At 50.6% G+C, this 115,343-nt stretch carries 113 protein-coding genes, 1 tRNA gene and 1 pseudogene (2 of these 115 running past the window's edge); 111 read left to right on the top strand and 4 right to left on the bottom strand.

Annotation, left to right across the window (positions count from 1 at the left end; genetic code table 11):
• Together trmD and NSU01_RS21055 are read left to right on the top strand one after the other, a co-directional pair.
• Positions 1-772, top strand: the 3' portion of a protein-coding gene (gene trmD, locus NSU01_RS21060) for a tRNA (guanosine(37)-N1)-methyltransferase TrmD (RefSeq protein WP_076246989.1). 17 nt of this gene lie to the left of the window's left edge; the window shows 772 of its 789 coding nt (coding positions 18-789); its start codon lies beyond the left edge, outside the window; it ends in the stop codon at positions 770-772.
• 924 nt (positions 773-1,696) lie between these two features.
• Positions 1,697-1,775: transfer RNA gene (locus NSU01_RS21055), tRNA-Pro, on the top strand.
• A 67-nt stretch (positions 1,776-1,842) separates the two neighbouring features.
• Here the strand turns inward: NSU01_RS21055 and NSU01_RS21050 are convergent.
• A complete protein-coding gene (locus NSU01_RS21050; protein WP_039309369.1) occupies positions 1,843-2,037 on the bottom strand; it encodes a hypothetical protein in 195 nt (64 codons plus the stop codon).
• Between the two features lie 229 nt (positions 2,038-2,266).
• Between NSU01_RS21050 and NSU01_RS21045 the strand changes: the two genes are divergently transcribed.
• Positions 2,267-2,524: a hypothetical protein gene (locus NSU01_RS21045; RefSeq protein ID WP_076246969.1), complete on the top strand. Its 258-nt coding sequence runs from the start codon at positions 2,267-2,269 to the stop codon at positions 2,522-2,524.
• A 52-nt stretch (positions 2,525-2,576) separates the two neighbouring features.
• On the opposite strand, the gene NSU01_RS21040 is transcribed toward NSU01_RS21045, so the two are convergent.
• A complete protein-coding gene (locus tag NSU01_RS21040; protein WP_076246966.1) occupies positions 2,577-3,527 on the bottom strand; it encodes a hypothetical protein in 951 nt (316 codons plus the stop codon).
• A 272-nt stretch (positions 3,528-3,799) separates the two neighbouring features.
• On the opposite strand from NSU01_RS21040, the gene NSU01_RS21035 reads away from it, so the two are divergent.
• From NSU01_RS21035 to NSU01_RS20985, 11 genes are all read left to right on the top strand, one after another.
• A complete protein-coding gene (locus NSU01_RS21035; RefSeq protein ID WP_144026165.1) occupies positions 3,800-4,102 on the top strand; it encodes a hypothetical protein in 303 nt (100 codons plus the stop codon).
• Between the two features lie 242 nt (positions 4,103-4,344).
• Positions 4,345-4,689: a 50S ribosomal protein L19 gene (gene rplS / locus NSU01_RS21030; RefSeq protein ID WP_039309361.1), complete on the top strand. Its 345-nt coding sequence runs from the start codon at positions 4,345-4,347 to the stop codon at positions 4,687-4,689.
• Positions 4,690-4,894: 205 nt separating this feature from the next.
• Positions 4,895-5,515: a signal peptidase I gene (gene lepB / locus NSU01_RS21025; protein WP_076246963.1), complete on the top strand. Its 621-nt coding sequence runs from the start codon at positions 4,895-4,897 to the stop codon at positions 5,513-5,515.
• 29 nt (positions 5,516-5,544) lie between these two features.
• Positions 5,545-6,405, top strand: coding sequence for a ribosome biogenesis GTPase YlqF (ylqF, locus tag NSU01_RS21020; RefSeq protein WP_039309356.1), 861 nt, complete (start codon positions 5,545-5,547; stop codon positions 6,403-6,405).
• Between the two features lie 613 nt (positions 6,406-7,018).
• Positions 7,019-7,630 (top strand): ribonuclease HII, encoded by a 612-nt coding sequence (locus NSU01_RS21015; protein ID WP_231575431.1) that lies wholly within the window; start codon positions 7,019-7,021, stop codon positions 7,628-7,630.
• Between the two features lie 68 nt (positions 7,631-7,698).
• Complete coding sequence (locus NSU01_RS21010) at positions 7,699-9,903, top strand: hypothetical protein (RefSeq protein WP_076246959.1); 2,205 nt, start codon at positions 7,699-7,701, stop codon at positions 9,901-9,903.
• Positions 9,900-10,202 (top strand): EscU/YscU/HrcU family type III secretion system export apparatus switch protein, encoded by a 303-nt coding sequence (locus NSU01_RS21005; RefSeq protein ID WP_039295123.1) that lies wholly within the window; start codon positions 9,900-9,902, stop codon positions 10,200-10,202. Before NSU01_RS21010 ends, NSU01_RS21005 begins: the two co-directional genes overlap by 4 nt.
• A complete protein-coding gene (locus NSU01_RS21000) occupies positions 10,199-10,585 on the top strand; it encodes a YraN family protein (protein WP_076246957.1) in 387 nt (128 codons plus the stop codon). Before NSU01_RS21005 ends, NSU01_RS21000 begins: the two co-directional genes overlap by 4 nt.
• 133 nt (positions 10,586-10,718) lie before the next feature.
• Positions 10,719-11,132: a hypothetical protein gene (locus NSU01_RS20995; RefSeq protein ID WP_052421921.1), complete on the top strand. Its 414-nt coding sequence runs from the start codon at positions 10,719-10,721 to the stop codon at positions 11,130-11,132.
• A gap of 35 nt (positions 11,133-11,167) precedes the next feature.
• Complete coding sequence (locus tag NSU01_RS20990; RefSeq protein WP_076246954.1) at positions 11,168-11,677, top strand: metallophosphoesterase; 510 nt, start codon at positions 11,168-11,170, stop codon at positions 11,675-11,677.
• 213 nt (positions 11,678-11,890) lie between these two features.
• Entirely contained in the window at positions 11,891-13,621 is a 1,731-nt protein-coding gene (locus tag NSU01_RS20985; RefSeq protein ID WP_076246952.1) for a YifB family Mg chelatase-like AAA ATPase, read from the top strand.
• 400 nt (positions 13,622-14,021) lie between these two features.
• Here NSU01_RS20985 and NSU01_RS20980 read toward each other — a convergent pair whose 3' ends face one another.
• On the bottom strand, positions 14,022-14,450 hold the full coding sequence (locus NSU01_RS20980) for an organic hydroperoxide resistance protein (RefSeq protein WP_039295134.1): 429 nt from the start codon (positions 14,448-14,450) through the stop codon (positions 14,022-14,024).
• A 148-nt stretch (positions 14,451-14,598) separates the two neighbouring features.
• Between NSU01_RS20980 and NSU01_RS20975 the strand changes: the two genes are divergently transcribed.
• The 80 genes and pseudogenes from NSU01_RS20975 to NSU01_RS20580 all read left to right on the top strand — a co-directional run bounded on the left by NSU01_RS20975 (position 14,599) and on the right by NSU01_RS20580 (position 97,166).
• Positions 14,599-15,066, top strand: a complete 468-nt coding sequence (locus tag NSU01_RS20975; protein WP_042138172.1) for a MarR family transcriptional regulator — start codon at positions 14,599-14,601, stop codon at positions 15,064-15,066.
• A gap of 358 nt (positions 15,067-15,424) precedes the next feature.
• A complete protein-coding gene (gene sucC, locus NSU01_RS20970; protein WP_076246949.1) occupies positions 15,425-16,582 on the top strand; it encodes an ADP-forming succinate--CoA ligase subunit beta in 1,158 nt (385 codons plus the stop codon).
• Between the two features lie 35 nt (positions 16,583-16,617).
• On the top strand, positions 16,618-17,547 hold the full coding sequence (gene sucD / locus NSU01_RS20965; RefSeq protein ID WP_042138171.1) for a succinate--CoA ligase subunit alpha: 930 nt from the start codon (positions 16,618-16,620) through the stop codon (positions 17,545-17,547).
• A 183-nt stretch (positions 17,548-17,730) separates the two neighbouring features.
• Positions 17,731-18,849 carry a DNA-processing protein DprA gene (gene dprA, locus NSU01_RS20960; protein ID WP_179093591.1) on the top strand — a complete coding sequence of 373 codons (1,119 nt, stop codon included), beginning with the start codon at positions 17,731-17,733 and terminating at the stop codon, positions 18,847-18,849.
• A 99-nt stretch (positions 18,850-18,948) separates the two neighbouring features.
• On the top strand, positions 18,949-21,045 hold the full coding sequence (topA, locus tag NSU01_RS20955; RefSeq protein WP_039295145.1) for a type I DNA topoisomerase: 2,097 nt from the start codon (positions 18,949-18,951) through the stop codon (positions 21,043-21,045).
• Positions 21,046-21,068: 23 nt separating this feature from the next.
• Positions 21,069-22,448 carry an FADH(2)-oxidizing methylenetetrahydrofolate--tRNA-(uracil(54)-C(5))-methyltransferase TrmFO gene (gene trmFO / locus NSU01_RS20950; protein WP_076246945.1) on the top strand — a complete coding sequence of 460 codons (1,380 nt, stop codon included), beginning with the start codon at positions 21,069-21,071 and terminating at the stop codon, positions 22,446-22,448.
• Between the two features lie 145 nt (positions 22,449-22,593).
• Positions 22,594-23,136 carry an ATP-dependent protease subunit HslV gene (gene hslV, locus NSU01_RS20945; protein WP_039295147.1) on the top strand — a complete coding sequence of 181 codons (543 nt, stop codon included), beginning with the start codon at positions 22,594-22,596 and terminating at the stop codon, positions 23,134-23,136.
• Positions 23,137-23,169: 33 nt separating this feature from the next.
• Entirely contained in the window at positions 23,170-24,570 is a 1,401-nt protein-coding gene (hslU, locus tag NSU01_RS20940; RefSeq protein WP_076246943.1) for an ATP-dependent protease ATPase subunit HslU, read from the top strand.
• Positions 24,571-24,945: 375 nt separating this feature from the next.
• Positions 24,946-25,353 (top strand): flagellar basal body rod protein FlgB, encoded by a 408-nt coding sequence (flgB, locus tag NSU01_RS20935; RefSeq protein ID WP_042138163.1) that lies wholly within the window; start codon positions 24,946-24,948, stop codon positions 25,351-25,353.
• A gap of 6 nt (positions 25,354-25,359) precedes the next feature.
• On the top strand, positions 25,360-25,806 hold the full coding sequence (gene flgC / locus NSU01_RS20930) for a flagellar basal body rod protein FlgC (RefSeq protein ID WP_042138162.1): 447 nt from the start codon (positions 25,360-25,362) through the stop codon (positions 25,804-25,806).
• Between the two features lie 24 nt (positions 25,807-25,830).
• Complete coding sequence (gene fliE, locus NSU01_RS20925; protein ID WP_039295158.1) at positions 25,831-26,139, top strand: flagellar hook-basal body complex protein FliE; 309 nt, start codon at positions 25,831-25,833, stop codon at positions 26,137-26,139.
• Positions 26,140-26,173: 34 nt separating this feature from the next.
• Positions 26,174-27,763 (top strand): flagellar basal-body MS-ring/collar protein FliF, encoded by a 1,590-nt coding sequence (gene fliF, locus NSU01_RS20920; RefSeq protein WP_042138161.1) that lies wholly within the window; start codon positions 26,174-26,176, stop codon positions 27,761-27,763.
• A gap of 4 nt (positions 27,764-27,767) precedes the next feature.
• Entirely contained in the window at positions 27,768-28,784 is a 1,017-nt protein-coding gene (fliG, locus tag NSU01_RS20915) for a flagellar motor switch protein FliG (RefSeq protein WP_042138160.1), read from the top strand.
• On the top strand, positions 28,777-29,625 hold the full coding sequence (locus tag NSU01_RS20910; protein ID WP_076246941.1) for a FliH/SctL family protein: 849 nt from the start codon (positions 28,777-28,779) through the stop codon (positions 29,623-29,625). The genes fliG and NSU01_RS20910 overlap by 8 nt, the downstream gene beginning before the upstream one ends.
• Complete coding sequence (fliI, locus tag NSU01_RS20905) at positions 29,606-30,931, top strand: flagellar protein export ATPase FliI (protein WP_231575159.1); 1,326 nt, start codon at positions 29,606-29,608, stop codon at positions 30,929-30,931. Before NSU01_RS20910 ends, fliI begins: the two co-directional genes overlap by 20 nt.
• A 6-nt stretch (positions 30,932-30,937) precedes the next feature.
• Positions 30,938-31,381, top strand: coding sequence for a flagellar export protein FliJ (gene fliJ, locus NSU01_RS20900; RefSeq protein WP_042138156.1), 444 nt, complete (start codon positions 30,938-30,940; stop codon positions 31,379-31,381).
• An 18-nt stretch (positions 31,382-31,399) separates the two neighbouring features.
• Positions 31,400-32,356, top strand: a complete 957-nt coding sequence (locus tag NSU01_RS20895) for a kinesin (RefSeq protein ID WP_231575158.1) — start codon at positions 31,400-31,402, stop codon at positions 32,354-32,356.
• Between the two features lie 22 nt (positions 32,357-32,378).
• Complete coding sequence (locus NSU01_RS20890) at positions 32,379-33,839, top strand: flagellar hook-length control protein FliK (protein ID WP_052421920.1); 1,461 nt, start codon at positions 32,379-32,381, stop codon at positions 33,837-33,839.
• A gap of 26 nt (positions 33,840-33,865) precedes the next feature.
• Positions 33,866-34,351, top strand: coding sequence for a flagellar hook assembly protein FlgD (gene flgD / locus NSU01_RS20885; protein ID WP_076246938.1), 486 nt, complete (start codon positions 33,866-33,868; stop codon positions 34,349-34,351).
• Positions 34,348-34,731 (top strand): TIGR02530 family flagellar biosynthesis protein, encoded by a 384-nt coding sequence (locus NSU01_RS20880; RefSeq protein ID WP_039295171.1) that lies wholly within the window; start codon positions 34,348-34,350, stop codon positions 34,729-34,731. The genes flgD and NSU01_RS20880 overlap by 4 nt, the downstream gene beginning before the upstream one ends.
• A 124-nt stretch (positions 34,732-34,855) precedes the next feature.
• Entirely contained in the window at positions 34,856-35,674 is an 819-nt protein-coding gene (flgG, locus tag NSU01_RS20875) for a flagellar basal body rod protein FlgG (protein ID WP_076246937.1), read from the top strand.
• Between the two features lie 122 nt (positions 35,675-35,796).
• The gene (locus NSU01_RS20870) at positions 35,797-36,021 is read left to right on the top strand and encodes a flagellar FlbD family protein (protein ID WP_039295177.1); all 225 of its coding nucleotides are present in this window, start codon (positions 35,797-35,799) and stop codon (positions 36,019-36,021) included.
• Positions 36,018-36,485 carry a flagellar basal body-associated FliL family protein gene (locus NSU01_RS20865; protein WP_039295180.1) on the top strand — a complete coding sequence of 156 codons (468 nt, stop codon included), beginning with the start codon at positions 36,018-36,020 and terminating at the stop codon, positions 36,483-36,485. The genes NSU01_RS20870 and NSU01_RS20865 overlap by 4 nt, the downstream gene beginning before the upstream one ends.
• A gap of 40 nt (positions 36,486-36,525) precedes the next feature.
• A complete protein-coding gene (fliM, locus tag NSU01_RS20860; RefSeq protein ID WP_042138150.1) occupies positions 36,526-37,524 on the top strand; it encodes a flagellar motor switch protein FliM in 999 nt (332 codons plus the stop codon).
• Positions 37,514-38,824 carry a flagellar motor switch phosphatase FliY gene (gene fliY, locus NSU01_RS20855; RefSeq protein ID WP_076246935.1) on the top strand — a complete coding sequence of 437 codons (1,311 nt, stop codon included), beginning with the start codon at positions 37,514-37,516 and terminating at the stop codon, positions 38,822-38,824. Before fliM ends, fliY begins: the two co-directional genes overlap by 11 nt.
• Positions 38,825-38,850: 26 nt before the next feature.
• Entirely contained in the window at positions 38,851-39,216 is a 366-nt protein-coding gene (locus tag NSU01_RS20850) for a response regulator (protein WP_019910416.1), read from the top strand.
• Between the two features lie 9 nt (positions 39,217-39,225).
• On the top strand, positions 39,226-39,756 hold the full coding sequence (locus NSU01_RS20845; RefSeq protein ID WP_039295189.1) for a flagellar biosynthetic protein FliO: 531 nt from the start codon (positions 39,226-39,228) through the stop codon (positions 39,754-39,756).
• Positions 39,753-40,517 carry a flagellar type III secretion system pore protein FliP gene (gene fliP, locus NSU01_RS20840; protein ID WP_039295192.1) on the top strand — a complete coding sequence of 255 codons (765 nt, stop codon included), beginning with the start codon at positions 39,753-39,755 and terminating at the stop codon, positions 40,515-40,517. Before NSU01_RS20845 ends, fliP begins: the two co-directional genes overlap by 4 nt.
• 22 nt (positions 40,518-40,539) lie before the next feature.
• Complete coding sequence (gene fliQ, locus NSU01_RS20835) at positions 40,540-40,809, top strand: flagellar biosynthesis protein FliQ (protein WP_036692523.1); 270 nt, start codon at positions 40,540-40,542, stop codon at positions 40,807-40,809.
• 4 nt (positions 40,810-40,813) lie between these two features.
• Positions 40,814-41,605, top strand: a complete 792-nt coding sequence (gene fliR / locus NSU01_RS20830; RefSeq protein WP_039295194.1) for a flagellar biosynthetic protein FliR — start codon at positions 40,814-40,816, stop codon at positions 41,603-41,605.
• 22 nt (positions 41,606-41,627) lie between these two features.
• Positions 41,628-42,722: a flagellar biosynthesis protein FlhB gene (gene flhB / locus NSU01_RS20825; protein WP_039295197.1), complete on the top strand. Its 1,095-nt coding sequence runs from the start codon at positions 41,628-41,630 to the stop codon at positions 42,720-42,722.
• Between the two features lie 20 nt (positions 42,723-42,742).
• Positions 42,743-44,776, top strand: coding sequence for a flagellar biosynthesis protein FlhA (gene flhA, locus NSU01_RS20820; protein WP_039295198.1), 2,034 nt, complete (start codon positions 42,743-42,745; stop codon positions 44,774-44,776).
• Entirely contained in the window at positions 44,773-46,185 is a 1,413-nt protein-coding gene (flhF, locus tag NSU01_RS20815; RefSeq protein WP_076246933.1) for a flagellar biosynthesis protein FlhF, read from the top strand. The genes flhA and flhF overlap by 4 nt, the downstream gene beginning before the upstream one ends.
• The gene (locus tag NSU01_RS20810) at positions 46,182-47,063 is read left to right on the top strand and encodes a MinD/ParA family protein (RefSeq protein ID WP_042138144.1); all 882 of its coding nucleotides are present in this window, start codon (positions 46,182-46,184) and stop codon (positions 47,061-47,063) included. Before flhF ends, NSU01_RS20810 begins: the two co-directional genes overlap by 4 nt.
• A 35-nt stretch (positions 47,064-47,098) precedes the next feature.
• Positions 47,099-48,514: a chemotaxis response regulator protein-glutamate methylesterase gene (locus NSU01_RS20805; protein ID WP_076246932.1), complete on the top strand. Its 1,416-nt coding sequence runs from the start codon at positions 47,099-47,101 to the stop codon at positions 48,512-48,514.
• A 34-nt stretch (positions 48,515-48,548) separates the two neighbouring features.
• On the top strand, positions 48,549-50,633 hold the full coding sequence (locus NSU01_RS20800; RefSeq protein ID WP_076246930.1) for a chemotaxis protein CheA: 2,085 nt from the start codon (positions 48,549-48,551) through the stop codon (positions 50,631-50,633).
• Positions 50,634-50,660: 27 nt separating this feature from the next.
• Positions 50,661-51,122 carry a chemotaxis protein CheW gene (locus NSU01_RS20795; RefSeq protein ID WP_039295214.1) on the top strand — a complete coding sequence of 154 codons (462 nt, stop codon included), beginning with the start codon at positions 50,661-50,663 and terminating at the stop codon, positions 51,120-51,122.
• A 3-nt stretch (positions 51,123-51,125) separates the two neighbouring features.
• Positions 51,126-51,752, top strand: a complete 627-nt coding sequence (locus tag NSU01_RS20790) for a chemotaxis protein CheC (RefSeq protein WP_039295218.1) — start codon at positions 51,126-51,128, stop codon at positions 51,750-51,752.
• Complete coding sequence (locus tag NSU01_RS20785; RefSeq protein ID WP_042138138.1) at positions 51,745-52,242, top strand: chemotaxis protein CheD; 498 nt, start codon at positions 51,745-51,747, stop codon at positions 52,240-52,242. Before NSU01_RS20790 ends, NSU01_RS20785 begins: the two co-directional genes overlap by 8 nt.
• Before the next feature lie 2 nt (positions 52,243-52,244).
• Positions 52,245-52,661: a hypothetical protein gene (locus NSU01_RS20780; protein WP_042138137.1), complete on the top strand. Its 417-nt coding sequence runs from the start codon at positions 52,245-52,247 to the stop codon at positions 52,659-52,661.
• 77 nt (positions 52,662-52,738) lie between these two features.
• Positions 52,739-53,527, top strand: a complete 789-nt coding sequence (locus NSU01_RS20775) for a FliA/WhiG family RNA polymerase sigma factor (protein WP_042138136.1) — start codon at positions 52,739-52,741, stop codon at positions 53,525-53,527.
• A 30-nt stretch (positions 53,528-53,557) separates the two neighbouring features.
• Complete coding sequence (locus NSU01_RS20770) at positions 53,558-54,961, top strand: FapA family protein (RefSeq protein ID WP_042138132.1); 1,404 nt, start codon at positions 53,558-53,560, stop codon at positions 54,959-54,961.
• 66 nt (positions 54,962-55,027) lie between these two features.
• Positions 55,028-55,336 (top strand): hypothetical protein, encoded by a 309-nt coding sequence (locus tag NSU01_RS20765; protein WP_042138131.1) that lies wholly within the window; start codon positions 55,028-55,030, stop codon positions 55,334-55,336.
• Between the two features lie 62 nt (positions 55,337-55,398).
• Positions 55,399-55,977, top strand: coding sequence for a hypothetical protein (locus NSU01_RS20760; protein WP_042138129.1), 579 nt, complete (start codon positions 55,399-55,401; stop codon positions 55,975-55,977).
• Positions 55,974-56,609, top strand: a complete 636-nt coding sequence (locus tag NSU01_RS20755; RefSeq protein ID WP_042138128.1) for a hypothetical protein — start codon at positions 55,974-55,976, stop codon at positions 56,607-56,609. Before NSU01_RS20760 ends, NSU01_RS20755 begins: the two co-directional genes overlap by 4 nt.
• A gap of 197 nt (positions 56,610-56,806) precedes the next feature.
• Positions 56,807-57,508, top strand: a complete 702-nt coding sequence (rpsB, locus tag NSU01_RS20750) for a 30S ribosomal protein S2 (RefSeq protein WP_036692565.1) — start codon at positions 56,807-56,809, stop codon at positions 57,506-57,508.
• A gap of 137 nt (positions 57,509-57,645) precedes the next feature.
• Positions 57,646-58,296 carry a translation elongation factor Ts gene (gene tsf / locus NSU01_RS20745; protein WP_039295244.1) on the top strand — a complete coding sequence of 217 codons (651 nt, stop codon included), beginning with the start codon at positions 57,646-57,648 and terminating at the stop codon, positions 58,294-58,296.
• A 107-nt stretch (positions 58,297-58,403) separates the two neighbouring features.
• Positions 58,404-59,132, top strand: a complete 729-nt coding sequence (gene pyrH / locus NSU01_RS20740) for a UMP kinase (RefSeq protein ID WP_039295247.1) — start codon at positions 58,404-58,406, stop codon at positions 59,130-59,132.
• Positions 59,132-59,686 carry a ribosome recycling factor gene (gene frr / locus NSU01_RS20735; RefSeq protein WP_039295250.1) on the top strand — a complete coding sequence of 185 codons (555 nt, stop codon included), beginning with the start codon at positions 59,132-59,134 and terminating at the stop codon, positions 59,684-59,686. The genes pyrH and frr overlap by 1 nt, the downstream gene beginning before the upstream one ends.
• A 78-nt stretch (positions 59,687-59,764) precedes the next feature.
• Positions 59,765-60,532, top strand: coding sequence for an isoprenyl transferase (locus NSU01_RS20730; RefSeq protein WP_039295253.1), 768 nt, complete (start codon positions 59,765-59,767; stop codon positions 60,530-60,532).
• A 21-nt stretch (positions 60,533-60,553) separates the two neighbouring features.
• On the top strand, positions 60,554-61,357 hold the full coding sequence (locus NSU01_RS20725) for a phosphatidate cytidylyltransferase (protein WP_076246927.1): 804 nt from the start codon (positions 60,554-60,556) through the stop codon (positions 61,355-61,357).
• 22 nt (positions 61,358-61,379) lie between these two features.
• Positions 61,380-62,519, top strand: a complete 1,140-nt coding sequence (locus NSU01_RS20720; RefSeq protein WP_042138124.1) for a 1-deoxy-D-xylulose-5-phosphate reductoisomerase — start codon at positions 61,380-61,382, stop codon at positions 62,517-62,519.
• Between the two features lie 150 nt (positions 62,520-62,669).
• On the top strand, positions 62,670-63,944 hold the full coding sequence (gene rseP / locus NSU01_RS20715; RefSeq protein ID WP_042138122.1) for an RIP metalloprotease RseP: 1,275 nt from the start codon (positions 62,670-62,672) through the stop codon (positions 63,942-63,944).
• 99 nt (positions 63,945-64,043) lie between these two features.
• The gene (gene proS / locus NSU01_RS20710) at positions 64,044-65,492 is read left to right on the top strand and encodes a proline--tRNA ligase (RefSeq protein ID WP_076246925.1); all 1,449 of its coding nucleotides are present in this window, start codon (positions 64,044-64,046) and stop codon (positions 65,490-65,492) included.
• 160 nt (positions 65,493-65,652) lie between these two features.
• A complete protein-coding gene (locus NSU01_RS20705; protein ID WP_076246922.1) occupies positions 65,653-69,978 on the top strand; it encodes a PolC-type DNA polymerase III in 4,326 nt (1,441 codons plus the stop codon).
• A 180-nt stretch (positions 69,979-70,158) separates the two neighbouring features.
• A complete protein-coding gene (rimP, locus tag NSU01_RS20700) occupies positions 70,159-70,626 on the top strand; it encodes a ribosome maturation factor RimP (protein WP_039295269.1) in 468 nt (155 codons plus the stop codon).
• Between the two features lie 26 nt (positions 70,627-70,652).
• The gene (gene nusA, locus NSU01_RS20695) at positions 70,653-71,750 is read left to right on the top strand and encodes a transcription termination factor NusA (RefSeq protein ID WP_039295270.1); all 1,098 of its coding nucleotides are present in this window, start codon (positions 70,653-70,655) and stop codon (positions 71,748-71,750) included.
• Between the two features lie 30 nt (positions 71,751-71,780).
• Complete coding sequence (locus NSU01_RS20690; protein ID WP_036692616.1) at positions 71,781-72,089, top strand: YlxR family protein; 309 nt, start codon at positions 71,781-71,783, stop codon at positions 72,087-72,089.
• Positions 72,082-72,400 (top strand): annotated as a pseudogene (locus NSU01_RS20685) (YlxQ family RNA-binding protein); the annotation flags it as partial. The gene NSU01_RS20690 and the pseudogene NSU01_RS20685, both read left to right, overlap by 8 nt.
• The gene (gene infB / locus NSU01_RS20680) at positions 72,398-75,103 is read left to right on the top strand and encodes a translation initiation factor IF-2 (protein ID WP_042138118.1); all 2,706 of its coding nucleotides are present in this window, start codon (positions 72,398-72,400) and stop codon (positions 75,101-75,103) included. The pseudogene NSU01_RS20685 and the gene infB, both read left to right, overlap by 3 nt.
• An 18-nt stretch (positions 75,104-75,121) precedes the next feature.
• The gene (gene rbfA / locus NSU01_RS20675; RefSeq protein ID WP_039294844.1) at positions 75,122-75,469 is read left to right on the top strand and encodes a 30S ribosome-binding factor RbfA; all 348 of its coding nucleotides are present in this window, start codon (positions 75,122-75,124) and stop codon (positions 75,467-75,469) included.
• A gap of 27 nt (positions 75,470-75,496) precedes the next feature.
• Entirely contained in the window at positions 75,497-76,477 is a 981-nt protein-coding gene (locus tag NSU01_RS20670) for a bifunctional oligoribonuclease/PAP phosphatase NrnA (RefSeq protein ID WP_076246920.1), read from the top strand.
• Positions 76,474-77,388 (top strand): tRNA pseudouridine(55) synthase TruB, encoded by a 915-nt coding sequence (gene truB, locus NSU01_RS20665; RefSeq protein WP_076246917.1) that lies wholly within the window; start codon positions 76,474-76,476, stop codon positions 77,386-77,388. Before NSU01_RS20670 ends, truB begins: the two co-directional genes overlap by 4 nt.
• Positions 77,389-77,424: 36 nt before the next feature.
• On the top strand, positions 77,425-78,372 hold the full coding sequence (locus NSU01_RS20660) for a bifunctional riboflavin kinase/FAD synthetase (RefSeq protein ID WP_042138114.1): 948 nt from the start codon (positions 77,425-77,427) through the stop codon (positions 78,370-78,372).
• A 150-nt stretch (positions 78,373-78,522) separates the two neighbouring features.
• Positions 78,523-78,792, top strand: a complete 270-nt coding sequence (rpsO, locus tag NSU01_RS20655) for a 30S ribosomal protein S15 (RefSeq protein WP_019910460.1) — start codon at positions 78,523-78,525, stop codon at positions 78,790-78,792.
• Positions 78,793-79,014: 222 nt separating this feature from the next.
• The gene (gene pnp / locus NSU01_RS20650; protein ID WP_039294832.1) at positions 79,015-81,117 is read left to right on the top strand and encodes a polyribonucleotide nucleotidyltransferase; all 2,103 of its coding nucleotides are present in this window, start codon (positions 79,015-79,017) and stop codon (positions 81,115-81,117) included.
• Positions 81,118-81,374: 257 nt separating this feature from the next.
• The gene (locus NSU01_RS20645; RefSeq protein WP_042138112.1) at positions 81,375-82,361 is read left to right on the top strand and encodes a polysaccharide deacetylase family protein; all 987 of its coding nucleotides are present in this window, start codon (positions 81,375-81,377) and stop codon (positions 82,359-82,361) included.
• A 79-nt stretch (positions 82,362-82,440) separates the two neighbouring features.
• Positions 82,441-83,706, top strand: a complete 1,266-nt coding sequence (locus NSU01_RS20640) for a pitrilysin family protein (RefSeq protein ID WP_042138111.1) — start codon at positions 82,441-82,443, stop codon at positions 83,704-83,706.
• Positions 83,684-84,130: a dUTP diphosphatase gene (gene dut, locus NSU01_RS20635; protein WP_179093590.1), complete on the top strand. Its 447-nt coding sequence runs from the start codon at positions 83,684-83,686 to the stop codon at positions 84,128-84,130. The genes NSU01_RS20640 and dut overlap by 23 nt, the downstream gene beginning before the upstream one ends.
• A gap of 426 nt (positions 84,131-84,556) precedes the next feature.
• Entirely contained in the window at positions 84,557-85,453 is an 897-nt protein-coding gene (gene dpsA / locus NSU01_RS20630; RefSeq protein ID WP_042138106.1) for a dipicolinate synthase subunit DpsA, read from the top strand.
• Complete coding sequence (locus NSU01_RS20625; protein WP_039294817.1) at positions 85,454-86,050, top strand: dipicolinate synthase subunit B; 597 nt, start codon at positions 85,454-85,456, stop codon at positions 86,048-86,050.
• Between the two features lie 134 nt (positions 86,051-86,184).
• Entirely contained in the window at positions 86,185-87,084 is a 900-nt protein-coding gene (gene dpsA / locus NSU01_RS20620; protein ID WP_076246915.1) for a dipicolinate synthase subunit DpsA, read from the top strand.
• 135 nt (positions 87,085-87,219) lie between these two features.
• Positions 87,220-88,440: an aspartate kinase gene (gene dapG / locus NSU01_RS20615; RefSeq protein ID WP_039294812.1), complete on the top strand. Its 1,221-nt coding sequence runs from the start codon at positions 87,220-87,222 to the stop codon at positions 88,438-88,440.
• Positions 88,441-88,456: 16 nt separating this feature from the next.
• Positions 88,457-89,332 carry a 4-hydroxy-tetrahydrodipicolinate synthase gene (gene dapA / locus NSU01_RS20610; protein ID WP_076246912.1) on the top strand — a complete coding sequence of 292 codons (876 nt, stop codon included), beginning with the start codon at positions 88,457-88,459 and terminating at the stop codon, positions 89,330-89,332.
• A gap of 576 nt (positions 89,333-89,908) precedes the next feature.
• Positions 89,909-91,588: a ribonuclease J gene (locus NSU01_RS20605; RefSeq protein ID WP_039294807.1), complete on the top strand. Its 1,680-nt coding sequence runs from the start codon at positions 89,909-89,911 to the stop codon at positions 91,586-91,588.
• A 166-nt stretch (positions 91,589-91,754) separates the two neighbouring features.
• Positions 91,755-92,252 carry a sigma-70 family RNA polymerase sigma factor gene (locus NSU01_RS20600; RefSeq protein ID WP_256703987.1) on the top strand — a complete coding sequence of 166 codons (498 nt, stop codon included), beginning with the start codon at positions 91,755-91,757 and terminating at the stop codon, positions 92,250-92,252.
• Positions 92,249-93,268 (top strand): anti-sigma factor, encoded by a 1,020-nt coding sequence (locus NSU01_RS20595; RefSeq protein WP_076246910.1) that lies wholly within the window; start codon positions 92,249-92,251, stop codon positions 93,266-93,268. Before NSU01_RS20600 ends, NSU01_RS20595 begins: the two co-directional genes overlap by 4 nt.
• A 178-nt stretch (positions 93,269-93,446) precedes the next feature.
• Positions 93,447-94,181, top strand: coding sequence for an ATP-dependent Clp protease proteolytic subunit (locus tag NSU01_RS20590; protein ID WP_256703992.1), 735 nt, complete (start codon positions 93,447-93,449; stop codon positions 94,179-94,181).
• Positions 94,178-94,393, top strand: a complete 216-nt coding sequence (locus tag NSU01_RS20585; RefSeq protein ID WP_076246907.1) for a YlzJ-like family protein — start codon at positions 94,178-94,180, stop codon at positions 94,391-94,393. Before NSU01_RS20590 ends, NSU01_RS20585 begins: the two co-directional genes overlap by 4 nt.
• A 94-nt stretch (positions 94,394-94,487) precedes the next feature.
• The gene (locus tag NSU01_RS20580; protein WP_076246904.1) at positions 94,488-97,166 is read left to right on the top strand and encodes a DNA translocase FtsK; all 2,679 of its coding nucleotides are present in this window, start codon (positions 94,488-94,490) and stop codon (positions 97,164-97,166) included.
• A gap of 74 nt (positions 97,167-97,240) precedes the next feature.
• On the opposite strand, the gene NSU01_RS20575 is transcribed toward NSU01_RS20580, so the two are convergent.
• A complete protein-coding gene (locus NSU01_RS20575; protein WP_042138094.1) occupies positions 97,241-99,217 on the bottom strand; it encodes an AraC family transcriptional regulator in 1,977 nt (658 codons plus the stop codon).
• A 173-nt stretch (positions 99,218-99,390) separates the two neighbouring features.
• Here NSU01_RS20575 and sleB point away from each other — a divergent pair, with 173 nt between their 5' ends.
• From sleB to NSU01_RS20490, 17 genes are all read left to right on the top strand, one after another.
• The gene (gene sleB, locus NSU01_RS20570) at positions 99,391-100,257 is read left to right on the top strand and encodes a spore cortex-lytic enzyme (RefSeq protein WP_042138092.1); all 867 of its coding nucleotides are present in this window, start codon (positions 99,391-99,393) and stop codon (positions 100,255-100,257) included.
• A 184-nt stretch (positions 100,258-100,441) separates the two neighbouring features.
• Entirely contained in the window at positions 100,442-101,722 is a 1,281-nt protein-coding gene (locus tag NSU01_RS20565) for a pitrilysin family protein (RefSeq protein ID WP_076246901.1), read from the top strand.
• A 2-nt stretch (positions 101,723-101,724) separates the two neighbouring features.
• Positions 101,725-103,005, top strand: coding sequence for a pitrilysin family protein (locus tag NSU01_RS20560; protein WP_042138089.1), 1,281 nt, complete (start codon positions 101,725-101,727; stop codon positions 103,003-103,005).
• Positions 103,005-103,772 carry a 3-oxoacyl-ACP reductase FabG gene (fabG, locus tag NSU01_RS20555; RefSeq protein ID WP_042138087.1) on the top strand — a complete coding sequence of 256 codons (768 nt, stop codon included), beginning with the start codon at positions 103,005-103,007 and terminating at the stop codon, positions 103,770-103,772. Before NSU01_RS20560 ends, fabG begins: the two co-directional genes overlap by 1 nt.
• Positions 103,773-103,887: 115 nt before the next feature.
• Positions 103,888-104,148, top strand: a complete 261-nt coding sequence (locus NSU01_RS20550; protein ID WP_036692667.1) for a DUF3243 domain-containing protein — start codon at positions 103,888-103,890, stop codon at positions 104,146-104,148.
• A gap of 147 nt (positions 104,149-104,295) precedes the next feature.
• Positions 104,296-105,063: a DUF3388 domain-containing protein gene (locus tag NSU01_RS20545; protein WP_042138084.1), complete on the top strand. Its 768-nt coding sequence runs from the start codon at positions 104,296-104,298 to the stop codon at positions 105,061-105,063.
• Between the two features lie 29 nt (positions 105,064-105,092).
• Positions 105,093-106,052, top strand: coding sequence for a RodZ domain-containing protein (locus NSU01_RS20540; protein ID WP_042138082.1), 960 nt, complete (start codon positions 105,093-105,095; stop codon positions 106,050-106,052).
• An 83-nt stretch (positions 106,053-106,135) separates the two neighbouring features.
• Positions 106,136-106,297, top strand: coding sequence for a hypothetical protein (locus NSU01_RS20535; protein WP_167347618.1), 162 nt, complete (start codon positions 106,136-106,138; stop codon positions 106,295-106,297).
• A 235-nt stretch (positions 106,298-106,532) separates the two neighbouring features.
• On the top strand, positions 106,533-107,024 hold the full coding sequence (locus NSU01_RS20530) for a YajQ family cyclic di-GMP-binding protein (protein WP_042138080.1): 492 nt from the start codon (positions 106,533-106,535) through the stop codon (positions 107,022-107,024).
• A 150-nt stretch (positions 107,025-107,174) separates the two neighbouring features.
• Positions 107,175-107,762, top strand: a complete 588-nt coding sequence (gene pgsA, locus NSU01_RS20525) for a CDP-diacylglycerol--glycerol-3-phosphate 3-phosphatidyltransferase (protein ID WP_039294770.1) — start codon at positions 107,175-107,177, stop codon at positions 107,760-107,762.
• A gap of 64 nt (positions 107,763-107,826) precedes the next feature.
• On the top strand, positions 107,827-109,116 hold the full coding sequence (locus tag NSU01_RS20520; RefSeq protein ID WP_042138077.1) for a competence/damage-inducible protein A: 1,290 nt from the start codon (positions 107,827-107,829) through the stop codon (positions 109,114-109,116).
• Positions 109,117-109,401: 285 nt separating this feature from the next.
• Positions 109,402-110,466: a recombinase RecA gene (recA, locus tag NSU01_RS20515; RefSeq protein ID WP_042138075.1), complete on the top strand. Its 1,065-nt coding sequence runs from the start codon at positions 109,402-109,404 to the stop codon at positions 110,464-110,466.
• Between the two features lie 134 nt (positions 110,467-110,600).
• A complete protein-coding gene (locus tag NSU01_RS20510) occupies positions 110,601-111,335 on the top strand; it encodes a RecX family transcriptional regulator (RefSeq protein WP_076246899.1) in 735 nt (244 codons plus the stop codon).
• A 308-nt stretch (positions 111,336-111,643) separates the two neighbouring features.
• Positions 111,644-113,185, top strand: coding sequence for a ribonuclease Y (gene rny, locus NSU01_RS20505; RefSeq protein ID WP_039294762.1), 1,542 nt, complete (start codon positions 111,644-111,646; stop codon positions 113,183-113,185).
• 262 nt (positions 113,186-113,447) lie between these two features.
• Positions 113,448-114,242, top strand: coding sequence for a TIGR00282 family metallophosphoesterase (locus NSU01_RS20500; protein ID WP_039294761.1), 795 nt, complete (start codon positions 113,448-113,450; stop codon positions 114,240-114,242).
• Positions 114,243-114,444: 202 nt separating this feature from the next.
• Positions 114,445-114,705, top strand: a complete 261-nt coding sequence (locus NSU01_RS20495) for a stage V sporulation protein S (protein WP_019910496.1) — start codon at positions 114,445-114,447, stop codon at positions 114,703-114,705.
• A gap of 221 nt (positions 114,706-114,926) precedes the next feature.
• Positions 114,927-115,343, top strand: partial view of a membrane dipeptidase gene (locus tag NSU01_RS20490; protein ID WP_042138073.1) — the 5' portion only. The gene runs 573 nt beyond the window's last position; the window shows 417 of its 990 coding nt (coding positions 1-417); the start codon lies at positions 114,927-114,929; its stop codon lies off the right edge, out of view.

Genomic DNA, 115,343 nt, shown 5'->3' with positions numbered 1-115,343 from the left:
GACACTCTTTCCGGAGATGTGTGAAGGTGTATTCGGCACAAGCATACTCGGCAAAGCCCGTGACAAAGGCATCGTATCGCTGAATGCGGTGAACTTCCGTGATTTCTCAGGAAACAAGCATAACAGCGTGGATGATACGCCGTATGGCGGAGGCGGGGGGATGGTGCTTAAGCCAGACCCGATCTTTGCGGCGGTAGAGCATGTGCTGGCTGAGACCAGCACTGAAGCAGGTGCGGCTGAATCCGCTATAGAACCGGCGGCGAAGCCGCGGATAATTCTCATGTGTCCGCAGGGCCAGACGTATAATCAGCAGATCGCAGAGGAGCTGGCGCAGGAGCAGCATCTGATCTTCATCTGCGGCCATTATGAAGGCTATGATGAGCGGATCCGCGAGCATCTGGTGACGGACGAGCTATCGATTGGCGACTATGTACTGACCGGCGGTGAATTGCCTGCCCTGACTGTCATTGACTCGGTAGTGCGGCTGCAGCCGGGGGCGCTGGGTAACGAGACCTCTGCAGTAACCGACTCCTTCAGCACGGGGCTGCTGGAATATCCGCATTATACCCGTCCTGCAGAATTCCGCGGCTGGAAGGTGCCTGATATGCTTCTGAGCGGACATCATGCCAACATTGAGGTATGGCGGCGCGAGCAGGCGCTGCAGCGCACACTTGAGCGCAGACCGGACCTGCTGGAGACAGCAGAGCTTTCGGCGAAAGACAAGCTGACACTGAAGCGGCTGCAGGAGCAGGCAAGCCTGAATAACAAATAAATGAAAATTGGGCCCGGAGAAGAGTCATAGATAGCGTCTTTTTAACGTATATTACGTTAGGGAGGCGTTTTTTGCTATGTGCTGAGAAGTGGAGACTGATCAAATCCATAGAACAAATTAGCAGACACAGAAGATTCACACAAAAAATAAGAGCGGATGTGCGTTAATGCCCTTTTTTTAGGGTAATGAATAGAGGTGCCGCGATCATACATGCAGCTTTAGACGCAGCTAGCTTAATTATCGAAAGGAATGACTGAAAGTGACTACGAATACGCATGAACCCTTCAAGCCAGCCGTGGACACTGTCCACAAGGAGGCGGAGCCGCTCCGCACAGTAAGCGATATTATTGATTTCTATAAGAATCGTAAATCGTAACCCTCTAACTCAAGGAATGAACAAGACCCTGGAAGCAGGTTCCATAGGCTCGGTGATACTGTAGCAGAGCACACAAATAACCGCTAAAGACAGACGGACCCTAAGTTCGCTGGCTTTAGCGGTTATTTATTTCGTGATGGAGTGTAGAGAAACAGATCTATAGACACAAAACAACCCGTCTACATTCTGATCCCATAAAAAAAGACCGTCCGTAGACGGTCTTTCTACCCGAGGCGCTAGTTTGTACCTTTGATCCGTATCCCGCGCCACCAGGGCCAGTGATTCAGCCGTTGGTCCGGGTAAGGGATACGTTCAGCATGTCATGCTTGATGTGAACGCACCTCCTTTCCTTGTGCCAAGAGTATAGCATAGCTTATATGAAAAATCCATAAAATTTGAATAATAGTTTTAAAAAAATAAATATAAAATGTACTTGAAAGTAAAATAATTCTGCGGTATATATAAAATATAAACAGGAAGTAACCGTTTTCGGGCATATTGTTAAAAGAGGGCGCGTATCTTATTTTGTAGGCAAGCATACATAGATGTCGGGGTATAGCGCAGCCAGGTAGCGCGCATCCTTGGGGTGGATGAGGCCGCAGGTTCGAATCCTGTTACTCCGATCCAAAAAACACTTCCGTCAGGGCCGTTAGCTCTGTGGAAGTGTTTTTAACTTTTATGCGAATAACGCCGGTTAAGCTCTGCCCCTGTCCCTATCCTGGCGGGTAAGCATGATGATCCCGGTGACCAGTGAATATACAGCAACAACCATAAGCAGTACAATAGCCCAAGTATAATTGCGCACCGTGTAGGTGAGCGATGTGAATATGATGAACCAGGCGATACGAAGTACTCCTTCATTAATGAAACGTCTGCCTGCTGTGCTCATGATTCCTGCCTCCTTATGAATTGTAGATTATTGTTCACAATCGTAAGCGCTTCAATTCGTATTATTATCTTAATAATACCCCTTTTCTTCGAAAAATGATACACAATGTTCACAAGTTCTTGAATTCACAGCTGCAATAATTATAGACATTTGCCTCATGGCTATTGCCGTTACCGGCTTATCCCTCCCCTCATAAGATACAGAAACACGATTGAGGAGGAATCAGCAGATGGAAGCTTATTATAATTGTCTCCATTGTAAAAATAAGCGGGTGCGCATTATGACCACTGACGGCAAACGTCATGAAGGGGTTATTGTGGATGTGGACCAGAACAATGTGTATCTGAAAACAAAAGGCAACGGCAAAATGAAAATCTCGGCATTCTATCCGGGGGGCGCAGGGAATTATTATGGGGGGTACTTCGGCTATGGCAGCGAAATCCTTACACTCAGCCTGTTTACTTTGCTGGCCATTGCGCTGATCTGATAAGAGCACAAATTAAAAAGTGGGCTCCTGGAAAACAGGAACGCCCACTTTTCTAATTATTAACGGATATTGCTCCAATCTGGGTAGTTAGCGTTACCAGCGGACCGCCGCCGTTATAATCCTGCTTGCCGCCTGCAGCGCCGGCTATATGGCCCAGCTCACTCTCAGCTTCCACAGTACATTGTACTGAACTGGCAAGATCGGCGGATATTTTACCTATATCGCTTTCAGCTTTAAGACTACTGCCGCTATCCATACTGGAAATACCAAGCTCGATACTTCCTGTATTAGACTTAATTGAAGATTTGCCTGTGAAAACAGTATCCTGAAAAATGATGCTTCCGACATTGCTGACGATATCAAAGGTACCCTGCAGACCGCGGAGCTGTGTGGAGCCTACATTATTATTGATCTCAACATAGTTCACTGTATCCGGAAGCTCAACTACATAATTAATACTGAAGTCTGAATGCCCGTATTCCTTCTGTGACCAGTCCCAAAGATTCTTCTTCGGGCTATCCTCTCCGTGAGTGGAAACGGTCAGCACGCCACTTTTATGTTCAATCGATACTTCAGCGTGGTCAAGTACCTCGGAAGCGTCGTCGTTAGACGAACGATCATGGACAACAACGGTGGCTTTGACAACAATCTCGTCCCCGGAAGCGGGAACTAAGCTGATTTCACCCAGAACATTATCAAGCTTAAATTCAGAGGCTGAACCCGCCGGCAGGGAGGTGGAGAATTCTCTGCTGATACCCTCATCATTAATCTTTTGTTCAATCCTGTCTGTTGTCGTCTGGACTGCATCTCCTAGCGAGACGGTTGCCTTTCCGATGCTCTGCTTAACCGCCTCTGCGGCTTCCTGCTGGAAGTTTCCGGACAGACGCTGCTCCAGCTGATGATCTGCTGCCTCTTTACCGGGAAGCTCCCTGCATCCGGCCAGTAAAGCGATGGAAAAGACGGCTACTGCTGCAACAATTGCGGTGTTGTGATTTTTCTTCAATATATATACCCTCCTGAAGGTTAGTAATTTGCTTATGTATATTTATTATTATATATTATGGAAAATATATGGATAACGGGCTGGCGGCGGGTTGCTGTACTGGACCATAGTCCAGTAAGCCTGTTGACTACATTTTGATGATGCAATATGTTAAACTAGCGTTAGATCTAAAGACCGGAATAATCATTCCTGGCAGCTGGAACAGACCGGCACAGAAGGTAAGGCGGAACCAGGTCTGTTTACTATTTTGACTGATGAAGTCAGAGGAGCGGATGAGCCAAATGCAATATGCGGCGGTCTTCATTATTTTGTTGGTTGGTGCAGTTGTTTATGTAATTTCCCGCAACCGGATGAACAGGGAGCAGCCTCAAGCACCAATAACGGTTAAAGCCAGCAACGTAATATCTATGGAAGGGCACCGCAAGGCTAAGCAGAACGCTGCAGATCAGCTTTGCTCTTCCTGTAAGAAGAGAAACGGCAAGCTGGTTTTTTATGCCCAGGATAACGGAAGTGTGGTCGGACTCTGCAAGGATTGCAAGGTCAAAGCGAAGAAACGGGATATGCTGCCACTCTAAACAAGTAGCAACGCTATGCCGTCCTTAACAGGACGGTACCGTTTCAGCGAGAAATAGAAGGGGAATTTATAGTGCGAAGCATATATATTCTTCTATATTGAATTTTATACTTGTCTTTATTTCTGCCGTGTGGTAATATTATTTCTGTTGTGTGGAATACGGTGGTCCTCTGCGGATAATGAGGGAGAGCAATGGCTCTCCGGAAGAGGCAAGAACACCTGTACGGAAGGAGGAAGTCCTAAATGAATATCCTACAAGCAATTACGCAAGAGCAACTTCGCAAAGATATCCCGAGTTTTCGCCCGGGTGACACTTTGAAGGTGCATGTAAAAGTTATCGAAGGAACTCGTGAACGGATCCAGTTGTTCGAAGGCGTTGTAATCAAACGTCGCGGCGGTGGTATCGGTGAGACTTTTACAGTTCGTAAAATCTCTTATGGTGTTGGTGTGGAAAGAACATTCCCAATCAACTCCCCTAAGCTCGAGAAAATTGAAGTGGCTCGCCGTGGTAAAGTTCGTCGTGCGAAGCTGTACTATCTTCGTGAACTTCGCGGTAAAGCTGCAAGAATTAAAGAAATCCGTCGCTAGAATAGCGGCAAGTGAAAGGGGCTTGAGTTCAAGCCCCTTTCGTTTATTCTTACTATGTAATGAAAACATTGATTTAAGAAATATGTGCCTTAGGAACAGCTTCTCCGAAAAGGCCTCCTGAAGGAGTAATCGCGGGGGAGTTTTTGGCAGGAGTTTTTTTGTATTGTATAGTGGAGATAACAACATATGGAGAGGACGGTGAACTATGCAGCAGGATTTGCAGCCCGGGCAAGGTGAGATCATAGAATCTGACGGCCAAAGCCCCCGGAAGCCAAAAAATGAAGTCCTGGAATGGATTAAAGCGATAGCAATTGCATTGGTTCTGGTTATTCTAATACGCTGGCTTTTGTTCAAACCGTTTATCGTGGACGGACCTTCCATGCAGCCTAACTTCCATACTGGCGAACGGGTTATTGTTAATGAAATTCTCTATGATATTCGTACACCTCAGCGTGGTGAAGTCATCGTATTCCATGTGCCGTCTGAAGGCAGAGACTTCATTAAGCGTGTCATCGGTGTAGCGGGCGATACGGTAAAAGTTGAAGGGGATGTCGTAACTGTGAACGGCGAACCGGTAAATGAAACGTATATCCAGGGCGCAATTGATGATGCGCATAATAACAACTCTTTGTACAACAATAAGAACTTCCCGAATGAAGACTTTACGGATGGCACAGTGCCGGAAGGACATGTGTTTGTGATGGGGGACAACCGCTCAGACAGTACAGACAGCCGGATGATCGGTTATGTGCCGCTGGGTGATATTGTCGGCCGTGCGGACCTTATTTTCTGGCCGGTCAAAGATATTACAGTAATTAACCATTAAGCTGACAGAAGTCAAAGGAGGTGACGGCAATGGCCATTCAATGGTTTCCTGGTCATATGACGAAGGCTAGACGGCAAATTGAGGATAAGCTGAAGCTGATTGATATTGCAATAGAACTGCTTGATTCCCGTCTGCCGCTTTCCAGCCGCAATCCGATGATTGACGATATTTTGCGGGATAAGCCAAGGCTGATTATTCTGAATAAAGCGGATCTGGCCGATCCGGAAGCAACGCGCAAGTGGCTTGCTTACTTCAAGGAACAGGGCCATGTCGCCTATCCTGTGGATGCTTCTACCGGGACAGGCATTAAGGAGATTCCTGAGCAGGTCAAGCTGCTGCTGAAGGAAAAGATTGACCGGCAGATTTCCAGGGGAATTAACCCGCGGGCAATGCGCGCATTGATCGTCGGTATTCCCAACGTAGGCAAATCGACACTCATTAACCGGATGGCGGGCAGAAGTATCGCGATTACCGGAGACCGTCCAGGAGTCACCAAGGGCCAGCAATGGATTAAGACAGGCGGGAATCTGGAGCTTCTGGATACCCCGGGTATCCTCTGGCCGAAGTTCGAGGACCAGGTGGTAGGCTATAAGCTGGCGGTAACCGGAGCGATCAAGGAAGAAATCCTGAACATTGAGGATATCGCTTTCTATGCAGTAAAATATCTGGTGAAGGATTACGGCAGCCGGTTCCAGGAGCGCTTCGGTATCGACAAGCTGCCTGAGGATCTGGAGAACCCGGACGAAATCGTTGCCGTGATGGAAGCGGTAGGACGTAAACGGGGCTGTCTGCTCAGCGGCGGACGCGTAGATCTGGAGAAGGCTTCACGCGCACTCCTGCATGAGCTGCGTGCCGGCAAGCTTGGGCGTTTTACGCTGGAGACGCCTTAACTTAAGAATGAATTGTGGAATGGAAGAGCCATCCGTGTTTGTGGACTGGCTCTTTTTTTGCGTGGCAGGACGGGGAGTTGGCGATGGGGACGGGTAATGCAACTATGGGTTATGGATAACTGGGTGTTCCGCTGGATTGTTGTATGAAATACAATAATAATCCCGTTAAGCCGCTTGGAGGAGGGGGATGCTGCAATCTATACAACATTTATGGGATTGGAGCGGAACTAATGAAGGAAAAGTTGTATTTGCTGCAGGAATGTTAATTGGGGGACTGTTACGATGCAGCGGCTAACCCGGCTTTTTAATGGCAAGCAAGGCTAGATAGAAACGCAAAAGAATAACGAAAGCGAAAAGAAGTGTTTTGGACTTGAAGGAGCGAAAGCGAGCAATTGTGTTAATCAGTTTCAACTGCGGATAGAGGATTAGATCAAGTAATCCTGTGTTACCAAGCGGCCGGAAATCGAAATATTCAACGCAGGGAGAGCTGAGCTTCAAGTCAAAAAATCATTATAATGACGGATGACCATAATGGCCGCGTATGTTAAGCTGGCTAGTAAAGGAACTGGATAAATTGCTGATTGGCAGGTGGATAGAAGTGAGCACAATAGATATGCTGTTGTATGAAAAAGAAGGCTGGGAGCTGTCTTATCAGCACATTGCCGGTGTAGATGAAGTGGGCCGGGGCTGCTTGTTCGGGGATGTGGTGGCTGCTGCGGTAATTTTGCCGGCCGGGCTGATTATTGAGGGTGTGGATGATTCCAAGAAGCTGACGGCCAAGAAGCGTGACGCCTTGTATGAAATTATTATGGATCAGGCGCTGGCAGTAAGTGTAGGGCATGTAGAATCGACGGTGATCGATGAAATAAATATTAAGCAGGCTTCGCGTCTGGCTATGCGCAAGGCGGTTGAAGGATTAATCCAGCAGCCCGATTATATGCTGATTGATGCAGAGAAAGTGGACTTGCCTTTGCCCCAGCGTTCGATCATCAAGGGGGATGCGAGCAGCCAGTCGATTGCTGCCGCCTCGATTGTAGCTAAGGTTACACGCGACCGGCTTTGTGAAGGCTTGTGGGAGGAATTATACCCGGATTACGGGATCAAATTACATAAAGGATACGCAACCAAGCTGCACCGGGAACAGATCAAGACGCTGGGTGTAACGCCTATGCACCGGCGCAGCTTCATCGGTAATATTCTTGCCGAGCAGCAGACATTGTTCTAAGGATATATGCAGTTATCAAAAGGACAGATAATTCCGATATTAAATAGAAGAGACAGGAGGCGGACAACATGAATATCGGATCACTCATTCGCGGCTTGCTCGGGGACAGTAAGGCGGGAGAGCCTAAATCTGTAGAGCTCAAGGAAGGTCAGGTTGTTCGCGGCGTTGTACTCAGCGTGTCTGATTCAGGCAAGGAAGCCGTGGTGCAGATTCAGGGGACGCCTGTCCGTGCTGAACTGGAAACACCACTTACGCCTGGACAGACACTGAACCTGCAAGTGGGTACACCTGGTGAGAACGGATTGCCGGTGCTGAAGCCTGTCTCACTGGGTGAAGCGGCCCAGGCCTCACCGCAGAGTATGGGGGAAGCTATTGAATCGCTTGGCCTTACGAATTCGAAGGCAGGGCGGGAGATTGTTCAGGCGATGCAGTCCGGCGGATTGGCATTGACCAAAGAGACGGCGGCGAAGCTGGATGCGGTCATGAATGCCAAGCCGCCTGGTGTGCCAGCCTCGGAATGGCTGGAAGCGGCCGTTATCTCCGTGAAGCGCGGGTTGCCGGTTACGGCTGAGACGGTGAAGGGGCTGCAGCAGGCGGTATTCGGTCCGAGGCTGCATCAGCTGCTGGCCACGCTGGAATCGGAGCTGAACGTGTGGGCCCAGCAGGGTGATGCTGGTAAGAGTGCAGAAACGGCAGGAGGGAATAAACCTGCGGCAGGAGTGCTCACAGGCGGGACCACAGCTCCTGTTACCGGAAATACGGTAACGGCTGGTGTGCTGCCGGGAGTCAATGCAGATGCTGACCTTCCGGCATCGAAAGCTGGCGCAACAGGTAATAGTGCTCCTTCGGGGGCAGCCGGTTCTGTAGAGACCCAGTCTGGATCAGGAATGGTAAGTAACACTGGGAGTAATAATGGTAACGTCAATGCTGGCAATACTCAAGCAATAGGAAGTGCTGGACAGGCTGCTGCAGCTTTGAATGCAGATGCTGCAGCAGAGGGGGAAGTGCCTGGAGGCCTGGCGCAGAAACTGCCGTTGTCCGAGGCGGCGTCCGCCAATAAGGCTGTATCCGCAGGAGATGCAGAGCCTGCGGGAGCAGCAGCGGCCAAAGGAAACGGCAGCACTGACTCGGCAGGCTCAGGTGCTGCTGCGGCTGGGCGGAACGAAGCCACAGGAGTGCGGGAAGGTGCGGGGGCGGCTGCGGCTGGCCGGAACGAAGCAGCAGGACCGCGGGAAGGCGCGGGGGCGGCTGTGGCTGGCCGGAACGAAGCTGCAGGAGTGCGGGAAGGCTCTGGAGCCGCTGCGCAGGTAAGCAGTGCTCCGCAGCCGCAGAGCACATCATCGGGCACTGCCCTGCTCGCGAAGCTGCAGGGCGTGCTCACCGAGCTGCGCGTCACGCTGCCGCAGCTCGCTACAGCCCCGCTCGCCTCCGGCGCGGCGGGCGAAGGCCCTGCGGCCGCGCAGCCGCCGCAGGGCAATGCCGCCCCGCCAGCACCGGCGGGGCAAGGGCAAGTCCCCGCTGCGCCGCGCGGGGACGCTTCTGCTGCGGCTGCGCAGCCGCAGCAGGGCACGGCGCCCGCCCCCGACACGGAGTCGTGGGTGGGGCGGGTGCTGAAGCTGCTCGGTGCGGAGCACGAGCAGCAGGCCGTGCGCGGCGGCGTTGCCGCAGCTGCGCACGGGCGTGAGGCAGCGCTGCCGGCTGCAGCGCTGCAAGGGGCGTCCGGCGGCGCGGAGGATGCGGCCGGTACGCTCAAGGGCGTGCTGCTGCAGGTTCTCGGCAGCAGCGAGGTCCCGCCCGCGGTCAAGGAAGCCGCGGGCCAGCTGGTGCAGCAGCTGACTGGCCAGCAGCTGCTGCTGAATACAGACCGCACCGCGCCGTTCGCGCAGGTGACGATGTTCCTGCCGCTGCGGGGGCAGGACGGCCAGGAGACGGCTTCCGTCCATATCCAGTCCCGGCGCGGCCGCAAAGGCGAGCTGGATGCGGCGAACTGCCGCCTGTGGTTTGATCTGGATATGAAGCAGCTCGGCCAGACTATGGTAGACGTACAGGTCGTTGACCGGATTGTCAGCCTTAAGCTGCATAATAATGAACCCTGGGTGCTGGAGCTGCTGGAAGGGCGCCGTGAGGACATTAAGACAGCGGTTGAGTCTATAGGGTATCAGCTGTCCAGCCTGCGCACGGAGCCGTTGCCTGAGCTGAGTACGGCTGCAGCTCCTGCCAAACAGTCCGATTATGTTCCCGATTCCTACAAAGGAGTCGATTACCGCATATGAGTGAGTCGGAACATAAGGTTTCACAGAACCTCAAAAAGGCGGTTGCCCTTAAATATATCCCCGGCCAAAGCGAAGCCCCGGTTGTTGTTGCCAAAGGACAAGGCTCGGTAGCCGATATCATTCTGCAAAAAGCCAAGGAAAACGGGGTTGCTGTGCAGGAGGATGCCGCGCTGGTGGAGGTCCTCTCTAAGCTGGATCTGGATCAGCAGATTCCGCCTCAGCTATACCAGCTGGTCGCGGAGATTCTGAGTTATGTATATCAGAGTGACCGTTCTGCCGGGGAACGGAGACCGAAGTGAGTCACGGGGCGGACAGGACGAATTACACCCGCAGGCAAAAAGGGGCTGCTGCCGAGCAGGCGGCAAGTCTGTATCTGTCCTCCCGGGGATACATAATCAGGGAGTGCAACTGGCGCTGCCGCAGCGGAGAGCTTGATATTATTGCAGAATATGAAGAGGGGATTGTCTTCATTGAAGTGCGCAGCCGGAGCGGGGCTGGTGTGCAGGGAACCCCGGAGGAGTCAGTGGATGAACGCAAAATCCGCCAGGTGAGAAATACAGCCCAGGTGTATTTACATATGCGGGGTCTGAATAACCCGGTGATTTCGTTTGATGTAATCGCCGTACAGCTAAATAGAGATTTAAGTATTGCTTCATTACGGCATATCCGTGAGGCATTTTAGCTCTTTTTTTGCCTGTGTTCAACGATTTTGCTTATTTATCCTTGACATATCATGGGCTCCATGGGTCATTTCTTGAAAGAAATGGGTAAACATTAGTGTAACTTTTAATGTCACCATGAGGAGGGCTGTCCGAGTGAGAAATCAACCGATTGATATACAGGTAAGTTTTACTTGCCAGCATTGCGAGCACAGAGTCGTAGCGGAATTGGGCGGAGAGCCTCTGTCCGTTGTCTGCTGCAGCAATTGTAATAAGACATTTACCGTTATGCGGCCTGCAATAGCGGAAGAGATATTAATTGACTGGGAGCATGAGGCTTTATTCCATAAAATGCGTGCGGAAAAAACGGAAAGCAGCAACAGCAGCCTGTTGTCACTTGTCATCAATGTCATCGAGCTGCTTACCTGGAAGGATAAGGGGAACGGTCAGGTAGAGGCCATTAAGGAAATGCGTCAATGGCTGATCGAGCATGAGGAAACCCCTCCTTTGGCCGAGTTAATTCAGGTTGACGTGAATCGGCGTTCGTCCAAGAGAAACTGGAATAAATGAGCCATTCCTGAAGTACTTGAAATGGGGGAGCTGTTTTGACTAATGTCTTTTTCACCTCGGATCATCATTTTGGCCATAAGCTGATCATAGATTTCGAATCCCGTCCCTTTGGCAGTGCCGCGGAGATGGACCAGTCGATGATTGCTAGCTGGAACGCTGTGGTGGGCAAAGGGGATAAGGTATTTCATCTGGGGGATTTCTCCTTCTTGAATCAGGAGGCTACCCGGAATATCGTTTCTGCGCTGAACGGCTACAAAATCCTGATTCTCGGTAATCATGACCGCGGACGCGGGCGTAATTGGTGGCTGGAAGCCGGATTTGACGAGGTCAGTGAATACCCGATCATTTATAAAGAGTTTTTTATGCTCTCCCATGAACCTATGTATATGAACAAGCATATGCCTTACGTAAATGTGCATGGCCATATTCATGGACAGAAATATGAAGGCAACAGCCATTTTAACATTTGTGTAGAGCACTGGAATTATGCGCCGCTGTCCTTTGAACAGATCAGGGATGCCGTTGTGGCCAGTGAGGAAGGCTGAACAAATTGATTCTCTAGTCATAGATGCACAATTATGCAAGACGGATGGGAATTGGGATTTGTGCAGCGGCTTGTGCGAAATAGTCCTTGCATGATAGAAGGGGCAATAGGTATACTCAACATAATAAAGCTAACGGAAAAAAGAGGAAGCACCCTTTTTCTTGGAAATAAACGCCCGTTCCGGGCGTATTTCAGGAGGAGAGGTGTTTTTTTTGTGTACGGAAAGATGCATAGTGCATGTTTGTACGGTATTGAAGGCGTAATGATCGGCGTGGAAATTGATCTGGCGAACGGGCTGCCGCAGACGATAATCATCGGATTGCCGGATTCTGCTGTGAGGGAAGCGGTAGAGAGAGTCCGGGCTGCGGTTAAAAACTGCGGCTACAGCTATCCTCAGCAGCGCGTTACGATCAATCTGGCACCTGCAGATCTGCGCAAGGAGGGATCGGCGTTCGATCTGGCCATCGCCCTGGGGATTCTGACAACAAGCGGCCAGCTTATTATGCCGGATGCCGGGAAAATGCTGCTCATCGGAGAATTGGCGCTGGACGGCAGTCTGCGTCCGGTGAATGGGGTGTTATCTATGGTAGAGGCAGCGCGCCGGGCAGGGTTTCAGGCAGTCCTCGTACCACCGGGAAATGCGGCCGAAGCGGCGCTGATTACGGGAATCCGTGTATATACTGCCGGACATTTGCGCGAGTTGTCACCGTCAGCTGCCGGTGTTCAGGCTTCTCCGTCTACGGTAGAGCCAGCTCCAGGACTGGAGCCGCGATTACCTACAGAAGTGCCGGATTCGGAAGTTCAGGAACTACCCATGCCGCAGACAGAGCTGCCGTTTCCGGTATCGGTTAGCAATGAGCCGTCCCCGAGGAACCGCCCGCCAGTTCAGGTGCTGACGCTGGACCATCTGAGATATCAGCCGGTAGGGAACAAGGTTCTTGCGCCGAGCCGGGAGGATCATCTGATGAAGGAGGATTACAGCGATGTCATTGGACAGAATCACGTGAAGCGCGCGCTCACTATTGCCGCTGCCGGAATGCATAATATTATCTTGATCGGCCCTCCGGGGACAGGCAAAACGATGCTGATTAAACGCCTTCCCGGCATTCTCCCTGACCTGAGCGATGATGAATCGCTGGAGGTGATGAAGATATTCAGTGCCGCCGGTAAGCTGAGGGACAGCAAATGGGGCCTGATGCGCCTCCGCCCCTTTCGTTCCCCGCATCACACGATTTCGGCTGCCGGACTGATTGGCGGAGGGGGAATACCGAAGCCGGGAGAAGTCAGTCTGGCACACCGCGGAATTCTGTTTCTGGACGAGCTGCCTGAATTCTCCCGTACGGTGCTTGAGGTGCTCCGCCAGCCGCTGGAGGACGGGGTAGTGACCATCAGCCGGGCCAGAGCGTCGTTCACATTTCCCGCCCAGTTTCTGCTCGCCTGCTCCATGAACCCCTGCATGTGCGGGTTTCTCGGGAACGGCAACTCACAGCAGCGGTGTACCTGCAGTCCGGCCCGAATCGCCCAGTACCGGGCCAAAATCTCAGGACCGCTGCTGGACCGGATGGACATGCAGGTTGATGTCCCCCGCCCGAAAGAATGGGACCGGAATGTGCCGGCGTTGTCTACAGCGCGGATGCGTGAGGACGTTCTGCGGGCTCAGGCTATTCAAGCTAAGCGTTACCGGCACCTGCCGATCTCCTGGAACAGTGAGCTTTCCGGAGCGGCGTTACGCCGTTACGCAGATCTAAGGCATGAAGAGAGTATGCTGCTGAACCATATTCTGGAGAGTCTAGGCCTCAGCATGCGGGCGCATGACCGGATCATTAAGCTGGCCCGCACCATCGCCGATCTGGAAGGGGCAGAGGAGATTGGTTCTGCGCATCTTGCCGAAGCTGTCCAGTACCGTAATCTGGACCGCCAGGTGACGGCAGAGGAGGAATACTAAGTGAGCGTTATCTTGTTCATTCAAGCCTGAAATGATCGGGAACTGGTCATCTAAAGGATTCTGAGTCTGTTTGACATACAAATCTGCCGTATCTGCATATATAAAGGAATTTCACTCCATCAGCTGGTAGTCACCCAAGAGTCGTGCTGAGTTTCCGCCGGGAAACGCACATCATTAACTCTTTTGAAAGTTAATTGTAGTGCGGGTTAGATAGAATACTCGAAGACAAATGGATAGATTAACACGGGACCCAAAGCATAAAGTTTGCCGATCAACGGCAAACACCCTGCCCGGGGCCGCCGGACAGGGCGTTTACTTTAAAGAAAGTATGGCTATATAAAGGGCAGGCTGGGGATAGAACATGTATACCCGGTCTTGTAATTATACTGAGCAGTATGTCTTACAGCACATTCAGTTCAACTTCTATATTGCCGCGGGTAGCGCGGGAGTAAGGGCATGCGCCGTGAGCTGCTTCTACCAGCTGTACTGCAGTGTCGTGATCTACGCCTTTGACCAGAACATCCATCTTCACGGCAATGCCGAATCCGCCGTCTTCAACTTTACCGAAGCTTACGGTTGCTGTTACTTCACTGCCCTCAATCTTTATTTTACCCATACGGGCAACCATATTCAGTGCACTGTCGAAACATGCGGAATAGCCTGCTGCGAACAGCTGCTCAGGGTTAGTGCCTTCACCGCCGGCGCCGCCCATTTCGCGTGGTGTGCTGATGGTAAGGTTCAGCTTAGGACTTTCAGATTCAATATATCCTTGTCTTCCGCCAACCGCTTTTACTGTAGTTTCATACATTTTCTGTTGAATAGTCATCATTATAAATCGCTCCCGTTCGTTTTCATAATGTATTGTACACAACTTAATTTAACACAATTAAAATAAAAGTCAATCTATTTTCCGCTATTAACATGATATTATGAATGAATTGTGATAAACTAATGTCACAAAGGCAGGTGAAGAAGATATGCAAGAAGAAACTATGACCCCTCCGGAGCTAATGCTTGAGAATCAGCTCTGCTTTACGATTTATGCCTGTTCGCGTGAATTTACGAAGCTGTACCAGCCTCACCTGGACAAGATCGGATTAACGTATTCGCAGTACCTGGTTATGCTTGTCCTCTGGGAGAGACGGCAATGTACGGTCAAGGAGCTTGGTGAAGCTCTGTTCCTGGACTCCGGTACGCTGACTCCTCTGCTCAAGAGACTGCAGGCTGCAGGCCTGATTCTGCGCGAACGTTCCTTGCAGGACGAGCGGAAGGTGTTAATTTCATTAACCGCACAAGGTTTGGCACTACAGCAGGATGCGATGTGCATTCCCGGTAAAATGGCCGAAGGCACCATGCTCTCCCCCGAGGAGTTTGTTGGACTGCTTGGCCAGTTCAAAGACCTGCTCGCCCGTGTTCATGAGAGCAATATTAGCAATTCGAAATAGTCTATCAGCACAAAGTCAATGCAATCGTTCGCATTCCGGCATGAAATTGAGCGAAAATGTATGTATAAATAGTGAAAGTTTTTAAGGAAAGCGCTTATAAAACATGTTACAATATTCTGGGTTTCACATTCTGGCATATAGGTAATTATAGATATCACTCTGTAATATGTTCTATATGCCACTAGCAGAAAACTGTACCGTTAACGGATTTAGTATTCAGGCGGCGGTTTTCTGCATGTGCCGGGATATTGCCAGTTTTCACCGGTCTGGACCCGGCTTTGGACAATCAAAACGGAATGCGGAATGGCTGCAGGCTGCCTGCTACACGGCCACCGCAAAACTTTAGGAGGCTTCCGGTATGAATATCCACGAGTATCAGGGAAAAGAAGTACTTAAGAAGTACGGTGTAGCCGTACCGAACGGAAAAGTAGCTTATACAGTGGAGGAAGCAGTGGAAGCTGCCGCAGCGCTGAGTACACCGGTAGTTGTAGTCAAAGCCCAGATTCATGCAGGCGGACGCGGTAAAGCCGGCGGCGTCAAGGTGGCGAAGAACAGTGATGAGGTTCGTGCCTATGCGGCTGAAATCCTCGGCAAGACGCTGGTCACCCACCAGACGGGACCCGAAGGCAAGGTAGTGAAGCGGCTGCTGATTGAAGAGGGCTGCCAGATTGTTAAAGAGTATTATATCGGACTGGTTGTAGACCGTGGTTCCGGGCGGGTAGTCATGATGGCTTCCGAGGAAGGCGGTACAGAGATCGAAGAGGTGGCGGCCACACATCCGGAGAAGATTTTCAAGGAAATCATTGATCCTGCAGTGGGACTACAGACCTTCCAGGCGCGTAAACTGGCTTACAGCATAGCCATACCTTCAGAGCTGGTAAATAAAGCTGTCAAGTTCATGCAAGCGCTATATCTGGCTTTTGTGGATAAAGATTGCTCCATCGCGGAGATTAATCCGCTGGTTGTAACGGCTGACGGAAATGTGATGGCGCTCGATGCTAAGCTGAATTTCGATTCCAACGCGCTGTTCCGGCATAAGGATATTCTGGAGCTCCGTGACCTGGACGAAGAGGATGCCAAAGAGATTGAAGCTTCCAGATACGATCTTAGCTATATTGCGCTTGACGGCAACATCGGCTGTATGGTGAATGGTGCGGGGCTCGCGATGGCTACCATGGATATTATTAAATATTACGGCGGAGAACCGGCCAACTTCCTGGATGTAGGGGGCGGCGCAACCACAGAGAAGGTAACCGAAGCTTTCAAGATCATCCTCTCGGATGATAAGGTAAGCGGGATTTTCGTTAATATTTTCGGCGGAATCATGCGCTGTGATGTCATTGCTACCGGTGTAGTTGAGGCAGCAAGACAGCTCGGGTTAACGAAGCCGCTGGTTGTACGTCTTGAAGGCACGAATGTAGCACTGGGCAAAGAAATTCTCGCCGGGTCGGGACTGAATATAGTTGCTGCCGATTCCATGGCTGACGGTGCCCGTAAAATTGTTGCTCTGGTGTAATATTCGACAATAAAAGTGAGGATGTGACCTGACGCATGAGCATTCTTGTAGATAAACATACGAAAGTCATCACACAGGGAATTACGGGCGCTACGGGCTTATTTCATACTAAAGGGGCACTGGATTACGGCACCCAGATGGTAGGCGGGGTAACCCCGGGCAAGGGAGGAACCTTTGTTCAGATCACGCTTGACAATGGCACGGAAGCCAGTCTCCCGGTATTTGATACGGTCGTTGCCGCCAAAGCAGCTACAGGTGCAACCGCCAGTGTGATCTATGTACCGCCTGCCTTCGCGGCTGATTCCATAATGGAAGCTGTGGATGCTGAAATGGAACTTGTCATTTGTATCACAGAAGGCATTCCTGTGTTGGATATGGTTAAAGTATCAAGATATATGGAGGGCCGTTCTACTGTATTGATTGGTCCCAACTGTCCGGGGGTTATCACGCCAGGAGAATGTAAAATCGGGATTATGCCGGGTTATATTCATATGCCTGGTTATGTAGGGGTTGTCTCGCGGAGCGGAACATTAACCTATGAAGCTGTACATCAGCTGACGGAGCGTGGTATCGGCCAGTCTTCGGCTGTAGGTATCGGCGGGGATCCGGTCAAGGGATCGGAGTTCATTGATATTCTGAAGCTGTTTAATGATGACCCGGGCACCAAAGCAGTCATCATGATCGGAGAGATCGGCGGGACGGCAGAGGAAGAAGCGGCTCAGTGGATTAAAGAGAATATGACAAAGCCTGTAGTCGGCTTTATCGGGGGCGTTACTGCGCCTCCCGGCAAACGGATGGGCCATGCCGGGGCGATTATTTCAGGCGGCAAAGGAACGGCCAGCGAGAAGATCGCTGTGCTGGAGTCCTGCGGGATCAAGGTCGCGCCAACGCCTGCGGAGATGGGCTCTACGCTCGTCAGTGTGCTTGAGGAACGCGGCATTCTGAATGCTTTCACCACCCACTAGAGCTCAGTCTGCAGAATCACAGAAAGATCACTGCTTTTACCTCTGATTCATGTATAATCATTTTAAAGGTAAGCAACCTTTTGTCCCGGAGTACCGGGGTGAAGGGTTGCTTTTTTTGTCTTTTTTCGGCAGTTTATGTAATCATTAAGGAAGGCTGGCCCTTCCGTATAGGAGAGAGTGCATATGGAAACGCGGGATCTGCTGTTCGGTTTGAATGAAGTAGAAGGCATTGGATGGAAAAGTATGGACAGAATACGCCAGGCGGGCCTTTTAACGAATGAAGCTTTGTCCTGTTCCGTTACAGATTGGGAGCGGGCCGGAATCAGCGGCAAAATTTCGGCCAGACTTAACGCTGTCTTTAATGAAGAATGGATTCTGCAGCGCCGCTCTTTAATGGAAGCAAGCGGGGTTTCGATGGTGACTTTGCTGGATGAAGGGTACCCTGTCCAGTTAAAGGAAACCCCTCAGCCGCCTTGGGTTTTGTATTATCGCGGCCGTCTGGAGCTGGCTTCCCGTCCTTCTGTAGCTATGGTTGGTACCCGTGTGCCTACTGCCTATGGACGCAAGATTGGTGAAATGCTGGCTGAACAGCTCAGTGCGGCCGGTCTCACGGTTATAAGCGGCCTGGCGAGAGGGATTGACAGTGTCTGTCACGAAGCTGCATTGACGGGAGCCGGAAGTACCATTGCGGTGGTCGCAACGGGGCTGGATAAGGTCTATCCGCCTGAGAACCGTGAGCTGGAGCAGCAGATTTCACGTGTCGGGCTTGTGCTTAGCGAATATCCGCTGGGCACCCCGAGCCATCCCGGGTTATTTCCGCAGCGCAACCGGATTATCGCCGGACTGTCGCTCGGCACGGTGGTGGTCGAAGCAGACAGCCGAAGCGGTTCCCTGATTACCGCCGACGCTGCGCTAGAAGCAGGAAGGGATGTGTTTGCTGTCCCGGGTCCGCTCACCTCGCTCAAGAGCAGAGGCGCATTAGAGCTGATTAAACAAGGTGCGAAGGTGGTAACAAGCTCCGCGGATATCGTGGAAGAATACTTAGCTTATCTGCCTGGAAAGGGTACTTCAGGGACTCCGGCAAGCGGTTCCGGGCCTTCCGCCGGAGACGGGTTAATCGAAAAGAAATTGACAAGTGAGGAGTTACACCTTTACCATATACTGCATCAAGGCCCCTTTACACTCGATGAGCTCCTGGCGTCCACGAGGTGGGATTTTGGACATTTGCATTCAGTTCTGTTATCTTTAATCATAAAAAAAGCGGTAACACAATTGCCGGGTGCAATTTATAAGGTAATTTAATATAGAAGTAACCGTGTTAAGCATAGACTCTTGATTTCCGCCGGGCCTGAGGGCAGGTTCAGGAGGATATATGCTTACAAACTTTTGGGAGGAAAACCTATGGCAGATGCGTTGGTTATTGTAGAGTCACCGGCAAAAGCAAAAACGATTGGTAAATATCTGGGCAGTAAATATATTGTAAAGGCATCAATGGGACATATCAGAGATTTGCCGAAAAGTCAGATTGGTGTGGAAGTGGAGAATGATTTCAACCCCAAATATATAACGATCCGCGGCAAAGGCTCTATCTTGAAGGAACTCAAGGATGCCAGCAAAAAAGTGAAAAAAGTCTATCTCGCAGCTGACCCGGACCGCGAAGGTGAAGCTATTGCCTGGCATTTGGCGCATGCGCTGGATTTGGACAACACACAGGAATGCCGGGTTGTCTTTAATGAGATTACGAAGCAGGCAGTGAAGGATGCTTTCAAGACTCCGCGCAAAATTAACATGGATCTTGTGAATGCCCAGCAGGCCCGCCGTATTCTGGACCGGCTCGTCGGATACAAGATTAGCCCCCTATTATGGAAGAAAGTCAAAAAAGGCCTGTCCGCAGGACGGGTACAATCGGTAGCTGTGAAGATTATTATGGACCGCGAGAACGAAATCTCTGCTTTTGTTCCCACAGAATACTGGAGTATTACTGCGAAGCTGGGCATCCGCGATTCCCTGTTCGAAGCCAAGTTCCACAAGCTCAATGGCGACAAAAAAGAGCTGGGCCAGGAGAGCGATGTACAGGAAGTATTGGATGCTATTAAGAATTCCGCCTTCCAGGTTAAAGAGGTAAAAGAGAAAGAAAGACAACGGCATCCTTCCGCTCCGTTTACAACAAGCTCACTGCAGCAGGAAGCTGCGCGTAAGCTGGGCTTCCGCGCATCCAAGACCATGTCTGTTGCTCAGCAGCTCTATGAGGGGGTTGAGCTGGGCAAGGAAGGCACTGTCGGTTTAATTACCTATATGCGTACGGATTCCACCCGTCTGTCTGCTACGGCCCAGGAAGAAGCTAAGGAGCTGATCCTCTCCAAATACGGTGAGAAGTTCGTTCCCGAGACACCGCGCCAGTATTCCAAGAAAGCTGCGGGAGCCCAGGATGCGCATGAAGCGATCCGTCCTACCTCGGCGCTCCGTGAGCCTGACATGGTCAAAGAATTCCTGAGCCGTGACCAGTTCCGCCTGTATAAACTGGTTTGGGAGCGTTTTGTTTCCAGTCAAATGTCTTCAGCCCTGCTTGATACGCTGTCTGTGGATATTACAGCAGGCACTGCGATTTTCAGAGCCGTCGGGTCCAAGGTTTCTTTCCCGGGCTTCATGAAGGTATACGTAGAAGGCAATGATGACGGCACAACGGATGAGGAGAAGTATCTGCCGCCGCTTAAGGCCGGCGATGACTTAACCAAGCATGATATCGAGCCGAAGCAGCATTTCACTCAGCCGCCTCCAAGATATACGGAAGCGCGTCTGGTCAAAACGCTGGAAGAACTGGGGATCGGCCGTCCGAGTACGTATGCGCCAACACTGGAGACGATCCAGAAGCGCGGATATGTAGCGATTGAAGAGAAGAAGTTCATGCCGACCGAACTCGGTGAGCTGATCATAGAGCAAATGGAAGAGTTCTTCCCGGAAATTCTGGATGTGGAATTCACAGCCCATATGGAAGGGGATCTTGACCATGTGGAGGAAGGTGCTGAGGACTGGGTGAAAGTGCTGGCCCAGTTCTATGAATCTTTTGAGAAACGTCTCCTCTACGCCGAAGAAGAAATGAAGGAAATTGAGATTGAAGATGAAGTTTCCGATGAGCTATGCGAGAAATGCGGGAAGCCGATGGTCTACAAGCTGGGCCGTTTCGGTAAATTCCTGGCCTGCTCCGGATTCCCGGACTGCCGTAATACGAAGCCGATCATCAAGGATATCGGAGTAAGCTGTCCGAAATGTCATGAGGGTAAGGTTGTTGAGCGCCGCAGCAAGAAAGGCCGTGTCTTCTACGGCTGCGATCAGTATCCGGGCTGTGACTTTGTATCCTGGGATAGACCGTCGGTTAAACCATGTCCTGTCTGCGGCTCCTGGATGGTAGAGAAGCGCAACAAACAGGGAACTAAGCTGCAATGCACTTCTTGTGATCATACCGAGGCAGTGCTGGACAACGAAGAGCTGGCAGAATAATTGTGTTACAGGAGGAAAGGAAATTGACTGATATAGCTAAAGTAACTGTGATTGGAGCCGGACTTGCCGGCAGTGAAGCCGCCTGGCAGATTGCCTCGCGCGGGGTTCCGGTCAGATTATATGAGATGCGTCCGGTTGTGAAGACACCGGCGCATCATACGGACCAGTTCGCCGAACTGGTCTGCAGTAACTCTCTGCGGGCCAACGGCCTTGGCAATGCGGTAGGTGTGCTCAAGGAGGAAATGCGCCGTTTGGACTCGCTGGTACTAGGGGCAGCCGACCGGCATGCGGTTCCGGCCGGAGGCGCACTTGCCGTAGACCGCGATGGATTCTCCGGTGAGATTACATCAATGCTGCATAATCACCCTCTGGTAGAAGTCATAAATGAAGAACTTGCGCATATACCGGAGGAAGGGATTGTTGTCATTGCGACAGGCCCGCTGACCTCTCCGGCACTCTCCGCTGAGATTAAAGGGCTGCTTGGCGAGGAGTATTTCTACTTCTATGATGCGGCTGCCCCGATTGTCGAGAAGGACACCATTGATATGAGCAAGGTGTATTTGGCCTCCCGATACGACAAAGGTGAAGCTGCATACCTGAACTGTCCGATGACGGAAGAGGAATTCGATGTTTTTTATGATGCACTGATCTCGGCTGAGACTGCCGCACTCAAAGATTTTGAGAAAGAGATTTACTTCGAAGGCTGTATGCCGATCGAGATTATGATGAAGCGCGGCAAGCAGACAGCGCTCTTCGGGCCGATGAAGCCCGTAGGTCTGATGAATCCTCATACAGGGAAGCTTCCTTACGCGGTTGTGCAACTTCGTCAGGATAATGCAGCGGGAACGCTTTATAACCTGGTTGGCTTCCAGACCCATTTGAAGTGGGGCGAACAAAAACGCGTGTTTTCACTTATCCCCGGGCTTGAGAACGCAGAGTATGTCCGTTATGGTGTCATGCACCGCAATACATTTATCAATTCTCCCAAGCTTCTGCATCCTACCTATCAAATGAAGGGACGGGAAAGACTGTTCTTTGCCGGCCAGATGACAGGGGTTGAAGGTTATGTGGAGTCTGCGGCTTCAGGTATGATCGCCGGTATGAATGCTGCCAGAGCGGCACTCGGTGAGGACGGTCTGGTCTTCCCGCAGGATACTGTGCTGGGCAGCATGCCGGCCTACATTACTTCCGCAGATCCCGAGCATTTCCAGCCGATGAACGCCAACTTTGGCTTGCTGCCAAAGCTTGAAACGAGATTCCGCAGTAAAAAAGAGAAAAACGAACGCCTGGCTTACCGTGCGCTGGACAGTCTTGCTGCCTATGCTGCAGACAAAGGCCTGGCCTATACTGAGCCGGAGGTCGTAGAACCTCAGCTTACCGAAGCGGAAAGTCCGGCACAATAAAACTTAAACGCAAGCTTCCGGGACGGTTTGTCCGAAGCTGGTCCGGAAGCTTTTGCCATAACACTAAGTGTATGCTTCCGGATCAGGTTTCTTCCAAGCTGTTTCGGGATGCTAACGCTCACAAAACTTTAGGAGGGTGCCCATTATGTTACCCAGCTTTCATGCGACTACGATTTGTGCGGTAAGACATGACGGCCATGCCGCGATTGCCGGCGATGGTCAGGTTACATTCGGAGAGAGTGTCATTATGAAGACGACGGCCAAGAAGGTCCGCCGCCTGTACAGAGGACAAGTAATTGCCGGTTTTGCGGGCTCCGTAGCGGATGCGATTACTTTGTTTGAGAAGTTTGAGGGTAAGCTGGAAGAGCATCACGGCAATCTGCAGCGGGCTGCAGTAGAACTGGCCAAGGACTGGCGCCAGGATCGTATCCTGCGCAAGCTGGAAGCGCTCATGATCGTGATGGACAAGGAAGGCATGCTGCTTATTTCCGGTAACGGCGAAATTATTGAACCCGATGATGACGTGTTGGCAATTGGCTCCGGCGGTAACTTTGCGCTGGCTTCCGGTCGCGCGCTCAAACGTCATGCATCGCACCTGGGCGCAGCGGATATTGCCAGAGAAGCTCTGCAGATCGCTTCCGAGATCTGTGTGTATACCAACTCCAATATTATTGTCGAACAATTATAGGCATGGTGCCATAGAAAGAGGGAGGAAGTCACAATGGTGAATCAATCGCTTACACCCCGCCAGATCGTAGCAGAGCTGGATAAATATATCGTAGGTCAGAAACAGGCTAAGAAATCGGTGGCCGTTGCTCTCCGCAACCGGTATCGGCGCAGCCTTTTATCCGAAGAGCTCCGGGATGAGGTTGTTCCTAAGAATATTCTCATGATTGGTCCTACAGGTGTCGGCAAAACGGAGATCGCACGGCGTCTGGCCAAGCTGGTCAATGCACCGTTCATCAAAGTGGAAGCCACTAAATTTACCGAAGTCGGCTACGTAGGCCGTGATGTGGAATCGATGGTCCGTGACCTGGTAGAGACCTCAATCCGTATGGTGAAGCTGGAACGCACCGAGAAGGTCAAGGACCGTGCTGAAGAACTGGCGAACGACCGCATTGTAGCAATACTGGTTCCTTCGATCTCGAAGGGCAAAACGCAGCGCAATCCGTTCGAGATGATTTTTGGCGGCAATAACGGCGGTGGGGAGGAAGCCAAAGAAGAGCCGGAGGACGGTAGTCTGAGCGAGCGGCGCAGAGGCATTAAGTTCAAGCTGCTGGCGGGTCAGCTTGAGGACGATATCATTGAAATCGATGTGGAAGACACCACTCCTTCGATGATGGATATGTTTGCCGGCCAAGGAAATGACCAGATGGGCATGAACATGCAGGAAATGTTCGGCAGCCTGCTGCCTAAGCGTACGAAGAAGCGCAAGCTGCCGATCCGTGAAGCCCGTAAGGTGCTGATTCAGGATGAGGCTGCCAAGCTGATTGATACGGATGATATGATTCAGGAGTCGGTAGCCCGCGCAGAGCAGTCCGGTATTATTTTTATCGATGAGATTGATAAGGTGGCCAGCCAGGGTAAAGGCTCCGGTCCGGATGTATCCCGTGAAGGGGTGCAGCGCGATATCCTGCCTATCGTTGAAGGTTCCACTGTGATGACCAAATACGGGCCTGTGAAGACGGATTACGTATTATTCATCGCTGCCGGAGCTTTTCATATTGCCAAGCCTTCGGACCTAATTCCTGAGCTTCAGGGACGTTTCCCGATCCGTGTGGAGCTGAGTAGTCTTACTCTTGAGGATTTTGTCTCTATTCTGACCGAACCGGAGAACGCGCTGACGAAGCAATATGTTCATCTGCTGCAGACCGAGAACATCGAAATTCAGTTCCAGAAGGAAGCGATTCAGGAAATTGCCAAAATCGCCGCTTCCGTGAATCAGAATATGGAGAATATCGGGGCCCGTCGCCTGCATACGATTCTGGAGAAGCTGCTGGAGGACCTATCCTTCGAAGCGCCGGAGCTGACACTGGAGACAATGGTCATTACTCCGGAGTATGTTCGCGAAAAACTGGCAGGAATCGCCCAGGATCGCGATTTAAGCCAATATATCCTTTAAAGCGACAGTGCGATATCCCGCTAAATTAGGTATTAAGAATTATAGCTATGCAAATTTAATTCGAAAAACGTGCATGAAGAGTTAAATAATAGTAATTAAAAGAATTATTTGGAATAAAAAAGGTAGAAAATTGTAAAAACATGCTTTAAGCCCTCTCTTTTCAGAAAAGATAGGGCTTATTTCTTATTGTAATAATATACAAATTCTAAGAGAATCAATGTATGTGAGATTGACATAAGAATCATCCATCGACAGCGTTCGACCTGCACTCGACAAATTAATGAAAATTTTAGCTTTTTTTGTCGAAAGTAAGCAGGAATTCGGGGGAAGTTGTGGAATTCTTTTCATTATGATAGGTTTGGAAGGGGGATTACCATGGGTTTGCTGAACAGTGTCAGTTTTCAAAGATTACAGGGAGGCCTAGATGCCGCCACCAAACGACAAAGTGTTCTGGCTAATAACGTTGCAAATGTTGATACGCCGAATTTCAAACGCTCTGATGTCAGTTTTGAAAGTTTCCTGAGACAACAGGAGAGCGGTGTGAAACCTACGCTGAGTGCGAAAGTATCAGACTCCCGGCATTTCCAATTTGGAACAGTAACCGGCGTGCCAACTGCTGTTGTCAGCACAGATGAGACTACTTCTATGAACAACAACGGCAATAATGTGGATATGGACCGCGAACAGGCACTGAGCGCCGAGAACCAGCTGAGGTATAACTCTTACGTTGAACAGTTGAACAGTCAGATTACTATGATGCGTACAGTTGTGCAGGGAGGGTAATAAATAATGAACTTTGGTAGCAGCTTTGGAATAAGCGCCTCGGCATTGACTGCCCAGCGCCTGCGGATGGATGTGATCTCCTCCAATATCGCAAATGCCGAGACAACCAGGGCTTCCGTGGTTGACGGCAAAGCCGTACCTTACCGCCGTAAGCTTGTAGTGCTGGAAACTGCCCAGGCTGATAGCTTCTCTAACATACTAGATTCAAAAATGAGCGGCGGCAGCGAAGGTGTTAAAGTGAAGTCGATTATTGAGGATACTTCACCGCTGAAGCCCGTATACAATCCAAGTCATCCGGATGCTGATGTTGACGGATATGTGTACATGCCGAATGTGGATCTTACGAAGGAAATGGTGGACATGCTGTCTGCCTCACGTTCTTATGAAGCGAATGTAACGATGCTTAATGCGTCCAAAGCGATGGTGGGTAAGGCGCTCGAAATCGGCCGTTAATTGAATTGATTAGGAGGAGAATAATTGATACAGAACTTATTGATTGGAACTCAGGCTGTACAGCCGCTGGCTATGAAACCCGTAGCATCAGAGGCTTCAGCCGTCTCCGAAACGGGACAAAGCTTTGGTTCATACCTGGAGAATGCCCTTAATCAGGTGGCGGACCAGGAGCAGCAGGCTAAAGACATGAGTAACAAATTTGTTTTGGGAGAAGTCAACATTGATGAAGCTATGATTTCGTCCCAACAGGCATTGCTGAGTTTGCAGTTGACTACACAAGTCCGGAACAAAGTAATTGAAGCCTATCAGGAAATTATGAGAACTCAAATCTAAATGATCCTAGCTACGTTTCGGATGGGGTGACACTGTGAATGAAAGATTGGCCCAGTACCGGGAGAAGATCACCCTGTATTGGAACAGATTCAGCGGTAAACAGAAAATATTGTTTTTCTCCACTCTGTTTATCATCATAATAATAATCGTAGTTTTGACCATGCAATTATCAAAGACAGAATATGAAGTTGCTTTTCAGGATCTGGACAGTACCGATTCCGCGGGAGTTATGACTTATTTGGATACTTCGGGGATTCCTTACCGTTTAAGTCCGGATGGAAAGAGTATATCAGTACCCAGTACTGACGCCGCGCGCATCAAGATAGCCATTGGCTCGCAGGGGATCGTACAGGAAGGTTCGATCGGGTACAAAGTATTTGATGAATCTTCTTCGATGATTGGGACTACAGACAGTGAATTCAACGTGAAGTATAATAATGCCCTTAACGGCGAAGTTGAGCAGCTGATGAGAAGAATGCAGGGGATTAAAGATGTCAAGGTTCTGATTACCCTGCCGAAGGAAACTGTGTTTGCCTCTCAGGAGGATCAGGAGAAAGCGTTGGCTTCCGTGGTGCTTAGCTTCAATCCCGGATTTAGGCCTACACAGGATAATATCGACGGGTACTTCAATCTCGTAAAGACCGCTGTGCCGAATTTGCCGGTTGACAACATTACGATTACTAATAATGAAGTCGAATTGATGCCGACATCCAAAGGCGGACAAGCTGGCGTGTCCAGCCAGGTTGAAGAGAACTTCGCTTTGCAGAAGAAATTCGAAGATGATGTCAAGAAAGATGTCAAGCAATTCCTGAGTACGCTCACGGGTCCCGATAAAGTGGATGTTCTGGTGTTCTCCAAGCTCAATTTCGATAAGGAAAACCGTCAGGAAGAAATCGTACTGCCGGTAGATGCGGAGAATATGAAAGGGATTGAGATCAGTTCGCAAATTATCAGCAATACTTATTCGGGTCAAGGGAATACATCCGGTGGGGTTGCTGGTACAGGGTCGGAAGATGTCTCTGGATATCCTTCGGGGACTGACTCGGGTACTTCTTCTTCTGAGGAATCGTCGGAGACCAGGAACTATGAAGTGAATCGAATCACCAAAGATATTATTGCAAGCCCATATACTGTTAAAGATTTAACCATTAATGTAGCAGTTGAACCACCTAATGGGCAAACAACTTTGGATGATACAACTTCAGCGGCGATCCAGAATATTCTGGTCAATATTGTCCGTGCTTCGTTGGCAGATTCAGGTATTACTTATACAGACGCCGATTTAACCAAAAAAGTTTCGGTGTTCTCGCAACAATTTGGCAGTACGGCGGCGGATGCAGCATCCGGCGGACTGGCTAACTGGATGATCTGGGCAATTGGCGGAGCCGCATTGCTGGTCGGTGCGGGCGGCGGTTACCTCATCTACCGCAGCCGCAAGAATAAGCAGGAGGAAGAAGCGGAAGATGATATTCCGCTGCAGGTTCCTACCGAGTTTCCTTCTATTAATATGGAGAGCGTGACGAATGAAAGTCAGGTCCGCAAGCAGCTGGAAAGTCTGGCGAAGAAAAAGCCGGATGAATTCGTAAACCTGCTGCGTACATGGCTTGCTGAAGAACAGAGGTGAAGGAATGGCAAAAGCTAGCCAGCAGGGACTTAGCGGCCGTCAAAAGGCGGCGATCCTGCTTATCACACTAGGGCCTGAAGTATCGGCACAAATTTTTAAACATTTAAGAGATGAGGAAATCGAGCAGCTGACTCTGGAAATTGCGAATGTCCGCAAGGTGGACAGCGTGGAGAAAGAGTCGATCATGTCAGAATTCCATCAAATCTGTCTTGCTCAAGAATATATCTCTCAAGGCGGTATTAACTATGCCAAGGAGATACTCGAGAAAGCACTGGGTTCAGCCAAAGCGCTTGAAGTTATTAACCGACTGACGGCGACGCTGCAGGTAAGACCGTTCGATTTTGCGCGCAAAGCAGACCCGAACCAGATTCTCAACTTTATCCAGAACGAAAATGTCCAGACTATTGCACTGGTACTCTCTTATTTGCAGTTTGAACAAGCTGCCTCTATCCTGTCTTCCCTGCCTCAGGAGAAGCAGGCCGAGGTTGCCCGGAGAATAGCCATTATGGACAGCACTTCTCCTGAGGTGGTCACCCAGATTGAACGGGTTCTGGAACAGAAGCTGTCGGCTACAGTTACCCAGGATTACACAAATGCGGGCGGTATTGAATCGATTGTACAGATTCTGAACGGTGTTGACCGTGGTACGGAACGTACCATTCTCGACTCGCTGGAAATACAGGATCCGGAGTTGGCGGAAGAAATCAAGAAGCGGATGTTCGTCTTCGAGGATATCGTCAATGTGGACAACCGTTCAATCCAGCGCATCATCAAAGATATCGACAATGCGGATTTGCAGCTCGCGCTCAAGGTGGCCAGCGAGGAAGTGCGGGATGTTATTTTCCGCAATATGTCCAAGCGTATGGCCGAAACCTTCCGCGAAGAAATGGAATACATGGGTCCTGTGCGGCTGCGTGATGTGGAAGAAGCACAGACCCGCATCGTAGGCACGATCCGCAGACTCGAAGAGTCTGGTGAAATTATCATCGCCCGTGGCGGAGGAGATGACATTATTGTCTAAGCTGATCAAACATTCTCAATATGTTCCGGTAGATGTGCTGAAGCGGCTGGAGCAGGCCAGACATCATGCAGGACTTACCGAAGATCCTGTTGCCGAGGAGGCTCCTGGCGAAGTCCACTATCAGGATCCCGCCAGGGAAGCGGCAGAGCAGGCACGCAAGCAAATGCTGAAAGATGCCCAGGAGTTTGCTGAAGGGCAGGTCCGCAGTGCATCTCAGGAAGCTGAGAATATTATGGAATCAGCACGGAATGAAGCTGAAGAATGGTGGCGGCAGCGCAGGGAGCAGGACGAGCATCTTGTGGAAGCCGTCAAGTCCGAAGGGTTTCAGCAAGGCTACCAGGAAGGTCTCGCCCATGCGGAGCAGGAGATGTCCCAGCGGCTTGCCGAGATGATGGAGGAAGCAAGAACTGTACTTCAGGAAGCGTACCGGGCAAGAGATGTGATTGTTCAGGAAGCTGAACCTTTTCTGGTAGAGCTGAGCTGCGATATTGCCGAGAAAATAGTGGACAAGCAGCTGACCGTGGAACCGCAATTTGCAATGGAGCTGATCCGCAAGAATCTGGCCCGCAAGCGCGAGCAGGGGTTGATTTCCTTATGTGTCTCTCCGGCACAGTTCGCGTTTGTCAACGCAGCGCGAGAAGAGCTTTCACTCGCCGTGGACTCACAGGCTGAGCTGCAGATTCTTCCGGATTCAACGGTTAAGGATCAGGGCTGTGTCATCCGCTCCTCCTTTGGCAGCATCGACGCACGTGTGGATACCCAGTTGGCTGAGATCAAAAAAGAACTGCTGCGAATCGCCCTGGACGTAGGTGAACACAGAAATGGGGAAGACGATGCTTGACAGCGGAAGGTACAAAGAACAGCTGCGTAATTTTGACCCGGTCCGGATTAACGGCAAGGTTACCCAGGTCATCGGACTGATGGTGGAGTCGGAAGGCCCGGATGCCAGCATCGGTGATGTGTGCTTTATTTATCCCGCCAAAGGAACTAAGCCGCTTCAGGCAGAGGTCGTCGGATTTCGTGACAACAAGGTGCTGCTGATGCCGCTTGGAGAACTGCAGGCCATCGGGCCTGGCTGTGATGTTGTCGGCACAGGCAAGCCGCTGAGTGTACAGGTTGGCTCGGAGCTGCTGGGCAAGGTGCTTGACGGTTTGGGCCAGCCGCTTGACGGCTCACTCATTCCTGCCCGAATGCCGCACAGCTCGACCTTCAACATTCCTTCCAACCCGCTTAACCGTCCGCGAGTAGCTGAACCTATCAGCATCGGGGTCAGAGCGATTGACGGACTTCTCACCATCGGTAAAGGACAGCGGGTCGGCATTTTTGCAGGCTCTGGTGTCGGCAAAAGTACACTGATGGGAATGATCGCCCGTAACACTTCGGCAGATGTGAATGTTATTGCCCTTATCGGTGAGCGGGGCAGAGAAGTGCTTGATTTCATTGAGCGCGACCTGGGGCCGGAAGGGCTGCAGCGTTCGGTGGTTATCGTGGCTACTTCGGATCAGCCGGCGCTGATCCGGATCAAAGGTGCCTTGATTGCCACTACAATCGCCGAATATTTCCGAGACCGCGGACTGAATGTCATGCTGATGATGGACTCGGTTACCCGTTATGCCATGGCTCAGCGCGAGGTTGGGCTGGCGGTAGGTGAACCTCCTGCAATGAGAGGGTACACCCCGTCGGTGTTTGCCAGTCTTCCTAAACTGCTGGAGCGGGCCGGAACTGGCCCTACTGGGTCAATCACCGCATTTTATACAGTGCTGGTTGACGGTGACGATATGAACGAGCCGATCGCCGATGCTGTGCGCGGTATCCTGGATGGACATATTGTCCTGAACCGGAATATCGCGAATAAAGGACATTTCCCGGCAATCGATGTTCTCTCCAGTATCAGCCGTGTGATGAAGGATATAGCACCGGAAGAGCAGATTGCTGCAGCCGAGAATGTAAAGCGTCTTATGGCGGTCTATAAGGATTCCGAGGATCTCATCAATATCGGAGCTTACCAAAGAGGCTCGAACGCCCAAATTGATGAATCGATGCATTACATCGACAGCATCTGGGATTTCACCAAGCAAAAAGTGAATGAGAAGGTAACCCTTAGCGATGTGCAGCAGTCTTTAATTTCACAGTTCTCGAGGAGTTGATTGATCATGAGATTCCATTATACTTTTCAAAAAGTGGTGGACTTGAAGGGTAACGAAAAAACACAGGCAGAGTGGATGCTCTCAAGCGCGCTCGGAGAACTGCAGGCACAGGAAAAAAGCCTTGATGAATTAATTATACAGCGCAATGCGGTAATGTCGTCTTTACAGAGTGCAGTTGAGCAAAAGACACCTATGGCTAAGCTTCGCGAAATGCAGGATTATGTGGATTATCTGGATAAGTGCATTGCCCGCAAGCATTCCGATATCAGCCGGGCGCATATAGAGGTTCAGAGCAAGCAGGATCATCTCAGTACCAAGGTTCTGGATGAGAAGGTATGGCTCAAGGCCAAAGACAAAGCACAAACAGCATTTCTGCAGAATATGAGTTTACGGGAACAAAACGAACTGGATGAGATGGCTACCGTCCGCTTCGCGATGAAATCCCTCTAACCCGGGAGGTTTCCGCTAGTGGCAAATAATCAAATGGAACTTGAAGATGAAGGGTCGGCAGGTAAATTCGAGCGTTTTTTATTCTTGATGATTCCGATCATCTTCACGCTTGTACTGCTTGGAGTACTGTTGACCCTATTTAATATGGACATCCGGAATAATGTCCTTGAGATTGCGAACAAGATTCCTGTGGTGGAGAAATGGGTGCCAGAACCTGCCCCGGATCCGGATTCAGATACCGCCGGAGAAACCGCAGATGATCCGCAAGCTGAAAGTAAAGAGCAGGCTGCGAGTTCGGAGAGCACAATTAAAGAGCTGAAGTCTCAGCTTAACGCGCAGGCAGCGCAGCTGAAACAGGCAGAAGAAGACAAGGCGTCCGAGGCTAACAAAGCTGAGGCGCTTCAGAAGCAGATTGACGGGATGAAGGAAGAAGCGGCGGCAGTTGCAGCAACGGAGGAAGAGGAAGATCCATATCTCAAGCAGGTTACGGATCTGGCCAAGCTGTATGCGGGAATGAAGGCCTCCAAAGCTGCACCGATTATGGAGAACTTGACCACAGATGAAATGGTCCAAATCTTCAGTGTGATGAGCAATGCCAGCAAAACGGCCATCCTGGAAAAAATGGACCCGAAAAAAGCTGCGGATGTATCTATAAAGCTAAAAGAAACAACGAATTCAACCGATATGGCTATTGCAGCCCTTCAATCGAGACTGAAACAGGATGAAGCCGGTACAACCAAGGCTGCAGCCTCGGCCAATCTTGATCAGGAGAAGCTCAGCCAGACTTTTACCTCAATGCCTGCTGCTGACGCGGCTACACTGCTGGGTTCAATGTACAGCATTAGCCCGGATAAGGTCATCACCATACTGAATACAGTCAGTGATACTGTCCGCTCCTCTATCCTGGGGGAGATGACCAAGAATGACAGCGCACAGACAGCCAAAATTGTAAACCGGCTGATGGGCGGTAAATAACACTTGAAGGGAGGTGAAAAAGATGAGTTTAATCGTACAATCATTAAGTGCAGGTAACCTGGCTGCTGCCGGTGGAACGTCAACGGGTACCAGTGGAACTGCCAGTACGGCTACACCTTTTGCCCAGACGCTTGTACAAAGCATGGGAGGCACTACTGCTAAAGGGACGGAAGCACCTGTATTAGGCAATCTGGCTTCCTTGCTGCAGGGTCTTCTGAACGCGGTACAGACCAAGGGTGAAGAGTCCGCCAGTACGGACGCCAAGAAATCAGAACTTCTGGAAGGTCTAACTCAGGACATGGAGAATCTGGATGCAAGTCTGGAGGCTGATCCCGCACTGCTTGCTGCTCTTCAAGGGTGGATTCTTCAAGTGTCGGCGCTCTTATCCGGTAATACTCCGGCTGAACAGACAGATGCATCAGACACTGGAGTAGTAGCATCAACAGGTCTGTCGCCTCTTGCCCAGAACCCGGAAACCCTGCGCTTTGCAGTCCAGGATGAGCTGAACAGCCTGGTCCAACTGGTTCAGGATGCAGCTGTAAGCGGAAGTGAAGAAACAGCAGCCAAAGGTGCTGCACTGTTGAATCAATTCTCGGCTATTCTGGCTGAAAGCGTGCCTGCCGATAACAAACCCAAGCTTAAGACAGTAAGTACAACAGAGGTTTCGTCATCATCGCTTAAGCAGGCATCCGGAACAGAAACCAAACAGAATGTTGATGATAGTAGAAGAGTAGTTTCAAACATCCGTACATTTTTAGATGCCGCAGTTAAGACGGAATCTGCTCCAGTACCAGCAGCAGTAAACGGTACAACCGTAACTGCAGAAGAGAGCCCTCAGGTTCCTGCCACTGGTATAGCTCCAGTGAAGGAGACGGCAACTGCCGAGGAAGCTTTGCCTGCCGTCAAAACATCAGCTGGCGAACCTGAAATCGTTACAGCAGGCCAGTTGTCAATCAGTAACGGAATTTCCGCACCACTGAAAGCACCATCCTCTCCAGTGCCGGTTCAGCAATTCGCTCAGGAAATGAACACTTTTATCAGCGGTAAATTGGAGATCGTCAAAAAGGGCGGAGTTGCTGAGGCTACAATCACCTTATTCCCGGAGAATCTTGGACAAGTCGATGTGAAAATATCGATGCAAAATGGTAATCTGGTTGCCCAATTCCTGACCCAGCATAGCGGGACGAAGGATATTCTTGAGCAGCAGATGAACCAGCTTCGTTTAGCTTTACAGTCCCAAGGCCTTCAGGTAGAAAGGCTTGAGGTAACCCAGAACAACCCATCGGCTCAGTCACAATGGACCGGACAGCAGGGTCAACAGACGGGAGCTGGCGGACAACAGCAGGGCAGACGCTCTAGAGAGCGCCAGGAAGAATCAGCAGATGCGGTGCTTGCCGCAGAGCTTAATGGGGAATGGAAAGATTGGGTCTCGGCAACGCAGCAAGATAATAATCAGAACGGCAGTTTTTCGGCCAAAGTATAATAACTGGACAAGCGAGGTGAAATGAAATGGCAACAACGAATCCCGTTTCCGGCAGTAACTCATGGAATTACGTTTCGGATAATTCAACTACCAAGACAACAGGCAGCTCGACACTGGGCAAGGATCAATTTCTTAAAATATTGATTACCCAGCTGCAGAATCAGGACCCGATGCAGCCGATGGAGGATAAGGAATTTATCGCCCAGATGGCCCAGTTCTCATCTGTTGAACAGCTAATGAACATTTCCACCCAGCTTACGGCACTGAATCAGTCACTAGGTTCTGTATCCGGTCTGATCGGCAAAGATGTCACTTGGATGGATGCCCAAACCAAATTACCGAAATCAGGCAATGTAGCATCCATTGTTGTGAGCAGCGGTGTACAGTACGCGGTTGTAGGCAGTGAGCGGATCGCCTTATCAGATATCACACAAATTCAGAATCCCTCTGCTGAACCGGCAGCGGGCAGTGATACTTCAACGGGCGGCGGGGAGAGCGGGGCGACCACATGAGCGACAGACTGACAATAGGCCAGCTGTATCCGGCGAGTGTACACCCTTCAACGCTGCAACGTCAGCAGTCAGCCAAGAGCTCTGTAAGCTCTGAAGCTTCATTTGAGAGCGTGCTGCAGAAGAATATGCTGAAGTTCAGCAATCATGCGGCAAAGCGGCTTGAACAGCGGGGGATTGAGCTTGGCAGCCGCCAATTGGACCAAATCTCGTCTGCGGTAGACAAGGCAGCAGCCAAGGGCAGCAAAGAATCGCTGATCCTGATGAAAGATATGGCGTTAATCGTAAGTGTTGCGAACCGTACCGTAGTTACAGCTATGGATGGGAAGTCTATGAAAGATAATGTATTTACTCAGATTGACAGTGCAGTAATTATTTCATGAACCGGCTGGTCCTAACTGGAGAGCCGGAATGTCCGCCGACCGACTGACGCGGGCATCACTCCAATTTCCATCATTCTAATTTTAAGAGTCTGCAAAGACTCTAAATCCGGGAGGACGACAAATAATGTTAAGATCTATGTATTCAGGAGTATCAGGTATGCGCGGGTTCCAGACTAAGCTGGACGTTATCGGTAACAATATTGCCAACGTCAACACCATCGGCTTCAAATCAGGCCGCGTAATGTTCAAGGACATCATGAGCCAGACGGTATCCGGTGTTACGGCACCTGTTGAAGGCGGACAAGGCGGGGTTAATGCCAAACAGATCGGGCTAGGGGTAAGCATTGGTTCTGTGGACACGATGCATTTGGCGGGCAGTGCCATGACTACTAATAACCCTACGGATCTGCGGATTGACGGAGACGGATTCTTCCTGGTAAAACTCACGGATGATCAGGAGACGCCTTTCCTTACGCGCGCAGGAGATTTTCATGTGGATTCTAACCGTAATCTCATTACTTCCGATGGCCTTCATGTCGTGAGTGTTGATGGGGAATCCATTCAATTGCCTGAAGAGGCTACCGCATTCTCTATTTCCAGTGACGGTACCATTGTTCAGACGATGGCTGACGGGACGACTGAACAAGGGGTTCAAATCGCCGTTGCCAAAGTTAGCAACCCGCAAGGTCTTGAGAAAATCGGCGGCAATCTGTACCGGATGACGTTGAATGCCAACGCAGAGGGAGCGCTGGAACCGACTACTGCCAACAATGCTGAAGTAGGAACAGGCTCAATTGTTGCCGGCCAGCTGGAAATGTCTAACGTCGATCTGACGAACGAGTTCACGGAGATGATCGTGTCACAACGTGGTTTCCAGGCGAACTCACGTATTATTACAACTTCAGATGAAGTACTCCAGGAAGTTGTTAACCTCAAGCGTTAAGTTTTTGAGAATATGAGGGTTAGTCATAAACTTGCTGTATAATAGTAACTTTCCGCCTGAGGCGGTATTGTTATTATAGTCGTGGGGGGGACTCCTCCCCCTATTTTGTTAGGAGGCCTGTTATGATTTCGGTAACAAGATTGAATGGGGCGGCGATGTGGTTAAATGCCCTGCTGGTTGAAATGGTTGAAGAATCCCCGGATACGTATATCACGCTCGTAACCGGCAAAAGGCTGATTGTGCTTGAAAAGGCTGATGAAGTCATTGAGAAGATCAAGGAATACAACAGGGACATAGGCACACATGCTGCCACCATTAAAGTCCAATCGATGGAGGAGCTTTCATGAAGAAGATGATGCCATGGCTCATTACGATTTTACTGGCGATTACGCTCATTGTAGTAGCCGCATTTTTACTAATGGACAGGTTTTTCCCCAGTGATGCGAATGATGTAAATCAGGCTGTCCAGAACGTGGAAGCCAAGAGACTAAGCGCGGATGAAATCGTCGCCTTGACGGCGGAGATCACTGATATCAAAACTAATCTTGCCGATCCCGATTATATCCTTTCAGTTGACATCGCGTTTCAGCTAGATTCAGCGAAGTCCAAGGAAGAATTCGAAAAGATAAAAGCTATTAAAATTGCACCGCTTATTATCAAAGCGATTGCCGATGCCCGGCCTGAGGATTTAAACGGGGCCAGCGGCAAAGATCAATTCAGCAGCAAACTGGTGAACATAATCAATAAGAATTTGACTGAAGGCACGATTACCCAGATCGAATTCACCAAATTCATCTTGGCACCAATGTAACTGCTGGCGGGATAATTCTTTGATGGGGGGGTGATTGAAATTGGTTGATGTACTATCACAAAATGAAATTGATGCTCTGCTCGCTGCACTCTCATCCGGTGAAATGGATGCCGATGAACTAAAAAAAGAAGAAACCCAGAAAAAAATCCGCTCTTACGATTTCAAACGGGCCGTACGCTTCTCCAAAGATCATATCCGCAGTCTTACCCGGATCCATGATAACTTTGCCCGCTACCTTACAACGTACTTTTCGGCCCAATTGCGCACTTTTGTACAAATCAGTGTCGTTCAAGTAGAGCAGCTCCCTTATGATGAGTTTATCCGCTCTATACCCAAAATGACGATACTGAATATTTTTGAAGCCGAACCTTTAGAGGGCCGAATGGTTATGGAGGTGCATCCGAATATTGCCTTTGCCATGCTGGACAGACTGCTTGGCGGATTTGGTACAGCACCTTCGAAGATTAACGCCCTGACTGAAATCGAAACGACAATTATGGAGAGAATTTTCAGCAGATGTTTCGAAAGTCTGCAGGAAGCCTGGAAGACAGTTCTGGACATCCATCCACGGATGGAAGCACTGGAAACGAATCCGCAGTTTATGCAAATTGTATCGCCAAATGAAACGATTGCCCTTATCTCCCTCAGCACCAAAATTGGAGATACCACCGGGATGATCAACCTCTGTATCCCTCACGTTGTTCTTGAGCCGATTATGTCGAGGCTGTCTGTTCACCAGTGGTTTGTATCCGAGAAGAAGGTGCGGGATGAGATAGAGCTTGAAGCCATCCGGGCAAGAGTTCACCGGGCTCAGCTTCCGATAGTAGCAGAGCTGGGTGAATCGAGGTTATCTATTGCTGAATTTCTCGGGCTCAGTGTCGGCGACGTGATTTCTCTTAACAAGACTGTGGATTCCGGACTGTCAATCAAGGTAGGGGACAAGCTGAAATTCATCGGAAGTCCTGGGATAATCAAAGAACGTGTGGCTGTGCAAATAGACGAGATTGTCAGCGAAGGGGTTGAAGAGTTTGACGAGTAAAGATTATTTGTCCCAAGAAGAGATAGATGCTCTTCTTAGACAGTCTGCGGAAGGTAACCTGGCTCCCTCGCCGAAGACAGTGGATGATTATTTAACACCTTTTGAACAGGATGCGCTGGGAGAGATCGGTAATATCACATTCGGCAGTGCAGCGACTGCGCTGTCCACTCTGCTCGGCAAAAAGGTTGATATCACGACTCCTAAGGTATCGATTATTACCCGCAGTGAGTTCGAGGAAGCATTCCCTAAACCTCATGTCGCAGTTCATGTACAGTATGTGGACGGTTTCCAGGGGATCAATTCACTGGTCATCAAGATCAGGGATGCACAGGTCATTGCCGATTTAATGCTTGGCGGTGAAGGAGAACCCAAAGACGAGGAATTGAATGAAATTCATATCAGCGCCGTGCAGGAAGCCATGAATCAGATGATGGGCTCATCCGCTACTTCCATGTCGACTATATTTAACAGATTCGTCAATATTTCTCCTCCGGGCATCGATATTCTAAATATGTCCAGTGGAGAAGGGGTTGGAAGCCTGCCGGATGATGAAACATTAATCCAGATTTCGTTCCGGCTGAAGATCGGCGATTTGATCGATTCCACGATTATGCAGCTGCTGCCTGTGCCTTTCGCCAAAGACATGGTGACCATGCTATTGGGCGATGTCAGCCAGGCTGACCAGGAAGCGGCCGTTACGTCGACCGCAACACCTCCCAAACCCGCCGCCGTACCAGAACCTGCTCCGGCAGCACCTCCGGTACAGCAGCAGATGCCGGCACCTGACCCTGGAGGGATCCCTCCTCAATATCCGCCGCAGGGGATGCCGCCATATCCGGGAATGCCTGAAGGTGGCTATTATTATCCTCCGGCCGGTATGCCAGCCTATGGAATGCCGGGTATGCCGCCTTACGGAATGCCGCCTCAAGGAATGCCATATCCGCAGGCGCCGCCGCAGAATTCTGCACCTAATCGCAATGTGAATGTGCAGCCGGTACAATTTGCCAACCTCAGTGCAGGGGCTTTTGGCAATATTGACGAAAATAATTTAAATTTATTGATGGACATACCACTGAGAGTGACCGTAGAATTAGGAAGGACCCAGAAGCAGATCAAAGATATTCTGGAAATGTCGCAAGGTTCGATAATCGAACTGGACAAACTGGCGGGCGAGCCTGTTGACATTCTGGTTAACAACAAGCTCATTGCCAAAGGGGAAGTCGTAGTTATAGACGAAAACTTCGGTGTCCGCGTTACGGATATCGTCAGCCAGTGGGACCGTATACAAAAATTACAATAAGCATACTTAGGGAGGATTTTGTAAAAATGGCTAACCGAATTCTAATCGTGGACGATGCAGCATTTATGAGAATGATGATCCGGGACATTTTGTCGAAGAACGGATTTGAGGTAGTGGGTGAAGCCCAGGACGGTTCACAGGCTATAGAGAAATTTAAGGAACTGCGTCCGGATCTGATCACGATGGATATCACCATGCCTGAAATGGACGGAATCGCCGCCCTAAAAGAAATCAAAAAAGTAGATGCCAATGCCAAAGTCATCATGTGTTCAGCCATGGGTCAGCAGGCTATGGTCATTGATGCAATTCAAGCCGGAGCGAAGGACTTTATCGTTAAGCCTTTCCAGGCTGACCGTGTAATTGAAGCTATCAACAAAACGTTGGGTGTGTAGGAATCAGGTATGTTAGCCAATTCCGGAACGCTCGGAGACGGTAGTAATGCCCTGCTGAATTTGCTCAAAGTTGTATTTGTTCTTGCAGTAATTGTCATTCTTATCGTGCTGCTGATCCGTTTTCTGGGACGCCGCAATCAGACAATGATGAGCGGCCGTTCCATCCGTACACTTGGTGCGATGGGGCTCGGTCCGAATAAGTCGATTCAGATCATCGAACTCGGCGGCAGCCTCTATCTGATCGGAGTGGGTGAGAATATATCCATGATGGATAAAATCACCGATCCGGCAGAAGTTGCTTTAATCATTTCCGCATTCGAAGATCAAACGTCAGGAACTGACAATTTTATTACACCGCTTATCGCCAAAATCAAATCCAAGCTGCGCGGTGAAGTCCCGTCCCAGGAAATTGAACTTAATGAGACTTCGTCTTTCTATGAGACGCTGCAGTCCAAGCTTGCGCTTGCGCCTGAGCGTAAAGAGAAGCTCGAAGAGCTGCTGCGGGATGAAGACCTTAAGAATGAGTCGAGGGATTTATGAAAAAAAAGCTGATTCTTTCGTTACTGCTTCTAGGTATATTCAGTATTGTTCTTCTGCATCCGGTTCACGCGGATCCTATTCCCAACATTAGTATTCAGGTCGGTGATAACGATACTGCAAGCGGTGGCACGAGTTCAATTTCCATACTGCTGCTGGTAACGGTTCTGAGCATAGCTCCTTCATTTCTGGTGTTAATGACGAGCTTTACCCGGATAGTGATCGTACTGGGGTTCGTAAGAACTTCGCTCGGTACGCAGCAAATGCCCCCAAACCAGGTGCTTGTGGGACTGGCTTTGTTCCTGACCCTGTTCATTATGTCACCGACACTGGCAACAGTGAATGAAACGGCCTTACAGCCGTATATGAAAGGCACGCTGACCCAGAGCGAGGCGCTCAATAAAGCGCAGGAACCGCTGAAGGAATTTATGTTCAAGCAGACCAATACCAAGGACCTGCTGCTGTTCATGAACTATACCGGCAACAATGCAACGGTCAAACCGGCCAGCTACAATGATATCCCTTTGACAGTTATGGTACCGGCGTTTGCGATTGGTGAGATGAAAAAAGCATTTATGATGGGCTTTATGATTTTTATACCCTTTCTCATTATTGATATCGTAGTATCCAGCACGCTAATGGCCATGGGGATGATGATGCTGCCGCCGGTCATGATATCCTTGCCTTTCAAAATTATGCTCTTTGTGCTAGTGGACGGCTGGTACCTAGTAGTCAAATCACTGCTGCTAAGTTTTAACACCTGACCCTTAAGAGGAGGCGTAAGGGATGAATGCGGAGTTTATTATCGGTCTAGCCGGCCAAGCCGTATATTTGGTGCTGGAAACCAGCGCACCCATGCTGATTCTTGGTCTGGTGGTAGGACTGATCGTCAGTATATTTCAAGCCACAACCCAGATTCAGGAGCAAACCCTGGCGTTTGTTCCCAAAATCGTTGCCGTACTGCTCGCATTACTGCTATTCGGTCCGTGGATTATAACGAAGCTGGTGGATTTCACCAGTCAAATTTTGGGCAGCCTCTATATGTATATCGGTTGAGATTATGAATATAGAGACCCTGCTGCAAAGTTTTCCTGTCTTTCTGCTGATTTTTTGTCGAATTACAGCCTTTTTTGTTGTCGTCCCTGTCTTTTCTTCGCAAAGTGTGCCGACAACATTCAAAATTGGTTTGTCTTTTTTTGTTTCCATGGTTATCTTCAGTTCAGGCGGGATGAACGTCACCGTTCCGCAGGATCTCAATTTTATTCTGCTGATCGTCAGAGAAGCTTTAATCGGACTGCTGCTTGGATTTGTCGCGTATCTGATGTTTATGACGATTCAGACGGCGGGTTCTTTTATCGATATTCAGATCGGGTTTGGTATCGCCAATGTAATTGACCCGATGACTGGTGCATCTGCTCCTATCATCGGTAACTTCAAGTATATGATTGCGCTGCTGCTGTTTCTGGCGATGAACGGACATCACTATTTGCTGGATGCCATTGTTTACAGTTATAAATGGGTGCCGATCGACAATGACCTGTTCCTCAAAATGATCGACGGAAGCTTGTCGGAATTCCTGATACGCACCTTCGCACAATCCTTCATGCTGGCCTTTCAAATGTCGGCGCCGCTGGTTACCGCATTATTCTTAACGGATGTGGGTCTGGCCTTTCTGGCGAGAACCGCTCCGCAATATAATGTGTTCGTCATCGGGGTTCCGCTCAAAATCATTGTAGGTCTGGCGCTGCTTCTTATACTGATGCCGGGGCTGGCTGTGCTGTTCCAGAATCTCTTCGACATTATGTTTGAGTCCATGCATAACTTACTTGGCCTCGTGGGGAAGAGTCCTTAGGTAACGGTAAGGAGAGAGTGTCATGGCTAAGCCAAAACGATATAAATTAAATCTTCAGCTGTTCGGGGGAGATAAGACTGAGAAGGCCACCCCGAAGAAACGGCAGGACGCCCGCAAGAAAGGGCAGGTTGCCAAGAGCGCGGAGATGTCTGGCGCAGTGGTGCTGTTCTCGGCATTGTTGTCGCTGAGCATTTTCGGCGGTTTCATGAAAGAACGCTTTGTCAAGCTGTTCACAGATGTGTTTCAGAACCGGATGATGATGGAAGTAACAGCGGAGAATATCTCCAAGCTGTTCAACCAGTACGGGCTGCAGATTCTGATTCTGCTGGCTCCCCTGCTGGGCATCACCTTCCTTCTGGCGCTTGTGGCCAACTTCGCGCAGGTGGGTTTTATGGCTAGCGGTGCAGGGATTACACCTAAGTTCGAGAAGATCAATCCGATCAAAGGCTTCAAGAATATTTTCTCCATGCGTTCGTTTGTTGAGTTCCTCAAGTCGATCTTCAAGCTGGTGCTGATAGCCTATCTGGTCTACAGCACGCTCTGGGGGGAGAAGGAGAGCTTCGCTTCCCTCGCACGTGTTAGTGCTGAAAGTGTGTTCGGCTTCGCTGCGAAGCTGACCATGAGCCTGGGCATCAAGATTGCGGCGGCTCTTTTTATCATGGCCGTTCTGGACTATATCTATCAGAAATACGAGCATGAGAAAAGTCTGAAAATGTCCAAGCAGGATATTAAGGACGAGTACAAAAAGATGGAGGGCGACCCCATCATTAAAGGTAAAATCAGGGAACGCCAGCGCAGAATGGCGATGCAGCGGATGATGCAGGAGGTCCCTAAGGCCGATGTTATCATCACAAACCCGACCCACTTTGCGGTTGCCCTGAAGTATGACGGTTCCAAAATGGAGGCTCCGCAGATTATAGCCAAGGGCCAGGATTATGTGGCGCTCCGTATCAGGGAGCTGGCCAAGGAGCATGGTGTTGTGACTATGGAGAATAAGCCGCTGGCACGGGCGCTATTCCAGAGAGCGGAAATCGGTGATGTGGTTCCGGCCGATTTGTTCCAGGCTGTTGCCGAAGTGCTGGCCTATGTATACAAGCTTAAAGGTAAGAGGAGATAAGCCGGGGGAGGTTAAGGACATTGAAAGCTAGAGATCTAACAGTTCTACTGGGCGTTATCGGCATTGTGCTTATGATGATTCTGCCCATCCCTGTCTGGCTTCTGGATGTACTGTTAATTGTCAATATCTCAATAGCCCTGACCATTATATTGGTCGCAATGAATACGAAGGATCCGCTGCAGTTCTCGATTTTCCCTTCATTACTCTTGATCACTACACTGTTCCGGTTAGCCTTGAATATCTCCACCACCAAACTGATTCTTGGTGATGGTCATGCAGGTGAGGTGGTAGCTACATTCGGAAGCTGGATTGCAGGGGGACAAATCGCTATAGGTTTCATCGTCTTCCTGATTCTGGTTGTTGTGCAGTTCATTGTTATCACCAAAGGCTCTGAGCGCGTTGCAGAGGTGGGGGCACGCTTTACACTGGATGCGATGCCTGGTAAACAGATGAGTATCGATGCGGATTTGAATGCAGGGATGATCAATGAGCAGCAGGCGCGTGAACGCCGGCGTAATGTTGAGCGCGAAGCGGATTTCTTCGGAGCCATGGATGGTGCGAGTAAATTCGTTAAAGGTGACGCCATTGCCAGTATTATCATCCTGCTGATCAATCTGATCGGCGGCTTTATTATCGGGATGACAATTCACGGAATGTCCTTCCAGGATGCACTTTCAACCTACTCCATACTAACGATCGGGGATGGCCTGGTCAGCCAGATTCCGGCACTGCTTATTTCCACCGCTTCCGGTCTGATCGTAACCCGGGCGGCTTCGGAAGGCAATCTGGCTGAGGATCTGACTGGACAATTGCTGTCTTATCCGAAGCTTCTATATATTGTAGCAGTGACCATTGCTTTTCTGGGTTTCTTCACCCCGATCACGGTGATGTCTACATTGCCTCTGGCGGGTCTGATGGCTTATGCGGCCTACAGCATGGGGCAGAAGGCCAGCAGGCAGCAGATTGCCGATGAACAGCTGGTAGAGGAGAAGCAGATTGAAGAAGTGCGCAGTCCCGAAAGTGTCATTAATCTGCTGACGGTTGACCCGATCGAGTTCGAATTTGGCTATGGCCTGATCCCTTTGGCGGATACGGGACAGGGCGGCGATCTGCTAGACCGTATCATCATGATTCGACGGCAATGTGCGCTTGAGATGGGTCTAGTCGTGCCGGTTATTCGTATTCGCGACAATATTCAACTAAAACCGAATGAATATGTCATCAAAATTAAAGGAAATAACGTTGGCGGCGGTGAATTATTACTTAATCACTATCTTGCCATGAGTCCCGGTTATGATGACGAGTCGATTAGCGGGATTGAGACTATCGAACCATCGTTTGGATTACCTGCATTATGGATTGATGAATCTGTTAAAGAACGTGCGGAATTATCCGGTTATACCGTAGTGGATCCGCCTTCTGTTGTAGCCACGCATTTGACAGAGCTAATCAAACGTCACGGTCATGAGCTGCTGGGACGCCAGGAGACCAAACAGCTGGTCGATAATCTCAGAGAGAACTATCCCGTTCTGGTGGACGAACTCATTCCTTCCATACTGGCGGTTGGTGATATTCAGAAAGTCCTTGGCAAGCTGCTCCGTGAGAAGATTTCCATCCGGGATCTGGTAACGATCTTCGAGACTCTGGCGGATTATGGCACATACACCAAGGATCCTGATATTCTGACGGAATATGTCCGGCAGTCCCTGTCCAGGCAGATTACACAGCAATTCTCACAATCGGGTGAAACATTGCGTGTAATTACGGTAGGTCCCACACTTGAAAAGAAGATTACCGAAAGTGTTCAGCAGACAGAGCAAGGCAGCTATTTGGCACTTGATCCTGTTTCCACTCAAACCGTCTATCAGCGGCTTACGGAGCAGATCAACCGTCTCCTGCAATCCGGACAGCAGCCGATCGTCTTAACATCTCCTACCATTAGAATGTACTTGCGGCAGGTGATTGAACGGACGATGCAGGATATCCCGGTATTGTCTTACAGCGAGCTCGAGCCAAATATTGAAATTCAAAGCGTTGGGGTGGTGAATTTATGAGAGTGAAGCGTTATGTGGTCGATACGATGCCTGACGCCATGCATTCCATCCGCAGCGAACTTGGAAGCGACGCCGTCATTTTAAGCACCAAAGAGGTTAAAGTCGGCGGATTTATGGGCATGTTCACCAAAAAGAAAATTGAAGTCGTGGCAGCCGTTGAGAATACGCAGAAGCCGGCCGTGCCGGAGAAAGCACCTGCTCAACCGATGAATATACCACGAAGCGCTGTTCCGCAAGCTTACCAAAAGGCGGCTTCAGCATCTGCTCCTCAGGCTGGGCCGGTGAAAGAAACAACATCAGCCCGATCATTTGCCGAGATTGCCGCTGCACTTTCTGATCATGGTGATCAGGGCGGCGGAGGGGTTGCTGTGCTCCCGGCACTGTCGAAGACATATGAGCCGGACATTACGGCAGTCGAACCCGCCAACGTGCCGCAGCCGGTTTCAACTCCGGAGGAGAGCCGTAGAGCTCTCTCGGCAATCTATGATTCACTTGCCGCTGAAGAGCCTGCCCCTGGCGGTGTTCCTGCACAAGAGAGCGATGTCCTTCGTGAAATCAGGGATATGAAGCACTGGATGGAACGTATCGCGCGTTATTCCTCCGGGGCAGCTGAATTGCCGGATGCGCTGGAAGTGCTCAAAGGCCGTCTGATTGATCAGGAAACAGATGCTGTACTTGTGGATGAATGGATTGGAAATGTTCTGGAGCGCTACCGGGGAGAAGGCAGCGGCTGGAGTGCTGATCGCTTTGGCGAGGCGCTGGAAGAGCAGATCGGTGAATTCCTGGCCGGACGCATCGGCAAAGGAATTGCTCCGGATACAAAGATCGTATACATTGCCGGACCTACAGGTGTAGGCAAGACAACGACCATTGCCAAACTGGCGGCGGAGCAGCTGTTTAAGCAGGGCCGAAAAGTGGGCCTGATTACCTCGGACACCTACCGGATTTCAGCAGTCGAGCAGCTTAGAACATACGCATCCATTCTGAATATGCCGCTGGAGGTTGTCCAGTCGCCCGGGGATCTGCAAAGAGCCATGTTCCGCCTGGAGGGCTGTGATCTGGTACTTATGGATACTGCAGGCCGGAACTACCGCAATGAAATGCTGGTGGCCGAACTGCAGAGTCTGCTTGCCAAGGAGCTCAAAAGCGAAACCTTCCTGGTGCTCAGCCTGACCTCCAAAAGCCGCGACATGAAAAAGATCGCTGAGCACTTTGGCAGATACCCGCTGGATAAGGTTATTTTCACGAAGCTGGATGAAACAGGCAGCTATGGCCCGCTCTTCAATGTTCTGAATGATTTTCCGCTAAAGCTCTCTTATATTACGAATGGCCAGAATGTTCCTGATGATCTTCTGATGGCTACCAGAGAGCAGATTACCGGAATGCTGCTGGGAACAGGGGGCGAGTGATGGATCAGGCGCAAGCTTTAAGACGGTTAGTATCCAGCCAGGATTCCAGGCAGCTCACCGGCAGCGGAGTCTCTGCCCGGATCATTACCGTATGCAGCGGAAAGGGGGGAGTCGGAAAGTCGAATTTCACCCTTAACTTTGCACTTGCACTGAAATCCCTGGGGCGGAGAGTTCTGTTGTTCGATGCCGATATCGGCATGGCTAACATTGACGTGCTAATGGGCGTGTCAGCGAAATACAATCTGTACCATCTGCTTAAGCGGGAAGCCGATATCGGACAGATCATTCAGTTGGGTCCGGATTCTTTACCTTTTATCGCAGGCGGTTCCGGTATGGATGAGCTGTTCTCACTCTCAGAAGCTGATCTGGACTACTTTACCGCTCAGATTGCGCAAATTGCCGACACGATGGACTTTATACTCTTTGACACAGGGGCTGGATTGTCGAAGGAAACGATGAAGTTTATCACTTCTGCAGATGACTGCCTGGTTGTCACGACGCCTGAGCCAACCGCCATTACGGATGCATACGCGCTGATGAAAGTTGTTCATAATTCGCATCCTGAGGTTTCATTCCGGCTGATTGTCAATCAGGCGGGGGATGAACGGGAAGCAAGAGTGACCAGTGATAAAATCCGCATGGCCGCCAGCCGGTTTCTGCAGCTCGAACTCCCGTTTTTGGGCTATATAAGCAGTGATCCCCATGTAGTTCAGGCAGTGAAGAAACAAATTCCATTCTCAGTGGCTTTTCCGAACAGTATAGCAGCTAAAGATGTGCACCGGCTTGCGCTGAGCTATCTGGCTGTTGATTCAGTAGAAACCGCTAAAGTACAGGGCATCAAGGGATTTATCAGCAAGTGGTTGAAACGAAACAAATAATTGTTCTGAATTTGAGGGACAGAGGTGGAAATGCTATGAGGCCATACAAGGTTTTGGTCGTTGATGATTCCGCTTTTATGCGTAAAATCATTTCCGATTTAATTGAAAATGATCCTGACTTTCAGGTAACAGCAACGGCGTCCAACGGCCGTGAAGCTATCGAGAAAGTGAATGAGCTCCGGCCGGATCTGGTAACCATGGATGTGGAAATGCCGGAAATGAATGGTCTGGAGGCGCTGAAAATAATAATGGCCCAGCGGCCGCTTCCAGTCATTATGCTGTCAGGCATTAATGAAGAGGGGATGAAGGAAACAATTCTGGCGCTGGAATGGGGGGCTTTCGATTTCATCCGAAAGCCGTCCATTTCAAACTCCCAGGATATTATCGCAGTCGGGGAGTCACTCCGTGAGCAGATGAAGGAAGCCATGCTGGCGCGCGAACAGCGTGAAGCACGCGCTTCTGCTCACAAGGCTCCTGAACTGCCGCCTGCTGATCAGACGGTTCTGCCAGCGCCGCCTCCTGCTCCGCGAACGGTCATAGAACCAGTGAAACGGAAGGCAGAGCCGCTGAAGAAAGAAACGGAATCCCTGCGCAAGCCGGTCCAGAGTACACTGAAGCCAAAAGGGAAAGCACCTCTGGAGCTGGCGGCAGACAAGAATCCGCCAGTGAAAGGCCCTGGCAGTGAAGTTACGAAGCGGCTGGGCAAGCCGGCTCCGGCAGTGCCACCACCTGCCTCCGAACGCTTCAGAAGCCGGACCCGAGGGGATGCGGGAGCAGTATTGCCTGATCTGCGGTCTGCTGCCGCTGAGACGGCCGCAGGAGGCTTCATTGATCCTCCTGTAGCGCATGCAGGCCCTGTGAACGGAAACAGGGGTCTGCGCAAGCTGGTTGCTGTAGGATGCTCTACCGGCGGTCCCCGGGCGCTGAAGGCGTTCCTGGAGAACATTCCCGGTGATTTTCCGGCACCGATTGTCATTGTTCAGCATATGCCGCCTAATTTCACCAAATCGCTGGCCCAGCGGCTGAATACCTTCAGCGCACTGGAGGTTGCTGAAGCGGAGCATGGCATGATTCTGCGGCAGGGAGCTGCGTATATTGCTCCCGGCGGTTATCATCTGAAGGTTGCTCCGGCAGCCGGCGGCCAATATGTGATTGAGCTTACCAAGGAAGAAGCGCGCAACGGACATCGGCCTTCTGTAGATACGCTGTTCGAATCGGTACTGCGGCTTACCTCGCTTGAACGTCATGCGGTCATTATGACCGGGATGGGCAGCGACGGGGCCCGTATGATGAAGGCACTCTATGACTCGGGTGTGACGTCAACCTTTGCCGAGAGTGAAGAGACCTGTGTCGTTTACGGAATGCCGCGGTCTGCAGTGGAGCTACAGTGCGTGAAACATATCCTGCCTTTGCAAGAAATTGCTCCAAGGCTGGTGCAAGCCGTTAAATAAAGGAAAAGCGAACTCGAAGGGGAGGTGCTCGTTAGTGGACATGAACCAATATTTATCCATGTTTATTGATGAGTCAAATGATCATCTGCAGTCATTGAACGAAAGCATGATGGGGCTGGAAGCAAATCCTGAAGATCTGAGTATTGTCCAGGTGATTTTCCGCTCTGCCCATACCTTGAAAGGTATGGCGGCTACGATGGGTTTTGAGGATTTGGCTTCGCTTACGCACCAAATGGAGAATGTGCTTGATCTGGTGCGTAACAATAAACTGCGGATGCAGGATTTCATTTTTGACACCCTGTTCAAGAGTATTGATGCTCTGGAATCCATGGTGGAGGACATCACAGGCGGAGGAGAGGGGAAGGCTGATGTATCGGCAATTGTATCCTCTCTCCAGGCTATCGTCCGGGGAGAAGTTCCCGCTGCCGGCGGAGCTGCTGCTGAAGTCACTGCGGCTGCTGCCGGCAATGCCACGGATGCCCAGGTGTTTCTGGATGAATTCCAGTACTCTGTGCTGGAGCAGTCTCTGCAGGAAGGCCATCAGGTGCTGTATGTTGATGTTGCCATCCGCAAGGACTGTCAGCTCAAGGCAGTGCGTGCATATATGGTCTTCGACCTTCTGGAGCGTTCAGGAGAAGTTGTTAAGTCTTTCCCTTCGGTTCAGGACATAGAGCAGGAGAAATTCGATTACGGATTCTCCCTCTACTACATAACCCAAAAGGATGCCAGTGAAATTCAGAAGATGATCCTGAATTTGTCGGAGATCGATACGGTTACAGCCGTAGCACTTGATCAGGAATCCCTGCGCCAGATGGGACAGGAAAGTGTTGCAGCTACCGCAGAAGCGCCTGCCCCTGCTCCGGTGCAGGAGGCTGCTCAGGCTGCCTCTAATGCTTCACCGGCTGCTTCCGCACATGGCAAGGAAGAGAATAAGACAGCACCGGCCAGAGCAGGCGGAGCGCCTTCTCCTTCCCGCACGATCCGTGTGGACATCGAGCGTCTGGATGTACTCATGAATCTGTTCAGTGAGCTGCTCATTGACCGCGTTCGGCTGGAACAGCTGGCTTCCGAAGTGCAGAACGGGGATCTTACCGAAACGGTTGAACATATGGGCCGGGTCAGCGGGGATCTGCAGAACATAGTGATGAAGCTGCGCATGGTGCCGGTGGATACCGTATTTAACCGGTTCCCGCGGATGGTGCGCGATCTCGCCAAATCGCTTGACAAGAAAGTTGATCTGATCGTTACCGGTGCTGAAACAGAGCTGGACCGTACCGTAATTGATGAGATTGGTGATCCGCTTGTGCATTTGCTGCGTAATGCAGTAGACCACGGTGTTGAGTCCATAGCAGACCGTGTCGCTGCCGGCAAGCCGGAGACAGGGACCGTCCACCTCCGGGCTTTCCATAGCGGCAACCATGTCTTCATCGAGATTGAAGAGGACGGCAGAGGCATCTATCCGAAGAAGATTCTGGGGTCTGCAGTTAAGAAAGGCGCCATTACCCAGGAGCAGGCCAATGCGATGTCTGATGATGAAGCGTATCAGCTTCTGTTTGCACCGGGCTTCAGTACGGCAGAGGTAATCTCTGACGTATCGGGCCGCGGCGTCGGTCTGGATGTAGTCAAAGCAAAGATCTCCTCCCTGGGCGGCAACGTCACCATTTACTCTACACCGGGTAAAGGGACGAACTTCTCCGTTCAGCTCCCGCTGACCCTGTCGATTATCGCAGCCATGCTGGTTCGTCTGGGTTCAGAGAAATATGCAATTCCGCTCTCTTCCATAGTAGAGACAGGGATTGTCAAACAGTCTCAGATCCGTACCATTCACGGTAACAGAATGCTGGAATTCCGGGGCAGCCATATTCCGCTCGTTTCACTGAGCAAGATCTTCTCTATTCCGGACTATGATGAAAGCACCGAAGAGGAAACAGAGATTGTGGTTGTACGCAAGGGAGAGCGTCTTGTTGCCTTGGCGGTTCAAGACTTTATCGGGCAGAATGAGATTGTCATCAAGAATCTGGGCAAGTATCTGCCGGATGTTCAAGGCATTTCCGGAGCCACTATTCTTGGTGATGGACAAGTTGCACTTATTATCGATCCGAATGCTTTTATTAAATAATCAGGATAGAACAGGGAGGTTCATTCCATGGCTGAAGATATCAAAGTCATAGTATTTAAGCTTGGCACTGAAGAATACGGCATTGAAGTGGAGAAGGTCCAGACCATTGAGCGTATGATGCCCATTACCCGCGTGCCCAAGACCTATTCTTTTATCAAAGGTGTAATCAATCTGCGCGGTGTAGTCATCCCCGTTATTGATCTGCGCGGCCGTTTCAGTATTGAGGAAGCAGAGCATACAGACCAGACCCGGATCATTATTGTGAATGTGAATGAGATGGAAGTAGGCTTCATCGTCGATTCTGCGAATGATGTTATTGATTTGAACCGTGACATTATTGATACACCACCGGATGTCGTAGGCGGAATCAAAGCGAAGTATCTGGACGGGGTGGCCAAAATTGGAGAAGACCGTCTGCTGATTATGCTTAACTTGTCCGAAGTGCTGAACAAGGGCGAAATCGTGCAACTGGAAAGCCTGGAGGGCTAGCCAGTGGAGCTATTCAAAAACTTCAAGGATTTCAAAATGGATGTGCTGAAAGAAGTCGGGAATATTGGAGCCGGTAACGCCGCCACCGCGTTGTCTCAGCTGCTTAATAAGCCGATTGATATGGCTGTACCCAAGGTGCAGCTTCTCAGTTTTGAGGAGATTACCGATAAGGTCGGCGGAGCTGAAGAATTGGTGTATGCTGTATTCCTCCGTGTAGAAGGTGAAGCTCCGGGCAACCTGTTCTTCATTCTTTCTCCGGAAGCTGCGACCAACCTGCTCAGCCGGATTGCCGGAATTGAGATTTCAGGCGGTGAAGAGCTCAGTGAAATGGAGTTATCCGCACTGAGCGAAATCGGCAATATCCTTGCCGGCTCCTACCTTTCATCACTGGCTGACTTTACCTCACTCTCCATGTATCCGACAGTACCGGCGCTTGCTATGGATATGGCCGGGGCAATTCTTGGATACGGGCTGCTGCAGTTCGGTCAGATGGGTGATGATGCGCTGCTGATCGATACGACGTTCCTGGAAGGCCAAAATGAGATTGAAGGGCAATTTTTCCTTATTCCCGATCCCGAATCATTCCCCAAAATATTCAAGGCATTAGGAGTACCGTTTGATAATGATTGAAGAACAGAGCATTATTAAAGTAGGCATGGCGGATCTTAACATAGGCAGCCAGGACAGTCTTATCCGTACGACCGGTCTTGGTTCCTGTGTTGGCCTGACACTGTTTGATCCCGGCAAAAGACTTGCAGGCATGGCACATGTCATGCTGCCCTCGTCAGATATTGCCCGGGAAGGACAGCTGAATATTGCCAAGTTTGCCGATACCGCTGTGCCTGAGCTTTTATCCCGCCTGCTGGCGCTAGGGGCGGTCCGGAGCCGGATTGTGGCCAAGATGGCCGGAGGCTCGCAGATGTTCGCATTTGCCGGGGGGAGTGACACCATGAGGATCGGGCCTCGTAATGTGGAATCCTGCAAACTAGCATTGGACGCATTGAACATTCCGCTGATCGCGGAGGACACGGGTGGCAATTATGGACGTACGATAGAAATCGCCTGCAATACCGGGGTGCTCTTTATCCGCAGCGTTCAAAAAGGCCCGAAGGAAATATAGCCATGAGCAAGAAAATATTATTAAGCACAGGTCTCGGGTTGATTGGATTTCTATTTACGTTTCTTACAAACTACGGACATAATTTAGTTGGAACCAGCCTGATCCGGGGAATATATGGATTTATTATCTGGTTTGTGCTTGCTTTCCTTCTAAGATGGGTATTGGGTGTTATTATTGGGAAATCCTCTGAATCTTCAGACCTTGAAGCCGGATTTGAAGATAACGGTGAGGCACTTGGTGCCAAGCTTGATATTCAGACGCCGGAAGAGGATCAGGAATTGAAGGACCTGCTGACACCGAAGCCGGAAGCGGGAAGTGTGGACTTGAGTGGTTTCACACCTCTGCAGCCTCCAAAACTGGTCTCTATGAAAGATCCTGAAGAATTGGCCAAGGCCGTTCGTCACCTGAAAGAAGAATAAGCGAGTGCTGCGGCGAAAGTCCGTAATCTTGCGCCGCATGGTACCCGCTGACTAAACTTTGGGAAGGGTGAAAGCCGTTGAACGAGCATAAAGCTGCTCAGTCAGAAACAGATGGACTATGGGAACAATGGAAAGAGCAAGGTGATCCTGAGGCCAAAAAAAAGCTGATTGAGAGTTATCTCCATATTGTAGATTACGTATCCAGCCGTCTGGCAGTGGGACTGCCCAAAAATGTATCCAAAGATGACTTGGCCAGCAATGGTGTGATGGGACTGATTGATGCCATCGAGAAATTCGACTACAAGCGGGGACTGCAATTTCAGACCTATGCTTCCTGGCGGGTAAGAGGAGCGATCCTTGACTCTCTGCGGCAAAGTGACTGGGTTCCCAGATCCGTGCGAGAAAAAGCGAAAAAAATCGAGGATGCCTACCAGCAGCTGGAACAGAAGTATTTGAGATCCGTTAGTGACGATGAAATGAGCCAGTATCTGAACATTACTGAAACGGAGTTTCAGACTATGCTGCAGGATGTTGCAGTCATGTCGCTCTGCTCATTAGAAGATCCTATTCGTGAAGAAGAATCAGAGACACGTATGTCTATTCTGGTGGATGATAAGGCTAAGAATCCGGACCGTAAAGTAAATGAGTTCTATCTGCGTGATACGCTGACTAAAGGCATCGAGAAATTAACAGTGAAAGAACGGACCGTCGTGTCCCTTTTATATTATGAGGATTTATCTTTGAGCGAGATCGCTGAAGTGATGTCACTCTCTCCTTCGCGGATCTCACAGCTTCATTCGAAGGCTATTTTGCGGCTAAGAGGAACACTTGAGAAGAACCGTGATCTTCTTATGCAAAATGATTAACCGGGCGCCGGTGACAAGGGGGAGCAGAATTTGATCGGTCAATATGTTTTGGGCCAATACCTGAGTATTACGTTTTCGGATGATAAAGGGATTGCTTACCTCCAGTTCATCAAGAAGGATGAGAATTTCTCCTGTACAATAGAAGATCTTGAAAGCTTCCTGGTCAGTCACAACATTCGATTTGGCATCCAGCGGGATATTGTTCAGCGGATCTGCAGCAACCCGGAAGAATATTTCTGGAACAGGGTGCCGATCGCAATCGGCCAGCCTGCTGTCAACGGCAAGGATGGACGGATGGTACTGACCGTGGATCTGGAGGAAGACCGTAAGCCGCTGGAGAAAGAAGATGGCAAGGTTGACTATAAGGATCTGGTCCGGCTTCACAATGTGAGGAAGGGCCAGCTTATAGCCAGAATCATACCGGCAGAGAATGGTGTAAGCGGAAAGACAGTGACCGGGGAGGAGCTTCCGTATAGAGCAGGGAAGCAAGCCCATTTCAAGGTTGGCAAGAATGTACTGGTGGATCAGGAAGAGACCTCTATGTATTCGGCGATAGATGGATTGGTTACGCTGACAGACAAGGGCAAGATCAATGTATTTCCTGTATATGAGGTCAATGGTGATGTGGATTACAGTACAGGGAATATTGATTTTGTCGGGACGGTTGTCATTCGCGGCAATGTGCTTACCGGCTTCACCGTCAAATCCGCCGGAGATATCCGAGTGGTTGGCGGGGTGGAAGGTGCCGAGCTGATATCCGGCGGCTCCATCGAAATTACCGGCGGAATTATCGGCTATAACAAAGGCCTCGTAAGCGCCGGGAAAAATGTCAAAGTCTCATTTATCCAGGATGGCAATGTGGTGGCCGGAGAAGATGTAATTGTCTCGCAAAGCATTATGCATTCCAACATTCGCGCAGGCCGTGATGTGCTCTGTAACGGTGCCAAAGGTTTGATTGTAGGCGGGATAGTACAGGCAGGCGATAAAGTTGTCGCACGAACCATCGGCAATACAATGTCGACGGCTACAGCGGTTGAGGTGGGCGTTGTTCCCGAGCTGAGAAATGAGATTAATGAGCTGCGCCAGGAATTGCGTCACCTTCTTGAGAATGAAGACAAGACCAATAAGGCATTATACCTTCTCAATCAGTTGGCGAACAACGGTCAGCTTTCCCCGGATAAGGTGGCGCTCCGCGTGAAGCTCAATGCGACCAAGCAATCCCATATGCGTGATGAAAAGAGAATTAAGGAACGCGTACTCGAGATTGAGCGGATGCTTGAGGATACAGGCAGGGCACGGGTGGATGTGATCAAAACAATCTATGGAGGATCAAAGATTGTTATTGGCAGGTATACCAGATTCGTTAAAGATCCTACAGAACGGGTATCCTTTGTTTACAGTGAAGGGGATATATCGATAATACCGTACATTTAAGCAGGCAGGCAGCGGGAGCGGCCTGCTATTCCTTGATTCTATATGGACTATGGGAGATGAGATCTGATGAGTCTGAAACCGGTGGAACTACAAATCGCCCTGCCCCGGACACATGATGCAGCTAAAGTTCAGAACAGCCAGCAGCAGCGTCCGGCGCTTGACCAGCAGCAATTGGCAGGCCAGAACGTCAAGCATAGCCAGGAAATCGCCATGCGCAGCAGTGAGGTGGACGAATCTTCGGAATCAGCACTGCGGGACGGGGGTAAGGAGAAGCAGCCGGACAGCCACGCTGATCCGCGTCAGTCAAGGAAGCCGGAGACCGTCCACGATGCCGAGCATCCTTATAAGGGACACCGGATAGATTTCAGTCTTTGAGTCCAGTTAAACTATTGAATGAGTAAGCTTCTATGAATTGAATGTAAAAGGAGATTAGACACTTGGACCCATGGGTATATATCGTGCTGGTAGGCGCTGTCGCTATCGTTTATGCCCTGAGACTGCCGGCAAAGGCCAGCAAGGAAGACTCGGATGAGAAGAAGAGCCTCAAGGAGACGGAGGCCGCGCTGGAGTTATATATGGCAGATATCGAACATGAGAATACAGAACTGCTTCAGCTGGTCGGCAGCATCAAAGCGCAGTCGCAGAGTAACAAAACAGCCCTGCAGGAAGAGATTGGCACACTGCGTGAGCAGGTGGCTGAGCTTAGTAAGAGCCTGCTGCTTCTGGATGCCCGGCTGACCGCTGAAGAGAAAGGCCTGCTTCAGCTTGCCGCAACCTTCTCAAGGGAGCCTTCGGCTGCCCAGTCTGCGGAGAATGCTTCTGCAGCCCCAACTGCTGAAGCTGAAATTCAGCCTGCCAGGCAAAAGCCGGTCAGCTCCATAAAGCTGAGATATCCGCGATTGTTCGAACTGCATGAACAAGGAAAATCGATAGATTCTATCGCCAAGACTGCAGGTCTCCAGCGGGGCGAGGTCCAGCTGATTCTGCAGTTGGCCCATCAGGAGGAATCGGTATGATCAAGAACCGGTTCTTCATGCTCGGGTTAGGCATCGGTCTGATTGCCGGCGCACTGCTGCTGCAGCTGATGATTGCCGGGAAGGCTGCTCCGCTCACCAAAGAACAGCTGATCAAGGAAGCGGAGCGACTGAATTTGACCGTGGTGGATCATGTGCAGTCCCCAGATGAAGGGGCGGCCAGCGGGGAAGAGGAAGCACAGGAAGGCAATTCTGCGGGAACGCCCGAGTCTTCCCAGGTCCCAGCAGAGGAGGCGGCAACTGCTTCTCCGGCTCCTGCGGCCACACCTAAAGCCGCAGTGGAGCCGAGTGCAGCTGTGACTCCCGGCAAGCCGTCAGCGCCAGTACAGCCGGAGAGCAGTGCTGCAGACACGGGCATTGTAGCTCCAGCCAGTCCGGAAGCGCCTGCGGTTGCAGTGAACGGCGATATTTCTGTGCGGATTCCTACAGGAATTACACTCGCCCAAACTGCGGATGTGCTGGCCGGTGCCGGAGTTATTCAAGATAAAGCGGAGTTTCTTAAGAAGGCGAACAGCCGTAAAGTGAACAAGATTATCCAATACGGCAGCTACAGTTTTGCTAAGGGAGAGAGCGTGGACTCTATTATTGATAAGCTGATTACTGTGAAGAAATAAGTGTTTTACGATAAGAAATTTATAAATTCACAGTAATCGTTGCATAGAATGTTTTAATATGGTATAGTAATTGACGGTGTTAAAACACACGCCGGTTGATTTCGACAAGAGGTGCTTTCTTCTGAAGAAAGTCTTGTAGAAAGATGACACGCGGCGGAGGAGACACACAATAAACCAAAATTAGGAGGTGTGTGAAGATGGCAGTAATTTCCATGAAGCAGCTTCTCGAAGCTGGGGTACACTTCGGTCATCAGACTCGTCGTTGGAATCCAAAGATGGATCGTTATATCTTCACTGAAAGAAACGGAATTTACATTATTGACTTGCAGAAAACAGTCAAAAAGGTAGAGGAAGCTTACAACTTTGTAAAGAGCGTCGCTGGCGACAACGGCACAATCCTATTCGTAGGAACAAAGAAACAAGCACAGGATTCCGTAAAAGAAGAAGCTGAACGTTCGGGTATGTTCTTCATTAACCAACGTTGGCTCGGTGGTACCCTGACTAACTTCCAGACTATTCAGAAGCGTATTGACCGCCTGAAGAAATTGGAAGCTTGGGAAGAAGACGGTACCTTCGCAGTATTGCCTAAGAAAGAAGTTATCCTTCTCCGCAAAGAGAAAGATCGTCTTGAGAAATTCCTGGGCGGTATCAAGAACATGAAAGGTCTTCCAAGCGCGCTGTTCATCATTGACCCGCGTAAAGAGCGTATTGCTGTAGCAGAAGCTCGCAAATTGGGTATTCCTATCGTAGCTATCGTTGATACTAACTGCGATCCGGACGAAATCGACTACGTAATTCCAGGCAATGACGACGCTATCCGCGCCGTGAAGCTCTTGACTGGTAAAATGGCTGACGCTGTTGTTGAAGCTCATCAGGGCGAAGACACAACTACTGCTTAAGTAGTATCCGGGGGACATAAACAAGAACTTAAATGAAAAGGGTGGTTGGCAGGTGGATAACCTCTCACTGCCCTTTTTTTAGGATAATGGGCCTTGAGCCCGCGTATGACAACGACAATTATCTGGAGGGAATAACAATGGCAGTAGATGCAAAGGCAGTAAAGGAACTTCGTGAAAGAACAGGAGCAGGAATGCTCGATTGTAAAAAGGCCCTTGAAGAAGCAAACAACGATATCACAAAAGCGGCTGAATTGCTTCGTGAAAAAGGTTTGTCCGCAGCAGCTAACAAAGCTGGTCGTATCGCTACTGAAGGTACAGTAGAATCTTACATCCACGCTGGCGGCCGTATCGGCGTTCTGGTAGAAATCAACTGCGAAACTGACTTCGTTGGTAAAACAGATTCCTTCAAAGATTTCGCCCGCGATATCGCAATGCAAATCGCAGCAGCGAACCCGCTGTATGTTCGCCGTGAAGAAGTGCCGGCTGCAGATGTTGAGAAAGAAAAAGAAATTCTTAAGAACCAGGCGCTGAACGAAGGCAAGCCTGAAAAAATCGTTGAAAAAATGGTTGAAGGCCGCATCAGCAAGTTCTATGAAGAATATTGCCTGCTTGAACAGCCTTTCGTTAAAGACCCGGACAAGACTATTTCCCAATTGCTGAACGAAAAAATCAGCACTATTGGCGAAAACATCTCCATCCGCCGTTTCGTTCGTTACGAGCTGGGTGAAGGTCTTGAGAAGAAAGTCGATAACTTTGTTGAAGAAGTAATGGCACAAGTGAACCAATAATAGCTGAGAAGCATTTTGTAATAAGAACTGAATAAAGGCAAGCATCAAAAGAGCGGAACACATATCACGTAGTGTTCCGTCTTTTGTAAGAAAGTGAGGGTATACAATTGGAACAGCCGGTATTTAAGAGAGTAGTCCTTAAGGTTAGCGGTGAATCACTTGCCGGACAGAATGGCTATGGCATCGATGCCGAAACGATCATCTCCATCGCGGAGCAGGTCAAGGAAGTCGTTGAGCTTGGAGTTCAGGTTGCCATTGTGTGCGGCGGAGGTAACATCTGGCGCGGAATCGCGGGAAGTGCAAGCGGCATTGACCGGGCGACAGCGGATTATATGGGAATGCTGGCAACCGTCATGAACTCGCTGGCACTGCAGGATGCCCTGGAGCAGATTGATGTCCCTACACGGGTTCAGACCTCCATTGCCATGCAGCAAATTGCTGAGCCTTATATCCGCCGCCGGGCAATCCGGCATCTGGAAAAGGGCCGTGTAGTTATTTTTGCCGCAGGAACAGGGAATCCGTTCTTCTCGACGGATACAACGGCAGCGCTCAGAGCGGCCGAGATTGAAGCCGAAGTGATTCTGATGGCGAAGAACAAGGTGGATGGTGTCTATTCCGCGGATCCGTTCAAGGACAGCACTGCCGTGAAATACGAGCAGCTTACTTACATGGATATTCTGAACAAGAACCTGGGTGTTATGGATTCCACCGCTTCCTCTCTCTGCATGGATAATAATATACCGCTCATTGTGTTTGCTATTACAGAGCAAGGCAATATTAAACGTGTCGTTCTCGGCGAAAAGATCGGGACGATTGTTAAAGGGAGTGTAAATTAATGCCACAATCGGTGAAGAAAAATGCCGAAGAGCGTATGGAAAAAGCGATTTTGTCGCTAAAACGCGATTTGGCTACACTGCGGGCAGGACGTGCTTCGACGTCACTGCTGGATCGCATTCAAGTGGAGTACTACGGTGCTCCGACTCCTCTTAATCAGCTGGCTAACATCAGCACACCGGATTCCCGGACACTGCTGATCCAGCCGTGGGACAAAACATCGATGTCTGACATCGAGCGGGCGATTATGAAGTCTGATATCGGGATTACGCCAGCCAATGACGGTACAATCATCCGTTTGTCCATTCCACCGCTTACTGAAGAACGCCGCGGCGAGCTTGTAAAGTTCACCAAGAAGTTCGGAGAAGAAGCGAAGGTAGCTATCCGTAACATCCGCCGCGATGCGAACGATGACATCAAGAAGATGGAGAAGAACGGCATTTCGGAAGACGAATCACATGGACATCAGGAAGATATCCAGAAATCAACGGATAAGTTCATAGCTGAAGTCGATAAAGTGCTCTTGTCCAAAGAAAAAGAGATTATGGAAGTATAATGAAATTCAAGAGACTTCAGGCCCCTCCGTCTATGGTGGGGTTTGTCTCTTTCTGATAAGAGCTTGGAGGAAACGGAAATGATCAAACGGATTCAAGAATGGCTGAGCCGTAAAGACAGGCAGGAGCCAGTCGAGATTTCACCGGATAATATTCCCCGGCATGTAGCTGTAATTATGGATGGCAACGGACGCTGGGCGAAACGGCGCGGCTTGCCCCGTATTGTGGGTCATCAGAACGGGATGAAGGCGGTCAAACGTGCGACAATCGCGGCGAATGACCTGGGAGTAGAGTTCTTGACCATGTACGCTTTCTCCACGGAGAACTGGAAGCGGCCGAAGGATGAGGTTGATTTCCTGATGCGCTTGCCTGTGGAATTTCTGGCCATTGAACTGGATGAACTGATTGAGAAGAATGTACAGGTACGTGTAATGGGGGATACCGAGGCTTTGCCTTCCCATACCCGCAGGGCGATGGAAGAAGCGGTTGCCCGGACCGAAGGGAATACCGGACTTATACTTAATTTTGCACTGAACTACGGTGGCCGTAAAGAGATTGAAGACTGTATGCGCGGCTTGGGCAAGGATATCCAGGCAGGTATTCTGACACCTGATGAGATTACTTCAGCACTGATTGACAGCAGACTCTTATCCGGCGGACTGCCTGACCCTGATCTGCTGATCCGTACGAGCGGCGAAATGCGCCTCAGTAACTTTATGCTCTGGCAGATTGCCTACAGTGAATTATGGTTTACAGATGTGTACTGGCCGGAGTTTGACAAGACGCATCTGATGCAGGCTGTGGCAGAATATCAACGCCGCACACGCCGTTATGGTGGATTGAAGTAGCCTGATGGGAGATGGGAATCTTTGAAGCAGCGATTGATTACCGGAATTGTTGCCGGGGCCTTGTTTTTGGGCTTGTGCCTTTTGGGAGGCTGGCCGTATCAGCTGTTGCTGACTGCCATGGCCCTCATTGGCTATTATGAATTTGTAAAAATGACAGGTACAGCAACCTTCGGAGGGACTGCTGTACTTGGTTATGCGTCCGTAGTATGCTTCATGATCCCCTGGAACCTGCTGGGGACTTCCGAGTTATTATCGTGGGAGCAGGGAATCTGGCTGCTTATGCTGTTATTCCTGCTGGTTACGGTCTTCAGCAAGAACAAGCTGGATATTAAGATCACCGCTTTGATGTTCACTGGCATTGTATACATAGGGATGGGCTTCTCTTATATGGCTATCGCCCGCGGTGCGGGAGATGGACATGGGCTTCTCTGGACGTTTCTGCTGCTGTGCTGCATCTGGGGAAGTGATGCCGGAGCGTATTTTGTCGGCCGAAGCTTCGGACGCAATAAGCTCTGGCCGGCGATTAGTCCTAACAAAACTGTCGAAGGTGCCCTTGGCGGAGTATTAATCTCTGCCGTGATTTCAATTGTTTTTGCCCTATTGGTTCCTGATCTGCTGACAATCGGACGCGCACTGCTTATCGGGGGTTCCTGCGCCGTTCTGGGTCAGCTCGGAGATCTTGTACAGTCTGCTTATAAACGGGTGTACGGTATTAAGGATTCAGGCTCGTTGCTGCCTGGTCATGGAGGCATCCTGGACCGCTGTGACAGCTGGATTATCGTATTTCCTTTCGTACATATCGTAATGCTGATGCCTTACTATTAACGACAGGAAGAAGGTTTCAACTGTGAAAAGAATCAGTATTCTCGGCTCTACGGGTTCAGTCGGCACCCAGACACTCGATGTCGTAGCCATGCATCCGGAAGCCTTTGTAGTGGACGGGCTGGCAGCGGGAACGAATACCCGGCTGCTGCTGGAGCAGGTCCGCCGCTTCCATCCGCGCCGCGTTTCTGTGTCTACACCGGAGCTTGCAGCGGAGATCAGATCCAGTCTGCCTGCCGGCGTAGAGCTCTACAGCGGACGTGAAGGTCTGGTGGAGATTGCCGCCGGCGGTGACGCTGAGACGGTTGTGACTGCCCTCGTGGGCAGTGTGGGTCTGCAGTCTACAATGGCGGCTATTGAAGCCGGCAGACATATTGGACTGGCCAACAAGGAAACGCTGGTTACCGCCGGACACCTGGTTACGGAGCTGGCGGGCCGCAAAGGCGTCAAGCTGCTGCCGGTTGACAGCGAGCATTCAGCCATTTTTCAATGCTTAAACGGCGAGAACCGCGAAGATGTTGCCTCGATTACCATCACAGCATCCGGAGGATCTTTCCGTGATTATACGCGAGCACAGCTTAAGAATGTTACTGTAGAGGATGCGCTGCGCCACCCGAACTGGAGCATGGGGGCCAAGATTACGATTGATTCGGCAACCATGGTTAACAAAGGGCTGGAAGTAATCGAAGCGCATCATCTGTTTGCCCTCCCGTATGAACAGATTAATGTGCTGCTGCATCCGGAGAGCATTATTCACTCCTATGTGGAATTCCGTGACAGCAGTATCATAGCGCAGCTGGGAACGCCGGATATGCGGGTTCCGATTCAATATGCACTCACCTATCCGGACCGCTGGCAGTCGCCTGCTGAGCGGCTGTCGCTGGCCAAAGTAGCCAGTCTCACTTTCCGTGAGATGGACTATGAGCGCTTCCCCGCCCTGAAGCTGGCTATCGACTGCGGCACCATGGGAGGTACGGCTACAACCGCCTTCAATGCAGCGAATGAGATTGCCGTTGCCCGTTTCCTGCGCGGCGAGATTCCGTTCCTGCGGATTGACGAGATTATTGATGAAGTCCTTCAGCGCCATGAGAATGCGGCTCATCCGAATCTGGAGCAGATTCAGCACTGTGATACGGTGACCCGGGAACTTGCGGCTGTGCTGTAAGAGGACAAGGCGCATTTTGTATTCCGGAAATATTTGTTATGCCCTGAAAAATAGGGGTGGACTGTTGATTCTCTTGTGCCTTACCTTGGAATAATGATAAATTAAGAGGACATACTTCGGTCTTACACCTAAAGGGGGGAATGTTTCGCAATGGAGATGGTAAGAGTCGTTTTTTTGACGGTATTTATGTTCTTTGTTCTGGTGACCGTCCATGAATGGGGACATTATTATTTTGCCAAACGCGCCGGAATTCTTGTGAGGGAATTTGCTATCGGTTTCGGTCCGAAACTGTTTTCTTATAAACGCAATGAAACCCAGTTCACGCTTCGCCTGCTGCCGTTTGGGGGATATGCCCGGATGGCCGGAGAGGATCCGGAAATGATTGAGATCGGTCCCGGACAGACCATTGCGGTCAGACTGGGCCAGGATAATAAGGTGAAGAATATTTACCTGGATTCGCTGGATACACGCCGAAATGTTATCCGCGGTGAAGCGCAATTCACGGACCTTGAGAATGAGCTGAAAATCCGCCTGGATGTGGATGGTGAAGTTACCACATACGACGTACATCCACAGGCGATGATGATTAAGGGAAGCCAGCAGACGCAGATCGCGCCCAAAGACCGCCAGTTCGGCAGTAAAAGCGTAGGTCAGCGCGCGGTGGCAATTTTGGCCGGTCCGGTGATGAACTTCATTCTGGCTTTTGTGCTGTTCGCACTTCATCTGCAAATGGCCGGTATACAGGTGGAGAATCCGACCTATGTGAAGATCGGCGATGTAAGCGAAGGGATGCCGGCCCAGGAAGCCGGTCTGCAGAAAGGCGACATTGTCGTAGCCGTTAACGGCGAAACTATCGGTGGAGATTACCAGAAGATGATCTCGCTAACCTCCGCGTCCAAGGGCAAAGAGATGAAGTGGACACTGCAGCGCGGCGATGAAACTCTTAATGTAGCTATGATTCCCCGCAGTATGGAAGGGGAGGAAGGCGGCAAAGTCGGGATCACTCCGGAGCTTCCTACTCGCAAGGCCGGGGTTGGTGAGACTATCACCAAGTCAGGAACTGCCATGGTGGATACCACGAAGCTGATCTTCATCGGCTTCAAGCAGCTGATCAACAAGTTCAATATGGATGATATCTCCGGACCCGTGGGAACCTTCCAGCTGACCGGACAGATTGCCCAGCAGGGGATTCAGTATTTGACTTATTGGGCGGCTATTCTCAGCCTGTATCTCGGGATCTTCAACCTTCTGCCGATTCCTGCACTTGACGGAAGCCGGCTCGTGTTTCTCGGCGTGGAGGCGCTGCGCGGTAAGCCGGTGGACCCGAACCGCGAAGGCATGGTCCATTTCGTAGGCTTTGCGCTGCTGTTCCTGGTGATGATTGCTGTGACTTATAATGATATATTACGCCTCATAAGTGGCTGATTTGTTCACATTACATTCTTTTGGGGTCCCCGCAAAGTGCTTGACAGCTTCACTTGTTAACCGGCGCTTTGCGGGGCGAATTTAGGAGGATCTCTTTACATGGCAAAAGACAAGCAGTTCGTTACGGAAATCACGCCGCAGGGCGAAGATTTCTCACGCTGGTATATTGATGTGATCAAAAAAGCGGACCTGATGGATTATTCTCCAGTCCGCGGCTGTATTGTGTTCAAACCGGACGGCTACGAGATCTGGGAACATATCCAGGAGGAGATGAACCGCCGCCTCAAGGAAACCGGACACCGCAATGCCTACTTCCCGCTGTTTATTCCGGAGAGCTTTTTCCAGAAGGAGAAAGAACATGTTGAGGGCTTCAATCCGGAGCTGCCTTGGGTGACTGAAGCTGGTGGCGATGTGCTGGAAGAACGTCTGGCAATCCGCCCAACTTCCGAGACCATGTTCGGCCATATGTATTCCAAATGGATTCAGTCCTACCGTGACCTTCCGGTGCTGATTAACCAATGGGCTAACGTAGTCCGCTGGGAAAAGCGTACATTGCCGTTCATCCGTACTACGGAATTCCTCTGGCAGGAAGGCCATACCGCTCATGAGAATGAGACGGAAGCGCGTGAAGAAACGATGAAGATGCTGGATAACTACCGTGATTTCGTAGAGACTTTTCTGGCGATTCCGGTGGTTACCGGACAGAAGACACCATCCGAGCGGTTCGCTGGTGCGGTAGATACGTATTCCATTGAAGCAATGATGAAAGATGGACGGGCTGTGCAGGCGGCTACCTCGCATTATCTGGGTACCAAGTTCGCAGTTGCCTTTGATATCCAATACTTAAGCCGTGATAATGTACTGGAATATGCACATACAACCTCATGGGGCTCTACAACACGTCTAATCGGCTCACTGATCATGGTGCATGGGGATGACCGCGGACTGGCTTTGCCGCCGAAGGTAGCGCCTACTCAGGTCATTATGATTCCGATCGGGCCGCCTAAGACCCGTGAAGCAGTGATCGGGCGCACAGATGAGCTGTTCAAAGAGCTGAAGAGTGCCGGAATCCGCGTACGTGTAGATGACCGCGCTGATGTTACACCGGGCTGGAAGTTCAATGAATACGAAATGCGCGGTGTACCGGTACGTCTGGAGCTTGGACCGCGTGATATGGAGAACGGAGTCTGCGTAATCGTATCCCGGATCAGCGGAGAGAAGAAGATTATCCAGCAGGAGAATCTGGTTGAAGAAGTGAAGGCTATGCTGGAGCAGGTTCACCAGGAAATGTTCGAGCGGGCTCTGAAGTTCCGTGAGGATCATTTCTATTCTGTAGATACCTTAGAGCAAATGAAGGAATCCATGGAAGAGAAGCGCGGCTTTGCACTTGCAGGCTGGTGCGGCTCGGAGGAATGTGAATCCAAGGTGAAGGAAGAAACAGGCGCAGGCAGCCGTAATATTCCGTTCAATCCGTCCGAAACGAAAGAGACTTGTATTTGCTGCGGTGAGCCGGCCCTGCATACAGTTGTATTCGCCAAAGCGTATTAAGCGGCAACTTCAATTTTTATTTGATCCTTTATATTAGCTTCTGGCGAGAGGAGTCGGCGGGCCGCAATTACCCAATGCTTTTTGAACTGGAAGCTTTTCTTACTATATTAGAATTATGTTATGGGTATAGCTAATTATTGCCGAGTTAGGTGGGGAAACCATGGAGCTAAACGTGGAGAGAAGAAAAAGGTTCGAGCTGTTAATGAAGCAGGGGGAAATTCCACCGGCCATTATTGATCCCTACTTTTTGGACGGGCAGATCGAGCGTGTGGAAATCAGCCGCGGTAACCGTGACTGGCATATTGTAATTGCGAAAGACAGCCTGGTTCCGGCCCAGACCTACCGGACCTTTGTCCTTAGAATGCGTGAGAAGCTGCAGCATATTGCCAAAGTCAGCTTCTTGTTCCTATATGATGACACAATCAACAGAGCGGATATTGTACAGGAGTACTGGGGAATGTTCCTCGAGTGGGTCCAGCGTGAGATTCCATCCGTTAACGGATGGCTGACGCGCTCCAGTCAGGACCTGCAGGACGGCACGCTTTTGCTTAGCCTGAGCGATTCCATGTCTCTTGAACTGGCCCGTAAAAAGGGCATCGAAGCAGCCATTATTAAATATTATGATAAATATTTCGGGCTTACCCTTAAGGTGAAGCTGCAGATTGCCGAGAATGAGAGCAAAGCGGATGCCTACGAGGAATTCCAGCAGAAGCTCCAGCAGGAGCAGCGTGAACTGGTAGAGATGATGATGATGGCCAGTGAACCGGACGAGCCTGAGGAACCCGGTGATCCGAATGAGGTAATTAAGCTTCAGATCGGATATGAGATCAAAGAGCAGGCCGTATCGATTCTGGACATCCAGGATGAAGAGAAGAAGATCACGATTCAAGGTACGATTTTTGGACTCGACACCAAAGAGCTGCGTAACGGCAACACGCTCTATACCTTCTGCATAACCGACTTCACCGACTCACTGCAGATGAAGATGTTTGCGAAGACCAAGGAAGACCTTAAAGTGATGGGGCAGCTGGCCAACGGTAAGTGGGTGCGGGCACGCGGCAAAGTTGAATACGACCGCTTCATGCAAATTCCGGAACTGGTGATGATCCCGTCGGATTTGTCGGAAGTCTCTGCACCGCCAGCGCGTAAGGACAATGCCAAGCAGAAGCGGGTGGAATTCCATCTGCATACCACAATGAGTACGATGGATGCAGTGGCAACCATCACCGATTATGTCAAAACCGCTGCGAAATGGGGACACCCGGCACTGGCTGTTACGGATCACGGTAATGTCCAGAGCTTCCCGGATGCGAACCATGCTGCACATAAGCATAAGCTCAAAATGCTCTATGGTGTGGAAGCCAACGTCGTAAATGATGCTGTAAACATCGTGGAGAATGCACAGCCCCTGGAGCTCAAAACAGCAACCTATGTCGTATTTGACATCGAAACCACCGGTCTGTCGATCACGCGCAACAATATTACAGAGCTTGCAGCAATTAAAATGTGCGAAGGCAAAGAGCTGGACCGTTATACAACCTTCGTTAATCCGCATGAAAAGATTCCTTACCATATCCAGCAGCTGACCAACATTACCGATGAAATGGTCAAAGACGCTCCTGATCTGGAACCTGTACTCAAAGAGTTCGTTGAGTTTATCGGCGACAGCATTCTGGTAGCCCACAATGCACGGTTTGATATGGGGTTCATTCAGGCTTCCCTGAAGAAGCTGGGACAGCCGCAGCTGCCGAATCCTTCGCTGGATACGCTGGAGCTTGCGCGTTTGCTCTTCCCGACGATGAAGAACCACCGGCTCAATACACTCGCTGACAAGTACAAAGTGCTGCTGGAGAGCCATCACCGGGCGGTGGACGATACGATTGCCCTGGGCGGTATCCTCAATGGATTACTCGCGGATGCGGAAAAGATGAAAGGGTTAACCCGGCTTGACCGGCTGAATGATTATGTAGGCAATGACCTCTCGAATGTACGGCCGTTTCACTGCGGCATTTATGCATTGAATCCGACCGGCAAAAAGAATCTCTACAAGCTGATCTCCATGTCGCACACGGAGTATTATAAACGGGTACCCTGTATCCCCAAATCGAAGCTTGAGGAACACCGGGACGGGCTGATTGTCATCTCCGGCTGTGAGCGCGGTGAGTTCTTTGAAGCGGTGCTGAACAAGACGGTGGAGGAGGCCATTGAGGTCGCCCAGTTCTATGACGTTCTGGAGATTCAGCCGCTGACCATGTACATGCATCTGGTGGATAAAGGCTTCGTGGCCAGCGCCGAGGATTTACGCGGTGTTGTGCGCAAGATATGTGAAATCGGCGACCAGATGAACAAGCCGGTCATTGCCACCGGCAACGTGCATTACCTGGAGCCGCGTGACAAGCTGTTCCGTGATATTACAATTCACGGGATTACCGGCTTCAGTCCGCTGAAGGACCAGCGTAAACCAGATGCCCATTTCAGGACCACCGAGGAAATGCTTGCGGAATTTGAGTTCCTGGGCCCGGAAAAAGCGATGGAGGTCGTGGTCACCAATACCGTGGAGCTGGCCGAACGTTTCGAGGAATATGATCTGTTCCCGAGCGAGCTGTTCACCCCGATTATTGAAGGAGCGGATGATGAGATCCGCAATACCTGCTATGAGACAGCCAAATCAATTTACGGCGAGGATTTGCCGGAGGTTGTAGTAGCCCGTCTGGAGAAGGAACTCGCCCCGATTATTAAATACGGTTTCTCTGCCAACTATCTGATCTCGGAACGGCTCGTTAAAAAGTCGAACCAGGATGGATATCTCGTCGGCTCGCGTGGATCGGTAGGGTCGTCCGTTGTTGCAACGTTCCTTGGTATTTCTGAGGTTAATCCGCTGCCGGCCCACTATATCTGCACGAATTCGGAGTGCAGGCATAGTGAATGGTTCCTTGACGGCAGCGTGCCGAGCGGTTTCGACCTGCCGGACAAGGCCTGTCCGGACTGCGGCGGGAATCTGAAGGGTGAAGGCCAGGATATCCCGTTTGAGACGTTCCTGGGCTTCAAGGGGGATAAGGTTCCCGATATCGACCTTAACTTCTCCGGGGAGTATCAGCCGAATGCCCACAATTTTACCAAAACAATGTTTGGACCTGACAATGTATTCCGGGCAGGCACCATCGGTACCGTAGCTGAGAAGACCGCCTTCGGGTTCACAAAGAAATATGAAGAGCATCACCAGAAACGCTGGCGCGGAGCCGAGATAGGCCGTCTGGCGGCAGGCTGCACGGGTGTGAAGCGCAGTACGGGGCAGCATCCCGGCGGTATCGTTGTTTTGCCGGATTATATGGAGATTGAAGATATTACCCCTGTGCAGTTCCCGGCGGATGATGTTACGGCTGAGTGGAAAACAACCCATTTTGACTATCATGCCTTCGATGCCAACCTGCTGAAGCTCGATATCCTGGGCCATGATGATCCGACCATGATGCGTATGCTGCAGGATCTGACCGGCGTGGACCCGACCACCATTCCGATGAATGATCCGAAGGTGATGAGCATGTTCAACTCCACAGATGCGCTCGGGGTAAGACCGGATCAGATCCGGACCCCTGTAGCTACCTACGGAGTACCGGAAATGGGGACGAAATTCGTCCGCCAGATGCTCGTGGAAGCCAAGCCTTCCAGCTTTGCCGACTTGCTGCAGATTTCAGGCTTGTCCCACGGGACCGGCGTGTGGCTGGGGAATGCCCAGGAGCTCATCAAGAACAATACCTGCAACATCAAGACGGTTATCGGCTGCCGTGATGATATCATGCTCTACCTGATTTATAAGGCCGATATGGATGCCAGCCTGGCCTTCAAAATTACGGAAAGTGTGCGTAAAGGGAAGGGGCTTCCGCCCGAGTGGATCGAAGAGATGAAGAAATGCAAGGTGCCGCAGTGGTACATTGATTCCTGTCTCAAAATCCAATACATGTTCCCGAAGGCGCATGCCGCAGCGTACGTCATCTCTGCAGTGCGGACCGCCTTCTTCAAGCTGTATTATCCGATTGAATATTATGCAACTTACTTCTCTGTCCGTGCCGCTGATTTCGATATTGAACTCTGCTGCAAGGGATATGAGGCCATTGGTCGCCAGATTGTAGAGATCGAGCAAAAAGGCTTCCAGGCCCTGCCGAAGGAAAAAGCGATGCTTCCGGTTCTGGAAATGGCACTGGAGATGACTGCCCGCGGCTTCACCTTCAAAAATATCGATCTGTACCGTTCCGATGCCACCAAATTTACGGTTGACGGCACCAGCCTGATTCCGCCGTTCTCTTCGCTTGCGGGTATTGGTGACAATGCCGCGATCAATATTGCGGCAGCCAAGGATGCCGGCGAATTCCTCTCCATTGAGGACTTCCAGCAGAAATCCAAAGCCAGTAAAACGGTGATTGAGCTGCTGAACGGAATGGGCTGCTTCCGCGGTCTGCCGGAGAGCAACCAGCTGTCATTATTCTAAATTTCGCTGCAAATCATGCTTTGAAATAAGGGAGTCAAGGGCTGGTACTTGTCAGTGCAGACTCACTATGGTATAATTTTTTTGGTAATAATGAGATAAGTCCGTTGTGTAAAGAGTGGGGAAACCCACTCTTTATCTTTGGTATATAGCAAAAGACAAGTTCGTGGAGGTAATCTTCTTTTGAGCACACCCAAATCCAAAATTAAACAGACGGTAGAGCAGCTGCTTGGGTCCTATCTCGAGGACAATGGTTTCGAACTGGTGGACGTTGAATACGTGAAAGAAGGCTCCAATTGGTTCCTGCGCGTATTCGTAGATAAAGAAGGCGGCATCGATATCGATGACTGCGGCACCATCAGCGAATATATCAGCCAGAAGCTGGATGAGAATGATCCGTTTCCCGAAGCTTATTTCCTTGAGGTTTCCTCGCCCGGAGCTGAACGTCCGCTCAAGAAAGCTGCGGATGTTGCCAAAGCGGTTGGCAAGGATGTATATGTAACGGTGTATGAGCCGATTCAAGGACTCAAAGAATTCGAAGGTCGTTTGCTCTCGTTCGAGAACGAGGAACTGCTCATCTCCGCGGGCAAAAAAGAACATGTAGTACCGTACGCCAAGGTCGCCAGTGCGAGATTGGCCATTATTTTTTAACGTCTTGAAAGGGGGACCGGAATTTCATGAGTATGGAGTTTATCGAAGCTATGAATGAACTGGAAAGGGAGAAAGGCATCAGCAAGGATGTGCTGTTTGAAGCCATCGAAGCTGCGCTGATCTCCAGCTATAAACGCAATTTCAATGCGGCGCAGAATGTGCGTGTGGATATGAACCGCAACACAGGTGTAATCAAGGTTTTTGCCCGCAAGCTGATTGTGGAGGAGGTTCTGGACTCACGGACAGAGATTTCTCTGCCGGGAGCCCGGGAGATCAACCCGCATTTCCAGCTGGAGGATATTGCCGAACTCGAAGTTACACCGCGTGATTTCGGGCGCATAGCTGCCCAGACTGCCAAGCAGGTTGTTACACAGCGTATCCGCGAAGCGGAACGCGGACTTATCTATAACGCTTTTATTGACAAGGAAGATGATATTGTTACCGGCCTTGTCCAGCGTCAGGATATGCGCAACATTTATGTGGATCTTGGTAAAATCGAGGCGGTTCTGCCGCTGGGCGAGCTTATGCCGGGCGAGAAATTCAAGCAGAGCGAGCGTATCAAGGCTTATATCACCAAGGTGGAGAATACGACCAAAGGACCGCAGATCATGCTGTCCCGCAGTCATCCGGGTCTGCTGAAGCGTCTGTTCGAGCTGGAAGTGCCGGAGATTTTTGACGGAGTGGTGGAGATTCGTTCCGTTGCCCGCGAAGCCGGCTTCCGTTCCAAAATCGCCGTGTTCTCGCGTAACCCTGAAGTCGATCCCGTTGGTTCCTGCGTAGGCCCTAGAGGTACACGTGTTCAGACCATCGTAACCGAACTTCGCGGCGAGAAGATTGATATCGTACGGTATTCCGAGCTTGTGCAGGAGTATGTGGCCAATGCGCTCAGCCCGTCCAAAGTGCTTGAAGTTCAGGTCTTTGAAGCTGAGAAAATGGCGCGTGTCATCGTTCCTGATTATCAATTGTCGCTGGCGATCGGCATCAAAGGGCAGAATGCCCGTCTTGCTGCTAAGCTGACCGGCTGGAAAATTGATATCAAGAGTGAGACTCAGGCAGAGCAGGAATACGGCAGACCCAGAACTTCTAATGATGAAATGCATCAGGATTCCGTCTCCATCGATTAATGAATCTGCTGACTGACGGGAGGCGCTACTATGAAGCAAAGAAAGGTGCCGCTGCGCAAATGCGTTGCCAGCCAAGAGATGATGCCCAAAAAAGAGCTGATTCGCGTGGTGAGAACGCCTGAGGGTGAAGTGCTCATTGACCTGACGGGCAAGAAGTCGGGCCGTGGTGCTTATATCTGCGGTAAACTGGAATACTTTAAGCTGGCACAAAAGACCAAAGCACTTGACCGAGCATTGAAATGTCAAGTGAGTCCTGAAATCTACGCCCAGCTTGCCCGGGATTTTGCATCCGTGGAGGAGCAATTTTTGGCAGCGAAGGATAGTGAGGACAATGAGTAAGACTCTTTCTTATTTAGGGCTTGCGATGAGAGCAGGCAAGATTGTCACCGGCGACGAGGCTGTGCTTAAGGCAGTGCGGTCTTCAGAGGCGAGGCTGGTCGTCCTGGCAGGTGACGCTTCAGATAATACCCAAAAGAAGTTCCGCGATAAGTGCGGGACCTACGATATTCCACTAGTAATCGCATTTCACCGGGATGAACTCGGTGCAAGTATTGGTAAAGACCAGCGCGTAGTGCTGGCCGTTACGGATAAAGGATTCGCGGAAATGATCTCCAGAACGCTTGGAGATACTGTCGGAGGTGGAGTTATTGACTAAAGAAGACAATAAGGATAAACTGCGCGTGTATGAATACGCGAAGTCACTGAACATGAGCAGTAAAGAAATCATTACAATTCTGAAGCGTTTGAATGTCCCTGTGAATAATCATATGAGTGTCATGGAGAATGGCTCCGTGAACAAAGTTGAACAGTTCTTCAAGGACATCAAGTCAAACGCTGCAGCCAAGCGGGACACCGGCACCAGCAGCCGTCCGGTAACCACCGGCGCGGTAACAGCCGAACCCCAAAGTGCTCAGAATGCCAACAAAAATCAACCGGAAAAGCAGGTAGGTATGAACAGTAACCAAAACAACAACCAATCGACGACGTCCCCAAGGCCCCAAAGCGGACAAGATTCCCGCAGAACACAAACAACAGGTACAGCTCAGAATTCACGCCCGCAAGGCAGTTCCACTGGTAGCCGCCCGCAAGGCAGTTCCACTGGCAGCCGCCCGCAAGGCAGCTCCACCACTGGCAGCCGCCCGCAAGGCAGCTCCACCGGCGGCAGCCGTCCGCAAGGCAGCTCGACTGGCGGTAGCCGTCCACAAGGCAGCTCCACCGGCGGCAGCCGTCCGCAGGGCAGTTCCACCACTGGCAGCCGTCCGCAGGGCAGCTCCACCGGCGGCAGCCGTCCGCAGGGCAGCTCCACCACTGGCAGCCGTCCGCAAGGTCAAGGCGGCGCACCCCGTACAGGTGACCGTCCACAAGGTCAAGGTACTGCACCACGCACGGGCGACCGCCCGCAGGGTCAAGGCAACGCAGGCGGAGATTTCTCCCGCGGCGGTGACAGAGGTCCGAAGAAGAATGCTACTGGCGGCAGACCGAACAATAACAGCGGCCAGAAACGTTTTGATGACGGCAAAGGCGGCAACTTCCGCGGCCGTGGCGGCAAGAACAACCGCGGCAGAAACCAGCCGATGGTACACCGTGAGAAGATTGACAACACACCGAAGAAGATTATTGTCCGCGGCAGCATGACGGTTGGTGAGACCGCGAAGCTGCTTCACAAGGATGCTTCGGAAGTGATTAAGAAGCTGATCTCGATGGGCGTTATGGCCACGATCAATCAGGAGCTTGACATCGACACGATCCTTCTTCTGGCCGGCGAGTTCGGTGTAGAAGTAGAAGTGAAGATCCCGGTAGATGAAGACAGCTTCGAAACCGTGGAAGAGAACGATTCCGACGATGATCTGCAGTCCCGTCCTCCGGTTGTAACGATCATGGGTCACGTTGACCATGGTAAAACAACCTTGCTCGATGCCATCCGTTCCACGAACGTAACTGGCGGAGAAGCAGGCGGAATTACGCAGCACATCGGTGCTTACCAAGTCGAAATCAACCACAAGAAAATCACGTTCCTTGATACACCGGGCCATGAAGCGTTCACCGCTATGCGTGCCCGTGGTGCCCAGGTTACGGATATGACGATTATCGTTGTAGCTGCCGATGACGGTGTTATGCCGCAGACGGTAGAAGCAATCAACCATGCCAAGGCGGCCGGACTTCCGATCATTGTTGCAGTTAACAAGATCGACAAGCCAGGTGCGGACCCTGATAAGGTGAAGCAGGAGCTTACAAGCTATGAGCTGGTTCCGGAAGAGTGGGGCGGCGATACGATCTTCGTCAACCTGTCGGCCAAACAGCGCATCAACCTGGAAGAGCTGCTGGAAATGATTCTGCTCGTTGCTGAAGTAAATGAGTACAAAGCGAACCCGGACAAACGGGCACGCGGTACTGTTATAGAAGCTGAGCTTGACAAAAACCGTGGACCGGTTGCCCGTATTCTCGTACAGAACGGTACGCTGAAAGTCGGCGACGCCTTTGTAGCAGGTAACTGCTTCGGACGCGTACGTGCCATGGTCAATGACAAGGGACGCAAGATCAAAGAAGCGGGACCTTCCACACCAGTGGAAATTACCGGTTTGACTGAAGTGCCGCAGGCGGGCGATCCGTTTATGGCCTTTGAAGATGAGCGCAAGGCCCGTGCGATTGCGGACAGACGTTCGACTACGCAGCGCCAGTCTGAGCTGAACACGAACACCCGTGTAACATTGGATGATCTGTTCAAGCACATCAAGGACGGAGAGATCAAAGATCTCAACGTGATTATCAAGGGTGACGTACAAGGTTCGGTAGAGGCGCTGAAAGGCTCCCTGGCCAAGATCGAAGTTGAAGGTGTTCGCGTGAAGATCCTTCACAGCGGTGCCGGAGCGATTACGGAATCCGACATTACCTTGGCAGCAGCATCCAACGCTATTGTTATCGGCTTCAATGTTCGTCCGGATACCCAGACGAAAGCTGCAGCAGAGCAGGAGAAAGTGGATGTGCGTCTGCATAACATCATCTACAATGTAATCGAAGAAATTGAAAGTGCCATGAAGGGGATGCTTGATCCCATCTACAAAGAGAATGTTATCGGCCATGCTGAAGTGCGCAATGTGTTCAAAATCAGCAAAGTGGGTACCATCGCAGGTTGTATGGTTACTTCCGGCAAAATTGCCCGCAACGCTGAAATGCGCCTGATCCGCAGCGGTATCGTTGTCTTCACAGGCAAGATCGACACCTTGAAACGTTTCAAAGATGATGCTAAAGAAGTGGCGCAGGGTTATGAATGCGGCATAACTTTGGAACGCTATAATGATGTCGTTGAAGGCGACATTATCGAAGCGTTCATTATGGAAACGGTAGAGCGCTAAGCGAAGAGGTGAATATAGATGTCTAAAATCAGAGCCGGACGGGTTGGCGAACAGATTAAGAAAGAACTGAGCCAGCTCATCCAAAGCGGACTGAAGGACCCGCGCGTCGGGTTCGTAACTGTAACTGGCGTAGATGTGACAAATGATTTGTCACAGGCCAAGGTATACCTGAGCGTATTCGGGGACGAGGAGCAGAAGTCAGACTCGCTCAAGGCGATTGAGAAAGCTAACGGCTTTCTCCGCTCGGAGCTTGGCAAAGCAATCCGCCTGCGCCATACTCCAGAGCTTATCTTCAAGATTGACGAATCCGTTGCTTACGGAAGTCATATTGAGAAGCTGCTCGGAGAAATCGGCAAAACCGAATAGAGCTACGGAACATAAAGGAGACGGCGAATGCAGAGCTATGAACAAAGTCTCCAGCAGACCCGTAAGTTTCTGCTGGAACACGACGATTATCTTGTAGTGTCGCATGTTCAGCCGGACGGAGATGCAGTCAGCTCCACCCTCGCGGTGGGCTGGCTTCTCTCATGTCTGGGCAAAAAATATTGTATGCTGAACGAGGGCCAGATTCCGCAGCGTATGGAATATTTATGGCATGCCGATCAAATTGTCAATCTGTCTGCTGCGGGCGAACTGCCGCGCCAGTACAGCAATGTCATTTGTGTCGACTGTGCGGATTTTCAGCGTGTAGGACTTACCCAGCGTCATTTCACCAGTGATGCACTTATCGTAAATATAGATCATCATCCCACCAATAATGGGTACGGTGCCGTAACGCTTATCAAGCCGGATGCGGCTGCGACAGCAGAGATTCTGTTCGACCTGCTGAAGACGTTTGAGGTGGAATGGAATATCGATATTGCCACGGCCATTTATACCGGACTCTTAACAGATACCGGCGGTTTCCGTTATAACAACACTTCTCCTAAAGTGATGGCAGCTGTATCCGAACTGCTGGCATTAGGCGTGAATGGACCTGAACTGGCTGAGACTCTGCTTGAAGAGATGACTCTCCCGCAGGTAAAGGTGCTCAACCGGGCACTTAGTACACTGCAGCTCAGTCCTGAAGGGGATATTGCCTGGGTGTACGTCACACCGCAGGATATGCTGGATTGTAATGCGGCCAACGAGGATCTTGAAGGGATTGTCAATTATCCGCGTAATATCCGCGGTGTTGAAGTAGGCATTCTGTTCAAGGTAATCGATGAGCATGCGGTGAAGGCCAGCCTGCGTTCAGCAGGTAAGGTCGATGTCGCAGCGCTGGCGCAGGTCTTTGGCGGCGGCGGGCATACACGTGCTGCGGGAGCCCGCATTAACGGAAGTCTTGAAGAGGCGGTAGTGCAGGTGCTTGAGGAGGTTAAACGTCATCTATGAGTGAACTTACAGGTGTTCTGGCCGTATATAAGCCGGCAGGGTTCACTTCACATGATGTTGTGGCCAAGGCGCGTCGGATTCTAGGCATGAAGCGGATAGGACATACCGGTACACTTGATCCCCAGGTGACCGGAGTGCTGCCCCTGTGCCTGGGACGGGCCACGCGGGTGGTTGAGTACATCCAGGAGCTTCCCAAGGAGTATGTTGCTACACTGCGGCTGGGTCTTGCCAGTGATACTGAGGATTTAACAGGGACGATTACGGAATCAGTTGAAGAGGTTCAGGTTACGGAAGCTGAAGTGCTGGCTGTGCTGAATTCCTTCAAAGGCGTGATTTCACAGGTTCCTCCGATGTATTCCGCAGTGAAGGTGGATGGTAAGCGCCTGTACGAGCTGGCCAGAGAAGGCAAGACGGTGGAACGTAAAAGCCGTGAAGTGGAAATTTATGAGATTGAAATGCAGGATATGGTCTGGAGCGGCAATTATCCCGATATTACGTTCCGGGTACTATGCTCCAAAGGAACGTACATCCGTACCCTATGCGTGGATATCGGGCGTGCGCTTGGAGTGCCGGGTGTGATGGTGAAGCTGGAACGGACCATGTCGGCTGGGATATCTGCCAGTCATTGCCTGACCCTGGAGCAAATTGCCGAACATAAGGAAGCTGGTACGCTGGAAGAGCATTTAATTGCCGCCGATGAGGCGATTTCGCATTTGCCCAGACATACAGTAGCCGAGGAGAAGAAGAAAGCCGCCCTGCAAGGGCAGCGTCTGTCACTCCGCTTTGTGGCACCTGAAGTGAAGGGCAGCGGAGATTTCCGGCTCTATGATCTGCAAGGGGAGTTTCTGGGCATCTATGCTTTAGAAGCTACCGGTGCGATTGCTCCTGTTAAAGTGTTTGCACAGGCTTAAACTTTAATTTATTTGTGAATGTAGGTGAGAAACAGCGTGAGAACCGTAACCTTAAGCTATCCTATGTTGCCGGAGACGGCAGCAGAGTGGGCGCAGCCTCAAGTAGTTGCCCTGGGGCAGTTCGACGGACTGCACCGCGGACATGCCAGCGTAATAACATCTGCTGTAGCTCTTGCCCGCCAGGCAGGTGTACCTGCAGCTGTCATGACCTTTTATCCCCATCCTAAGGATGTTATGGGTAAGGGTGACTATGAAGGATATTTGACACCTTCCAGGGACAAGCAGGAGCTGCTTGCCGGGATGGGCGTTGATATTTTATATATTATTGCATTTAATGAAGAACTCTCCCGGGTTAGCCCGGTGGACTTTGTCTCTGTAATGCTGCTGCCGCTGCAGATTGTAACCGCCGTTGTCGGTTTCGACTTCCGGTTCGGCTACAAGGGCGAAGGTGATGCGGATACGCTTCGGGAGCTGGGGCAGGGTGTTATGAATGTAGAAACGGTCTCCCCGTTTCTTCTCGAAGGGGAGAAGGTCAGCAGCTCCGGCATCCGCAAGTGCCTGCTGACCGGGGAACTGGATAAAGCCAATGCCTGGTTTGGACGTTGTTATCACCTGCGCGGAATTGTAGGACATGGAGAGAAGCGGGGCCGGACCATCGGGTTTCCAACGGCGAACCTGCAGCTCGAAGACCGCTATGTCATTCCGGCCAAAGGCGTGTATGCCGTCAAGGTATTTTACAAGGAAGATGTATTGTACGGTGTGATGAATGTCGGCGTGAAGCCTACGTTTCATGACGGGATGATTGCTCCAAGCTTCGAAGTGCATCTGTTTGATTTTGCGGGAGATATTTACGGGCAGGAGCTTAAGGTAGAGCTGGTATCCTTTATCCGTTCTGAACGCAAGTTTGAGTCCATCCAGGCCTTAATCGCCCAGATCGGCGCAGATGCCGAGACAGCCAAAGGGCTTCTGGGATATCATTCCTAATCTTTCCCGGACATGCCGTTTACTTTTGTCTTTGAAGGTGCTATACTGATTAACGTTGCTGGAATGACAGCAGCATAACCTTAGCTTGGTTGCTTGTTCTCACCGACGGTGACGAGGCTACTGGCGATTATAATGAAGGAGGTGAACAGGATGGCATTGACTCAAGAACGTAAACACCAATTGATCGACGAGCACAAAACTCACGAATCCGATACTGGATCCCCTGAGGTGCAAGTTGCTATCCTTACGGAGAACATCGTTAATTTGACTGACCACTTGCGTACGCACAAGAAGGATCATCATTCCCGTCGCGGACTGCTGAAGATGGTTGGACAACGTCGTAAACTGCTGGCGTATTTGAAGAACAAAGACATCAGACGTTACAGCGCCCTGATTGAAAAACTGGGATTGCGTCGTTAATTTTCCATAAGTAGAGCCCTAAAGCAGCCTGGTTGTATACCGTATGTCCTTCTTACGAGCGACAGCGGGACAGCCGGGTTGCTTTTTGAAAATTTAGGGTAAACTTTTACAGTAGATAAGTGGATATTATTCGCAAAAACGGCTAGATCACCTCATGGAGGACAAGCCGTTTTTGCTTGTAGAACATACAGAACAAATTACTATCATTCAAGGAGGGGTTTTATGGAACAACGTGTGGAAATGCAGCTGGGCGGAAGACGCCTTGTGCTGGAAACAGGCCGTCTGGCCAAACAAGCGAACGCAGCCGTTATGGTGCGGTACGGAGATACTTCAGTATTGTGTACGGTTACAGCATCCAGTGAGCCTAAAGATCTGGATTTCTTCCCGCTTACGGTGAACTATGAAGAAAGATTGTACGCGGTGGGTAAAATCCCGGGCGGATTCATCAAGCGTGAAGGACGTCCAAGTGAAAAGGCGATCCTGTCGAGCCGTCTGACCGACCGTCCGATTCGTCCATTGTTCCCGGAAGGATTCCGCAATGACGTGCAAGTATTGAACCTGGTTATGAGCGTGGATCAGGACTGTGCGCCTGATATTGCAGCTATGATCGGTACTTCTGCTGCTCTGAGTATTTCCGATGTGCCTTTCAACGGTCCAATCGGGGGCGTAGCTGTAGGACGTATTAATGGTGAATTCATCATCAACCCTGATGTAGCCCAGCAGGCAATCAGCGATATCTATGTCGTTGTAGCCGGTACTAAGGACGCTATCATGATGGTGGAAGCTGAAGCCAATGAAGTCACTGAAGATGTTATGCTTGAAGCGATCATGTTCGGACATGATGAAGTCCGCAAGATCGTAGCTGTAATCGAGCAGCTCGTCGCCGTTGCCGGCAAAGAAAAGATGGCTGTGAAGCTGCATGCGGTTAACGCTGATGTAAACGCACAGGTTCGCGCTTACGCGGAGAGCCGTCTGGTTGACGCCGTGAAGATTGCCGAGAAGCATGCCCGTCAGGATGCTATCGATCTGGTTAATAATGAAACGGTGGAGTATTTCGCAGAGAAATACATAGAGACACCAGAACTTCTTAAAGATGTTAAGGAAGTGCTGCATGATATCGTGAAGGACGAAGTAAGACGTCTGATCACCCATGATAAGGTACGTCCGGATGGCCGTAAGCTGGATGAGATTCGTCCGATTGAATGCGATACAGCGCTGCTGCCGCGCACACACGGTTCCGGTCTGTTCACACGCGGACAAACACAGATCCTTAGCGTTTGTACTCTGGGCGCGCTGGGGGATGTACAGATTCTTGACGGAATCGATCCGGCTGAAACCAAGCGTTTTATGCATCATTACAACTTCCCTCCGTTCAGCGTAGGGGAAGCCCGTCCGCTGAGAGCACCGGGACGCCGCGAAATCGGCCACGGCGCACTGGGTGAACGCGCATTGTCCAAAGTGATCCCAAGTGAAACTGAATTCCCGTACACCATCCGTCTCGTATCGGAAGCCATCGAATCCAATGGTTCGACTTCCCAGGCGAGTATCTGTGCCAGTATCCTGGCGATGATGGATGCAGGGGTGCCAATCAAGGCGCCGGTAGCCGGTGTTGCGATGGGTCTGATCAAAGACGGAGAGCATGTCTCCATCCTGACAGATATTCAGGGTATGGAAGATCACCTCGGCGATATGGACTTTAAGGTAGCGGGAACAGCGGAAGGCGTAACGGCGATTCAGATGGATATCAAAATCGACGGCATCGACCGTAAAATTCTGCAGGATGCGCTTCAGCAGGCCAAAGAAGGACGTATGTTCATCTTGGGTAAAATGAATGAAGCAATCTCTGCGCCTAGAACAAGCCTGTCCAAATATGCTCCAAAAATCATTATCATCAACATCAATCCGGACAAAATCCGCGATGTTATCGGTGCTGGCGGTAAGATCATTAACAAAATCATTGAAGAAACCGGCGTAAAGATCGACATCGAGCAGGATGGCCGTGTCTTCATCGGCTCCTCCAACGAAGAGATGATCCAGAAGGCCCGCGGCATTATCGAAGGCATTGTGCGTGAAGTACAGGTCGGCGAAATTTATGTCGGTACTGTTAGACGTATCGAGAAGTTCGGCGCATTCGTTGAACTGATTCCTGGTAAAGACGGCCTCGTGCATATTTCCCAGCTGTCCACAGAACGTGTGGCTAAAGTGGAAGATGTTGTTGCCATCGGCGATACCATTACCGTTAAGGTAACCGAAATCGACCAGCAGGGCCGCGTCAATCTGTCGCGCAAAGCTGTGCTGACTTCGGAAAGTGGAGCGAAGGCGTAAGAAATAGCATCGCCTGCGGTTTTCCGGTAATCTAATTAAATGTATGAAGAAGAGACAGAAGCATTACCGTTCTGGCTCTTTTTTTCTAGCAATTAACCGGCAGTACTCAGGTGCGGATTGTATATGGCAGTGGGCTGCCTCTATGCGTTTATGCATATTCGGCGCTTTTCATACATAGGCTGGGACAAAGCGTCCTTGCACTTTTACCCTTGTGCCGGGACGGATCAGACCGTTTCTGCCGGGGAGGAAAGACGTCAATGAAGACGGACAAAGCAGCGCTTGTGCTGGCCTGCATTGCAGTAGTAATCGGGATCGGCAGCACGAATGGACCGGTCAAAGAGATGATTGCCGGGCTTAAGCCGCAGGCCGATAAGGCTGTGCTGAGCTATGCGCCAAAGGAAACGAACGATGAATTGCGCGCGCAGATTGCCGGAAAGGCAGCGGAGCTGAATGCGCAGCCTGTTGATGCTGTCGTTGACCGGGTGTGGAAAGCCATACCGGGGTACAACGGACTTGAGGTGGATGTGGAGGCAACCTACCGGAACGCGCTTTTGCGGGGGCCGGCGGACAGCCTTAAACTGGTGTACCGCCAGACAGAGCCGAAGGTATCGCTGAGTGATCTGGGAGCGCAGCCGATCTACCGGGGCAATCCGGCCAAACCGATGGTGTCGCTGATGATTAATGTAGCGTGGGGGAACGAGTATATTGTGCCGATGCTGGATATTCTGGATGCGGAGAAGGTCAAGGTAACCTTTTTTCTGGATGGAAGCTGGCTTAGTCATAACAAGGAGCTTGCAGCCGAAATGCTGAAGCGCGGACATGAAGTGGAGAACCATGCCTACACCCATCCCAACATGAGTACACTCAGCCGCGCGCGGGCAACGGCCGAGATTGAGAAGACACAGAAGCTGCTGAAGGATAGCCTGGGGGTAACCAACAAATGGTTTGCTCCGCCTTCAGGTGATTTTAATCAGCAGACGGTGGAGATTGCAGCTTCGCTGGGACTAAAAACGGTCTTATGGACGCTTGATACGGTCGATTGGCGACATCCTTCTCCGGATTCGGTTATTGCCAAGATCAGCAGCAAAGCGGAGCCCGGAACCCTGGTACTGATGCACCCTACAGACTCCTCTTCCCAGGCGCTGAGGGGAATGATCCGGGGGATTAGAGCCAAGGGTCTGCAGCTGGGAACCGTCAGTCAGACACTCTCAACAGAGCGTATTACACCTCGGGAAGTTGAGTGAACGGATTATTTCTGATAGGATAAGAGGCGCGAATAATAAATACAGACAGATACAGGGGCTGTGCCAGGAGGATTTTACATTGGACAAAATATTATTATCGAACGGACTTCGGGTGGTTACCGAGAAAATCCCTACCGGAAGATCCGTATCCTTCGGAATCTGGGTCAAGACAGGCTCACGCAATGAGAACCCGCTGAACAACGGGATTTCCCATTTTATCGAGCATATGCTCTTCAAGGGAACTGACCGGTACAGCGCGAAGGAGATCGCCGAACAGTTTGATGCGATTGGCGGCAACGTTAACGCGTTTACCTCGAAGGAATATACATGCTATTATGCCAAAGTGCTGGATGAGCATCTGCCGATTGCTGTGGATGTGCTTGCGGATATGTTTTTCCGTTCACGGATGGATGCCGAAGAGCTGGCCAAGGAGAAGAATGTCATTCTGGAGGAAATCTCCATGTGCGAGGACACGCCGGATGATCTGGTCCATGAGCTGATGTGTGCCGCTGCATACGGCGAACACCCGCTGGCTTACACGATACTCGGACTCAAGGAACGTCTGCTGGAAATGACGCCGGATGACCTGCGTGCATACATGAAAGAGCAGTATACGATCGAGAATACAGTAATCAGCGTAGCCGGAAATATTAATGACGGGCTGATTGAGTTGCTGGAGCAGCATTTTGGCTCATTCGCGAACCACGGTGAATCGCCTTCGCTGACTGAACCGGATTATCAGGGGGAGCTGGTCTTCCACAAGAAGAAAACAGAGCAGAATCACATCTGCATCTCCTTGCCCGGTGTGAAGAGCGGCGGCCCTCTGCAGTATCCCATGGCTCTGCTGAACAATGCCTTCGGCGGCGGCATGAGCTCGCGGCTGTTCCAGGAAATCCGTGAGAAGCGCGGTCTGGCGTACTCAGTATTTTCGTATCATAGTGCCCAGGCCGACAGCGGCTTGTTCACCGTATATGCCGGCACAGCGCCGAAGCAGACCAAAGAGGTTACCGAGCTGATCAAAGAAATGCTGCACGATCTTGCTGTGAACGGCCTGAGTGAGGATGAACTCCGCAAAGGCAAGGAGCAGCTGAAAGGCAGTCTGATTCTGAGTCTGGAAAGCACCAGCAGCCGGATGAACCGGATGGGCAAAAACGAGCTGATGCTTGGACGGCAGGATACCCTCGATGAGATGATTGCCAAAATAGGGGCCGTGACCATGGAGGATATCAATGCGCTGCTGGACTTTATGTTCGCACAGCCGTTGTCTCTGGCTATGGTAGGCTCAACAGATAAAGCGATAGCCAATGTTAGGAGAGATGATCTTGTCTTATTACGTTCAAATTAACAAGCTTCCCGGGAATGAGGATGTGCAGCTGCCCTGCAAAATGTCCGAACAGGCCTCAGGGTATGACCTGTATGCCGCTGTAGCAGAGGCTGTGGTGCTTGCTCCGGGCGAGCGTGCATTAATCCCCACTGGAATCTCCCTGGCCATGCCGGACGGGCTGGAGGCGCAGATCCGTCCCCGCAGCGGCCTGGCCCTGAAGCACGGCATTACCTGCCTGAATACCCCGGGTACCATCGATGCGGATTACCGTGGTGAGATTAAGGTGCTGCTGATCAACCTGGGTCAGGAGCCGTTTGCGATTGCCCGCAATGAGCGGATTGCCCAAATGGTATTCCAGGCTGTGCCATCTGTAACGCTGGTGGAAGTCAGTGAGCTCTCTGAAACGGAGCGCGGCGCCGGCGGCTTTGGACATACGGGTAAATAATTAGCGGGATCAATATTTATGATTAATTTAAAAAGCTTGCGGAACTGCACTTTCCTGGTGCGTAACCGCAAGCTTTTTTTATATTTTGTCATATGCATAGATGATTTAGCTTCTATTTGGCTGAGCCGTTAGTCTGTCTTGCACAGGTATCTCATACTGCTTCTCCCGCGGGTTATCCCGGTGATCGATAATATCCTGAACCGTTGTATAGGCTTCGATATCAGGGGGAATTGCATTAGCCGGATCGCGGCTGGGGTCGGGGAGGGTGGATTTTAAATTTTTAGTTGATTACAGATTGAATATTGCAGAAACCCAGTGATTTATTTCGGCGCTGGCTGGAATTCATCTCCGCTCTTCACCCATCCGCACCACACGGCATAAGATGCTCTATAGTCGAATGTGTATGTGGAAAGGAGCGTCATCCCTATGCTTACTGGCATCAGGATCGTGTTCCTGGGCGGGGACGCGAGACAAATTGAAGTGATTCGGAAATGTGTGGAAATGGATGGGTCGGTAAGCGCTGCCGGATTCGATAAGTGGGATGCCCCAAGCCCGGGGGTTAACCTGGAACAAATGTCGGCAGAATTACTCAGCAGCGCAGATGTGCTGGTGCTGCCGGCTGTCGGCTGCGATGATGAGGGTTATATTAATGCGGTATTCGCTTCAGAACGCCTGCAGCTGCTGGAAGAGCATATTGCTGCGCTGCCGTCCCGGGCTATCGTGTATACCGGCATGGCCAAAAGCTATTTGCGCGGCCTGTGTGCCAGACATTCACTCAAGCTGGTGGAGCTGCTGAACCGGGACGATGTGGCTATTTACAATTCAATCCCCACAGCTGAGGGTGCACTGGTTATGGCCATACAGAATACCGATTTCACCATCCATGGTTCTACCTCCATGGTGCTCGGAATGGGCAGGACGGGATTCACCATGGCCAGGGCACTGCAAGGCATGGGTGCAAGTGTAAAAGTAGGTGTAAGGAAACAGGAGCATTACGCAAGGGCAGAGGAAATGGGCTGGAAGCCGTTTATGACCGGAGATCTGCTGCTTCACGTACCGGAAGCGGATCTGATCTTCAATACCATTCCGAGCATGATTATTAACGCACAGGTTCTATCGCGTCTTCAGCGGCACTGCGTGATCATCGATCTGGCTTCCGCACCGGGCGGGTGCGATTTCCGCTATGCCGAGAAGCGCGGGATCAAGGCGATGCTGGCACCGGGACTTCCCGGTATTGTGGCCCCCAAGAGCGCCGGAATCATTATGGCTAATGCACTGGTACAGTCGTTATCAGGCGAGACTTCAATCAGGGGGGACGAATAAATGGATTGGCATGGAAAAACAGTTGGTTATGCAATTACCGGCTCTCACTGCACCTTTGCCGAGGTAATGCCGCAGATTCAGCGGTTCATGGATGGCGGCGCCAACGTGGTGCCGATTGTATCGGCATCTGTGCTGAACACGGATACGCGCTTTGGCACATCGGAAAATTGGTTAAAACAGTTGAAAGATATAACGGGGAATGATATCATTTCTACAATTGTTGAAGCGGAACCGCTGGGTCCTTCGAAGCTGCTGGATGTACTTACGATTGCTCCCTGCACAGGGAACACAACAAGCAAACTGGCGAATGCCATGACGGACAGTCCGGTGCTGATGGCTGCCAAATCGCAGATGCGCAACGGGCGTCCGCTGGTGCTGGCGATCTCCACCAACGATGGGCTGGGCCTGAATGCGGCGAATATAGCTAAGCTGCTGGTAACTAAGAATATTTATTTTGTGCCATTCGGCCAGGATAATCCGGTTGCAAAGCCTAACTCGCTTGTCGCCCGGATGGACCTTATTCCTGAGGCTTGTTATGCAGCCCTGCAAGGCAGCCAGCTGCAGCCTATGATTATCGAACGGTTTCATTCAGCATAGCATTACGGCTCTTCACAGCAGCCAAGCACATACGTAACATATCTGCCGTCCTCATCTTGAGGGCGGTTCAACACTTTATTCAGCAGGTTAAGGCTGGAGCATTGATCAGGGTTGAGGAAAGGGGCATCTTCCTTATGCTTACTGGCATCAGGATCGTATTCCTGGGCGGGGACGCAAGACAGCTCGAAGTGATCCGCAGATGCGTAGAGATGAATGCGGCGGTAAGTGCCGCGGGGTTCGACCAGTGGGAGACTCCGGTTCCGGGGGTGAGTCTGGAACCGATGTCGGCAGAACTGCTCGGCACAGCCGATGTACTGGTGCTGCCCGTGGCAGGATGCGATGAGGAAGGAAAGCTTAACGCGCTGTATTCCTCCGGTCCGCTGCAGCTGCTGGATGAACATATCGCGGCGCTGCGGGCAGATTGTATAGTATATACTGGTATGGCCAAAAGTTATTTGCGCGCCTTGTGTTCCAGGCATTCACTGAAGCTAGTGGAGCTGCTGGACAGGGATGATGTGGCGATATACAATTCTATCCCTACAGCGGAAGGCGCGCTGGTAATAGCTATTCAGAATACCGATTTCACCATACATGGCTCCAATTCATTGGTGCTGGGCATGGGCAGAACCGGTTTCACGATGGCTAGAACCCTGCAAGGCCTTGGAGCCAGAGTATCCGTGGGGGTCAGGAAGCCGGAGCATTACGCCCGTGCTGAAGAAATGGGCTGGAAGCCTTTTATGACCGGGACACTGCAGCTTCATGTGGATGATATTGACCTTATCTTCAATACCGTTCCCGGCATGATTCTTACGGCAGAGGTTCTTTCGCGTGTGCCCAGGCAGTGTGTAATTATTGATCTGGCTTCGGCTCCGGGCGGCTGTGATTTCCGGTACGCGGAGAAGCGCGGGATTAAGGCAATCCTGGCTCCGGGCCTTCCAGGAATTGTCGCACCGGCAAGTGCAGGGAAGATTATGGCTGGCGCATTGCTGCAGTCGATTTCGGACGAGGTTCTGCATACGCTAGGCAATGAATGAACCGTTAGAGATTAACACTTGTATTCAGTATTTCAAGGTATGCACCCAGCGCAGCAAGAGCCGTTCTCTATGAAGGTAACAGCTATTCTGCGTATTTATCAGCGCTTGCTTAGAGAAGTAATGGAGGAATTATAAATGGGTATTTTGGTGCAAAAATTCGGCGGAACCTCGCTCTCCACACCGGTGGCCAGAGAACATGTAATCCGTCATGTCAAACGGGAGCTGGCCAGCGGGTTCAGCCTGGTGGTTGTAGTCTCGGCAATGGGCCGCAAAGGTGAGCCTTATGCTACAGATACACTGCTGGATCTGGCGGCTCAAAGCGGGAACTCGCTGCCCGACCGCGAACGTGATCTGCTGATGTGCTGCGGGGAGATTATCTCGGCGGCCAACCTCTGCGGACTGCTGGAGCAGGAAGGAATCCGTTCTACCGTGCTTACGGGGGCGCAGGCGGGATTTGTAACAGACAGCAGCTACGGCAACGCAAGAATTCTGGATGTGCGGACAGAACGCATTCTACGCGAACTGCGTGAGCATAAAGTAGTAATAGTAACCGGGTTCCAGGGTCAAACCGAAGCCGGTGATTTCACAACCCTTGGCCGCGGAGGAAGCGATACTTCGGCTACAGCGCTCGGTGCTGCACTGCGTGCGGATATGGTGGATATTTATACCGATGTTGACGGCATTCTGACCGCTGATCCGCGGATTGTCGAAGATGCCAAGCAACTAACTTATGTCAGTTATACGGAAATCTGTAATATGGCCTATCAGGGAGCCAAGGTAATTCATCCCCGGGCTGTAGAAATCGCTATGCAGGCTCAGATTCCGGTACGTGTACGGTCAACGTTCTCCGAAGCGGAAGGGACGCTTGTTACCCATCCTGAAGGCTTCAGCGATGTTTCGCACGGAGTCGTTGACCGTTTTGTCACGGGCGTTGCGTATGTCAGTAACATTACACAGATCTCCGTGGAATGTCCTGACGGCAACGGAACAGGCGTACAGCTGCAGATTTTCAAAAGCATGGCGGATAACGGGATCAGCGTAGACTTCATTAATGTGACTCCATCCGAGGCTCTGTACACTGTGTTTGATGACAAATCGGAGAAAGCAATCTCTGTGCTGCAGGAGCTGGGGCTGCGTCCTAGGAGCTTGTCCGGCTGTGCGAAAGTATCCGTTATCGGCGGAGGCATCAATGGGGTGCCGGGAATCATGGCCCGTATTGTTGAAGCGCTCAGCTCGCAAAATATTCAGATTCTGCAATCCGCAGACTCCAATACAACGATTTGGGTTCTGGTGAAGAAGGAAGATATGGTGCAGTCGGTTCGCGCCCTGCATGCCAAGTTTGAATTGCACCGCTGACAAGGAGGAATTCAAAGTGGATTTCGGAAGACTAATAACCGCAATGGTAACCCCGTTTGACGGGGACGGAGAAATCAACTGGGAAGCAACTTCAAGGCTTGTTGATTACCTGATAGAAGAACAGAAGTCCGCTGCGCTGGTAGTCTGCGGAACAACGGGTGAATCGCCTACCTTAACCGATGATGAGAAGCTGAAGCTGTTTTCTTTTGTCAAAAAGCAGGCAGGCGGACGCTGCAAAATCATCGCCGGAACCGGCAGCAACAGTACCAGACATTCCATCGAGCTCACGAAGGAAGCCGAGAAAATCGGCGTGGACGGTGTGCTTCTGGTCGTCCCTTATTACAACAAACCTAATCAGGAAGGGCTCTACCGGCATTTCTCGTCCATTGCCGCCGAGACTTCGCTGCCTTGCATCTTATACAATGTACCAAGCCGCACTACGGTGAGCCTAAGTGTCACAACCACACTGCGTCTGGCCGAGATTCCGAACATTGTCGCTACGAAGGAATGCGTCTCGGTGGATCAGATCACCCTGATTGCCTCGGCCTGCCCGGATGATTTCCATGTCTACTCAGGGGATGATTCTGCGGGTCTGGCCACGCTTGCTGTGGGCGGCCACGGTATTATCAGCGTAGCCAGCCACATTGTCGGGGCGCAGATGCTGGAGATGATCGAAGCCTTCACTTCCGGGAATGTCCGCCGTGCCGGTGAGCTCCACCGGACGCTGTTTCCTGTGTTCAAGGGGTTGTTCGAATGCCCGCAGCCGCTGCCGAATCCTTCGGCGGTGAAATATGCGCTGGGTCTGCGCGGGATCGACGTAGGTTCAGTCAGGCTGCCGCTGGTTTCTCCGACAGATGAGGAAGCGGCCTTTATTGCAGCTTTGCTTAAGTAGGTATCAACCCAGTCTTCTTAAGCAGATTTATATCGCTAACCGTCCGCTCTAAAGAGCGGGCGGTTTTTTATTTTGTCAGATCCGTATAAAGACTATGTAAAAAAACGCAAGCCATAAACCGCTTTTTTGCTTGTCTTTTCCTCAAATAATGGCTGTTTGTTAAGGAAAGAATAGGACTAGGATCAGGATGACTTGTCTTTTGCCAAAAAAATCATGTATAATGTCCTTAAGTGATTCGGTGCGGTTAAAATAAAATATGCGGTAATCTTCCGTCAATGTAATTTTACATTGTGAGACAGGATAGGTCCTTGGATAAGTCTGTGCTAAACATGCCGGATTTTCGCGCGAGGGGCGCGGTGATGAAATTTTGACGGCGTTTGCCCGCTTCAAGACGATGTTACTGCCCGGTTCGGGAGTTTCGCCTTGCGCAATTATATAGACTTATCGGAATTTCTTTGTCGAATAAGGGAAGTTAACAGCAATTTGAAGAAAGTCTACAGCGCCGCTGAAATAATTGAAGCTCATTGTTTACAAATAAAAGTATGACGTCCAACATCATAGGAGGGTTAGATTCATTTGTCGAAAAAAAACAACAACGATAAATTGTCGATATTCGCATTAGGCGGAGTCGGCGAGATCGGAAAAAACATGTACGTTATTCAGTACGGCAACGACATTGTAGTCGTGGATGCCGGTCTGAAATTCCCGGAAGAAGATATGCTCGGTATTGATATTGTAATACCTGACATCTCGTACCTGACTGAGAACCGTGACAAAGTAAGAGGGATTGTGCTTACCCACGGACATGAAGATCACATTGGCGGATTGTCTTATGTGCTCAAGAACCTTAATGTTCCAGTCTATGGAACAAGACTTACACTTGGCCTTGTGGATAACAAGCTCAAGGAAGCGAACCTGCTGGGTGAAACCAAACGGATTCTGATCAACGAAGATTCGGAAATTGAGCTGGGAACCTCGCTTAAGGTAACATTCTTCAGAACCAACCACAGTATTCCTGATTCCGTCGGTGTATGCATCGAGACGCCGGAAGGCAATGTTGTCCACACAGGTGACTTCAAATTCGACCACACGCCAGTTAACGGTCAATTTGCGAACCTGCACCGGATGGCCGAAATCGGATCGAAGGGTGTGCTTGCACTGCTGTCTGACAGTACCAATGCCGAGAAGCCGGGCTTTACACCTTCGGAGAAGAATGTCGGTATTGTTCTGGAAGATATTTTCCGTAAAGCTGAACAGCGTGTAGTTGTAGCAACCTTTGCTTCCAACGTGCACCGTATCCAGCAGGTGGTGAATGCTGCAGAATCGACAGGCCGCAAGATTACTGTCATCGGGCGCAGTATGGTAAACGTTGTTTCCATTGCTTCCGAGCTCGGTTACCTGTACATTCCTGACGGTATGCTGATTGAACCGGAAGAAATGAACAGAATGGCCGGCAACCGTGTAGTTGTGCTTTGCACAGGCAGCCAGGGCGAACCAATGTCCGCGCTGACCCGTATGGCGCGCTCCAGTCACCGCAAGGTAGACATTATGCCGGGCGATACTGTTATTATTGCAGCTACACCAGTACCGGGTAATGAGAAGTATGTAGGCCGTACCATTGATGAACTCTTCCGTCTTGGCGCCAATGTAATTTACAGCGGCTCCAACTCCGGTGTTCACGTATCCGGTCACGGCAGCCAGGAAGAGCTGAAGCTGATGCTCAACCTGATGAAGCCGAAATTCTTCATTCCGATTCACGGTGAGTTCCGTATGCAGCGCAGACATGCAATTCTTGCAGAGTCCGTCGGTGTAGAACCAAGCAACATCTTCATCACGGAGCTTGGCGAAGTGATTGAGATTTCCGGAGGAGCAGCACGCAGAGCCGGCAAGGTTACTGCAGGCAACGTGCTCATTGATGGACTTGGTGTCGGCGATGTCGGCAATATCGTACTGCGTGACCGTAAGCTCTTGTCCCAGGACGGAATTCTGGTTGTAGTGGTAACACTCAGCAAGCAGAATGGAGCTATTGTCTCCGGACCGGATATCATTTCCCGCGGTTTTGTCTACGTGCGGGAGTCTGAAGGTCTCCTGGACGAAGCTAACCGGATTGTATCCGGTACGCTGCAGCGTCTGATGAGCGAGAAGGTCAATGAGTGGGCTTCTCTGAAGACCAGTGTCAAAGACTCGCTTGGCCGTTTCCTCTACGAGCAGACACGCCGCAGACCGATGATCCTTCCGATCATCATGGAAGTATAATTCAAAGCTTCATTTAGAATATATGCAGGGCAATAGCCCCTTCTCCCCGGAAATATTGGACGGTTTCCTGGGGAGGAGGGGCTTTTTGTGCAGCTATAAGATTTTTTTTGCCGGCGGACACAACATTTAAGGAGCTCAATCGTTATACTGCCAAGGGGGTGTGAAAGTGGGGGCTGGAAACAAAGAGCAGCTGCTCCAATCCAAAATGGCAGAAATACGCAGATATTTAATCCGGCTGGGTGCCGGAAGTGCAGATGCGGAAGACATCGTACAGGATACAATATACAAAGCCTTACTGTATGTTGACGGGATTGACGGCCATAAGTTCAGTGCCTGGCTCTATAAGGTAGCGATTAACAGCTATTATGATCTGTGCCGGAGGCAGGCCCGGTTCCGGTATTCCGAAGAAATTCACGATTATGAAGCGCCGGAGAGCGAACTGCCGGAGTCCATGCTGCTGCAGCAGGAGCAAAAAATACTTATTGAGAAGATCCTCGGCAGGATGAACCCGGCGAACCGCCAGCTGATTCTGCTGAAGTATGAAATGGAGTTCTCCTATAAGCAAATTGCTGCGCTCTTGGGAGTCTCAGAAGGTACAGTGAAGGCTTCTCTGTACCGTGCCAGGCAGCAGTTTCAACACATTTACGGAGGTGAGGCTGAATGACAGCCCCATGGGAAGGACAAGAGGATCAGAATTTGGCCCTGACACTAAAAAAAGCTAAACGTAAAAGCATAATCCGCAGTATTGTTATTTCACTGCTCGTTACCCTTATTACATTGACCGCGATATTTTTCGGTGCGGCACAGCTGGTGGCCCACCGCTCCGCTGAGACAAAGATGAGTGAATGGAAATATCTGATGATTAGCAGTCCCAATGAATATATGTCCAGCTATAGAGACAACCGCGGATTCTTATCTGGAGTGCTGGAAATGAACACTTATAAGATCATTGAAGGCGTACCTGTTCCGTGGAATGAGAAATGGTTCAATTATAACGAGTGGTGGTTTCCTTTTGCCACTGGTGCTTATGGCGGCACAACCAATCTGCAGGAGTCAGCGCCCCCGGGAAATCCGGACAGCCAGGTGTTCAGACGGCAGTATAACCCGCATAACGGTCAGAAGGAGATGGCTTACTACATTCCAGGTGTGGAATACGACAGTTCAATCCTCAATGACCTTAACCTGCTTACCGCGATGGGACCGGATGAATTGGCTGAGATGGCACTGTCTTTTGATCAACCCTATTCCTTCGAGGAGGTGAAAAGAATGCTTCCTAAAGAGGCCAGACCTGTATGGTATTGGGTGGATACGTATGACGAAAGTTCCGGGTTCTATCTGAAATCCCACGAGGGTTGGGATGGCGTAATGATAAGTCCGCAGCCTGTGTCATCTTCCTCAGGCATTTATGGGTTCGGCACCGGACCTAATGATAATGGCGGTGAGGTATCGCCGGTGGATTTTCTGGGATTGCTTCAATCCGGGCTGGAGCATAAAGACAATTATTATAGCGAATACAGCCGGATCAGCCGGTACCTCAAAAAGGATAAGGCTGAGCCTGACGCCGCAGATGTCCGGATTCTGGGAGTTGTTGTCACCGGCTCTGCAGCAGGTCTGAAGAGCTTGAATGGACAACCCTATATCCGGGGGGCAGTGCTTGGTGCCGTAGCAGATCCCAATTAACTTGAACAAACACAGCCTGATATTTTATAACCGGATTTGCATAAGGGAGTCCCCCGGAATGTCATACTACCAGGAGATAGTATGGCTGCAGCGGATGGGTGCTGTAAGCAGAAAGGGAGAGCTGCGCACAATGGACTTCACAGAAGCAAGCATGAACAGCGGCAAGAACGAAGAGATTATGCCTGGAGAGATCAAACCCGGAGTCAGTGAACCTGTGCTGCCCGGACCGGTGGGGGTGCTGAAGGAGCTGGGGCAAACGGCGGTTCCTACAGGGGAGCCGGATATTTTCTGCATGACGATTATTGGCCAGATCGAAGGACATTTCGTATTGCCGCCGCATAATAAAACTACGAAATATGAACACATCATTCCCCAGCTGGTTGCCGCCGAGCAGAATAAGAATATTAAAGGGCTGCTGATTATCCTGAACACCGTCGGTGGGGATGTGGAGGCCGGGCTGGCTATTGCCGAGATGATTGCCTCCTTGTCCAAGCCAACTGTGACTGTGGTAATCGGCGGCGGCCATAGCATTGGCGTCCCGATCGCGGTATCCTCCAGCTATTCCATTATTGCCGAGAGTGCAACGATGACGATTCATCCGATCCGCATGAATGGCCTCGTGATTGGAGTGCCGCAAACCTTCGAATATATGGAGCGGATGCAGGAGCGGATGGTTAAATTTGTAACTTCGCATTCCCGCATTACAGAGACGCAATTTAAAGACCTGATGTTCAAAACCGGAGAGCTGAACCGTGACATCGGTACCGCTGTCGGCGGACAGGATGCCGTGAAATATGGTCTTATGGATGAGGTGGGCGGTATAGGAGCTGCTCTGGCCCATCTGAACCAAATGATTGCGGGAAACGTTTCGCTTTCGCCTGATCATCTGCCGCCGGGAGGACTGACTCAATGACCTTTTATACGATTCTGCCGATGGAGCAGGTGTTTGAGGGTGCACTTAATTATGCGCTGCCGGTGCAGGAGGTCAGCTATCAAGGGATGCTGATGCAGGTCGAACCGCTTGAAGGCGGTCAGGCGCGGATTGTCAGGCTGATTCAGTGTCCGCTGCACAGGTATCTGGACGCAGCCCTGTCCCCCGGATCGGTCATTCAAATAGACAAATAAATGCGAACATACTGCCTATAGATGCATTTTCTGACAAAAGAGAACATAGGTACGCCACGCCATTATATGGTATAATGTTGTGGGGGTGGCTGGCGTGGCTAAAAAAAGAAAAAAGAAAAAGAAAAAAGCGCTGCTGGGCAGCGTTTTAAAATATGAAATCTATGGAATTCTGCTTATTACGATCTCCGTCATTGCTTTGTCAGGTGAAGCGGCTGTAGGGCGCTCTCTTTCAAGTATGGCGGGATACTTACTCGGCAGATTCTATTTTGTGCTGCCGCTGGCCGGCATTTTCTATGGACTGATGGTCATGATTCACCGTAAATGGCCGTCCACCTGGAACAGCCGGTATACCGGCGGGCTGTTGCTGCTGCTGTCCATGTGCCTGATGAGTACGATTTCGGCTATGCAGCAGAAGCTGGGACCGATCGGAATGCTGCATCCGGGCAATGTGCTGGCCCAAATACATAATGACCTCTCGGGTTCACTGTCTCCGGGCGCTGGTGAGAGCAGCGTGTACATGCTCGGCAAGGACATCAGCGGAGGGTACATCGGAGCGCTGGAGTATGCAGCTCTACTGTGGCTGTTCGGCAATCTGGGCGCCAAGCTGCTTATGATTGTTCTGCTGGCGATCAGCTTCATGCTGATTACCAATCTGTCGTATGTGGAGCTGTTTACGCTGCTCCGGGTAAGAGCGGTTAAGCTGGTGGAAGGAATAAAGCTCAGATCAGCCAACCGCCCTGCAGCGGTTCCAGTAGTGCCCAGAGCTGCAAGAAACAGCACACCTGCTGCACCGCAGCCGGCAGATGATGATGACTACTACGAAGACGATGAAGAAGAGAACAATAATCAGCTGCCTAGACGTGCACAGCCGAACCTGCTGGGAAGAGTGGCCGGCTGGTTCAGCGGCTCCGCCCGTAATCAGCAGCAGCCCGGGACGGAAGAATATGATGACGGGGAACTGCCGGATGTAATCCTGACAGAACCGCGGAACGGTCCGATAATATCCGGGCTTGCGGCCGGCAGGGGAATGCCGCCGGAAGATTTCGGCGAGGATGAATTCCCCGAAGAAGATCTGGAGCCGGTTACCCCGATCATCCGCGACTTCTTCGAGCACATCCGCTCGGAAGGTCTGAATGCGGAGGACCGGGAGGAGTGGAGCGAGTTCTCGCCGGCTGCACGCGGCGGCGGTGTTACAGGAGCGGGCGATGAGGCTCTCCCTGCTGCTGCCGGACATCCTGCACTTGCGGATGAAGCTGCAGAGGACGGACTTCCTGTAGAGCTGGAAGGGCTGCTGGGAACGGCAGAGAATGGTGAAGTGGTTCCGGCAGCTCCGCCACCTCCTCCGCCCAAGCCGTACAAGCTTCCATCCTTCCGGCTGCTGGCCAAGCCTAATAACGGAGCCAAGGCCGGAGACCAGAATGACTACATGCAGACGGCCCGTAAGCTGGAAGCTACACTTGAGAGCTTCGGTGTCCGGGCGAAGGTGCTTGAGGTTGTCCGGGGACCGGCTGTTACCCGGTATGAGATTCAACCGGATATCGGCGTGAAGGTCAGCCGGATTGTCAATCTTACCGATGATATCGCGCTGGCGCTGGCAGCCAAGGATATCCGGATGGAAGCGCCGATTCCGGGCAAGTCAGCCATCGGTATTGAAGTGCCGAACTCCGAGGTCTCAATTGTAACCATGCGTGAAGTAATGGAGACGCAGATTTTTCAGGAGGCAGAGTCACGGTTGTCGATTGCGTTCGGACGGGATATCTCCGGTCAGACGATTATAGGCAATCTGGCCAAGATGCCCCATCTGCTGGTAGCGGGGGCTACCGGTTCCGGTAAATCCGTCTGTATTAACGGCATTATTACCAGTATCCTGTATAAGGCGAAGCCTAATGAAGTAAAGTTCCTCATGGTTGACCCTAAGATGGTTGAACTGAATGTATATAACGGCATTCCGCATCTGCTTGCGCCGGTGGTTACCGATCCCAAGCGGGCCAGTCTTGCCTTGAAGAAGATAGTGGTGGAGATGGAGAAGCGGTATGAGCTGTTCTCCAAGTCAGGCACGCGTAATATGGAAGGCTATAATACATTAATGAAAGATAATCCGGCAGCGGTATTGCCCTACATTGTAGTAATTGTGGACGAGCTTGCCGATCTGATGATGGTGGCGGCGAATGATGTCGAAGATGCGATCTGCCGGCTTGCCCAGATGGCGCGGGCGGCGGGAATTCATCTGATCATCGCCACACAGCGTCCTTCCGTGGACGTCATTACCGGACTGATTAAGGCGAATATTCCTTCGCGGATTGCATTTGGAGTATCTTCGAATGTGGATTCACGGACCATTCTGGATATGCCGGGTGCAGAGAAGCTGCTGGGACGGGGGGATATGCTGTTCCTGCCAATGGGAGCTTCCAAGCCGATTCGTGTCCAGGGGGCCTTCATGAGCGATCAGGAGGTCGAAACCATTGTACAGTATGTAAGCAGCCAGGGTGAAGCGAATTATGATGAATCCCTTGTTCCTGAAGTGGATGATACCCTATCGGAGGATCAGGATCCGCAGGATGAATTATATGAACAAGCCGTCCAGATTGTGCTGGAAGCCAAGCAAGCCTCGGTGTCTCTGCTTCAGCGGCGCATGCGGGTCGGTTACACCCGTGCTGCACGGTTAATTGATGCCATGGAGGCAAGAAGCGTGATCGGGCCTTACGAGGGCAGCAAGCCCCGTGAGGTGCTGATGTCCCTTGAACAGTATCAGCATAACAGAATCAGTTCATAACCCAAAAAAGATGACCCGTAGAAGTAGATACGGGTCATCTTTTTTAAGTTAGGCAATTTGTGGTCAATCTAAAATTATTTCACCCGGGGTGCTGCAAGCAGTTTGTCCACAATGAAATCAAGCTGTGCGTTCAGCGAATAGATATCGCTGTAATAGGATAATCCGAAGTCAATCTCCATCAGGCGGCCTTCTTTGACTGCCGGAATGCTGTTCCAGAGCGGATCGGCAGTCAGATCAGCCATCCCATCGTAGGAAGAACGGAAGATATAATCTCCACTGTAATCGGCCAGAACTTCAAAGGATACGGAATCACCGCCCATATCGCTCTTGGAATCAATTTTTTGCTGGAGAATCTCAGGCGCCTTCATTCCGAGATATTCATAAATGACCTGTGAACCCCGGCCATATTGTTTGCTCATGACCACTACCATGCTGCGGTCTGCGCCGCCTTCCATGATGGAGACCGTTGAACCGAGAATTCCCGCTTCCTGCAGCTTCTGCTTACTGTCCTCCACTTTGGCATTGAAGCTGTTCAAAAGGCCGGTAGCCTGTTCTTCCTTGCCGAAAATATGTCCAATGAACCTTACCCGCTCATCGGTCGTCATCTTCTCATAAGGGACCAGCACTGTCGGTGCGATGTCATGCAGTGCTGCATAGGTCTCCTCAGAAGGAACAATGATCAGATCGGGATCCAGCGAGAGTACAGCCTCAGGACTAGCCTCAAACCAGGTGCCCAGTTTCTGTACATCCTTCAATTCATTCTCAAAGGCTGCGCCTTCGGATACATCAGATACACCTATGGGTTTGATACCAAGTGCGAGGACATCGCCCAGCAGATACAGTACTACCACACGCTGGGGATCGGCTGGAACCTCTACGTCTCCTTTGACGGTGGAGATGGTCCGGGTCTGGGCCTCGGCTGCAGTGTTATCAGGGGATGTTGTAGCGGCTGCAGTCGCAGCAGGCGAAGCGGCTCCTGAGTTGCTGGCATTGCCCGCTGTAGTGTTGTTGGCACCTCCTGCGGAACACGCGCTTAACACTATGGTGAAGCATAACAACAAGGTGAGCATTAGGGATGGTTTAGCCGTTCTGAACATGGGTGACGCTCCTTTTGGGTTATATTGATAATGATTATCATCATCAATATATCGGAGAGTGTCTTCCCAGGCAATGTCATAAGCGGACACAGCGGATGGTATTTCCGGCCAGTTTGACACGGTTAGCAGGGAATTTTTGTACCTTACCGGCGAGGTGCCGAAATGCTTTTTGAACATTTTGCCGAAATGATATGCATCCGGGTAGCCGACGGCAAGCGCAATATCATGCAGCGTGGACTCTGTATTCAGTAGCAGCTCCCGGGCTTTGTCCATACGGATCTGTATCATATACTGGGCAGGGCTGGTCTGAAGCCTCATCCGGAAAAGCCTCGACAAGGTTCTCGGGCTCATCCCGAGTGTGCCGGCGAGTGCATCCAGCGTGAATGGTTTGCTGTAACTGTCGTGCATGTAGCGTACTGCCTGGTCCAGCGAATCCGCTTTGAGGGGCTGAATATCCTGCGCATGGAGCTGACGGAGCAGCTCATGGACCCATTGATAGAACAAGGCTTTGGCATGCAGATGCTCGAGTACGCCGCCTTGCTGCCATTCGCCATACATCTGGATCAGGATCTCGTACAGCGGAAGCGGATTGCCTGGAGTGAAATTGTAAATTTTGCTAAAAGGCCGGCTGCGCTCCATAAGTGCTGTAAGATTCCGCCGTCCGGGGAGCGTAAGTGTGGATCTGTATAAAATTAAGTAATAATCCAGGATTTCCTGTGTCTTGAGCACTTTGATCATCATGCCTTTGCCGCCATGAATGACACTGGAGCCGCTGATTTCAAATGAAATCTCATCTATAAGCACAGTTGCACTGCCGCGTACGACATACATATATGTACTGGCTGGAAGGCGGTACAGCAGCGGAGGTTCTCCCGAAGTGAAAGAGGCCTTGCGGATATCAATAACTTCTATTAAAGCGTGGTTCCACAGTATGATATGGTCCTTCAGATTCATGATTCTTCTCAACTCCTGTTGGTTCATAACCCAAGTATAGTTGATAATCGTTCTCAGTTGCAATGGATTTGCTCTTGCCAGTCTTACGGTAATGCATAGGATGTCTTGTGAGTCGTCATAATAACTTTAGCCATTCATGCAGAACTTACAAGAGAAAGGTAGAGCGAACCCCCATGACAAAACATAAGCAGTGGATCTTTGCCGCACTAACCCTTGCCTTGGCCGCCGCACCATTTGCCGGCGTATTCTTTGAAGAACGCGGCGTGACGTACGCCCAATCGTATGCAGCAGAGCCGGTTATAACTGAAATTCCTGACGAAGGGGAAGAAGCATTACCCGCTTTTGGCACAACGCCGCTGAAGCTTGGATCTTCCGGACAGGATGTGTATGAGCTGCAGGGGAGACTTAAGCATCTTGGCTATTATGCCGGTCCCATTGACAGCCAGTTCGGAGCCAAAACCAAAAATGCCGTCACCTGGTTCCAGTGGAAATTCGGCTTGAAATCCGACGGAGTTGTTGGTGCCAAAACAAAGCTCAAACTGTACAATGCAACAACAGCCTGGAAACCTACAGCCCCCAAGACATCGACCGCCAATAAGGATACATCATCCGGAACGGCGGCAAAAAAGAATGATACAGCCAAAACGAATACAGCTGAGCTGTCTTCCGGCAATACGATGGGGCTGTCCGAAAATGACCTGAAAATCATGGCTAATGCCGTTTACGGTGAATCACGCGGGGAGCCGTTTGAAGGACAGGTAGCGGTGGCGGCGGTTATTCTAAACCGGGTTAAATCGCCGAGCTTTCCCAACACGCCTTCGGGGGTGATTTTTCAACCCGGAGCCTTTACGGCTGTAGCTGACGGACAAATTTATCTGGAGCCTAATGAACAGGCACGCAAGGCAGTGCAGCAGGCGCTTAACGGCTGGGACCCTTCCGGCGGCTGCCTCTATTATTTCAATCCCAAGACAGCTACTTCCAAATGGATCTGGAGCCGACCGCAGGTGAAGACGATCGGTGAGCATATTTTCTGTATGTAGCTGAAGGAATGTTTTTGCACAGCAAGGCATTAATGGCAGCATGACAGCGTCCGTATAAATCCTTTCTGAGAGCAACCGGTACGCTGTCTTCCGGTTGCTTCCTTACTTTGGAATGGTTTAGAATGGATAATACTTCATAAACTTGTTGTATAGCATCTACCCACGCCGCAAAGGAGTTTTGGACTTGACAAATAATGGATTTCAACATGGCAGCGCCGCAGGCATGCGCATACACGTTCTGCCGACCAAGGCGTTCAAGACGTTCGCCATCTCACTTTATGCCGGCGTTCCGCTTGACGAAAGTACCGTCACCCCTACAGCTCTGGTTCCTTTTGTGCTCCGCCGGGGCACAGCCTCCTACCCTGAAACCACCCAGTTCCGCGAACGTCTGGAGGAGCTTTATGGTGCAGGTTTCGGCTTCGACATCTACAAACGCGGCGATTATCAGATCGTGCAGTTCCGGATGGACACGATCAATGACTCCTTCGTACAGAGCAAGGAGAGCCTGCTTGGAGAATCTTTTGCTTTTCTGGGAGAAGTATTGACCCGGCCTTTGCTGGAGGACGGAAGCTTCCGCGCGTCCTATGTGGCGACTGAACGCGAGACCGTCCGCAAGAAGCTGGAAGCGATTGTGAACGATAAAATCCGTTACGCGGCAGAACGCTGCATTGAGGAAATGTGCCGCCTTGAACCCTACCGTCTGCATCCGCTCGGACAAAGAGCCGATCTGGATGCCATTACCCCTGAATCGCTGTACCAGTCCTATAATTCCTGGCTGAATGGAGCGACCCTTGATCTGTACGTGGTAGGTGATACTACACCGGAAGAAGTGGAGAAGCTGGTCATTGCCAATTTCAGCCGCGCGCATCATTCCGAATCTGCGCCGTACACCTCAGACTTCACCCCGGTAACGGTTACGGAAGTGCGGACGGTGGAGGAGAAGCTGGATGTCAATCAAGGCAAGCTGAATATGGGTCTGCGTACCTCAATCACGTACAAGGATGACAGATACGCTTCTGCGCTCATGTACAACGGCATCCTCGGCGGATATCCGCATTCAAAGCTGTTCGTCAACGTGCGCGAGAAAGAGAGCCTGGCCTATTATGCTTCCTCCCGCTACGACGGGCATAAGGGCATCGGGACGATTCAATCGGGAATTGAGACCCAGAATTACGGCAAGGCCGTTGATATCATCCGCAAGCAGCTTGATGAGCTGAAGGCCGGCAATATCAGTGATCTGGAGCTGAGCCAGACCAAAGCGATGATCCGCAACCTTTTGTCCGAAATTCAGGATTCCGCATTTGAGATGATCTCGTTTGATTTCAACCGCCAGATATCCGGCAAAGACCGTTCTGCACAGGAACTGATGGACCAGGTTGACCACATCGGGGCGGAAGAAGTGAAGGCTGCGGCTGACACCTTCCAGCTTGATACGATTTATTTCCTGACAGGGAAGGAGGAATAGCGGTGGAAAAGCTCCATTACGAAAGACTTCAAGAAACACTCTATCATGAGGTTATGGATAACGGTCTGCAGGTGTATGTGCTGCCGAAGCCGTCTTTTCTCAAAACCTACGCTACCTTTGCGACCAAATACGGTTCTGTAGACAATCACTTTAAGGTAGCGGGCGGGGAAGAAACCACCGTGCCTGACGGTATCGCCCACTTCCTGGAGCACAAAATGTTCGAAGAGCCCGAAGGCGATATCTTTGCCACCTTTGCTTCCAACGGCGCATCTGCGAATGCATTCACCAGCTTTGACCAGACGGTATACCTTTTCTCGGCGACGGAGAACATTGAGCAGAATCTCAGTACGCTCGTTGATTTTGTGCAGCGTCCTTATTTCACGGATGAGAATGTGGAGAAGGAAAAAGGGATCATCGGCCAGGAGATTAACATGTATGCGGATAACCCGGACTGGCGTGTGTATTTCGGGCTGATCGAAGCGATGTATGCCAAACATCCGGTTCATATTGACATTGCCGGAACCATCGAGTCAATCGCAACCATCACCAAAGAAACGCTGTATACCTGTTACAACTCCTTCTACCATCCCAGCAATATGCTGCTGTTCATTGTCGGCGGTGTCGATCCTGAGAAGGTATTTGAACTGATCCGCAACAATCAAAAGGGTAAAAATTATGAGAAGCAGGGTGAAATCACCCGTATCTTCGAGCACGAGCCGCATGAGGTGGCATCGAAGCATGTGGAGAGCCGGCTCGCGGTCTCCATTCCCAAAATGATGTTCGGGTTCAAGGAAAAGGTGGATGGCCTCACGGGTGAGGCTGCAGTTCGCCGTGATCTGACCACCAGACTGATGCTGGATCTGCTGCTCGGCAGCAGTACGGCGCTGTATCAGAAGCTCTATGATGAGGAACTGATCTCGGACAGCTTCGGCCATGAATTTAACAGCTCCCCGCAATATGCGTTCTCGGCAATCGGCGGTGATACCAAAGATCCGGGCCTTCTGCTTGACCGGATCAAAGAAGAGGTTGGTCATATCCAGGAGACGGGCTTCGCAGAGAAGGATTTCGAGCGTGCCCGCAAAAAGAAAATCGGTGGCTATCTGCGTATGCTAAATTCGCCGGAGAGCATTGCCCATGAGTTCACCCGTTACCAGTTCCGCGGCGGAGATCTGTTCGAAGTGCTTCCCCTCTATGAATCGATCACGCTGGAGGAAGTGAATGACCGGCTGCGTAATCATGTGGACTGGGAGCAGCTGGCTGTGTCGCTTGTGGTGAGTCCTTAATGGCATTACCGGGAGAGGGCAGCAAAGCGATAGGCGAAATGACAGTGCTCATTACCGGAGGCAGCGGGGGAATCGGCGGAGCCATCGCCGAGCGATTTGCTTCGGTAGGCATGAACATTGTGATTCATTATATGAATTCGCATGAAGCGGCGAATGATGTTGCCCGGCGGTGCATGGCGCTGGGGGCAAAGGTGATGACTGTGGCTGCGGATATGAAGGACCGCAGCCAGCTTGTGCGTATGGCCGAACGGCTTGAGGCCAGCGGCATGATGCCGGATATCCTGGTCAACAATGCCGGGAAGGCGCATTATGGCATGCTGGCCGATGTAACGGAGGAAGAGTGGGACGATATTATGGCGGTGAATCTGAAGGGCACCTTTATGTGCAGCCAGATTTTTATGCCTTATATGGTCTCCCAGCGTTACGGGCGGATTATTAATGTTTCTTCCGTATGGGGGATTTCGGGCGCTTCCTGTGAAGTGGCGTATTCGGCCAGCAAGGGCGGAGTGAATGCTTTCACCAAGGCGCTGGCGAAGGAGCTGGCACCTTCCAAGGTTACGGTCAATGCCGTTGCGCCGGGAGCGGTCCAAACAGCCATGCTGGCCAATCTGCAGGCGGATGAGGTGAAGATGCTGGAGGATGAGATCCCTGCGGGGAGGCTTGCTTCTCCTGAAGATATCTCATCGCTGGTTTATTTTCTGGCGCTGCCTGAATCGGGCTATATTACCGGCCAGATCATCAGTCCGAACGGCGGCTGGATTACTTAAGGCCAGGCAGCATGAGTTCTGGAGAAATGCTCCAGCATAAGAACTTCCGGCTTGAGACATATTATAACTGTTGCTTTTAAATCTCAATATCATTACAACTTGAGGAGGATTTAAGATGTCAACAGATTCCGTAGTGAAGAACTTTGATACCTGGAAAAGCTTTCTGGGAGACCGGGTCATTCAGGCCGAAAAAATGGGGATGAGCGACGAGACCATCACCAAGCTGGCTTTTGAAATCGGGGAATTCCTCGATAAGAAGGTCGATCCGGGCAACTATTCCAACCGGGCCATCAAAGAGCTCTGGGATGTCGGAACGGATGATGAGAAGCATACCATTGCTGGACTCATGGTCAAACTGGCAAAGAAAAACGCATAAGCATGCGGAAGAAGCTCCCCTTGCGGGAGCTTTTCTGCAATTATTACAACAGTGTCCTTGCCTTTCAAAATTTTTTTATATATCATTAACATGACCCGTGTAGCGAAAGTGACATGCAGGGAAAAGGAATCTATGAGGTGCGCTAAAGTGGAATATAAACAGTGGTATATGGAGTACAAGATACATAAGAACAGACCCGGTCTCCTTGGAGATATCGCTTCAATGCTGGGAATGCTGGAAGTCAATATCCTGACGATTAACGGTGTTGAAGGCAAAACCCGCGGGATGCTGCTGGAAACCAGTGACGATGAGAAGATCATGCTGATGGGCGAGATGCTCAAAAAAGTTGATAATATAACGGTTACGGCACTGCGTTCTCCGCGCCTTGTGGATAAGCTTGCCGTCCGTCATGGACGATATATTGACCGCGATTCGGATGACCGCAAGACCTTCCGCTTCACCCGCGATGAGCTCGGACTGCTGGTGGATTTCCTCGGTGAATTGTTTAAGCGGGAAGGGAATCAGGTTATAGGTCTACGAGGCATGCCGCGTGTAGGGAAGACGGAATCTATTATTGCCGGCAGTGTATGTGCCATGAAGCGCTGGACCTTTGTCTCATCGACGCTGCTGCGGCAGACGGTACGGAGCCAACTGGCGGATGATGAGCTGAACCCGAATAATGTATTCATCATTGACGGAATTGTCAGCACTATACGTTCGAATGAGAAGCATTACAACCTGCTGCAGAACGTTATGAGTATGCCGAGCACCAAGGTGATTGAGCACCCGGATATTTTTGTGCGGGAATCCGAATACACCTTTGATGATTTCGATATCATTATCGAGCTGCGCAATACGCCGAACGAAGAGATATTGTACGAGTCGTTTACGACAAGCTACAGTGATGATCTTTAATATATATTATATTTTTAGGGGGTGATGGTATGTCGGAACTGGGCCGGCATTTGAAGGAGGCGCGTCTGCAAAAAGGGATGAGTCTTGATGATGTCCAGGAAGTAACAAAGATCCGCAAAAAATATTTGGAAGCCATCGAAGCAGGTGATTATAAAGTGCTTCCGGGAAGTTTCTATGTCCGGGCCTTTATCAAAACCTATGCTGAAGCGGTCGGGGTAAACCCGGATGAACTGATGGAGGAGCACGGCAATGTGCCTGCGGCTCCGGTCGATACCACCATGGAGACAGTGATCCAGAAGCGGAGCCGCAAGCCTGAAACGGAACGGAATGCCAAGTGGCTGCCTACCTTGCTGATGTGGACCTTTCCTGTCTTAATCCTTGTGGTCATCTATCTGTATGCATCTTCAACGATGAATAAAGAAGAGGCGGACAAAACGGATTCGGGGAGTTTGACTGCCGCTACGCAAGATCCGGCGAAGGTTCAGCCTTCAGCCACAGCGGCCGGCGGCGGTGCAGCAGCTACAGCTACTACGGATACTGGAGCAACTGCGACTGTTGCACCAACTGCTACTCCGGTGCCTTCCCCGACTCCGTCCACGCAGTCCATAACGGTTACAGAGGACCGCAAGTCGGGCAAAACGACAATCTATAAGGTTACGGCACCTGCGGGAAGCTCGGTTCAGGTAGAGATTGCCGCGACGGGAGTCAGCTGGCTTGAAGTCTACCAGGGTGAGAACTCCAAGGGGGAGAAGCTAAGCTTCGGGAACACTAAGGCTGGCGATAATATGAGCTTTACGCTCGGAAGTGCAGGAATGTACATCAAATCCGGATATTCCCCGGCTACCACAATTTCAGTAAACGGACAAGTTATCACCGATGGCAAAACATCGTCCCGGCTGCTCCTGGAGCTGGATGACGGAACTTCTGCCTCCGGCACTGATGATGCAGCTAATGCTGCTTCTGACGGTGAGAGTGCCACAACCGAATAGCAAATCCAATGTATAGGTTTCGGCGGATTGGAGAACCTAGGAATGATTTACAGTTCTTACTCCAAAGTGAGGTGTATTCTCTCATGACCGTCAGCTGGATCGTAACAGGACTTGGCATTATTGTCAGTCTCCTCGGTTATTATCTGACACCGAGTGCCTGGGGCTATGGTATTCTGGGCTTCGGACTGGCACATATTGTGCTCGGGATTCTGGATATGTTCCGGGCTCCTGCACGCAGCAGATAATACCTGGATGTGAGCGTCTCCCGGAGTTTGCTTCGGGAGACGTGTTTTTTATAATGTAATCCTTAATACATAGTTATACGCTCTATCTCTTTTACGTTCTATCTCTGGAAGCCAGGGCCCCACTTTGTGGGGTTGTTTTGTAATGCCTGTGGTGCTTTTCTTTCCAGTATTAGACTTAGGAGTCCCTTTCTCATATAATAGGAACAGACTAAATGTAAGCAAAGGACGTGGAATCATGAGTTCGGAAAGTTCATTCGACATTGTATCCAAAATGGATATGCAGGAATTGACCAATGCGGTCCATCAGACGGAGAAGGAAATTGATAACCGCTTCGATTTCAAGAACAGCAAAAGCAGTCTAAAGCTGGAAAAAGATGCGCTGATCATCGCTTCAGAGGATGAATACAAGCTAAATGCGGTTATTGATATCCTGCAGTCGAAAATGGTTAAGCGAGGAATTACACTGAAAAATATGGATTTTGGCAAAGTAGAACCCGCCTCACTGGGCACTGTACGCCAGCGTCTGGGCCTGAAGCAGGGAATTGATCAGGAGAACGCGAAGAAGATTAATATCTTGATCCGTGACTCCAAACTAAAGGTGAAGAGCACCATTCAAGGGGATCAGATCCGTGTTACCGGTAAAAGCCGCGATGACCTCCAGCAAATTATCCAGCTCCTGCGCAAAGCTGATTTGCCGCTCGATCTGCAGTTTAACAATTTAAAGTAAGCTTACGTACCCCGCAGTGTATACGCACCTTACTTTGCGGGGTATTTTATGTTTTTTTGACACTTATTTATGGCTATAATATACTAGCTAAAGCAGTTTTGAAGAAAATTGTGGAATATCGGATTCGTATGGATCAGGGGAGGAACTTCAGTGAATTTGCCCAACCGCATCACGCTAGCACGTATTTGTCTTATCCCGATTATGATGTTTTTTCTGCTGGTGGATTTCAGCTTCTATCCGGAACCGATACATTGGGGCTCATTTCAGCTTTCAATTAATCATTTGATTGCAGCTGTTATTTTCCTGCTTGCCGCCAGTACAGATGGAATAGACGGGTACATAGCCAGAAAGTATAACATGGTCACCAATCTCGGCAAACTGCTGGACCCGCTTGCAGACAAGCTGCTGGTCTCTGCAGTATTGATCTCGCTGGTTGAGCTGGGAAGATGTGATTCCTGGATTGCCATTGTCATCATCAGCCGTGAATTTGCCGTGACCGGCCTGCGCCAGGTGGCATTGCTTGAAGGTAAAGTAGTGGCCGCGAGCAAATGGGGCAAGATAAAGACAGTCACTCAGATTGTCGCGATTTCGCTGCTTCTGCTTAACAATTTCCCGTTCCAGTTCGTCAGCATCCCGGTGGATGATATTGCGATTTGGGCTGCAGCGATTATCACCATCTATTCGGGTATTGATTATTTCGTGAAGAACAAGGACTTGCTGCAGCTTCATAATGCCTGAAGTTTGCTAAGCTGCTTGATTTTTGTTTTGCATCATTTCTACAATCAGGAGGAGAACGCCAGCTATGAAAGCGGAAATTATTGCCGTTGGAACAGAACTTTTGCTTGGACAGATAGTAAACAGCAATGCCCAGTTTCTTTCAATAGAGCTGGCTGCGTTAGGGATTGATGTATATTTTCAGACCGTAGTCGGGGACAACAAGAACCGTCTTCTGGAAGCAATTGAGATTGCACGGAACCGTGCGGATATTATATTGTTCACCGGCGGAATCGGACCGACGGAGGATGATCTGACCAAAGATGCACTTGCTGCGGCGCTTGGCCGTACCCTTCATATCGACCAGCTTGCTATGGATCATGTGCAGCGCTTCTTCGATGACCGCAAGATTGTCATGACCGAGAATAACCGCAAGCAGGCGCTGGTGATTGAAGGAACGACACCGTTGTCTAATGAAATCGGACTTGCGGTAGGTATTGCTTTTGCAGAAGATAACAAGTATTACATCGTACTGCCGGGTCCTCCCCGGGAGATGAAGCCGATGTTCACAGATAAAGCCAAGCCTTGGCTGCAGCAGCATGCACTTACCAGCGAAATGCCGATTTACTCCAAGATGCTTAAGTTTGCAGGCATTGGCGAATCACTGCTGGAGGACAAGCTGATTGACCTGATCCGCGGCCAGAGCGATCCTACGATTGCTCCTTACGCCAAGGAAGGCGAAGTGACAGTGCGTATTTCCACCAAAGCTCCGTCTGAGCGTGAGGCTATGGTTAAGCTTGATGTGCTGGAGAAGAAGATTGCCGATATTCTGCCGGAGAATCTGTATGCCAATATTGATGTGCCGCTTGAACAGCTGATTGTCGACTGGATGGCGGATGCAGGCCTGACGCTTAGTGCTGCTGAGAGCTGCACGGGCGGACTGCTGATGGAGAGCATTACGAACATCCCGGGCAGTGCATCCATGTTCGCCGGTGGAATCGTCTGTTATTCGAACGATTTGAAGAAGAAGCTGCTGAATGTGCCTGCAGCTATGCTGGAGGGGCCTGACGCACCCGGTGCGGTCAGCCGTGAGGTAGCCGAAGTGCTGGCAGAGCAGGTGCGGATGATCGGGGATAGTGACTTTGGCTTGTCTGTTACGGGTGTAGCCGGGCCGGGATATTCTGAACGGAAGCCTGTGGGGCTGGTATTCGTCGGACTGGCCGAACGCGGCCGGAAGACGGAGGTATACGAGCTGAATCTCAAGGGAACCCGCGAGAATATCCGCCTGCGTACAGTCAAGGCTTTGCTGTACCGCCTCTGGCGCCGGCTGGAGGAACGCAAAGTGGCTACCCCGCTTGAAGGATCGGCCTTGCAATAATCAACCGGGCCGGTATATAATTTGTTCATACGGAAGAACCGTGGCATAGAAATTCTCTGCTGCGGTTCTTTGTTTATATTCCCCGCTGGCGTGACCTCTATGATCCACCGCGTGAGACCTTTTGAGGATTAAGCCCTGTGTGTCTATCATCCGGAAGGAGGCTTACAATAAAAGGGAGTATTAACCCGGGAGACAAAAAAAACGAATGTATGTTCGAAAAAAAGCTTGGCAAGACCTCCAAAACACGTTATTATAATACTATAAACAGTGAAGGAAGTGGTCTGATTGTCAGATCGTCGTGCAGCGCTTGATATGGCGCTTCGTCAAATAGAAAAACAATTCGGTAAAGGTTCGATCATGAAACTGGGAGAATCCACTCACATGAAAGTGGAAGTTGTACCTAGCGGATCTTTGGCACTTGATATTGCACTAGGTATTGGCGGACTTCCCAAAGGACGCATTATTGAAGTATACGGACCGGAATCATCCGGTAAGACGACCGTTGCACTTCATGCTATCGCAGAAGTACAGAAGCTTGGCGGACAAGCTGCTTTCATCGATGCGGAGCATGCTCTTGACCCTAAGTATGCGAATGCGCTTGGCGTTAACATTGATGAATTGCTGCTATCCCAGCCGGATACGGGCGAACAGGCACTGGAAATTGCTGAAGCTCTCGTTCGCAGTGGAGCTGTAGACATCATCGTTGTGGACTCCGTTGCAGCATTGGTACCGAAGGCCGAAATTGAAGGCGACATGGGAGATTCCCACGTAGGTTTGCAGGCCCGTCTGATGTCCCAGGCATTGCGTAAGCTTTCGGGTGCCATTAACAAATCCAACACGATTGCCATCTTCATTAACCAGCTTCGTGAGAAGATCGGAGTTATGTTCGGTAACCCTGAGACCACTCCGGGTGGACGCGCTCTGAAATTCTACTCCTCCGTTCGTCTCGATGTACGCCGGGTAGAGAGCATTAAGATGGGGAACGATGTTGTGGGTAACCGCACCAAGATCAAAGTTGTGAAGAACAAGGTAGCGCCTCCGTTTAAGCAAGCGGATGTGGATATCATGTACGGCGAAGGGATTTCCAGAGAGGGAAGCCTTGTGGATATCGGTACTGAGATGGATATCGTCAACAAGAGCGGCGCCTGGTATTCTTATGAGGGCGAGCGTCTTGGCCAAGGCCGTGAGAACTCTAAGCAGTTCCTGAAAGAACATCAGGATATTGCTCTGTTGATTGAGAATAAGATCCGCGAAGCAAGTAACTTATCTACTCTGGTAGCTGCACCAACAGAAGCTGATGTGGTTGCAGAGCAAGAGGAAGAAGAGAAATTGCTGCTTGAGATTGAATAATGTAAGCTCCAGGTCCTTAGCAATTTAATTTTAATAATGAAGATAAGATATAAGGCGCCCTGTGATGAATGAGCAGGGCGCTTTTTCGTAAATTAAACAGGCATTATGTCTATGTTAACGAGGTGAGTGACAGTATGGTGATACAATTGGATTCTGAGCCGGATGAACAGGATGTACAGATTCTGGCCGATTTTCCCGAAGATGAGGAACTGGTAATTACGCGTGTAGAGCGTCTGAAGAAGTCGAACTACCGTTATTTGATTCATTTCGGTGCCTATAACGTGACTGTTCATGAAGATGTCATGATTAAATACCGGATGATTTCCGGAAGCTCGTTTGTGAAGGCGGATCTGGAGGAAATTGTTGCTGCCGATGAACGCCAGCGGGCCTATGTAGAAGGTCTGAAATACCTGGAACGCAAGCCCAGAACGGCACAGGAAATGGCCCGCCGTTTACGGGAGAAGGAAATAGGGGAGACTGTTATTGCCGAAGTTCTGCTGCGGCTGCAGGAGGAGCGGCTTCTGGATGACCCCCTGTATGCCAAGCAGTGGGCGGAACAGCGCATAACGAACCAGCGTAAGGGCAAAATGTGGATCCGCCAGGAGCTTCGCGAGAAGGGGATTGATAAATCGCTGATCTCTGAAGCACTGGATCAGATCACCCCTGAGCAGGAAATGGAGAGCGCACTGCAGACCGGGCGGAAGAAATGGAATTTGCTCCGGGGAGATATAAATGAGAAGCGGCGCAAGACGGGAGCCTTTCTGATGCGCAGAGGATTCTCCGGTGAAATGGTACGCCAGGTGATCCAGATTCTACGTGCGGAAGAGGATTCTGCGGGGGAAGAAGAGGAGATTTTCGATCTGGATTGATTCTCTTGACTTTAATGCGTTTATCGACTCTCTTGACAATGTCTTTTTATAAATAATAAAATATAACATGAATCGGCATAAACTAAGAATCCTTTTTCCTTCCCAAAAAGCAGACTCTTATGATCCGGTTCGCGTACAACTCATATGAAATGTAATCGCCGGATAAGGCGGGCAGTGTGCATGTGCAGCATGTGCAGTATGGCAATCGGTGTATTACCGGTTTTTTGTATGGTGATGAACGGATAGTTTAACAACTGCACAAATACCCAAGGGTAAGCCTTGGAGGATATCAACGAGGAGGTGAACAGATGGAAACAGTGATCTGGGTCATTATCGTTCTCGTTGTAGCTGCAGCATTCTTTGGATTCGGTTATTTTATTCGTAAATCCCTTGCAGAAGCTAAGATTTCAAGCGCAGAGAAAGAAGCCGTAGTCATCGTGGAGAACGCGAAGAAAGAGGCGGAGGCGCTGAAGAAGGAAACGGTACTCGAGGCTAAGGACGAAGTTCATAGAATCCGTACCGAAGCTGAGAAAGAAACTCGTGAACGTCGGAATGAAATCCAACGGCAAGAGAGACGTTTGCTGCAAAAGGAAGAATCGCTGGATAAAAAAATGGAATCGCTTGAACGAAAAGAAGAACAAGTAGCTAACAAAGAGAAACGAATTGATGAAACCCAACAGCAGATTGATGTTATTTACAAGAATCAGGTTACTGAGCTGGAACGTATCTCCAATCTGAGCATCGATGATGCCAGAAGTATCATTCTCAGCAATGTTGAACAGGAAGTTCGCCATGAAACTGCTCAGATGATTAAGGAAATAGAACAGCAGGCCAAGGAAGAAGCGGACAAGAAAGCCCGCGAGATTATTACACTGGCTATTCAACGCTGTGCAGCTGATCATGTGGCAGAAACCACGGTTTCTGTTGTTACATTGCCGAATGAAGAGATGAAAGGCCGGATTATTGGCCGCGAAGGCCGTAACATCCGCGCCCTGGAAACTCTTACGGGGATTGATCTTATTATTGATGATACGCCGGAAGCGGTTATACTGTCAGGATTTGATCCGATCCGCCGTGAGGTGGCCCGTACAGCACTTGAGAAACTGGTGGCTGATGGACGTATCCATCCGGCACGGATTGAAGAAATGGTGGAGAAATCCCGTAAAGAAGTGGATGAGCGGATTCGTGAATACGGTGAACAAGCTACCTTCGAGGTTGGCGTTCATGGTCTGCATCCGGATCTGATCAAAATTCTGGGCCGTCTGAAATTCCGTACGAGCTACGGTCAAAACGTACTTAAGCACTCCATGGAGGTTGCTTATTTGACTGGACTTATGGCCGGTGAGCTTGGGGAAGACATCGTGCTTGCAAAACGTGCCGGACTGCTGCATGATATCGGCAAAGCGCTTGATCATGAAGTAGAAGGCTCGCATGTTGAAATCGGCGTCGAATTGGCGAAGAAGTACAAAGAACATCCGGTGGTTATCAACAGTATCGCATCCCATCATGGAGATGTCGAAGCTACCTCGGTGATTGCTATGCTGGTCGGAGCTGCTGATGCATTGTCAGCTGCACGTCCCGGCGCACGCCGCGAAACCCTGGAAACGTACATCAAACGTCTGGAGAAGCTGGAGGAGATCTCCGAGTCCTTCGAAGGCGTTGAGAAATCCTATGCTATACAAGCAGGCCGCGAGGTCCGCGTAATGGTACAGCCTGAGAAGATTGATGATGCGGAAGCTTTCCGTCTGGCCCGTGACATTACGAAGATGATTGAGAGTGAGCTGGATTATCCGGGTCATATCAAGGTTACCGTTATTCGTGAGACACGTGCTGTAGAATACGCTAAATAAGCAAGGAAATCGGCCCCCCTGCGGGGCCTTTTTTCTTGCATACCGCTAGCGGCCGCATGAGCTGAATCATAGTCAGACGGGTAAGCCCTGAGTTTGGAACCATGCAGAATCGGTGAAATTAAACTTATAAATAAGTTTTGTACGAAGAGTATTCTCAAAAGCTGATGCTTACAAAACTTAAGAGTATGCTTTCGATGCGAGTTTTGTACGAAGTAAAATTCCAAGAAGCTGATGCTTACAAAACTTTTAGGAGGAGAAAATCATTAAAGTTTTATTTATCGGTGACATCGTTGGCAATACGGGCAGAAAGGCACTGCGTGAAATGCTGCCATCTCTGAAAAGTAAATATCAGCCGCATATTATTATTGCCAATGGTGAGAATGCAGCAGCCGGAAGAGGGATCACAGCGGCTATAGCCAATGAATTTTTCAACTGGGGTGTGCACGGGATTACGATGGGCAATCACACCTGGGACAACAAGGATATCTTTGAGTTCATTGATGACGAGCCGCGGATCATCCGTCCGGCTAATTTTCCTCCGGGGACTCCGGGCAGAGGGTACACTGTGGTTAAAGGCAACGGCAAACAGCTGGCAATTGTGAACCTGCAGGGCCGCACCTTCCTTCCGGCGATTGATGATCCTTTCCGCATTGGCGAGGAGATTGTGGAAGAGCTGCGCAGAGAGCATAAATGTATTCTGGTTGATTTCCATGCTGAAGCCACCTCCGAAAAAATAGCAATGGGCTATTTCATGGATGGCCTCGCCTCGATCGTTGTAGGCACGCACACTCATGTACAGAGCAATGACGATGTGATCCTGCCTGGAGGCACGGCTTATTTGACAGATGCGGGCATGGTTGGTTCAAGAGAAGGAATTCTGGGTATGGAAAAGGATGCGATCATCTATAAATTTACAACTCAGCTTCCCTCCCGGTTTGTAGTCGACGAAGGCAAATGGCAGCTGCACGGTTTATTTGCAGAACTTGATGAAGCTACGGGTAAGGCGACACGACTGGAGAAGATCCGGCTGCGTGAAGATGAATGGGTGATGAGCTAGAGGATTTACAAAGAATCAGGGTTTTCGGGAAAAGTCGCTTGTTTTGGGTGAAGTGTGATATTTATTATATCGAAAAAGAGTATCTTTTGAACTAATTTCTCCAGAGAGGTCCGCAAAAAGAAGGAATTAAATCTTCTCTCGCGAATAACATCTACTGTAGTGGAAGAAGAACACCATCATTTTCCCAGGGGAGGTACTTACTATGGATGTATTAAAAGTATCAGCTAAATCCAATCCAAATTCCGTTGCTGGCGCACTAGCAGGTGTTCTTCGCGAACGTGGATCGGCCGAGCTACAAGCTATTGGAGCAGGAGCACTGAACCAGGCAGTCAAAGCAGTTGCCATCGCCCGGGGATTTGTCGCACCTAGCGGAGTCGACTTGATCTGTATCCCGGCTTTTACGGATATAGTGATTGATGGGGAAGACCGGACGGCGATCAAACTTATTGTTGAACCCAGATAATTATATGACCTTTTTAGATTGAGCCTGTTTACATTGTAAACAGGTTTTTGTATTTTTGGGGTGCCCCACTTTGTGGGGTTATTTTGATATATAAGAATGTATATGCTTCGTAGCCGCTTCCACTTACTGTCCCGTCTCATCCCTGATGCTGTGGCATACACTTATAAATAAGAGATTCCACCGTTATTCAGTTCTACAAGAGAAGGGAGACGATCTTTACAGTGAGTGTCAAGAAGCTGAGAGTGGCGGATTTCCACTGCGATGCCTTAAGCAAGCTGCAGGCCAGTCCGGAGATAGATTTCAAGAATGACCCCCGTCTGGACGTGACAGCAGAGCGGCTGGTGGAGGGGAATGTCGAACTTCAGGTTTTTGCGGTTTATTTGTCGGCGGACCGCGGGAGAGCGAAGTTTGAGGATGTTCTCGGGCAAATTGAATTATTCCGGCAGAAGGTAGTTGGCCCAGGGGGCCTTCAGTGGCTCCGCTGGAAGGAAGAGGCAGATGAACAGATACTTACAGCCCCTGCCTTCGGGATGCTCTCTTTGGAGGGCGTGGACGGTCTGGAGGGCAATCTGTTCTATGCACAGCTGTGCTTTGAGCTGGGAGTGCGTTTCCTGGGGGTAACCTGGAACTACGCCAAC

Origin of the sequence: Paenibacillus sp. FSL H8-0259 (assembly GCF_037963255.1) — a bacterium.
In the GTDB taxonomy this organism is placed as follows: Bacteria; Bacillota; Bacilli; order Paenibacillales; family Paenibacillaceae; genus Paenibacillus_AQ; species Paenibacillus_AQ phytohabitans.
Note: the sequence above shows the minus strand (reverse complement) of the source record. Positions and strands in the feature narration are given on the sequence as shown.

Coding starts and splice junctions, on each gene's coding strand:
- NSU01_RS20495 (WP_019910496.1), top strand. CDS start 114,445: ATGGATGTATTAAAAGTATCAGCTAAATCCAATCCAAATTCCGTTGCT.
- fliQ (WP_036692523.1), top strand. CDS start 40,540: ATGAATGCGGAGTTTATTATCGGTCTAGCCGGCCAAGCCGTATATTTG.
- truB (WP_076246917.1), top strand. CDS start 76,474: ATGAGTGAACTTACAGGTGTTCTGGCCGTATATAAGCCGGCAGGGTTC.
- sleB (WP_042138092.1), top strand. CDS start 99,391: ATGACAAAACATAAGCAGTGGATCTTTGCCGCACTAACCCTTGCCTTG.
- sucD (WP_042138171.1), top strand. CDS start 16,618: ATGAGCATTCTTGTAGATAAACATACGAAAGTCATCACACAGGGAATT.
- NSU01_RS20870 (WP_039295177.1), top strand. CDS start 35,797: ATGATTTCGGTAACAAGATTGAATGGGGCGGCGATGTGGTTAAATGCC.
- rny (WP_039294762.1), top strand. CDS start 111,644: ATGGAAACAGTGATCTGGGTCATTATCGTTCTCGTTGTAGCTGCAGCA.
- frr (WP_039295250.1), top strand. CDS start 59,132: ATGCCACAATCGGTGAAGAAAAATGCCGAAGAGCGTATGGAAAAAGCG.
- NSU01_RS20980 (WP_039295134.1), bottom strand. CDS start 14,450: ATGATGACTATTCAACAGAAAATGTATGAAACTACAGTAAAAGCGGTT.
- flhB (WP_039295197.1), top strand. CDS start 41,628: ATGGCTAAGCCAAAACGATATAAATTAAATCTTCAGCTGTTCGGGGGA.
- fliP (WP_039295192.1), top strand. CDS start 39,753: ATGAAAAAAAAGCTGATTCTTTCGTTACTGCTTCTAGGTATATTCAGT.
- NSU01_RS21045 (WP_076246969.1), top strand. CDS start 2,267: ATGGAAGCTTATTATAATTGTCTCCATTGTAAAAATAAGCGGGTGCGC.
- tsf (WP_039295244.1), top strand. CDS start 57,646: ATGGCAGTAGATGCAAAGGCAGTAAAGGAACTTCGTGAAAGAACAGGA.
- NSU01_RS20510 (WP_076246899.1), top strand. CDS start 110,601: ATGGTGATACAATTGGATTCTGAGCCGGATGAACAGGATGTACAGATT.
- proS (WP_076246925.1), top strand. CDS start 64,044: ATGGCAAAAGACAAGCAGTTCGTTACGGAAATCACGCCGCAGGGCGAA.
- NSU01_RS20755 (WP_042138128.1), top strand. CDS start 55,974: ATGATCAAGAACCGGTTCTTCATGCTCGGGTTAGGCATCGGTCTGATT.
- fliJ (WP_042138156.1), top strand. CDS start 30,938: ATGAGATTCCATTATACTTTTCAAAAAGTGGTGGACTTGAAGGGTAAC.
- NSU01_RS20865 (WP_039295180.1), top strand. CDS start 36,018: ATGAAGAAGATGATGCCATGGCTCATTACGATTTTACTGGCGATTACG.
- NSU01_RS20590 (WP_256703992.1), top strand. CDS start 93,447: ATGCCTGGAGAGATCAAACCCGGAGTCAGTGAACCTGTGCTGCCCGGA.
- dprA (WP_179093591.1), top strand. CDS start 17,731: ATGGAAACGCGGGATCTGCTGTTCGGTTTGAATGAAGTAGAAGGCATT.
- NSU01_RS20670 (WP_076246920.1), top strand. CDS start 75,497: ATGCAGAGCTATGAACAAAGTCTCCAGCAGACCCGTAAGTTTCTGCTG.
- NSU01_RS21005 (WP_039295123.1), top strand. CDS start 9,900: ATGAGTGAGTCGGAACATAAGGTTTCACAGAACCTCAAAAAGGCGGTT.
- NSU01_RS20645 (WP_042138112.1), top strand. CDS start 81,375: ATGAAGACGGACAAAGCAGCGCTTGTGCTGGCCTGCATTGCAGTAGTA.
- NSU01_RS20550 (WP_036692667.1), top strand. CDS start 103,888: ATGTCAACAGATTCCGTAGTGAAGAACTTTGATACCTGGAAAAGCTTT.
- NSU01_RS20520 (WP_042138077.1), top strand. CDS start 107,827: ATGAAAGCGGAAATTATTGCCGTTGGAACAGAACTTTTGCTTGGACAG.
- flgG (WP_076246937.1), top strand. CDS start 34,856: ATGTTAAGATCTATGTATTCAGGAGTATCAGGTATGCGCGGGTTCCAG.
- NSU01_RS20530 (WP_042138080.1), top strand. CDS start 106,533: ATGAGTTCGGAAAGTTCATTCGACATTGTATCCAAAATGGATATGCAG.
- NSU01_RS20880 (WP_039295171.1), top strand. CDS start 34,348: ATGAGCGACAGACTGACAATAGGCCAGCTGTATCCGGCGAGTGTACAC.
- NSU01_RS20785 (WP_042138138.1), top strand. CDS start 51,745: ATGATTGAAGAACAGAGCATTATTAAAGTAGGCATGGCGGATCTTAAC.
- NSU01_RS20625 (WP_039294817.1), top strand. CDS start 85,454: ATGGATTGGCATGGAAAAACAGTTGGTTATGCAATTACCGGCTCTCAC.
- NSU01_RS20575 (WP_042138094.1), bottom strand. CDS start 99,217: ATGAATCTGAAGGACCATATCATACTGTGGAACCACGCTTTAATAGAA.
- fliI (WP_231575159.1), top strand. CDS start 29,606: ATGGGGAAGACGATGCTTGACAGCGGAAGGTACAAAGAACAGCTGCGT.
- NSU01_RS20805 (WP_076246932.1), top strand. CDS start 47,099: ATGAGGCCATACAAGGTTTTGGTCGTTGATGATTCCGCTTTTATGCGT.
- flgB (WP_042138163.1), top strand. CDS start 24,946: ATGGGTTTGCTGAACAGTGTCAGTTTTCAAAGATTACAGGGAGGCCTA.
- NSU01_RS20975 (WP_042138172.1), top strand. CDS start 14,599: ATGCAAGAAGAAACTATGACCCCTCCGGAGCTAATGCTTGAGAATCAG.
- fliR (WP_039295194.1), top strand. CDS start 40,814: ATGAATATAGAGACCCTGCTGCAAAGTTTTCCTGTCTTTCTGCTGATT.
- NSU01_RS20540 (WP_042138082.1), top strand. CDS start 105,093: ATGTCGGAACTGGGCCGGCATTTGAAGGAGGCGCGTCTGCAAAAAGGG.
- topA (WP_039295145.1), top strand. CDS start 18,949: ATGGCAGATGCGTTGGTTATTGTAGAGTCACCGGCAAAAGCAAAAACG.
- NSU01_RS21015 (WP_231575431.1), top strand. CDS start 7,019: ATGCTGTTGTATGAAAAAGAAGGCTGGGAGCTGTCTTATCAGCACATT.
- NSU01_RS20780 (WP_042138137.1), top strand. CDS start 52,245: ATGAGCAAGAAAATATTATTAAGCACAGGTCTCGGGTTGATTGGATTT.
- NSU01_RS20690 (WP_036692616.1), top strand. CDS start 71,781: ATGAAGCAAAGAAAGGTGCCGCTGCGCAAATGCGTTGCCAGCCAAGAG.
- NSU01_RS20595 (WP_076246910.1), top strand. CDS start 92,249: ATGACAGCCCCATGGGAAGGACAAGAGGATCAGAATTTGGCCCTGACA.
- nusA (WP_039295270.1), top strand. CDS start 70,653: ATGAGTATGGAGTTTATCGAAGCTATGAATGAACTGGAAAGGGAGAAA.
- NSU01_RS21050 (WP_039309369.1), bottom strand. CDS start 2,037: ATGAGCACAGCAGGCAGACGTTTCATTAATGAAGGAGTACTTCGTATC.
- dapG (WP_039294812.1), top strand. CDS start 87,220: ATGGGTATTTTGGTGCAAAAATTCGGCGGAACCTCGCTCTCCACACCG.
- sucC (WP_076246949.1), top strand. CDS start 15,425: ATGAATATCCACGAGTATCAGGGAAAAGAAGTACTTAAGAAGTACGGT.
- ylqF (WP_039309356.1), top strand. CDS start 5,545: ATGGCCATTCAATGGTTTCCTGGTCATATGACGAAGGCTAGACGGCAA.
- NSU01_RS20890 (WP_052421920.1), top strand. CDS start 32,379: ATGAGTTTAATCGTACAATCATTAAGTGCAGGTAACCTGGCTGCTGCC.
- NSU01_RS20535 (WP_167347618.1), top strand. CDS start 106,136: ATGACCGTCAGCTGGATCGTAACAGGACTTGGCATTATTGTCAGTCTC.
- NSU01_RS20850 (WP_019910416.1), top strand. CDS start 38,851: ATGGCTAACCGAATTCTAATCGTGGACGATGCAGCATTTATGAGAATG.
- NSU01_RS21010 (WP_076246959.1), top strand. CDS start 7,699: ATGAATATCGGATCACTCATTCGCGGCTTGCTCGGGGACAGTAAGGCG.
- NSU01_RS20730 (WP_039295253.1), top strand. CDS start 59,765: ATGATCAAACGGATTCAAGAATGGCTGAGCCGTAAAGACAGGCAGGAG.
- NSU01_RS20795 (WP_039295214.1), top strand. CDS start 50,661: ATGGCTGAAGATATCAAAGTCATAGTATTTAAGCTTGGCACTGAAGAA.
- rpsO (WP_019910460.1), top strand. CDS start 78,523: ATGGCATTGACTCAAGAACGTAAACACCAATTGATCGACGAGCACAAA.
- NSU01_RS20585 (WP_076246907.1), top strand. CDS start 94,178: ATGACCTTTTATACGATTCTGCCGATGGAGCAGGTGTTTGAGGGTGCA.
- fabG (WP_042138087.1), top strand. CDS start 103,005: ATGGCATTACCGGGAGAGGGCAGCAAAGCGATAGGCGAAATGACAGTG.
- hslU (WP_076246943.1), top strand. CDS start 23,170: ATGGTGAATCAATCGCTTACACCCCGCCAGATCGTAGCAGAGCTGGAT.
- NSU01_RS20845 (WP_039295189.1), top strand. CDS start 39,226: ATGTTAGCCAATTCCGGAACGCTCGGAGACGGTAGTAATGCCCTGCTG.
- rseP (WP_042138122.1), top strand. CDS start 62,670: ATGGAGATGGTAAGAGTCGTTTTTTTGACGGTATTTATGTTCTTTGTT.
- NSU01_RS20705 (WP_076246922.1), top strand. CDS start 65,653: ATGGAGCTAAACGTGGAGAGAAGAAAAAGGTTCGAGCTGTTAATGAAG.
- hslV (WP_039295147.1), top strand. CDS start 22,594: ATGTTACCCAGCTTTCATGCGACTACGATTTGTGCGGTAAGACATGAC.
- lepB (WP_076246963.1), top strand. CDS start 4,895: ATGCAGCAGGATTTGCAGCCCGGGCAAGGTGAGATCATAGAATCTGAC.
- dpsA (WP_076246915.1), top strand. CDS start 86,185: ATGCTTACTGGCATCAGGATCGTATTCCTGGGCGGGGACGCAAGACAG.
- NSU01_RS20765 (WP_042138131.1), top strand. CDS start 55,028: ATGAGTCTGAAACCGGTGGAACTACAAATCGCCCTGCCCCGGACACAT.
- rbfA (WP_039294844.1), top strand. CDS start 75,122: ATGTCTAAAATCAGAGCCGGACGGGTTGGCGAACAGATTAAGAAAGAA.
- pnp (WP_039294832.1), top strand. CDS start 79,015: ATGGAACAACGTGTGGAAATGCAGCTGGGCGGAAGACGCCTTGTGCTG.
- flgD (WP_076246938.1), top strand. CDS start 33,866: ATGGCAACAACGAATCCCGTTTCCGGCAGTAACTCATGGAATTACGTT.
- fliG (WP_042138160.1), top strand. CDS start 27,768: ATGGCAAAAGCTAGCCAGCAGGGACTTAGCGGCCGTCAAAAGGCGGCG.
- NSU01_RS21035 (WP_144026165.1), top strand. CDS start 3,800: ATGAGCCAAATGCAATATGCGGCGGTCTTCATTATTTTGTTGGTTGGT.
- flhF (WP_076246933.1), top strand. CDS start 44,773: ATGAGAGTGAAGCGTTATGTGGTCGATACGATGCCTGACGCCATGCAT.
- flgC (WP_042138162.1), top strand. CDS start 25,360: ATGAACTTTGGTAGCAGCTTTGGAATAAGCGCCTCGGCATTGACTGCC.
- rplS (WP_039309361.1), top strand. CDS start 4,345: ATGAATATCCTACAAGCAATTACGCAAGAGCAACTTCGCAAAGATATC.
- dpsA (WP_042138106.1), top strand. CDS start 84,557: ATGCTTACTGGCATCAGGATCGTGTTCCTGGGCGGGGACGCGAGACAA.
- rpsB (WP_036692565.1), top strand. CDS start 56,807: ATGGCAGTAATTTCCATGAAGCAGCTTCTCGAAGCTGGGGTACACTTC.